We start from the raw sequence: 115343 nt of genomic DNA, 5'->3' as shown, positions 1-115343 counted from the left end.
ATTTTTGTGTGGACGCTTTCATAATGTGAGAAAAGATCTGCTGCTGGACCAATATCTGCAGTTACTTCACCTACTTGTGCTTGATGGGTTTCAAAATCAATGATGCACTCAGGGTTGTTTTTTTCATTAACTGTATTTAGGATCTGTAAACCATGTGCGCTACCTTCACAAAGGATGCAATGGACGATGTTTTCTCGTAAACTACGCTCATGCTTAAGAGCAATAATATCTAACATCTCATCAGGAACGCCAATGAAATCTGATTGTAATTTCCTGTAGTTTTTGTGCCAATTTGATAAAATTAGGTGGGTTTTTTTATTTTTCCGGCGCGGTCCAACAGCAAGTTCAATATTATTAGAAGTTGTTATCAACTCTTGGTATATTTGGAATGAGAGTTCACGTACACAATCTGTATACCATTTCCAATCACCGTCGCCATCGGTGTAAGGCCACTCTTTCATCACTAATCTGTCTTCTATATTTCGCAGGTTATTTAACAGGCGGATAGTGGCATTTGACAATTCGCTATAATTTATTTTCGAGTCTAGAAAACTTGAGTATCCATCATTTTCTTTTTTATCGATGATAATCTTGGCTTGATTATAGGCGTTGGGATCATTATTATTCTTCGTAATGATTTTTTCCGCTATATCAGATGCTTTATCTTGGTTTTTATTGAGAAAGTGATATTTTGCAAGACCTATTTCCAATTGCGAGCGAACTAAATCTTCGTTAAATACCCCGTCATTCTCGTTATGCGTATAAGAATATCCTTTTGAATGTCTTGTTTGTCTAGGCACATAACTAAACTCATGACTACGACTACCATCATGATTTAACACCTGCAGAACAGGAGATGCTACAAATATATGATTGTTAATAAGTTTTTTATCATTCTCTGAAGGGTTAAATGAAGATACCCTGATAGGGAAATAGTTTTCAAGGATACTATCCTGGTTGTTAATGTTTTCGAGGTGTGAATCTAATTCATTGCAGCAACTCAGCTGGTCACTGTGAATAAACAACAGAACCGGCTTTCCTGATCCTTGATGCTCATTATTGTAAAAAGAGTCTGAATTCTTCCAGTTAATCATATAGATACCTCACATTAAGTTATCATTTAGTTTTCAGAGAAAACTGCAGTTCTCGCATGTGAAACAAATAATCAACAATCTGAAACATAATTAACACATAGTGATTGTGTGTCAATACGGAATCGTTAATACATTAAAGTTGTTTTTTATTTTATTGATATATAAGGTTTTTTTTGGAGATTTAGAAGTGATGTATATCTTTTGTTCTTGCACGCCGCAGAAAATGGTACAAGGAACTGATGCGATGCGATGAGGGTTACGATGTGCTAGGAGGGAATAGGTGTATATCCAAAAAAACTTCGAATCATTTGCATTTTGATGTTTCAGCTACTACATAGTTATACGTTTCTTTATTATGAAATCATTGGGGATCATAAGTATATGCAGGATTGGATTATTCAATTTTTTGATGTGCATGTTTCACGTCTCGGTACCCATTCGAGTAAATGGGATCGGCCTAATCAAGATAATGTACTACCATTTTCAGTAGCTGACATGGATTTTTATTCTCCCCCCGCAGTTATAAACTCTCTTTCTAATAACATTCGACACGGAGTATTTGGTTATCATTATGTACCAGAAGATTACTTTAACTCTATCATTGAGTGGTTTTCCCGAAGGCATAATTACAATATTTTACGCGAATGGCTGGTTTGTGCTTCAGGTGTTGATGTATCTATATCTACAATAATAAAGAGTATCTCATCACAAGGTGATGAAATAATTATCCAAGAGCCTGTTTACAATATGTTCGCCTCTTGTATTGAGAGCTCTGGAAGAACCGCCATGATTAACAATCTTATTTATCGTGATAATAAGTATTATATTGACTTTGAAGAACTTGAAATTATGGCGGCGAGGGAATCATGTAAGGCTATGTTATTCTGTAGTCCACATAACCCTATAGGAAGAGTCTGGTCAGAGGATGAAATATCTCAGTTAGGTAATATTTGTGCTAGGCATGGAGTCATTGTTATCTCTGATGAAAGTCATTGTGACATAATTTGGGCGGGTAATAAACATATTCCATTTTCAAAGCCTATAGGAAATATACTATGCAGTTCTGTAGTCTGTTTTTCACCTAGCAAGTCTTTTAATATTTCCGGTGTTAAACAAGGAGTGATGATAATCAGTAATGCTGACCTCAGAGAAAAAATAAATGATTCACTTAAAAATGATTATGCTAACGATATAAGTATCTTCGCCATTTCATCTCTAATCGCAGCTTATAATGACTCGGAATGGTGGTTGGAAGGCGTTAAGGATTATATCTATCGAAACTATAAGTTATTCCGTAAGTATATTTTTCGATACTTACCAAAGTGTAAAGTAGTGGAACTACAAGGAACATATCTAGTTTGGGTTGATATTAGTAAAACGGGATTTAACAGCGATCAAATCCTAGAGCTACTGAGAAATAATGTTGGGATAATCGTAAATAGTGGTTCTATTTACGGTAAGTCTGGCGAGGGTTTTATTAGAGTTAATCTTGCATGTAAATACAGCATGCTCAAAGTAGCGATAAGAAGATTGAAATATATGGATTTTTAGATTTTTATTAACACGATACTAAACGGTGTGTAAGCACATCCATTTTAGTTCCACACATTTTTTGATATTTCCGTTTTCTCAGTTATCAACCGGTATTCTTCCGGCCCCAGGTTATTCAGTATTCCGGGGTTAGTGATATTAGCTCCGGCCCGTTATCCATCCGTATCTTCAGCGGATATCCACGGTTTGCTACTATCCTGTCCAGCCCCGCATAACCCGCTGCGCCGGGATATTCCGGTCAATTTATATGGCCAGGGCCTCGCGGTTAAAATCATCCACGATGTTGAAAATCCGAAAACGTCGGCCACATGTCAGCACTCGTGCATAAAATCAATCGATCAGCTTTGGTTGAGTGCTGCCGACGTTTCTAGCGGAACTGGATTGCGTACCGGGATACGTTGCTTCCCCTTGCGGCGAAAATTGAGCTTCAACACGCAGTAAATCCGGTGAACACGCTTATGATTCCAGACGTTACCCTCCCTGCGAAGTACCTGAAAAGCGTCTTAAATCCGAATACATAGGAAACTGTTAGCGTCACCGGCGACCCTGGCCTAATGGCGTTCTCTTGTAACCCATACTGTCGCCTGTATTGTCATTTTCCAAGCGGACTCCGTAAATAGCTAAAAAAATTCCATGCTAAGGATGCATTTTTCAGTAACATCAAATGACGCGGGAAGAGTATCTTTCTCTCCTCGCCAATTCTGAGCGAACGCGACGAACAGCTGCAGCTCGATCCGGTTCACTGGGGTTACGCGCCAGGGTGGTGGGATAAACCGCCATTGATTAATGCCCGGGTTGAGACAGCAGCCAGCAGCAGGATGTTTAAACCTCTTTGGCAGCACGGTCGGGCGATCTGCTTTGCTGATGGCTGGTTTGAATGGGTGCGACGTGAAGTCGCATAAGTGATTGTTCGGAATATATATTATTACCGAACCTGCCGTCCCATCGGCAGTACCCTACGAGGTAGGGCGGACTGGTAACAGGCCGTCCAAAAGCCCTCGGACAATGTAGCCTTTACCATTTGGTAAGTGCCAGAATCGTGAGAAAACGGCATGCCTGCGAGCATCAACGCGGGTCGGAGCTAGGGTGAGTGGCATGGTTAGCATATGCGAACCTCGTTTACTATCGTCAACCATGAAGGGCCCAAAGATGCTGACAGGGCTCGATTGCGGTCGGAGCGGATGTCCCATTCTCATCCGCCATGGGCAAAGTGACCGCCGGTAGCGTAAGAGGAACCTAAACCATTCTTGTCATTTATGCGGAACATGGTAAGCCCAAATAGCTCCTTATTAAGGAAGCTTCACCGCAAGGTGAAGTGATAGCTATGTGGGTAGAGGATCGGGGAAAAAGCGAATGCCTGTTTGTAATGAACAGGATACGGATTGAAAGATTACCCGGCGCGAAAGCGGGCAGACTTCCCCGTGGTCTTACGTCACGAGATAACCTGATTAACGACGTGCGAGGAAAAGCAGATGATGGCGAAAGCTGGTGCAGCCTCGGGCAAAGGTCAGCAATGGGATGCCATTAACTGGTTGAACATTGAGGCAAATGTCAGTCGGCTACAGGCGCGTATCGTGAAGGCAGTGCAGGAAAATCGCTGGAATAAAGTTCGTGTCCTGAGTTATCTGCTGACGCGTTCGATGAGCGGTAAATTTCTGGCGGCTCGCAGAGTGACCAGCAACAAAGGTAGAAATACCGCTGGCGTTGACGGTATCATCTGGGACTCTCCAGCGAAAAGATTTGCTGGGGCTCAATCCCTCAAATCAAGGGGCTACTCGCCAGCTCCGCTCAAAAGAATATACATTCCTAAAGCTAATGGTAAGCGACGTCCGCTTGGGATCCCTACGATTAAGGATCGGGCTATGCAGGCACTATTTCTGCTGGCGCTTGATCCTGTCGCGGAAACTACAGCAGATGGCGGTTCCTATGGATTCAGGAACATGCGACGGTGCGCTGATGCGACGGTGCGCTGATGCGATCGAGAGATGCTTTACTAATCTCGCTCGAAAAAGCAGCCCGGAATGGGTTCTTGAAGGTGATATTAAAGGCTGTTTCGATAATATCGACCACCAGTGGCTCATTGACCACGTTCCAATGAACAAAACAGTTCTCGGTAAATGGTTAAAGTCAGGCTTTATGGAAAAACAGGTTTATCACTCAACAATTGCAGGCACTCCTCAGGGAGGGATCATTTCACCCGTGCTGGCAAACCTGACGCTGGATGGACTGGAACACCTGCTGAGGACGCAATATCCACGGCAGGGAAAAGGTTCAGGGGCGGGAAAAGCAGCCAAAGTGCATCTGATCCGTTATGCCGACGACTTTATTATTACCGGTGACAGCCGGGACACGATTAATAAAGTCATACCTCTCGTCGAAGCATTCCTTGCAGAACGTGGGCTGGAGCTTTCTAAAGCAAAGACCCGGGTTACCCATGTCTCTGAAGGTTTCGATTTTCTCGGCCAGAACATAAGACGTTATCCTAACGGAAAACTTCTCATTAAACCGTCCAGAAAAAGCATCAACACGTTGATCTCGAAGGTCAAAGCAATTGCTAATCAAATGATAGCTCAACCTGTTGCGTCATTGATCACGAGGCTAAACCCTGTGATCAGGGGATGGGCCAACTACCATCGTCATGTTGTTTCCAAGCGGGTATTCACTTATGTGGATCACCTGATCTTTGAAATTATCCGGAGGTGGGCCAAGGCCAGACATCCCCGTAAAGGGCTCAGATGGATTAAAAAGAAATACTTCGCTCAGGTGAAATCCCGAGACTGGGTTTTCAGCGGTCTATATCGGGATACTGTCACGGGACAAATTATGACTTTGAGATTAATTAACGCTCAAAGCATCAAAATTGTCCGTCACAGACTTGTTGCCTCAGCACTTAATCCCTATGACACGAATTGGGCAGATTATGCCCGAGCCAGATCTTCGCGACTGACTGCACCTGCTGCATCATTTCATAGTGGTGTTTGATAAGGCTTGAGCCGTGTGAGCTGGAAACTCTCACGCACGGTTCTTAGAGGGGGTGTCGGAGGTAACTTCGGCACCCTACTCGACAAACAGCAAAACGGCGTGAAACAGCCGTTTTTCATTTACCGAAAGGACGGAAATCCACTCCTGCTCGCAGCCATCGGGAAACAACCATTTGAAAGCGGAAATGACCTGGAAGGATTCCTGATCGTCACTGCAGCTGCGGATGAGGGACTGCTGGACATTCACGATCGGCGACCGCTCGTGTACTCACCGGCTGCCGCGCGTAAATGGCTCAGCGAAAACACAACCGGTAAAGAGGCGGAAGACATTGCCCGTGAGGGCAGTCTTCCCGCCGAAGATTTCACATGGCACCCCGTCAGCCGGGCAGTTGGCAATCCCGGCAACCAGGGCCGGAAACTTATTGAGCCACTGACCTAGCAGACGCTGAGATACGAGGCATCCACTCACAGGGTTATGCACCGTTTCTGTGGATAACCCACAGCTGTTTTATCCGCCAGAACAATGACCTGGTAATAGCCAGTAAAATTCTCCTTGCAGGACGGAAAATATCTTAAATAATACTGTATATATACAGATAAATTATGCCTATTATGAACGCCAGACAGTTGTACTTTTTTTCACCAGGCCAACCGGTCAAACTCCCGCTCTACGGAACACCATGCCCGGCAGGTTTTCCCAGCCCTGCCGATGACTATATAGAGCAATCCATTGATCTGAATGATTTTATTCGACATCCAGCTGCCACGTATTTCATCCGGGCAACAGGCGAGTCAATGAGTGAAGGCGGCATACTGTCAGGGGATTTGCTGATCGTCGATCGGGCTGAAAAACCCGTGCATGGCAGTATCGTGATCGCCGCGGTCGATGGCGAGTTTACCGTTAAGCGATTGCTGCTGACGCCCAGGGTTTGTCTGGCACCGATGAATCCCGCCTACAGCCCTATTTACCCCGAAACGCTGGAAATTTTCGGGGTGGTGATCCACGCCCTGCACTCATTTGGAAGGTGATCATGTTTATGCTGGCTGACGTTAATTCGATGTACTGTGCCTGCGAACAGGTATTCCGGCCGGACCTGAAAGGCCGTCCGGTGGCCGTGCTTTCGAACAACGATGGCGCCCTGGTGGCGATCAACCGGGAGGGAAAAAAGCTCGGTCTGAAACGTGGCATGCCGTTTTTTCAGGCTAAGGAAATCATTAAAAATAAAAAAGTAACTGTATTTTCAAGCAATTATTCCTTGTACGGCGACATGTCGGCGCGCTGCATGACGATTTTAGAATCCCTCGCGCCGGCGATGACGATCTATAGCATCGACGAGGCATTTCTTCACGTTGCCGGCATCGATGCCATAGAGTCATTCGAAGATTACGGGCACCGAGTGCGTGATACGGTGCTTCAGCAAACCGGGCTCACCTGCGGGATCGGCATTGCCCAGACAATGACCCTGGCCAAGCTTGCCAATCACGCCGCAAAAACTTGGCCGGCTACCGGCGGCGTCGTTGATCTGACAAGCCGGGATCGGCAACGACGACTGATGGCGTTGCTACCGGCCAGTGAAATTTGGGGATGTGGGCGCCAGTTGACCAAAAAGCTGGCTGCCATGGGGATCACCACTGCACTGCAGCTAGCCGACAGCAACCAGGCATTGATACGCAAGACCTTTGGGGTTGTGCTCGAGCGCACCGTGCGTGAACTGAACTGTGTGCCGTGTATCTCGATCGATGCGCTGCCGGCAAAGCAGCAGATCATCGTCAGCCGGTCATTTGGCCAGCGCGTCATGCAACTGCAGGACATGCGCCAGGCGGTGTGCCAATACGCAGAGCGCGCTGCCGAGAAACTGCGCCGAGAGAGGCAATACTGCCGGCACGTTTCGGTGTTTGCGCGAACCAGCCCCTTTGCACCTCACGAGCCGTATTACGCCAACAGTAATAGCGTACAGCTCATGCTGGCTACACAAGACACCCGCGATATCGTAGCGGCGGCAGTGAAAGCCCTCGAAGCCATCTGGCGCGACGGGTTTCGGTATCAGAAAGCGGGGATCATGCTGAACGATTTCTGTGACAAACCCGGCCAGATCGATCTCTTTGACGAACATCCACCGCGAGCCGGTAGTGAACAGCTGATGAAGGTTCTTGATAGCATAAATCAATCCGGACTGGGGAAAGTTTGGTTTGCTGGACAGGGGATAAGTAAAGCCTGGGCAATGCGGCGAGAACTGTTGTCACCCCGCTACACAACACGATTGAGCGATATCCCGAATGCCAGATTGATATAACCATAGTCTGCCAGTTATTAAATACCACAGACTTAAAAGATATATACACCCAAGAGCAGAAAATGTCGGGTACAGTAAAAGTATACGGGTAATACTACTTGTGGCGATAGAGTAATAGTATTTCGGGATTATTGTTCCAAGATGCAGGTAGTTATGGTTTATTCTTGTGAGTATGGAATTCAGTTGCTATGTTGCTGGTAAAGGATGTTGGATTAGGTGGCTGAAGGTTAGTTTAACCGGTATGGAGAGAGTGTTATGTTTAGAGGGATAATCAAGAGGTTTAGTAAGGAGGTGAATTATGAGACTGAATTCACTTCTGCTGTGAAACGCTCTAGGAATTGGAATCTTGAAGTGCCTGATATCACATTGAGTAAAACTCCATTTCTGACTGGGAGTAAAGCTGAGTCTGCACTAAAAGTTATACAGAGTATTGCTTCAAAGCATACTCCAGAAGAAGTTTCACAGCAATGTTTTGGGTATATGTATTTAGTTCAGGATGCATTAGAGGAAGCTTTGCAAACACCGCTTTATTATACTTTAGGTTATGTTGATTATGAAAAGAGACCAGTTTTTTATACAGACGAGAAAGAGTTGAAAAGTAAATTGGGGAATCCGATGTCAGGCGTTGGAGCGATAAATTTACATGCATGGCTGACGACGCCAAATATGGAAATTATCGACCTTACGTTTGCCACTACATATGGAATTGTGAATAACATCCCATCAGTCATTGGCCGCTGTTCATTGCAACACTACTCTGAATTTAATGAAAACATGGTATATCATCCTCAGTTGGTCGGCGAGGATTATTTGAAGCAGATCGGTGCCTTCGTTGATTTTAGGGCATTAAATGTATTTGTAATATAAGGTCAGTGGTTTTCAACATTTTTTTAAAGCGAGGATTTGCCTCGCTTTTTTATTTTATCGGTGGTACGTATTAAAATATAATCAACGTAAAATATGATGATTAGTTTAATAGTTAACTTGTTGTGATTGACGACATTCGGTCAGATCATTTAATCTACCTACGTTGTACTGTCGTCCTCGGACGACCACCAATGCTCAGTGGGTCTGTGATGAGCGCCTTCGGGTGACCCTGCTGTCGATAGGCAGCCACCAATGATCTGGCCATCTGCGAGGATCGCCTTCGGGTGATGGCAAAAGAAAGCTTCCGTAGCCTGAGAGGGAGCACGCCATATATGGTGTGGTACATCTGCCCGCCTTTGGGAGCAGATATCGCCTGCATAACGTAGTATTCGGGGCGGTTAAGGCTGCTGAAAAGTCTCTCAATGCCTTGGTGCTAACTAGCCAGGCACACATCTACATTGGGCAGTCCTTGCCTGGATAAATCAGTCACAACTGACTGATATCGCTTACCTCTTTAAAGCTGTTAAAGGCTTTTATGACGTGTTGCCGACGATGCAACCTTTGAACGAACGTATAAAGCCAATGGGTACATTTGGCTGCTTACGTGAGTCTCATTGGGAGCAGAGGAGCGCGCGTCACTTGTGAAGTGGCGAAGACACTACCAAGTGACGCGCGTAGCGCATAACGTCTCAAACCACGCACGACGTGGCTTTCAACGTTTTACTACCATCTGACCAACATGTAGTCCGTGTCAGTACGGTCTTAAACACTCATTCACTTCAACGTAATTACGACGGGAAATCCGTTTTGAACGTTTCACTATCTAAAAAGGAGGAAATCGACTCGGTATCGATGGCGACACTACGAACAGTAGTGTTGGAGGCAGCTTGACGAAAGTCAGCTCTGCATAAGCAGCAAACAGATCAGAGATCTGGGGTGCCTCGCAAGAACTCAACATTTCGCCGCCCCGATGCACAGATACCAGTCGAGACGCAGGAAGCGCAAAAGCAACCGTGTCGTCGGGGTTGAAATTACTGAGGTACAGATCCGTCTGCTTCTTTAAAAGCAGAAGGACGTGTATCCCATTGGAGGTATTAAGATGTCCAGATTCGGTAAACAGCTGGGAAAACAACTTGTCACGCTAGCTCGTCAGGGACGAGGGAGCTTTAAAACCGTTGCTGACCGTTCCAGAATTGCAGACCGTTTTTCTGAACGTCTGGCAAAGTTGAATATTCAAATCAGGGATGTAAAACACATTAAAACGACCCATATCGAAAAGTACATTCGTAGCCGGCAGGCTGAGAATATATCGCTTCGCACATTGCAAAACGAGATGGCAGCCGTGCGTTCAATCATGTCCGCTGCGGGGCGGAATAAACTGGCCGATCCCAACCATGAGAAATTGAGCAACCAGGCTTTAGGGATTTCAGGTGCTAACCGTGATGGAACAAAAGCTCCTATTTCAGATGAGAAGTTAACTGCTGTCATAAATCACGTCTTAAAAAAAGACGCAGGGGTAGCATTGGGTGTTCAGTTGTCTCGCTATGTAGGTTTGCGAACGGAAGAAACTGTTCAGTCAACAAAGTCATTAAAAACATGGCGGCAGGCTTTAATTAATGGCGACGAGCGTGTTCGGGTTGTTTTTGGTACAAAAGGAGGTCGGCCTCGCGATACAACTATTTTTAATCGTGAGAAGGTTTTATCTATTTTAGATGCTGCAATAAAGCATTGTGATGACCACAATGGAAAATTGATTGATAAACCTTCATTGCATACAGCAATAGAACGCTATCGAAATATTGTTCGTGAAGCAGGAATGACAGGGAAAGATGCTCCCCATAGTTTGCGATACGCTTATTCACGCGATGCAGTGACTCATCATGTTAAAAATGGAATGAGTCGTGTAGAAGCGGAGGCATTGGTATCGATGGATTTGGGACATGGGGATGGCCGAGGTCGTTATATTAAGCAAGTCTATTTCAAAGGTGATGTGGAGTAACGGATTAATTTCTTTAAGTGCGCGTGGTTTTATTAATTTAAAATTTTCTCAACTGTATACGTGAATATGATGGTTCGTACATAACGGTCGCAGCTCTCACAGGGCTGCGACCTCAAAATCATAATGGTACTGAGACGTTAGGTTATTAGGATAATAGGAAATATTATTCCAAAAACAGGTGCGCATGGCCTCTTGACAGAACAGTGATTTGCTCGGAAAATAAACAAGCTTACTCGTTGTCTTCGGACAACCACCAATGCTCAGTGGGTCTGTGATGAGCGCCTTCGGGTGACCTAGCTGTCAGTCGACAGCCACCAATGATCCTGTCACTTGTGAGGATCGCCTTCGGGTAGTGGCAAAAAACGCTTCCGTAGCTTGAAAGGAAGCACGCCGTTTACGGTGTAGTACATCTGCCCGCCTTTGAGAGTAGATGTCATCTTAGTTTTGATGAACAAGGCTTAACTTTCTTACCAATGATGATTGCGCGTGACGCAATCAAATCCCAAGGGAAATACCTTTCCCCTGGGAGCGGTGTTTCCCTTTTTTACAGGAGAAACACCATGTCTGCTTTTACTTCTTCAGTTGTTCCTGATTTCTTCTCAACCCTGCACCGTGTCAAATCGGCTTTCCAGCGAATACCTTTTCGCATGGCGCCGCCGCGTTTTACTGACTGGTACGTCAATGCAGCAGGTAATTTTGCCGTTCGCGCGCATGTTATCTGCAGTGATGATGGTTCGGTCAGCGCGTTACTGACGCTGCGCAAAGGTTGGTACAAAGGCGAATATACCTACGCAAGCACCCACGTTGTGCTGTCTTGCAAGCATACCGAGCGCAGAAAAGCTTACCGACTCGCCAGCCAACATGCTGAGCATTTGGCCAGACTGCGTTACCGCTTTTAGAGCGGTCGGTTTACCCACTTAATACCCTGACGGGGATTTACACCCGTTATGGGGATAAATCCCTCGGCATTTTATGGAGGATTTATCGATGCATACCCCGTTACCCAACGTACTTGACGTGAAAACCGCGCTTGATGCGTTTCATTTCCTTTGCCTGGTGGAAGGCAAGCTCATGAGTATCCGGGCTTGCCAGCGTCTGGGACTGGGTCTTGAACGTGAAGACCCCACTGAGCTGAATGATGTGGAAAATGCCGTTATCAATGCGGGTGAGGCCTTTGGGGGTTTCCTGCTGGTCATGCAGTACGGCTATATATCGACACTTTCCGCTAACGGGCAAGCGCTTATGGCTCGTCTGGATACACTGAGCAAAGATATTCACGCGTCTTATTGGGCGCAGGCCGTGGAGCAAGGCAAGCGCGATGTCGAAGCCGACATTGCGATTGGCGAGTTCGAGGTTTGGTGATCGGCACGGCAGCCTGACAGACACACACCCTGACGGGGATTTATTCCCGTCCGGGGGATAAATCCCCCCAATTTTTTGTTACCGGAGGATTTATCGTGAGTATGAACGTTTATTTTGTCGCATCACCGTCCCAGGACGCATGGATTGATTTCACCCTGGCGGTGACCGAGGTGTTCTGGTTGTTGCCTGAAGAGGCCCGGCCAGAAGGTATCACGGAAGCCGGTCAGCTGTTTGATGGCATGATCTTCGAAACGGCCGGTTTACGTGTATCACCGGTAGCAGAGGTAAATATCCCGATGCAACCGATGCCTTACGTCGAAGAACGTGTGGGGTTCTTTCAGCGCCCTGATTTTTTTCACCGACTGGTTCTGATACTGATTCATAACCTGTGCCCTGGCTCTGTACGGATAGAGCGGAACGACTCCAGACTTTCCAAAAATCCAGGATGGGAGTTGCCACTACTCTGGTTGCGCCACCACCTTAAACGCCTGGAACTTCTTGCTCCGGGTGAAGTGGATGAGGCGGCACTGGCTGATGACTCCATTCTTTACCATTTGGAAGGGTATAGCAGTCATAACGATGATCCCGATGAATTGCTTTGTCGCTGGCGCGTTATTGTCGGCATGGATGAAGTGCTGGCCGTGCGTCTGAATCAGGCGCATTCGGCGGCATAGTCGCGATTTTTTGATTCACCCGGCAGGGCTTCCCTGCAGGGGAGCTCCTGTCCGTATACCGAGAGGAGTGACCCATGGGGCTTGATATCAACTTTTTCCGTCAGCGTAAGGCTGACTATCCGATGTTGCCGGTAAACGGCGACTGGACACCCGTCGGTGACTGGGTGCCGTGTTCACCAGCGTGGCTGGAGGACGGCGGTGATTGTGCGCAGGCGCCGCGAATATACAACCACAAAACGTGTAACCACTACCATCCGCCGCTGCTGGTTCACACCTGTCATTTTCGCGGGTTTACTGCGTTGATGCATTGGGTGGACAACAGTGTCGGGGAGGTCACAAACGGTGAGCTGATGGCGTTCGACCGCAATGACATCCAGATGCTGGATTTGTGTCTGTCGCGGCTGAATGAAGCGAACTGCCATGATGAGTTTCCTTCTGAATCTCGCGACTACGGCGGTATTTACTGGACGCAGGTCGATTTACTGAAGGCGTACGTTAACAACGTGCTTGCCGGTTTTGATTTCAGTCGGGACCACCTTTACTTCCGGGCTTCGTGGTAACACCACCCACTGACCATAACGTTTCATTTCCCTGGAGGGGCTTTCCCTCCCGGGGAAGTCCGTCTCCGCAACTCAGGAGACTTATCATGTTGCATTTTAACCCTGCAGAGCTGCGCGCCGTCGTGGCTGAAGTCCGCGCCAATCAGTGTGCGTTGGTGTTGGCCAAGGATAATGGCGTCTATCTGATGCCGGCCGTGGGCGAACGAAACGCCACCGGCCGTATCAAACACCTGGCGTATGCCGACGGGTGTCATCCTGACAAGGATGAGGCCTGGTATGAAACGTCCCGGCAGCTTGCCGGCGGCGACGACTTTGGCGAGGAGCTGGTGCTGAACGACAGTTGTATCGAGCGAATACTGTCGCAAGGCCATGAGCTCTGGATACATCTGTTACCCGAAACGGTCTATATGCACGTTGCCACGGTTAACTGGGTGTGTGTCGCCGATTATCGCCGGGTGACCGCGCGCATGCTGCAGCTGGCCGAGGTCCATTACTCGGTCTGCGTCAGCCAGGATGAGTTTAAACACTGGCGTGAGCGCGCCATCAACCTGCTGGCCACGGCCTGTCATACCGATTGCAAACGGGCAAAACCCGCCGATCGGGCTGATTACCTGGCTCTGTTCGAACGGCTGAAACAGCGTGTTGACACAGTGAATCCGAAAGGGGCGCTGCGTTACCCCGTTCTCTAACCACTTTTCCTGTCCCCTGGGGCGTATTCTTCGCCGCCAGGGGAGGAATGCGCCTTTTTCATTGAGGAGCATTCCATGAAGAAAACATCACCATCACGCCGGCCGGCAAAAGCCCGTCGCGAACGACCAGACCTGTACCAACAGGTCACGGACAGTATCATCGGCGCCATTGAGCGTGGCACCTTACCCTGGCGCAAGCCCTGGCGGACTGACCGGAACCGGGTTTATACCGGGTCTGTCATGCCGCAGAACGGCACGACGGGTTACCACTACAGCGGTGTGAATGTGCTGCTGTTGTGGATAGCCGCGGAAGAGCGCGGTTTTCACTCCAATCGCTGGCTGACTTATAAACAGGCGGAAGCCGTCGGTGGCCATGTACGTGCCGGCGAGACGGCAACCCTGGCTGTGGTATTCAAACCCTGGGATAAACAGGTGGAGGATGCTGATGGCCGGCAGCTGTTTGACGAAGAGGGAAAACCGCTGAAAACGCGAATACCCATGCTGAAGCCGCTGTACCTGTTTAACGTTGCCCAATGCGACAACCTCCCCGAGATCGTTGTCGGCGTTATGCCGGCAACCGAGACGGATGAGGGTGATGCGTCGGTTGATGCGAAAACGCAGGCTCAGGTTAACACCCTCGTTGAGGCCTGCGGTGTTCGGGTTGAACAGGCCTACCAGGACAGGGCGTTTTACTCCCCGCTCCGGGACCAGATTGTCCTGCCACAGGCTCAGCAATTTCGGACTGAGGCGGATTACTGGTCAACGTTGTTGCATGAACTGGTGCACAGCACCGGCCATGCTAAACGGCTTAACCGGGAAGGGATCACGTCTTCTTCCCGGAGGTTCGGCGACCCGGTGTACGCGTTTGAGGAACTGGTGGCGGAGCTGGGCAGTGCTTTTATGTGCGCGCGGCTCGGCGTCTTTGGCGACGTCCAGCACGACAGCTACCTCGAGCATTGGCTCAGGGTATTGCGAGAGGACAAGCGCGCGCTGTTTCGTGCGGCCAAACAGGCCCGTGAGGCGTCAGAATTTTTGCTGAAGCCCCTGGCGGACCCGGTGACAACCGATCCAGCCGTTGCGGCATGAGGAGTCTGGTGATGACGATTGAACAACGTTACTGGCAGACCATTGCCGGCAGGTTACTGGCCAAATATTTTGGCCTGGCGTTAAACGATACCGATCTGTGTGAAGCGGAGTGCGTGAAGGCTTTACAGGAAGCGGGGGTGCGGCCGTTTGAGGCGATCAACAACCTGGTGGATAAATACCACCTGGTTCGCCTTGGCGCCAATCCCTTTACCTCATCATCACCGTATCTGCGCCAGGTGGAAGAGCTGGGCGTGATCGGTGAAACAGAACAGGAGATAACCGGTGACTAAAGCCACCAACAAGGGGCTGCAGATAACCGTTGACCCTGAGGTACAGCTGGGATTGGTCGCTAATGGCGACGAACATCAGGTATACCGGGCTCACTATGGCGAGCAAGCCCACTAAGGACAGGATCAGCGTCCTGGCCATCATGAGGTAACACCTAACCCAACGGGGGAGACTTTCCCCCGTTGGGGAAAGCTCCCTCTTTTTCTTGTAAGAAGAGGAGAACGACCATGTCGAACTGGTGCAATAACCGTTTAGTGATCACTGGCCAATCCGTTTTTGTTGATGAACTGCAGCAATGGGTCAATGGCCATGTTGTCCCTGACTACCGTCATGCTGTTCAACAAAGCTGCCGGCTGTTCCTGGCCGGGTGTGCCGGCATATTGAAGCCGGCGACAACAAAACCCGGTGTTTACGTGCCTTACCCGGCACTGTTAACGCAGCCGGGGATTGCATCGCCTCAGAATCTGGCCTTTGAACACTGGTTCGGGTTGCTGAAGGCGGATGTGCCGTTAACGGGCGAGAACATTCGCCTGATAGAGCGACTCTACCGCCAGTCGGGTATCGATGCGGTTAAATGGGAAAGCATCCCCAACGTGGCGAAGGCGCGTATGGAGGATGTGCTTTCTCGCCAGTATGCGGACTGGTTCGGTCTGGTGGGGGTTAGCCCTGATATCGATGCCGGCATCTGCTGGGAACGTTTGGGGATGATGCCTGAATATACTGCACCGTGCGATATGCTGATGCTGATCCCGACGCGTCTGGCGACCGAACTGAATGGCTCTGGTGGACTGCTGCGTGATGTGCCGACCACTGTCGAGCTCTATGGTCGACAGTACGGCGTCGAATGGCCGGCAGGCCATAATGTCGGCTGTGTACGGGATGGCATTAACACGTTGACAGTGCACTTTGATTCCCCATGGTACCCGCCAGCCGGCGAGGTTATCGGGACAGTGTCGGAGCAGTTCAGCTGCCAGGTGGAACATACCTGGTATATGCCTGATGCGGAACGCAGTGGCTACGATCGTTACGACCGTGGTGAGCATGTCGACGGTGGACGAATAGCGGCTGAGGTTGAGGCTGGTGAGGTGATCCACCTGACCTACGCCGATAAGGATTCTGTGCCGTTGTCACCGAATGCAGCCGCCGGCTAATCACCGTCTTTTGTTGAAGCACTAACGTATGGCCACCGGTATCCCGGTGGCCTTTTTTTCCCGTGGGGGAGTTCTCCCACTGCGGGTGAACTCCCATTTATTAATGGAGTTCACCATGCTGACGTTTACTGAAGTACAAAACCAATTCATCGGCCTCTTTGGCCAAACGGCACGCTACCATCACCGGTACAAGGTCTTTTCTGACTTTGTTCAGTGCAGCGCGATAGCAATACACAACCGCTTTTGTCCGGACGACGCGCTGGAGAAGCAGTACATGTCGCTCATCAAAGGGTATGAACGTGAGGATGTCGAACGCCTGGCGCACCTACTTGCTCTGGTCCGAATAGCACTGGCCGCTGAACCTTGTGATTTTTTGGGAATGTCCTTCATGAAGTTAGAGCTCGGTGATAAACACCGTGGGCAGTTTTTTACCCCTTGGTGCGTAGCGTCCATGATGGCCAGGCTGCAGTTCACTGAGTTGGAACAACTGTTGCTGACTCAGCCGTTCGTGACGATCAGCGAACCGGCATGTGGGGCCGGCGGTATGATGATCGCGGCCGCAGTCGAGATGCAGGCTTTGGGGTATCCGCCACCAAAGCATATGTGGGTCTCGTGCGTTGATATCGATGTAGTAGCGATGTCGATGGCGTATATCCAGCTGTCTTCGCTTGGCATTCCTGGAGAAGTTGTGTTGGGTAACGCGCTAGCAGATGAACGGCGATTGGTGATGTATACCCCGATGCATTGGTTGGAAAAATGGCCACTTCGCTTACAAAATTCGTAAGCAATTAATTGACTATAATCGCCCCTGAGTGGGGCGATTTATTCTTTATCCCGTATAAATTACGGGTTGTATTTTATGAGTCTAAATCCTTTGCCAGCACTGACTTTATGGCTTTTTTAATGTCATTCAATCTCACTGGCTTGGTTAGAAATTCAACATCTTTAATGGGGCTTTCGTTGGTGTATGCACTGATGAATATGAATGGTGTGTTTATATTTGGACCTTTATTTTCTTTGACCATTCTATATAGCTCATCACCTGTAATAATAGGCATTTGTAGATCACTCAAAACAAGATCGAAAGATTTTCGAGATAATTTCTCCAAAGCTCTTTCAGGGGATGTTGTATACTCTACTGTAAACTCATTTTGAAGTATAGAGACCAGCGATTCGCATGCCATTTCATTGTCATCGATAATTAAAATGCTGATGTCTTGAACTGAGAAAAACGCATTCGCGATCTCAGTTGTAATGCCAATCTCTTCAGGAGTTGAAAATTCAATGGGTAATGATACTGTAAAAGTACTTCCTTTACCGATGTCACTTTTTACATCAATTGTTCCGTTCATGGCTTTAACAACACCATGAACAATAGCCAAACCCATTCCAAAACCGGGAACTTTATTATCATTCCCAACTCGGATGAACGGATAGAATATTGTATCAACCTTGTCCTTCGGAATGCCTTGACCTGTGTCTTTGATTTTGAGAACCAAAGTTGATTTATCTTGGATGTTTGCGCTTACCTGCACGAGACCATTGTCTGTATATTTTATTGCATTGGTGACAATATTCTCTATGATTTGCATGACCCTTGATGGATCGCTTTTGATATATGTATCTGGAATGTTATCTATGCTTACACTAACATTTTGCTTGTTCAATATAGAAATGCTTTGCTCGACAGTGTCATGAACAATCTTTCGTAAGTTGAATGATGATTTTTTTATTTCAACATTACCATTATCGACTTTGGCGAACTCAGCGAGGTCTTTCATCTGACGTTCCATTTTCATGGCTGCATTCTCTAATCGCTCAAAGTGGTTGAATGCTATAGAATCTTTTTTCTGAATAATCACCTCAACCGACGAAATTATTGCCTGAAGTGAAGTCCTTAATTCATGACCCAACACCCCGAGGAATGCGTTTTTGTTGTTAAAAGATTTCTTTTCGGACTCTAATTGATTATTAATAGACTTTACTTGTCGATATGAAATAAAAAGCATCAACAAAAATAGGAAGTACAGTGTAGCAATTGGGAACTTCATTGAGTTAGCTTTGTCGATATAGTCCTGCTGAATTATGTTTCTTTGCCTGACCTCTGCATGGTCAGATATTACCACTAGATCTTTATTTTCTTGACCTATTAATTCAATGCTTTTAAGTATGATCGAATAGTCAGGTGTCGGTTTGTTTAGTTCAGTGTCGATATTTTCAAGGTTGGCATTTATTTGCTCTACCGTATTGGCATAGCCAGCCTCTTCATATAAATATCTGGTTGAAACACTTTTATGCAACAGCACATTTGAGCTTGAGAATAGGAGGTCAAGTTCTGTTTGTAATTCCTCTTTATCATTGTTACCTAACCGAAGCTGGCGCTCAACTTTTGCATTAAATCCTGCTAGTCTGATCGTGAATTTTGCGATTGCCCATGCGTAGTTCTCTTGAGGTCCCGCTGAGTTCATATTATGGCTTGTGGAGAAGTATTGTTCATACATCCACACAAATCCACCTGTCAGCACCAGGAACACTAATAAGTATTGAATGATAAGCCTTTTCAGTTTCATTTTTCTAATACCGTTATGCCGCTGACCTGCCAAATATGACGGGCTTGAAAAGTAGGACTATTAAGCTTATCGTAAAATTTGTCCATCGGGTAAATGACGAAGTATGGCCCAAAGTCTCTAACTTTCAGAGGGCTACCATCCATTTTGTTTGCCAGCAGAATATCGAATTGTTCTATGTCTGAGACTGGGATATCGACCCAGTAATCATTTAATGCCCTCATTCTTAACGTTTTCCCACGAGCACCAACAAGTTTCAGCAAGTCTTTGAATTTTACGCCTTCAAAATCCACAACGTGTCCCGGAACAGTCCAGGAAGTTGTCGTCTTTATATGGCTTTTTTCCAGCGTGTTGAACTCTTTTGCTGATAAGATGTATCCATCTTCGTAATTTTTGTTAGTTATTGCGCCATCAATGTAGATATCTCCTTTATTTGCGAAAGAGGGGGCCGAAATAAATAGAATAACTAAAAAAGACAATGCTAGAGATATTAATTTACGCATAATAGCCCTCAAACTCCTTACTGATTAAATCGAGTAAAAATATATTTTCACTGTTGTGTATGCCCTCTGTTTTATTATTTCCAATATAAATAGAGGTGCAGTTATCGTAGTATAAGCTGCGAAGTTCAGGTTTCACGGTTGTGAATATACAAGTTGTGGGGGTTTTAAACCCCGCGCCAATATGCAAGGCTGCTGAATCACACGTGTAAAGGTGCTTTGCATTTTTAATGATGGATGTAAAATAAGTTGTGTTTGTAGATAGTGAGGTAATGTTCGTGTAATTGTCATGGCTAATATCACTGAACCCTAAGACCTTAACCTTAAATTTATCACTCAGGTAAGATATTATTTTTTTATGATATTTCTTGGGTATGCTTCTTATTTTTGTACTAGCGTATGGGCAGAAAAGAACATACTCACCCAAATTTAAATCTTCGATAGGTGCTTCATTGAGCCATGAGTTAATTTTTAAACTGGCTGATACATGTTTGTGTTCTATGCCTAAACTTCTTAAGAAGAAGTCATGCATTTCCAGTGTGTTAAAATCTTTCCAGTATAGTTGGTTCCCGATATCTATTACTAGATCTGCATCGGTAGCGCTGGTAATGTCAAACGGCATATAGGAAATGTCATCTATTATATGCTTTGCCAACGTATATACTTCATTAACATAGTCAGGGCAGTTTTCAGGACGAATGATTTTGATGCCGATACTTGGATTGAATATTTTTATTGCGTGCAGTGCTGATATCCCAACAACTGAATCACCCAGCGTCACCCCTAACCCATTGATGATTGTAAGGCTTTTTACGGTGGAATAGTCAACTGATATTTTACTGATTGCATTATTATGAATAATAGAGTCATTCAAGGGAGAGATTTCTCCACATGGAATATCTTTACCCACTCCATATGGAGACACTATGTATCTTCCATCAAGCAATAGACTTCCTGTATAAGTCAGTAAATTATCGTTCATAATGATTCACTTGGGAAAGTGTTTATCCACTAATGATTTTATTACACTGGCTTTGATAGGTTTCTCGTGAGGGCCTGTTATATCATAATCATTTATAGCACTTGCGATTTCGCTATCTACGATCCCTGACAGTTGCCCGGTAAGAACCAGTATCATGGCATTATTATTTTCAGTTTTTCTTATCTCTTTAATCGTGCTGAACACGGTTTTTGTTCCTATAACCCAATCCAAAATATACGCATCATATGGCTTATTTTTCAGGCTCTCCTCTAATGAGTTAATATCATAAAAGGCATCAACAAGATATTCATTGTTTACAATGATTTCTTTGAGGCTATCGACGATGTTTTTGTCATCATCAAGAATAGCGATTCGGTGTTTTTCTTCATTTTGTTTTTGAGGATATAACTGAATCATTTCAATGTTGCGTTTTGATTCAAAAAAAACATCATCTTTTATATCGTTAGTATGAAAAACAACCCACTCATCATTAATTTTTAAGGCAGAATATTCAGTTGTATCAATAGCGTTTACATTAGATAGGTATATTTTGCATTTAACGTTGTTCTTGCCATCATTCCATATAGCATCATGCACTTCATTTATTGCATAATTATAAATGTCAAAGAAGTCACTCATCCTCATATCGATTGAATCAATGACTTTAACCAGCTGGGATACCTCCCAGTTTGAGGCACCGCTCATCTTTTTCTGGGCTGCAGCTGTTGTGATGTCCAGTACGTGGCTCGTATGGCTGATGTGTTTTTGCTTTGGAATTCCTTTCATCGTCATCGCTTTGGCAATGACTTCCCCAAGTGCAGTTTTATTGTTGGTTACCATCTCCCACCTTCACCCTTTTTCGGTTTAAAAAACAGACATCATTCTACACTCCAAGTTGTTTAATTCAAGAAAACCGCATCGTTGTATGTCGTAAAATGATTTATATAATCATAAAAGTATCATTTATGTTGACATGTGTCGGTGTGGTTGTTAGAAAGGAATCTGAGTGTGGAGGCTCGCGATGCTTAACTGAGGCTTCTAAGCGTTATGTTCACCTCCTTTCGGGAGAGCATAACGCTCAGGTGATGCTATAGCGCACAACACCAGAGAAAGCGCCCACTCAGCGTTTGGGGGAATAACCAAACGATGCGGAGGGATGCGCAAAAATCATGAGGGTGGACTTTTCATTTGTAGATGCATTTTGTGAATCGTCGGAACGCCCCGTAATAAAATCACCTGATATTTGTTGTTCTTGGCACCAGGGAAACCTGATAAAAACACAATAAAACAATAGATTGTTAGCTTTGGGGTTGCCTTCGGAGGTATAGGCTTCCCCACTGTTTTGCTCTAAGAGACTCCAGCAATGAGGGGTTGATAGCTGTCTATCAACCTGAACACGGCTGACTGCGGGAATCTATTTCTTTCGGGAAAAGGTTTTTCTGTGGTACTGGCCGTACTGACCTGCGCAGGATAAGCGCCGGTCAAGTTTTACGGAGTGCTGCTTATGTCTTATTGTGATACACCTGAACAGGCCGCCATCATTGGTTGGTCCGGCCATCGCCTGGTGGTCAGGGCGTTTGCCGGCACCGGTAAAACGTCTACATTGGTCCGTTTTGCCCAGGCAAACCCGGATTGCAGGATGCTTTATCTTGCCTATAACCGTGCAGTCAGGGATGAGGCTGAGCAAAAATTCCCGTTTAACGTTGAATGTAAGACGTCGCATCAGCTGGCCTGGCCTAACTTCGGGCGCCATTATCAGCGGCGGTTGACAGCTAACCTGCGGATCACTGACGTTGCTCGCCAACTCAATACCCGCTATTGGCCGCTGGCACGCACATCTATCACGACCTTTAACGCTTTCCTCTGCAGTGGGGATGGCGAATTGGGTTTGCAACACTTGCCTGATGAAGACTCACGCAGTGGTTTGTCGCCCGATAAAATCCTGGCAGCGGCGCAATTGCTCTGGCGTGAGTCTGCACGCCAGGATGGTACTTTCCCTGTCACCCATGACGTTTACCTCAAGCTGTATCAGCTCTCTCAGCCCGACCTTTCCAAACGCTGGCAGACGCTCCTGTTTGACGAGGGGCAAGACGCGAATCCGGTGACGCAGTCACTGGTACTGGCGCAGGGTTGTAATGTGGTGTTGGTTGGCGACCGGCATCAACAAATCTACCGATTCCGTGGCGCGGAAAATGCCCTCGATGCTCCTGAGTTGGCCGATGCGGACCAACTTTACCTGACACACAGTTTCCGTTTTGGTCCTGCCGTGGCCCAGCTGGCCAATATGCTGCTTGCGCGGCAAGGCGAAACGATGTCGGTGGTCGGGGAGGGGGGAAACGACAGGGTTGTTGGGTGCATACCTGATGACGTGAAGGGTCAGCCTGTTGCCATATTGAGCCGAACGGTGGCTGGGGTCATCGGCGCTGCGCTGGATGCCAGCCTGGCAGGGAAGAAGGTCTACTGGGTTGGGGGTATCAGCGGCTACAAAACGGAAGAACTGGAAGATCTGTACTGGTTTTCGGCGGACATGCCTGAGCGAATGCAATCTCCGCGGCTGGCGCGAGAATACCGCAACTTTGAGGAATTTGAGTCGGTTGCCAGAGCAACCCGGGATGTTGAAATGAATCAAGGCCTCCGATTACTCGAACAGTACTTCCCGCTGCCACAAAAGCTGCAGGTGATGCGTGAGCATGCAGTGACTGATGAATGCCAGGCTCAGATAACCGTTTCGACGGCGCATCGAAGCAAAGGGCTGGAGTGGTCTGTGGTGGTGTTGAATCATGATTTTGCCGATATCACAGATCCCCTGATGGCCGACTGCGAACGTACCGATGAAACCAACCTGCTGTATGTCGCTGTGACCCGGGCCCGGCAAACGCTGGTACTGAATGAATTGCTCCAGATGTTGATGGACAGCGAGGGTAATGATATCGCCGGAGGCCTGGCATGCTGAAGGCTATCAAAGAACTGCTGGTTGGAACCCGGGTTATGCCGGCAAATCCAACGGCAAGCATTTCAGCCTCTCAATGTCCTGTAGGTTATTTTATGCCGGCATCCGCAGAGCAGCTTTTGAGCACGGCCTCTCGTCAGCAGTGTTTGCAGCAGCTGTGGGAGAACAGCGCACTGCCCAAAGATCTCTATGAACATTTCTATCTGCAACCCTTGAAGCAGCTTGTTACGCTGATGCAGGTACTTCCGGCCTCGTCCCAGGGGGAGTATGCCAGGGAAGGAGGGCTGGTCGATGTTACCCTGCAGACGACGACGTATGCGGTTCGACTGGCCAAGGGGTACATGTTGCCCCCAGGGGCTGCGCCTGAAGAACAATCCGCCCAGAATGTGCAGTGGAATGTCGTGGTGTTTTATGCAGCTCTATGGCACTACCTGCCGCTGTTGAGCCAGCTGCAGGGTGAGTTCCAAAGTGGCCGTGCCTGGTTACCTGGTTTGACGGTACCGGGTGAACCTTACCGTTTTCGCTTCAGAGCCACTCCGTTAGCCCCGACTCTGGCCAGCAGTCAGAGCGCAATGATTGCGGCACGACTGCTGCCTGAAGAGCTTATTGAATGGTTGTCAACACTACCAGCGTCGATACATTCGTTGATGACGATAGCGTCCAGGCAACCGAGCACATTACCTGCAATTGACGATATTACTCTGGAGGCGGCTAAACTGGCTCGTGGCGATGGTTTGGCCGTATCGCTTTTGCCGATATCCAACCCCGACACATTGGCAATAACCTTACCGTCAGTGGCGCCGGCGACAGAACATATCACCTCTTCAGTACCCGAGACTGATTTGCAAAGCGCAGTCAGCAGTATCCGTCCCACTCTCGCTCAGGAGCAACTGCCGGCAGAGACATTAGATCAGCCCAACGAAAATGCACCGTTAGTCACGGAAGTGTTTCTTAGTTCGGCCCTGGATGCGCCGGTCAACGATAAGCCTTTGGCTGAGATGGTCCTGGCGCCAGAAACAGAGGTTGGTGTGGAAGAAGATATGCAGGCTTTGTTGTCATTAATGGCGGTAGAGGTGTCAGTACCGACTTGCCTGGATAACCAAGAAGAGGGAAACGCCCCTCAGAAAGAGAGCCTCCTTCCTGAAGAAAAGCAGGGGTCGGTACATGACATAACTACTGTAATTGAAGATGACTGTGTTTTACCAGGCGTAATAGAACCGGAACTATTAAATAGCACGGAAACAACGACTATTTTAGACGTTCAACATTTATCAAAGGCTCCAGGGTTGGAAGAAAATAGCGTGGAAGGTATTTTGAATGCAGAGAATAATGTTGGGAACGCCTTTCTACAGTGGTTGAGTCTTGGGATAAAAAAAGGTGATATATCTGTTAATACTATAGGTTCCAGGGCACATATTGTTAGTGGTTTCGTGTTTCTCTGCGTTCCAGATATTTTTCATCTGTATATCAAAGAAAATAATTTGGAGCGTAGTGACCGAAATGCTATCCAAAAAGCATTTGAAAAACTGGGAAGACATCGGATCCGTAAGGGGCAGCGATTCTTTATTGGCCATCTTTATGAAAAGCCTGAGGGGGTGGGCACATATCGCCGTATCAATGGTTACCTGATTAAGGCAAATAGTTTGTATGGTGGGACACGCGTGCCAGAGGACAGTCAGTTACTCGTGATCCCGTAGTTTTTTGATGCAGGGAGAATCTCATAAGTGTTGGGTAAAACTGACGGATTGTGAGTGGATAAATATACTCATTCGAGGTTATGAAATGAAAAGTGAAGAAAAAATGCACGATGAGTGGGAGTTCTTGCTCGAGGAATATTTTTTCACCAAACAACTACGTGCAGCAACGGAATGGAGTTATAGGAAAGTAGCACTAACATTTACGCGTTTTATTGGTGGAGCTATAACACCTGCTATGGTGACGCAAAGGGATGTGTTGCTTTGGCGTCGGCATCTGTTAAAGGAGAAAAACCTTTCGGTACATACCTGGAACAATAAGGTTGCCCATCTGCGGGCAATATTTAATTTGGGTATTAAAAAAGCGTTGGTTCAGCACGGTGAGAACCCTTTTAATGGAACGGTAGTTCGATCTGACACTAAGAAAAAACGAATATTGACGAAGTCTCAATTGACCCGTCTTTACCTCGTGATGCAACAGTATGAACAGCGGGAGAAGGAGAGAAAACCAGTGAAGGGGGGAAAGTGCGCACTCTATCCTACCTGGTTCTGGATGACGGTATTAGACACATTTCGATATACCGGTATGCGTAACAATCAGATGATCCACATCCGCCTGAGAGATGTGAACATTGAGCAAGGTTGGATCGAACTTCGACTTGAAGGTAGCAAAACACATCGAGAGTGGAAAGTACCGGTGGTTCGTCAATTAAGGAAGCGAATAGAGCTGCTCATGATACGTGCAATCGAGCGAGGTGCGGGTCAGCATGACCTGCTTTTTGATGTCAAACGGTTCACCAATCCACGGAATACTCATTACATCTATGACGAGAAAAACGTTCTGCAGTCATTTCGTAGCTTCTATCGTCGGTTGTCCAGGGAGAGTGGCTTCGATATTTCCTCACACCGTTTCCGTCACACACTTGCCACGGAGTTGATGAAATCCCCGGACAGAAATCTAAAACTGGTGAAGGATTTGCTGGGGCACCGTAACGTCAGTACCACAATGGAGTATATCGAATTGGATATGGAAGTAGCAGGAAGAGCACTAGAACAGGAGCTTGTTTTACATACGGATATCACCGCTACGAGAAGCTTACAAAGCTTGACACAGGCATGATTTGCTGTGAATATCACCAGTGATCGAGAAAAGGACGCCTGTGCTGTCACACAGGCATCCTTCTTGAGGAATTCAACTTACAACGTCGCGGTAGTAAACAGTTACTCTGTTATCACTTTGACAAGTCGATTCCGTATTAACCACCCGTTAAAGTTCTCATCCTTTAACCAGTGTGCATTGATGCAGAATTAGTGGTGCCCGGACTCGGAATCGAACCAAGGACACGGGGATTTTCAATCCCCTGCTCTACCGACTGAGCTATCCGGGCAACGGGGCGCATTAAACCGTATTTGGCCGTATGTCGTCAATCGCTTTCTACCACAAACCCGATCGGTTGCTCTAATTTCATTCAGAAAGTGGGGGCCAGCAACTGCATTTTTTCTGCGTGAGATAAATAGATATGCAATAAATTCGTGTATTTATACTATTTTATTGTTCTTTGCCTTTTCTATTATCGTTATATATTACAAAGGGTTATCATTGTAAGTGCCCTGGGGTTTACTTCGATAATTGTTACTTGAACCCCATAAAAAAACATGCAATCATTGCGCGAATTTTGTTATCCATCCATCACACAATGGCGATCACGCTCATCAAAATCAGGGGGTTACAGGCATGACTGGTTTCATTACTCAAGCATTGCTGTGCGCCAGACATCTGATGATGCCGTTATCCCGCCGTGGTTATTCCCATCTGTCGTCTTCGCGCTTATCGCTGCACACCATGCGGTAACGCTACCTGATGCTCGCTGTTAGGCATTATTAAAAATAGAGCTGCGGCTCTGATTTTACTGATGTCTATCGGTCGCTGCCGATCCCAGCCCGCGATAGCTGCCTGATGTTAACCCGCATCAGCCGACCCTTTTTGCATCTCATGCTGCAATGCAGGACATCACTTTGCCGGGATAATCTTGGTTATCTCATTATGTGCCTTGTGGCACACCCTCATCCTTAACCGTTTGAGAGTCAGCACTATGAAAGAACTGAAAATAGCAACAAGCACCAGCCTGATCGCCAGTATCGAAACTCTGCGCCAGATCGTTCGCGTGGAACAGACTGACTATACCGATGTGGCGGCGGTGGTGGTGTCCGTCGAGGACGTGAATGCTGGCATTCTCGAAATACTTAAGGCGACCGGTTTTGGCATCCCGACGTTTGTTGCTGTTGAGGGGGATGAACATCTCTCCCCGGATTACCTGCCGTTAATCAGCGGGGTGTTTGCTTTGTCGGCTGCGACTAAAGCGTTTTATATGGCACAGTTGGAAGCCGCTGCCGATGCTTACGAGCAGGCGTTGCTGCCACCTTTTTTCAAAACGCTGAAAACCTATGTGGAAATGAAGAATTCGACCTTTGCCTGCCCAGGGCATCAAGGCGGTGAGTTTTTCCGCAAGCATCCGGCGGGGCGCAAGTTTTTTGAATTTTATGGTGAAACGATTTTCCGTTCGGACATGTGCAACGCCGATGTAAAACTCGGCGATCTGCTGATCCACGAAGGTTCAGCGAAAGACGCACAAAAGCACGCAGCCAAAGTGTTCAATGCCGATAAAACCTACTTTGTACTGAACGGCACCTCGGCGGCGAATAAAGTGGTGACCAATGCGTTGCTGACGCGTGGCGATCTGGTGCTGTTCGATCGTAACAACCATAAATCCAACCATCATGGTGCGCTGATCCAGGCCGGAGCAACGCCGGTCTATCTGGAAACCGCGCGCAACCCGTTTGGTTTTATCGGTGGGATCGACTCTCGTTGTTTTGATGAGCGCTATCTGCGCGAGCAAATCCGTGACATCGCGCCAGAGAAGGCCAATACGGCGCGGCCTTTCCGTTTGGCGATCATCCAGCTTGGCACCTACGACGGCACGATCTATAACGCCCGTCAGGTGATTGACACCATCGGCCACCTGTGTGATTACATCCTGTTTGATTCTGCCTGGGTGGGTTACGAAGGCTTTATCCCGATGCTGAAAGAGTGCTCGCCGCTGTTGCTGGAGTTGGATGAACTCGATCCCGGCATTTTCGTTACGCAGTCGGTGCATAAACAGCAGGCTGGGTTCTCGCAGACGTCGCAGATCCACAAAAAAGACGATCATATCAAAGGCCAGAAACGCCACTGCAATCACAAACATCTCAACAATGCGTTTATGCTGCATGCCTCGACTAGCCCGTTCTACCCGCTGTTTGCCGCGCTGGACGTCAACGCCAAAATGCACGCCGGGGCAGCAGGCCGCCGCATGTGGATGGAGTGCGTCAAGTTGGGGATTGAGACGCGCAAACAGTTGCTGGCACGCTGTACGCAGTTAAAACCCTTTATTCCGCAGCAGGTGGCTGGCAAAGACTGGCAAGATTACGATACCGAGCTTATCGCCAACGATGCGCGTTTCTTTAACTTTGTGCCGGGCGAGGAATGGCACGGGTTTGAGGGTTATGCGCAGGATCAGTATCTGGTGGATCCTTGCAAACTGCTGCTGACCACGCCGGGTATTGATGCCGCAACCGGGCAATACACTGAATTTGGTATACCGGCCACCATTCTGGCCAACTTCCTGCGCGAAAACGGCATTGTGCCGGAAAAATGCGATCTTAACTCGATCCTGTTCCTGCTGACCCCGGCGGAAAGCCCGGCGAAGATGGACAATCTGGTGGATATGCTGGTGCAGTTCGAGCGCTATATTGAGCAGGATGCGCCGTTGAGCGAAGTCCTGCCAACGGTATATCGCAAGAACGAGCAACGCTACCGCGGTTACACCATCCGCCAACTGTGCCAAGAGATGCACGATCTGTACGTCAGCTTCGACGTGAAGCAACTGCAGAAAGAGATGTTCCGCCAGGAGCATTTCCCGCCGGTGGTGATGAACCCGCAAGATGCCAACGTGGAGTTTATCCGCGACAACGTCGAACTGGTGCCTATCGGCCAAGCGGAAGGGCGCATTGCGGCGGAAGGTGCGCTGCCTTACCCGCCTGGTGTGCTGTGTGTGGTGCCGGGGGAGGTGTGGGGCGGGGCGGTGCAGCGCTATTTTCTGGCGCTGGAAGAGGGCATCAACCGCTTGCCGGGCTTTTCTCCTGAGTTGCAAGGCGTGTATATCGAGAAGAAAGATCACGGCTGGAAGCGGATTTTCGGCTATATGATCAAGCAGTAAAACAACAGGGCCGATGAATGACGCATCTGCCCTGCACAACGTTACTTGCGGCGATAACTCTTTTGCGCGTTATTTACCTTCACCAGGTAGCGGCGTGATTCACTCGCCGGGTGCTTGGTGATCAGCGTTTGATAAATATCACCCGGTTGCATGCCGTTGATAATCGTCACCGCCTTGGCTTTATCGCTGTGGAACACCCGCAGCACGCTGCCCGCTCCGCCGTTGTAGGCGGTAATGACCGCATAGCGGCGTGAGGTCGGGTTCTGAATGCCCCCCAGATAGTTGTTCTGCAGAATGGCTAAGTATGCCGTACCGGTATCGATATTGTTTTCCGGATCGAACAGATAGCTGCGGCTTGGCGTTCCCCATTTGCCCTTCATCTGGAACACGTCTTTACCGGCGGTGTGCTGCACCACCTGCATCAGGCCCAGCGCATCGGAACCGCTCACCGCATACGGGTTGAAGCTCGATTCGGTTTGCATGATGGCCAGGATCAGCGACTCTTCAATGCCGTATTTCTGAGAGGCTTTACGTACCATCGGCAGGTATTTGTGTGCACGTTTATCCAGGTGGTTAGGCACCAGTTGGATGGTAACCGAGGTGATCACGTGCAGGCCAGAGGTGCGTTTTTGCAAGCGGGTTTGCAGCAGGTAATCGGCGAAATGTGCCGCACGCCATTCCCAGCGGATCGGCTGGCCGTTGTTATCCAGCACCTGGCCATACAGGAACGGCTCTTTACTGATCTGGATATCGTTAACATCGGAATAAAGGTCGATGGAGCCCGGATCGTCGCCCATCAGCAGGGTGCTGATAATCGCCTGGCGCAGGTGTGTGGCAGGATCGGTGGTGGCAATGGTTTCGACCGTGATGGTGCCTGCGTCAAAGTTGATGTGGCTGCGGGTCTGATATTGGTCGGTGTATTTCACATAATCTTTTGGCCCAGCGATCAACACTTCGCTCAAGCCCCAGATGTTCTCAATATTGTGGGCAAACTGGCCCATTAAAATGTCGAAGGCGTTGGTATCTTTCACCAAGGCTTCGTTGACCTCTTCATTTTTTTGGCCTGAGCAGGAGATCAGCAAAGGTGCTATGACGAGCAAAGCTAAAATTTTCTTCATCTTAAAGCCGTATACGCGAAGAATGATAGGAGAGGTGGAAAGGGCCAGCGCCTGGCCCGGAAAATATTATTCGTTTGGCGGTGTGTAACCTTCGATATGGACGTCATGCCCCTCAAACAGAAAACGAATCATCTCTGCTTCCAGCAGCTTACGATCATCAACGTTCATCATGTTGAGTTTTTTCTCGTTGATCAGCATGGTTTGTTTTTTCATCCATTCGCCCCAGGCATCTTTGGAGATCTCATTGAAGATGCGCTTGCCGACGTCGCCTGGATAGAGCTGAAAGTCCTGCCCTTCGGCGTCGCGCTGCAGGAAGGTACAAAAAATGGTTCTGCTCATGCTAATTCCTCGTCAATGGCGCTGTTGCCAAATAAACCTTGTTGGATCGGTGACTGTTTCGCCAGTTGTTGCAACAGGCGTTCAACCGGTGCGGCCAGCCCGACCGATGGCGGCTGCGCTAAGTTATACCAGAGACCGGCACCCTCATCCATGGCGCTGGTGGCTTTGTCGAGATTCAGCCACATTGGCACAATATCCAGATGGAAATGGCTGAAGGTGTGGCGGAAAGCGGTCAGTTGCTCCAGACGATCTCCCTTCAGGCCGCGCTGCTGCAACCACAACTCCAGGTCGATGCGGGTTGTGAACTGCGGAAAGCAGAACAGGCCGCCCCATAACCCGCTGCCTGGGCGCTGCTCGAGCCAAACGCCGTCGCCGTGCTGCAGCAGTAAAAAGTAGGCGGTTTTTTCCGGCAGCGTCTGCTTGGGTTTTTTGCCGGGATACTTGGCCCAACTACTGTTGCCGTTAGCGATGCAGCCGGTATTGAGCGGGCATAACTCGCATTTCGGCTTGGAACGGGTGCAAACCATCGCCCCCAGATCCATCATCGCCTGGTTGAACTGCCCCACGCCTTGCGCGGGAGTCACTTCTTCACTGATTTGCCACAGGCGGTTTTCCACTTCTTTCTTGCCCGGCCAGCCTTCCACGGCGTAACAGCGAGCCAGCACGCGTTTTACGTTGCCGTCGAGGATCGGGTAATGCTGCCCCAGCGCCAAAGAGAGAATTGCCCCGGCGGTTGAGCGGCCTACGCCGGGCAGATCGACAATTTCTGCAAAGGTTGTCGGGAACTCACCGCCGTGCTGTGCGACAATGGTCTGAGCCGCTTTATGCAGGTTTCTGGCGCGGGCGTAGTAACCCAGCCCGGTCCACAGATGCAGCACTTCATCCAGCGGCGCTTCGGCGAGCGCGCGCACGTGCGGAAAACGTGTCATAAATCGCTGAAAATAAGGAATCACGGTGGCAACCTGAGTTTGTTGCAACATCACCTCAGAGAGCCATACTTGATAAGGCGTTTTATCGAGTTGCCACGGCAGCGTTTTGCGGCCGTAGCGCTGGTACCAGTCAAGTACCACGTGCGAGAACTGTTGCGCTTGCATCATAAGCGGGTTTCGCTGTCCGTCTGATATTTGATGCGCGATTCCAGCATAGTGTGAGAGTGCTGTAAACTGGAACTTTCCGCCGTAGCATACGATGAACGCTTGCTAAACCAGGGTATCTTTGCATAATGCGCCTTTCCCAATTGGCAGCCAAACAGACAGAAAGCACTATGATTAATGACGTCATCTCTCCGGAATTTGATGAGAACGGCCGCGCGATGCGCCGTATCCGCAGTTTTGTTCGCCGCCAGGGGCGGTTGACCAAAGGCCAGCAATATGCGCTGGACCACTATTGGCAGCAGATGGGCGTGGAATATCAGGCTGAACCTGTCGATATCTCTACCCTGTTCGGGCGCGAGGCGCCAACCGTGCTGGAGATCGGTTTTGGCATGGGGGCTTCATTGGTCACCATGGCGGGTAATAACCCGCAGCAGAACTTCTTGGGGATTGAGGTGCATTCACCAGGCGTAGGTGCCTGCCTGGCAGACGCCCATGAAGCCGAATTGACCAACCTGCGGATCATGTGCCACGACGCGGTAGAAGTGCTGCAGAATATGATCCCGAATGGCTCGCTGGAAATGGTGCAACTGTTCTTCCCGGATCCATGGCATAAAGCGCGCCACAACAAACGCCGCATCGTGCAGACGCCGTTTGTGGAACTGGTGCTGAGCAAATTAAAGGTGGGTGGCGTATTCCATATGGCCACCGACTGGCAACCCTATGCGGAACACATGCTGGAAGTGATGAACGGCAGCGCAGGATATCGTAATCTTTCCGAGAGCAATGATTACGTGCCGCGCCCAGACTCACGCCCGGTGACGAAATTTGAATTACGTGGCCAGCGTCTGGGACATGGCGTTTGGGATCTGATGTTTGAGAGGGTGGAATAATGGCTAAGAATCGCAGTCGTCGTTTACGTAAAAAGATGCACATTGAAGAGTTTCAGGAGCTGGGTTTCTCCGTTGCCTGGCGTTTTGCCGAAGGCACCGATGTTGACGATATCGATAGCGCGGTAGATGCTTTTATCGACGAAGTGATCGAGCCGAATGGTTTGGCGTTTGACGGCAGCGGCTACCTGCAGTGGGAAGGGTTGATTTGCCTGCAGAAGATCGGCAATTGCACCGACGAACAGCGTGAATTAGTCAAAAACTGGCTGGAAGCGCGTAAGCTGAGTGACGTGAAGGTCAGCGATCTGTTCGATATCTGGTGGGATTGATTTCTGCCCGATAAGTGTTGATTCAAGGTGCCTCAGTGGCACCTTTGCTTTATCTGGAGTGCAAGCACCGTGGTAACAACCTTGGATAACGCATTGCTGGATGAGATCCTGCAACAGGTGCGCCCGCTGATTGGCCAGGGTAAAGTCGCGGACTATATCCCGGCGTTGGCGGCAGTGGCAGCCGATCGCCTGGCGATTGCCGTCTGCACCGTCAATGGCGAACTGTTCCAGGCGGGGGATGCCACGGAACGATTTTCCATTCAATCAATCTCCAAAGTTTTCAGCCTGACGCTGGCGCTGACGCGTTATCAGGAAAGCGAAATTTGGCAGCGGGTAGGCAAAGAACCTTCCGGCTTGCCGTTTAATTCGTTGCTGCAACTGGAAATGGAACAGGGGAAACCGCGTAATCCGTTTATCAACCCAGGTGCTCTGGTGGTGTGCGATATGCTGCAGACGCGGCTCAGCGCCCCCAAGCAGCGCATGCTGGAAGTGGTACGCCAGTTGGCGGGGGAGAATGACTTGGCGTATGACGCTCGCGTAGCGCGTTCGGAATTCGAACACTCCGATCGCAATGCCGCCATTGCCTATCTGATGAAGTCGTTTGGCAACTTCGACAATGATGTGCTGACCGTGCTGCAAACCTATTTCCACTATTGTGCGCTGCGTATGAGCTGCGTGGAGCTGGCACGCAGTTTTGTCTATCTGGCCAATCAGGGGCGTGCGCTTAACGGCGATGAGGTCATCAGCCCATTACAGGCAAGGCAGATTAACGCCCTGATGATGACCAGCGGTATGTATGACGGTGCCGGTGAATTTGCTTACCGGGTAGGGATGCCGGGCAAGTCTGGTGTCGGGGGCGGCATTATTGCGATTGTGCCGGACGAATTGTCGATTGCCGTTTGGTCGCCGGAGTTGGATACCTCTGGTAACTCGTTGGCGGGAACTGCGGCACTGGAGCTGTTGTCTCAGCGCATTAGCCGTTCGATTTTTTAACTCCAGCGCAGATGCGGGTGGAAAGGAGTCAGGAGAAATGATGTTAAAGAAAACCGGGTTGGCCTTGCTGTTGCTGGTGGCTTCACAGGCGCATGCCGAATATCAATGCAACGTTAACCCTCAGGATGACGTGATCATCAGCCCGCAAAGCGTACAGGTGGCCGGTGCCAGCGGTAACCTGCTGATTTCCCGCGATGGTGATGTCACGCGCAACGGGCAGGTACTTAGCCTGAATGATAGCCAACGCCAGAAAGCCTTCAGCTACCAGAGTGCGTTACGCAAAGATTTGCCCTGGATCGATCAGGGGGCGCAACAGCATTTGGAAAAGGCACGCGTCGCGTTGGATAACGTGATTGTGCAGCAACTGGGCAGCAGCAGTAACGTGCGTAACCGCCTGACCACGCTCAATACGCAGCTTAAACAGCAGATGGGGCGTATTATCGAGCATCGTAGCGACGGCCTGGCGTTCCACCATAAGGTGATCGCACAGGTGGAACAGGACGGGCGCAACCTGGTGCAGCAGAGCATGGGCGGTGTGCTGCAAGATAGCCTGAACGAAATGGGCATTAAACAGGCGGCCAATGCTAACGGTAATCCGCTACAGGCGCTGATGGGTAACCTGGGTGGCCTTCAGCAGGCGATTCAGGGCGAGTGGAGCAAGCAGGAGCAGAGCTTCCAGAACTTTGGCCGCGATGTGTGCAACCGTGTGACGGCGCTGGAAACTCAGCGTAAGAGTTTGATTAACGCGTTGAAGTAAAAGGTATTTGATGGAACTCAACTTTTGACGCTTTAGAGGAGAACTGGCAATCTGGTTAAACTATAATCAATCAGTGAAAGGATTTGCGTTGATGCCAGTAATATTGCGCTTCAGAGGCTATAAGTTTTTTTTCTATTCAAATGAAGGGATTCCACGTGAACCTGCCCATATTCATGTCAGGGATGTTCAATTTGAGGCAAAGTTTTGGTTAATGCCTGAAGTTCATTTGGCCCGTAATGATGGTTTTAATGCGAAGGTGTTGAAAGAGCTGCTCGAAGTAGCGGAACTGCATCGCGCTCAGTTTCTGGAGGCTTGGAATGACTATTTCAGCTAAGAGTGTTCGTTTTGATGAGCTCAATATGTGGGTTGAGCTTAATGATGCCAGAACTATTGGCGTGCCTTTGGCTTGGTTTCCGCGTCTTTTACAGGCGAGTGCTGAACAACTAGCCAATTATGAGCTCAGTGCTCGGGGCATTCATTGGGAGGAGCTTGATGAGGACATCTCTGTCGAGGGGCTTCTCAAAGGGCGGGGTGATATAACTCGTCGTCCACATCATGCTGCCTGAATGAATTGACAGATAAAAAGCGCTGAACTCTCAGCGCTTTCTCGTTACTCTTCCGGTAGAAAAAGCTCCAGCAGTGAGTTGAGGAACAGCTTGCCTTTCTCGGTGATCTGCCAGTGTTCTGCCGTCTCTGCCAGGTAACCTTGCGCCAGCGCTGCGTCCAACTGCGTGCGGATCACGCTTTCATCCAACCCGGTGTAGCGGGCGAATTCCGCGCGCGGAGCGGCTTCCAGCAAGCGGAAACGGTTCATAAAGAACTCGAAGGGCCGGTCATGCTCAGCCACTTCATGCAGCTTGTCACGGTATTCGCCGCGCATAAAGCCGCGTGGATGCTTGGTTTTGCTGGTGCGCAGAATGCGGCCATCGGTGAAGGTCAGCTTGCCGTGCGCGCCGCAGCCAATCCCCAGATAGTCGCCGAAACGCCAGTAGTTGAGGTTGTGCTGGCACTGATAGCCCGGCTTGGCATAGGCCGATGTTTCATACTGCTGATAGCCAGCGGCGCTCAGCAGTTCGTGCCCTTGCTGATAGATATCCCACAGCGCGTCATCATCCGGCAGCAGCGGCGGGCGCGAGCTGAACAGCGTATTTGGCTCAATGGTGAGCTGGTACCACGACAGATGCGGCGGATTCAGGGCAATCGCCTGGCGCAGATCGTCCAAGGCTTCTTCCAACGATTGATCCGGCAGGCCGTGCATCAGATCGAGGTTGAAGCTGCGCAGGCCCAAACCGGTGGCCAGATGTGCGGCGCGTTTGGCCTCATCCGGCCCGTGGATCCGCCCCAGGCGGGTTAGCTTCTCGGCGCTGAAGCTCTGCACGCCAATCGAAATGCGGTTCACCCCGGCGCGCTGATAGCCGCTGAAGCGATCGGCCTCCACGGTGCCGGGGTTGGCCTCCATGGTGATCTCCGCATCGGCGGCTACGTGAATGCGGGCGCGCACCCCGTCCAGCAAGGCCTGCATGGCTTCGGCGCTCAGCAGGCTTGGCGTGCCGCCGCCAATAAAGATAGTGCTGATTTCACGGCCGCTGGTGAGCGGCAGATCGGCATCCAGATCGGCCAGCAGATGATCGACATATTCCTGATGCGGCACTTCGCCCTTTAAAGCGTGCGAGTTGAAGTCGCAGTACGGGCATTTCTGCACGCACCAGGGAATATGGATATACAGGCTGAGCGGCGGCAATTGCACGGGGTTAGCTGGCATTACGCAGGGCTTCCAGCATCAGTTTCAATGCCTGACCACGATGTGATATTGCACTTTTTTTCTCGCGCGACAGCTCAGCCGCCGTGCAGCCCAATTCCGGCACGTAGAAGATAGGATCGTAGCCAAAGCCGCCTTCACCGGCGGATTCAAAGGTCACCTCACCGGCCCAGTTACCGTGGAACACCAGCGGGGTTGGATCTTCTGCATGGCGCATATAGACCAGCACACAGTGGAACTGCGCCGCGCGTTGGCCTGCTGGCACGTCTTTCAGCGTCACCAGCAGCTTATCCAGATTCTGTTGATCGCTGGCGTCGACACCGGCGTAACGAGCGGAATAAATGCCCGGTGCGCCGCCGAGTGCATCCACCGCCAGGCCGGAATCGTCGGCAATGGCCGGCAGGCCGGTAACCTGCGCGGCGTGGCGGGCTTTCAGAATGGCGTTTTCAATAAACGTCAGGCCAGTTTCCTCAGCAGAATCTACGCCCAGCTCGGTTTGTGCCACCACGTCCAGGCCGAAATCGGCGAGCAGGCTGGCGAGTTCACGCACTTTTCCGGGGTTGCCGGTGGCAAGAACGACTTTTTGCATGATGATTACCTTGAAAATTATTCAATAAGCGCGGCGATCGCGGCAGGGATCTGTTGCGGATTAATGATGCGTAACTGCTTATGCCGCCCCAATTCACCTTTCTCGATGATAACGCTGCTCTTCGCCACCTTAAATTGCTTGGCGATAAACTTGATCAAGTGGGCGTTGGCCTGGCCGTCGACCGGCGGGGCGGTAATGGCGACTTTGATCTCGTCGCCATGCAGGCCAATGATCTGATCGCGGCTGGCTTTCGGCTGAATATAAAGCCTGATAACCAGCCCGTCGAGCACGGGGGTGACTGCACTCACAGCAGGAACCAGAGCTCGCCGAACAGATCCATCCCCAGGTAGTTGATGAGATACAGGATCAGAATCACCACCATGGCGGAGAAATCAATGCCGCCCATTGCCGGGATCACGCGGCGGATCGGTGCCATCAGCGGCTCGGTAAGCTGGTACATCACATAATCGATCGGGCTGCGGCCCTGGCTGATCCAACTCATCAGGGCGCGGATAATCATCACCCAGAAGATCAGATAACCGGCGGATTTGATCAGTGAGATCAGGCCAAATAACAGATTGTATGGGCTGAGTGACATCGCCCCACCCTGAATCAACAGCAGCAGTGGGTATTTGACGGTCATCAGTAAAAACGCCACCAGCAGCGAAGCGCTGTCTACCGGCCCCAGCGAAGGAATGATGCGGCGCAACGGGCCGACGATCGGCTGGGTAATTTTCACCACGAACTGCGAGAACGGGTTATAAAAGTCGGTGCGCGTCAATTGCATCCAAATGCGCAGCAACAGCACCATCACGTAAAGATCAACAACGGTCTTGACCAGGAAAGTCAGCGTTAGCATGTGAGTTACCCTTCTCCTTAATTCTTTGTTATCCCCTTGATCTTACAGGCACTGGCTGCCTGAAGCGCATTGGGGAACGTTAAAATAACTTTTCCATTTCCTGCGCGCGGGAAACGGCGGCCTGCATCGCTTTGGCAACGGTGTCAGGCAGTTGCTGTTCGTTGAACACCCGCAGCGCTTCGGCGGTGGTTCCCCCTTTGGATGTCACCTGTTCGCGCAGCGTCGACAAAGGGACTGCCGGGTTGGCTGCGGCCAGTGCCGCGGCACCGATGGCGGCCTGCTGCACCAGTTCGCGTGCTGCCGTGCTGCTGAAGCCCATGCGTTCGGCTTCCTGCTGCATCGCATCCATAAACAGAAAGAAATAGGCCGGTGCGCTGCCTGCGGCGGCAATCACCCCGTTGATACCGTTTTCGTCATCAACCCAGCATACTTTGCCGACCGAACTCATCAGATCGCGGGTGTAATCGCGATCCTGCTGGCTGACTTGCGGCGCAGCATACAACCCGCTCATACCTTTGCCCACCAAAGAAGGGGTATTAGGCATGATGCGTACAATATTCAGCGGTTCACCCAACATCTGATAGAAACGGCTGACCCGAATACCAGCGGCGATGGACAGCACCAGCTTGCCGGAAAAATTAACCTGCTCCTGCAAGGGTTTGCACACCTCTGCCATCATCTGCGGTTTGACCGCCAACACCACCACATCGGCGGCCTGTGCGCAACGGATGTTATCCGCGCAACTGATTACGCCATACTCAGCGGCCAGCGCATCGCGATTTTTCGGCGAAGGAGCGCAAACGCTGATGGATGTCGCCGGATAGCCCCCCGCAACCAGGCCTGCAATGATAGCGCGTGCCATATTACCGGCACCAATAAAGGTAATCTTGCGATGTTGCATCAAATCCCTCGTTAATTCAGTTGTGCCTGTCAGGCCTGAGAATAATCACGGGCCCCAAAAATGGCGGTGCCGATACGCACCATGGTGCTGCCAGCCGCGATCGCCGCGGCCATATCGTCGGTCATGCCCATCGATAGCGTATCCACCTGCGGATAGCGCTGTTTCAGGGCCAGGAACGCTTTATGCATCTGGCCAAAAACGGCCAGTTGACGCTGATAATCCGCTTCTGGGGCCGGGATGGCCATCAGGCCGCGCAACCTGAGGTTAGGCAAGGCGGCGACGGCCTCAGCGAGCGCCGGTAGTTCACCTAATACAATGCCAGATTTGCTCTGTTCATCGCTGATATTTATTTGGATCAGCACATTCAGCGGCGGCATGCCTGCTGGGCGTTGATCGTTCAGGCGTTGGGCAATGCGCAGGCGCTCAAGGGTATGACACCAGGCAAAGTTTTCTGCCACCAGTTTGCTTTTGTTGGATTGCAGTGGGCCGATAAAGTGCCACTCCAGCCCGGCCCCCTCAGGCAATTGGGCAAAATGCTGGATCTTATCCACGCCTTCCTGCACGTAATTTTCGCCGAAGGCGTGCTGGCCAGCGGCGATGGCTTCTGCGATCGCCGCCACAGGCTTGGTTTTACTGACTGCAAGCAATACCACTTCTTCTGGAGCACGTGCGCAGCGTTGAGCTGCTGCAGCAATACGGCTCCTGACATCCTGCAGGTTCTGTTGGATAGTGCTCATTATTGACCCAGGAGATTGATATGGATATCGATGAATTTGTGGCTCTTAGTGTAAAGCATAATGCCTCCGATCTGCACCTTTGTACCGGTCATCGGCCCATGTTACGCATAGATGGTGAACTCCGGGCCGTGGCAGAGGCAGAAAGCGTTGCGCCAGCGCAGATGGCAATCTGGTGCGACGCCTTGTTGACTCAGGCACAGCGGCAGCAGCTACAGCAGAGTGGCCAGCTCGATCTGGCGCTGGCGTTGGCAGGGGGGATTCGCCTGCGTGCCAATTTCTTTCTGCAAAACGGTGGGGTGTCCGTGGCGTTACGGCGGATTGCCAGCGAGTGCCCGACCTTGGCCGAACTGGGCACTCCCGAGATCGTCCCGGCGCTGGTGCAGCGGGAAGATGGCCTGATCCTGGTTACCGGCGCTACCGGCAGCGGCAAATCCACCACGCTGGCGGCGATGATCGATTTTATCAATCAGCGTCAGCGCCGCCATATCCTGACGCTGGAAGATCCGATCGAATTCATCCATCACAGCCAGCGATCGCTGATCCAACAGCGCGAACTGGGGCGTGATACTCACAGTTTTGACGACGCGTTGCGGGCGGCACTGCGTGAAGATCCTGACGTGATCCTGCTGGGGGAACTGCGCGATACCACCACCATCCGCCTGGCGCTGACCGCAGCGGAAACCGGCCATCTGGTTCTGGCCACGCTGCATACCCGCAGCGCACCGCAGGCGGTAGAACGGCTGGTGGATGTGTTCCCGGCAGAAGAAAAGCCCTATGTCCGCGCACAGTTGGCCAGCAGCCTGCAGGCGGTGATTGCGCAAAAGTTGCTGAGTAAACCAGGGGGAGGGCGGGTGGCGATCTATGAGATCCTCACGGCCACCGCCGCAGTAAGCAGCATGATCCGTGAAGGCAAAACGCACCAGCTTGCCAGCGTGTTGCAAACTGGTGCGCAGTCAGGCATGCAGACCTTTGAACAGGGGTTGCAGCAACGTATTCAGGCAGGTTTGCTCAGCGGGGCAGCTTAGGTGAGATGGTTAACCCAGTTGTTGTTCGAACCAGCTTTCCAGAATCACTACTGCGGAGGCCGAGTCAACGCTGCCCTTGTCCAACGCGCGGAAACCACCGCGATCGAACAGATGAGCACGGGCTTCAACGGTGCTCAGGCGTTCATCGTGCAGAGCGATTTGCACGCCAAAACGGCCGTGCAGGCGGTTGGCAAATTTACGTGCGCGTTCGGTCAGCGGTTGTTCGGTGCCGTCCATATTCAGCGGCAGGCCGACCACCACCAGATCCGGCTGCCACTCTTTCAGCAACCGTTCAATCTTTTGCCAGTCTGGTGTGCCGTCTTGGGCTTTAAAGGCGGCTAGCGCCCGTGCCGTGCCGGTAATCTCCTGGCCGATGGCGGCGCCGATGCTCTTGGTGCCGAAGTCGAAGGCAAGAATGGTGCGGTTGCTCATCAGGCGTGTCCTGCTTGGTTGGCAATGTTGCGGATGTCGATGCCCAAGCGGTTTGCCGCCTCGCGCCAGCGGTTGGCGATCGGCGTATGGAACAGAATATCGATGTCGGCCTCGGTCGTCAGCCAGGCGTTCTCCAAGACCTCTTGTTCCAGTTGGCCTTGTTCCCAGCCAGCATAGCCAAGAGCCACCAGGACATCTTTAGGCTGATCAGCGGTTCCTAGGGTTTCCAATACGTCTTTGGAAGTGGTGATCATGGTCTGCGGCGATATCTGAATGCTGGAGGCGAATCCTTCACGCGGCGAATGCAGAATAAAACCGCGATCGTCGGCCAGTGGCCCACCGGCCAACACCGGTTTATCCAGGCTGATAGCGGGATCGCGTGGCGAAGGTTTGATTTGGAGTTTGCTCAACACCGACTCGACCGTGAACTGTTCCACGGGTTTGTTGATGACTAACCCCATGGCGCCGCTTTCATTATGCTCACAAACGTATATCACCGAACGTTTGAAGCGCGGATCTTGCATTCCAGGCATGGCAATAAGGAAGTGGTGCTGTAAATTCATGTCGTTATACAAGGTGTTATCGATTGGAAAGTAAACAGCCGCCAGTATGCGGCTATACCCGTCATACTTCAAGCGGTGATATTGGGAGCTGCACGTGAGCCTAAAAAGGCTCACGTGCAGCTAGAAACTATGAGGTAGCGTCTGCTTATCTTGCGGCAAGACGTTTTTCAATGGCATCCATCAACATACCGGTGACGGAAACGGGGAAGGCGGCTTCAATTTCACGGGCGCAGGTTGGGCTGGTGACGTTGATTTCGGTGAGACGATCGCCGATCACATCTAACCCAACGAAAATCAGGCCCTTTTCTTTCAGCGTTGGTGCAACCGCACGGGCAATCTTCCAGTCACTTTCGCTCAGCGGGCGAGGTTCACCACGGCCACCGGCAGCCAGGTTGCCACGGGTTTCACCTTGGGCGGGAATACGTGCCAGGCAGTATGGCACCGGTTCGCCGTCCACCACCAGAATACGTTTATCCCCCTCCTTGATGGCTGGCAGGAAGTTTTGCGCCATGCAGAAACGGCTGCCGTGCTCGGTCAGGGTTTCGATAATTACCGACAGGTTAGGATCGTCCTGTTTCACGCGGAAGATCGAGGCACCGCCCATCCCGTCCAGCGGCTTGAGGATGATGTCGCCATGCTGCTGGTGGAATTTACGGATATGCGCTGCGCTGCGGCTGACCAGCGTATCTGGCGTCAGCTCCGGGAACCAGGCGGTGAACAGTTTTTCGTTGCAGTCACGCAGGCTCTGCGGTTTGTTGACCACCAGCGTGCCTTTCACTTCGGCGCGTTCCAGAATGTAGGTGGCGTAGATGTATTCGGTATCGAAAGGCGGATCTTTGCGCATCAGGATCACATCCAGATCCTGCAACGCCAGGTCCTGTTCGGCGCTAAAGCTGAACCAACTCTCTTTATCCTCTTTTACGCTTAACAGGCGCGTGCGGGCGCGGCCATCACCGGCGTGCAGGTAGAGATCGTTCATCTCCATATAGTGCAGCTCCCAGCCACGGCGCTGCGCTTCGAGCAGCATGGCGAAGCTGGTGTCTTTCTTGATATTGATGGATGCGATAGGGTCCATCACGATGCCGAGCTTGATCATCTCTTCTCCTTACGAGCCGGTATTAACAGGCTCTTAGCCCAGGTCGCCGAAACGGACCTGCAAAGCGGTAATTGCGGTAAGCGCTGTGGTTTCCGTACGCAAAACGCGTGGCCCCAGCAGAATATCAGTAAATCCGTAATCTGTAGTCATGGCGATTTCTTCGGCGGATAGCCCGCCTTCCGGCCCAATCAACAGGCGAACATGGTCTACCGGCAGCGGCAGCGTGTTGATGCTCTGGCTGGCCCGCGGGTGCAGGTTCAGCTTCAGGCTGCCGTCCTGCTCGGCGCACCAGGCTCTCAACGGCATCGCTGTGCGGATTTCCGGGATGCGGTTACGGCCGCATTGTTCACAGGCGGCAATGGCAATCTTCTGCCATTGTTGCAGCTTTTTCTCTAAGCGTTCGCCATCCAATTTAACGCCACAACGCTCGGAAAACAGCGGGGTAATCACGTTCACACCCAGCTCAATGGATTTCTGAATGGTGAATTCCATCTTTTCACCGCGTGAGATCACCTGGCCAAGATGCAGATCGAGCGGCGATTCGCGATCCTCAATCTGCCCGGCACTGACGCGGACCACAACGTTCTTTTTATTTACCTGGGTGATTTCGGCGTCGAACACCTGATTGCTGCCATCAAACAGTTGCAGCGCCTGCCCGGGGCTCATACGCAACACGCGGCCAACATGGTTAGCGGCATCTTCGCTCAACGCGATTTCAGCATTGGCGCTCAAGGGTTGCGGATGATAGATGCGGGGTATACGCATAATGATTATCGGATCCTGGCTCATTGATACGGCGCTGCCAGCAGGCAGCGCGAAACTACTATAGTAGGTCAGCCGTTTCTCTGCTGACAAGCTTGTTGAATATAAGAGTTATGGTTGCCTTGGATCAGTGCGATACGTGCTTCCCGCGTACATTCCCAGGCGGTCACTGGATATTGGCGATCCCAGGCTTCAAGCAATTGGGTTTGCTGGCGCGAAAGCTGCAACTGATAGCGATCGCGCATATAGAAATAGGTACGCGCAATGGCACCGCGCGCACGTGCCGGTGGCTCGGCCTGTTTGTTCTTGAAGTCGACCTTCATCGGGCACTGACCATACTGCCCCTCACCGCCGCGCCATTGGCTGAACATGAAATTGTTGCGATCGCCATTCACTTCACCAATAGCAGGCTGCAGGTTGTGCAGGTCGGTTTCGATTTGGCGGTAAAGCGGGTTTTTGTTGCAGTTTTTGCGTCCGCCCTCTTGCCAGCACTGTAACTGATGGCCGAATTGCCAGGCGGGGACGACGTGTTCCCATTCAATGCGTTCGGCGCGCTGGGTATTTTTACGCACCTGATAGCCACAACTGCTGAGATCGGGAATGCCTTGCTTACCTTGCCAGTTGATCTTGCAGCCGCAGTAAAAACTGCCGGGGGCATCCTGGTTAATCTTGGCCGCGGCAGCCTTGGCTTGAGTGAAGTTATTGATTTGCGCCAGTACGTTACTCGAGGTGATCAAGAGCATCATAAATAAAATTTTGCGAAGCATATTCCAAAATAACCCAAAAGCGGAAAAGCGGGCAGGGTAACGGAAGTGACCTACAGGTGCAAATCAGGGAAAGGTTTGCTGATCTTCGCGGCTAACTCTGTTTACTAACGGTTTTCGTTAACCAAAAAAACGCAGTTTTTCGCCGCATTGGCGGCAGCGATACTCACTTTCGCCACGCAACACGCGATTATGGCGGCGTACGGTTAACTGGTGCTGCTGGCAGGCGCACTGATAGGGGAAGGTTTTGCTCTGTACCGAACTGATTGCAAACTGATGAGTGCGGCTGGCGGGTACCTGCAGCACGCTTTCCATCATCCAGCGCCATTCGTGACCATGCGGTGGCACGCGGCCAAACTGGCGAAATACCAGCAGATGGGCCAGTTCATGGGGGACAACCTCGTCGATAAACGGCTGTTGGTTTTCTATCAGCAGCACGGGGTTGAGGCGGATTTCCCAGGCTTGCAGCCAAGCCGTACCCGCGCTGGTGCCGCGTTGCTGGTAGACGATCTTCGGTTCCGGGAATTCGCGGGCAAAATGCTGAGATGCCAGCTGCAGTTTTGCCCGCAGGCAGCGCATCACCGCCTGTTGCAGCGCAATGGGGATTCTTACTCTGTTCATTGTGGCTAGCTTAAGCAATGGCGCAACGGCTGGCAACAGCTAACAGCAGAAGCTATTGCAGGCGGTTATTTCCCGACAATGATAACCCGATCGACCCACAGGATTGTAATCAATGTGTTAACTGCGGGATAATAAAGCGTGCATGATGAGTCTGTACCCGCAGTGCTCACCGGATGAGGTCAGAAAGCCTCCATCAGTCTTAATTCCCTACGTTAATAAGGGTATAGCGGTTGTTTTGCGATTTGGCGCAATAACTGGCTACCTAAAAATACGTAAGGTGTGGGGAGTTTTTTTGACGCAGCGCACCCCGAGTACGCTGAGTGAGTGTGAATTTAACGCAGCCGATGTTGCAAGTGAGAGATTAATGTCGAATAAACCGTTCCACTATCAAGATCCGTTCCCGCTGAAAAAAGACGATACCGAATATTATCTGTTAAGCCGTGAGCACGTTTCTGTCGGCGAGTTTGAAGGCCAGGAAATCCTCAAAGTTGCCCCGCAGGCTCTGACCCTCCTCGCCCAGCACGCTTTCCACGACGCGTCATTTATGTTGCGCCCGGCGCATCAGCAGCAGGTGGCGGATATCCTCAGCGATCCTGAAGCCAGTGAAAACGATAAGTACGTTGCGCTGCAATTTTTACGTAATTCAGAAATCGCCGCCAAGGGTATTTTGCCAACCTGCCAGGATACCGGCACCGCGATCATCGTCGGCAAAAAAGGCCAACGTGTCTGGACCGGCGGTGGGGATGAAGAAGCCCTGTCGCGCGGGGTGTACAACACCTTTATCGAAGACAACCTGCGTTATTCGCAAAACGCTGCGCTGGATATGTATAAAGAGGTCAATACCGGCAGCAACCTGCCGGCGCAAATCGATCTCTACAGCGTGGATGGCGAAGAGTATAAATTCCTGTGCATCGCCAAAGGCGGTGGTTCAGCCAACAAGACCTATCTGTATCAGGAAACCAAGGCGCTGCTGTCGCCGGGCAAGCTGAAAGATTATCTGGTGGATAAAATGCGCACGCTTGGCACTGCTGCGTGCCCACCGTACCACGTTGCCTTTGTCATTGGCGGCACTTCAGCGGAAGCTACGCTGAAAACCGTGAAACTGGCTTCGACCAAATACTACGATGGCCTGCCAACCGAAGGTAACGAACATGGTCAGGCATTCCGCGATGTGGCGCTGGAACAGGAACTGCTGAAAGAAGCGCAAAACCTGGGGCTGGGTGCTCAGTTTGGTGGTAAGTATTTCGCGCACGATGTCCGTGTGGTGCGCCTGCCGCGTCACGGTGCATCCTGCCCGGTTGGCATGGGGGTGTCCTGCTCTGCTGACCGTAATATCAAAGGCAAGATCAACCGTGAAGGGATCTGGCTGGAAAAATTGGAACATAACCCAGGCAAATTCATTCCGCAGGAGCTGCGTCAGGCCGGTGAAGGTGAAGCGATCAAGGTCGATCTTAACCGCCCGATGGCAGAAATCCTGAAGCAACTGTCGCAGTATCCGGTTTCGACCCGCCTTTCCCTGAGCGGAACCATCATCGTCGGGCGTGACATTGCGCACGCTAAACTGAAAGAGCGCCTGGATCGCGGTGAAGGTTTGCCACAATACGTGAAAGATCACCCAATCTACTACGCGGGCCCGGCCAAAACCCCAGAGGGCTATGCTTCCGGTTCGTTGGGGCCAACCACCGCCGGCCGTATGGATTCATACGTCGATCTGCTGCAGTCGCACGGCGGCAGCATGATCATGCTGGCCAAAGGCAACCGTAGCCAGCAGGTGACCGATGCCTGCCATAAACACGGTGGGTTCTACCTTGGCAGCATCGGTGGCCCGGCCGCCGTGTTGGCACAGCAGAGCATCAAGAGCCTGGAGTGCGTGGAATATCCGGAACTGGGGATGGAAGCGATCTGGAAAATTGAAGTGGAAGACTTCCCGGCATTCATCCTGGTGGATGATAAGGGCAATGACTTCTTCCAGAAGATCCAGGAATCACAGTGCGCGCGTTGCGTGAAGTAACTCTTTTCTGATAAGGCCCCCTGAAAAGGGGGCTATAAACCGTTATAACGCGTATTCGCCCCTACCATCTATCTAAATTAATAATCACCTTTCACATTTATTAAGTGGAATAAAATATCTTTTTATCTGATTCTTTTTGTTTATATAACTGTGAAAATAAAATACATAAATACATCTGCTTGTGTTTATCACTGAAATAAAAATAATATGCTGGCATGTATATCTCATGATTCTTTGAGCGTATATATGAAAAAGAACTGAAGTAAACGGTATATTCATAGCCATTCCCAAAATGGTTAGGGTTTCTGCTTAAGACCCGCTTGGCGGCTCAAAATTTTACTTTCTGTTTTTTTCTAGGTTTTTCATGAAGATATCGGCCAAATTGAGCGTATTATCGGTCATTATAGGGATGACAATGTTAGTGCATTCCCCTTTGTATGCTAATGAAGCAGTAAAAATTTATAAGTATTCGCTGTCAGATGGGGCAGATATTTGTTTTAAAAAGATTAAAGAAAAACTTGGCGAAGAGACAAAAGTTTCAACGATAAGCTCGTTTTTTGCTTCTGGCAGTGAAATCGATCCTCGTAGTGCTAATAGGCCACAAGGTGTGATGACAACTTGTACCGTCTCTTATCAGAACCCGGAAAACTCGAAGAGATTGTTGAGTATGAGCATGGATACCAGAACTGGCGAGTTTAAAAAACCTCTTCAGGTGGAGATCCGCGTGAGCGGCGACTCATCAAAATTCGATTTAAATAATTATTTGATTGCTCTTGATAAGGTCAATCTCTCGCCCCTTCCTGCGTTCATGGAGAGTCAGGAGAAAAATTTGAGTGCACATTACTCAAAATTTGCCTGGACCGGTGTACGTTTAAGCTCACCAGGAACCTTTAGTAATAAACACCAGTTGCGTGTTGATGTCGCGGGGCGTCTTGCCGTTAATGACATAAAGGAGAGTGGTTATGCTGAGTTTTCGGTTGATGGCAAGAAAGTGATCAAAAATCGTTTAATCAAATAGAGCCATATTCTATTAATAAAGGAAAAGGCGGTAACGCCAAGAGAAGGAAACAGGCTCACGGATGCGAGCCTGTTAAATGATGCCAAGATCAGCGCGCTGCTGCGCTTGACGCCCGTTGGCTACGCTGTTTGACAACGTAACCGATACCAAGAATGGCAACCCAGACCGGGATCAGCAAGACGGAAATCTGGATGCCCGGCGTAAAGTACATGATCACCAGAATCCCAGCCAAAAACGCCAGACACAGATAGTTGCTGAACGGATACCAGAAGGCTTTGAACTTCGGCTGTACCCCTTCACGGTTTTTGGCTGCGCGGAATTTCAGGTGTGCCAGGCTGATCATCGCCCAGTTGATCACCAGAGCAGAAACCACCAGCGCCATCAGCAGTTCGAAGGCACGGCCTGGGCTCAGGTAGTTAATCAGCACACACAGCGCGGTGGCCAGCGAAGAAAGGCCGATCGCAATCACGGGAACACCGCGGCCATCCACTTTCAGCAAGGCTTTCGGGCCATTGCCCTGTTTTGCCAGGCCGTACAGCATGCGGCTGTTGCAGTAAACGCAGCTGTTGTACACCGACAGCGCTGCCGTCAGTACCACGACGTTCAGCACGGTGGCTACCAGGTTGCTGTTCAACGCGTGGAAGATCAGCACAAACGGGCTGCCGCCTTCAACCACTTTGCCCCACGGGTAGAGTGACAGCAGAATGGTCAGGGAACCGATATAGAACAGCAAGATACGGTAAATCACCTGGTTGGTGGCTTTCGGAATACTGGTTTCCGGGTGATCGGCTTCGGCGGCGGTGATACCCACCAGTTCCAGCCCACCGAAGGAGAACATGATCACCGCCATCGCCATCAGCAGCCCCATGGTGCCATTCGGGAAGAACCCGCCTTGTGCCCATAGGTTGGTGACGCTAGCCTCTGGCCCGCCCAGGCCGCTGAACAGCAGGTAGGCACCAAACACGATCATGCCGATGATGGCGATCACTTTGATGATGGCGAACCAGAATTCCATCTCGCCATACACTTTTACGTTGGACAGGTTAATGGCGTTAATGGCGAGGAAGAAGACCGCGGCAGAAACCCAGGTTGGGATTTCTGGCCACCAGTACTGCACATAAATGCCGACGGCGGTCAGCTCCGCCATCGCGACCAGCACATACAGCACCCAATAGTTCCAGCCTGATGCGAAACCGGCAAAGCTCCCCCAGTATTTATAGGCAAAGTGGCTGAAGGAACCGGCAACCGGCTCTTCCACGACCATTTCACCCAACTGACGCATGATCAAGAAGGCAATAAAACCACCAATCGCGTAGCCAAGAATGACCGACGGGCCGGCCATTTTTATTGTTTGAGCGATACCGAGGAATAACCCGGTACCGATAGCGCCACCTAAGGCAATCAGCTGAATATGGCGGTTTTTCAGGCCGCGCTTCAGTTGATCGCCATGTTGTTGACCATCCATCAATAAACCCTCTGTTGTTGCATAACTTTCACCGCTGTAAAGCAGTGATTGCGATGTGTGTTCTTTTTTGTTTACGGTCTTGTAGCTATTAATTGCGCGGTGCCGCTACCGTTCGGCCAAGAATAATGTTATGCGGGAAAGTTTGCACCTGCTTTATTGTATGAATGATTAAGATTGCAGCAGTTTAGGCAACAAAATGCGGGTTGTGTGACAAGAGAAGGAGCTTTGTGCATGAAGTAAGCAATAAATCACAGAATGCGCAAAAATACACATTTCCTCTGCCGAAATAATGAGCGAACGGCCGCCATTGAAAGCGGCTAGGCTTCATTGCCCGGCTATCGTCGGATAACCGCCTGGCGAGGGGGCATAACATACCTAACCAAACGTTTCATAAACGTTAAATCCGCTATCTACCTCGTAAATGGTATTACCAAGACGGCGTTATCAGCTTGCGACGGCCTATGGTCTGAGTTGTTAAAATGTGCGGGAAACCATGATTTCAATCAAGGCCGATATGGACAGCAGGTGAATACTTTGTTACTTTACCGTCACGTTTTTGAAATTGGTATTACCAATTGACTACGCGCCATTCGCAGAGAAGAAATCACTCATGGCCTACAGCAAAATCCGCCAACCCAAGTTGTCAGACGTCATCGAGCAGCAGCTTGAATATCTGATCCTTGAGGGCACGTTGCATCCAGGTGAAAAATTGCCTCCGGAGCGCGAACTGGCGAAACAATTTGATGTTTCCCGCCCTTCTCTGAGAGAGGCGATTCAGCGCCTTGAAGCTAAAGGGCTGCTCTTGCGCCGTCAGGGCGGCGGCACCTTTGTACAAACTAATCTGTGGCAGAGCTTCAGCGATCCGCTGGCTGAACTGCTGGCTGACCATCCTGAATCACAATTCGATCTGCTCGAAACCCGTCATGCCCTTGAAGGTATCGCCGCCTATTACGCAGCATTGCGCGGCACCGACGAAGATCTGGCACGCATTCGCGATTGTCACCATATGATTCAGCAGGCTCAGGACAGCGGCGATCTCGACGCTGAAGCCGATGCGGTCATGCAGTATCAAATCGCCGTGACCGAAGCTGCCCATAACGTTGTGTTACTGCATCTGCTGCGCTGTATGGGGCCGATGCTGGAACAGAACGTGCGTCAGAACTTTGAATTGCTCTACTCGCGCCGTGAGATGTTGGCAACGGTGAGCAGCCATCGCGCCGGGATTTTTGAGGCGATTGTGGCACGCGAGCCAGAAAAGGCCCGTGAAGCCTCGCACCGCCATTTGGCGTTTATCGAGGAAGTTTTGCTGGATCTCAGCAGAGAGCATACCCGGCGCGAGAGATCGCTTCGGCGGCTCCAGCAACGTAAAGATTAAGAGCGGTTCTCGGCAGAGTAACACCAGTCTGCCGAGATAACGCTCGTGGTACTTAGTTAAGTACTTAAGCGGCAACTAAACTGATGAGCCTGTCTTCGTGTGTTTTGCTGCAGAACGCAGGAAGACAGGCTCCAAACAAACCATTAGACAGATAAGGAATACCACCATGTCAGAACGTTTAAACAATGACGTGGATCCGATCGAAACCCGCGACTGGCTGCAGGCGATCGAATCGGTCATCCGTGAAGAGGGTGTTGAGCGAGCTCAGTTTCTGATTGATCAGGTGCTGGGAGAAGCGCGCAAAGGCGGCGTGAAGGTTGCGGCAGGCTCGGCAGCCAATCACTACGTCAACACCATCGCGGTAGAAGACGAACCTGAATACCCAGGTAACCTGGATCTGGAACGCCGCATTCGTTCAGCGATCCGCTGGAACGCCGTAATGACCGTTCTGCGTGCCTCCAAAAAAGATCTGGATCTGGGCGGCCACATGGCTTCCTTCCAGTCTTCCGCGACCTTCTATGAAGTCTGCTTTAACCACTTCTTCCGTGCGCGCAACGAGAAAGACGGCGGCGATCTGGTGTACTTCCAGGGCCACATCTCTCCGGGCGTTTATGCACGTGCCTTCCTTGAAGGCCGCCTGACCGAAGAGCAAATGAATAACTTCCGCCAGGAAGTGCATGGCAATGGCCTGTCTTCTTACCCGCATCCAAAGCTGATGCCGGAATTCTGGCAGTTCCCGACCGTTTCCATGGGCCTGGGCCCAATCAGCGCCATCTATCAGGCTAAATTCCTCAAGTATCTGGAGCACCGTGGCCTGAAAGACACCTCTGGCCAGACCGTTTATGCCTTCCTGGGCGACGGTGAGATGGACGAGCCGGAATCCAAAGGGGCGATCACTATCGCTACCCGCGAGAAGCTGGACAACCTGGTATTCGTTATCAACTGTAACCTGCAGCGCCTGGACGGCCCGGTTACCGGTAATGGCAAGATCATCAACGAGCTGGAAGGCATCTTCGCCGGTGCTGGCTGGCAAGTGCTGAAAGTGATCTGGGGTGGCCGTTGGGATGAACTGCTGCGTAAAGACACCAGCGGTAAGCTGGTGCAACTGATGGGCGAAACGCTGGACGGCGATTATCAGACCTTCAAATCCAAAGACGGCGCTTATGTGCGTGAGCACTTCTTCGGCCGCTACCCGGAAACCGCTGCGTTGGTGAAAGACATGACCGACGACGAGATCTGGGCACTGAACCGTGGTGGCCACGATCCGAAGAAGGTCTATGCCGCACTGAAAAAAGCGCAGGAAACCAAAGGTAAAGCCACCGTGATCCTGGCTCATACCATTAAAGGTTACGGCATGGGTGAAACGGCGGAAGGTAAAAACATTGCTCACCAGGTGAAGAAAATGAACATGGAAGGGGTTCACCACTTCCGCGATCGTTTCAATGTGCCGGTTGCCGATGCTGATATCGAAAAACTGCCATTTATCACCTTCGATAAAGATTCAGAAGAATACAAATATCTGCACGAACGCCGTCAGGCGCTGCAAGGCTATGTGCCAACCCGCCTGCCTGCGTTCACCCAGAAGCTGGAAATGCCAGCGCTGTCTGACTTCAACTCCCTGTTGGAAGAGCAGAACAAAGAAATCTCTACCACCATCGCCTTCGTGCGTGCCCTGAACGTGATGCTGAAGAACCCGTCGATCAAAGATCGTCTGGTGCCTATCATTGCCGACGAAGCACGTACCTTCGGGATGGAAGGCCTGTTCCGCCAGATCGGCATCTACAGCCCGAACGGCCAGCAGTACACCCCGCAGGACCGTGAGCAAGTGGCGTACTACAAAGAAGACGAAAAAGGTCAGATCCTGCAGGAAGGCATCAACGAACTGGGCGCGGCCTCTTCCTGGCTTGCGGCAGCGACTTCCTACAGCACTAACGATCTGCCAATGATCCCGTTCTACATCTACTACTCGATGTTCGGGTTCCAGCGTATCGGCGATCTGTGCTGGTTAGCCGGTGACCAACAGGCGCGCGGCTTCCTGATCGGCGGGACTTCAGGCCGTACTACCCTGAACGGCGAAGGTCTGCAGCACGAAGATGGTCACAGCCACATTCAGTCGCTGACCATTCCTAACTGTATCTCCTACGATCCGGCTTACGCGTATGAAGTGGCGGTGATCATGCATGACGGCCTGGTACGTATGTACGGCGACGCGCAGGAAAACGTCTACTACTACCTGACCACGCTGAACGAAAACTACCATATGCCAGCGATGCCGCAGGGCGCAGAAGAGGGTATCCGTAAGGGTATCTACAAGCTGGAAACCTTGGCGGGTAGTAAAGGTAAAGTGCAGTTGCTGGGTTCCGGTGCGATTTTGCGTCATGTGCGTGAAGCAGCGCAGATCCTGGCGAAAGACTACGGAGTGGGTTCTGACACCTACAGCGTGACTTCCTTCACCGAACTGGCGCGTGATGGCCAGGACTGTGAGCGTTGGAACATGCTGCACCCAACCGAAACTCCGCGCGTGCCTTACATCGCTCAGGTGATGAACGATGCGCCAGCGGTGGCGTCTACCGACTACATGAAGCTGTTCGCAGAACAGGTTCGCACTTACGTTCCTGCCAGCGATTATCGCGTCCTGGGCACTGACGGTTTCGGCCGTTCTGACAGCCGCGAAAATCTGCGTCACCACTTTGAAGTTGATGCTTCTTACGTGGTGGTTGCTGCACTGGGCGAACTGGCTAAACGCGGTGAGATTGACGCTTCTGTGGTCGCTGATGCAATTAAGAAATTCGACATCAACCCAGAAAAAGTCAACCCACGTCTGGCATAAGAGGTAAATAGAATGTCTATCGAAATCAAAGTGCCGGACATCGGTGCAGACGAAGTTGAAATCACCGAGATCTTGGTGAAGGTCGGCGATAAAGTGGCCGTTGAGCAATCGCTGATCACCGTGGAAGGCGACAAAGCCTCCATGGAAGTGCCATCCCCGCAGGCGGGCGTGGTGAAAGAGATCAAGGTTGCCGTGGGTGATAAAACCGAAACCGGCAAGCTGCTGATGATTTTTGAAGCAGAAGGTGCAGCAGCACCGGCGGCCAAGGCAGAAGAAAAACCTGCAGCGGCTCCGGTAGCCGCGGCCGCCAGCGCCGCCAAAGACGTTGCCGTACCGGATATCGGTGCTGACGAAGTTGAAGTCACCGAGATCCTGGTGAAAGTCGGCGATACCGTTGCTGCCGAGCAGTCGCTGATCACCGTCGAGGGCGATAAAGCCTCTATGGAAGTGCCAGCGCCGTTCGCCGGTACCGTGAAAGAGATCAAAATCAACACCGGCGATAAAGTGAAAACCGGCTCGCTGATCATGGTGTTCGACGTGGCTGGCTCAGCTCCGGTGGCTGTGGCAGCATCAGCAGCGCCTGTCGCTGCACCGGCTGCCAGCGCAGTTAAAAACGTTGAAGTGCCAGATATCGGTGGCGACGAAGTTGAAGTGACCGAAGTGATGGTGAAAGTGGGCGACAAAGTTGCCGCTGAGCAGTCGCTGATCACCGTTGAAGGTGACAAGGCTTCGATGGAAGTGCCGGCACCTTTCGCGGGTACCGTGAAAGAGATCAAAATCAGCACTGGCGCTAAGGTGAAAACCGGCTCACTGATTATGGTGTTTGAAGTAGAAGGGGCAGCACCTGCCGCCGCTCCAGCGCCAAAAGCAGAGGCTGCACCGGCTCCGGCCAAGCAGGAAGCGCCGGCCGTTGCTCCTGCCACCGCTGCCGCAGGCAAGGGCGAGTTCACTGAGAACGATGCTTACGTTCACGCTACACCGGTCATTCGCCGCCTGGCACGTGAATTCGGCGTAAACCTGGCGAAAGTGAAAGGTACCGGTCGTAAAGGCCGTATCCTGCGCGAAGACGTTCAGGCTTATGTGAAAGACGCGGTTAAACGTGCCGAAGCTGCTCCTGCGGCAACCGGCGGTGGTCTGCCGGGCATGCTGCCATGGCCGAAGGTGGACTTCAGCAAGTTTGGTGAGATCGAAGAAGTCGAAATGGGCCGCATCCAGAAAATCTCTGGTGCCAACCTGAGCCGCAACTGGGTGATGATCCCGCACGTGACTCACTTCGATAAAACCGATATCACCGATCTGGAAGCGTTCCGTAAGCAGCAGAACGAAGAAGCGGCCAAGCGTAAGCTGGACGTGAAGTTCACCCCGGTGGTGTTTATCATGAAAGCCGTTGCTGCCGCTCTGGAACAGATGCCGCGCTTCAACAGCTCGCTGTCCGAAGATGGCCAGAAGTTGACGCTGAAAAAATACATCAACATCGGTGTGGCGGTAGATACGCCAAATGGTCTGGTGGTGCCGGTATTCAAAGATGTGAACAAGAAAAGCATCACCGAGCTGTCGCGCGAACTGATGACGATCTCCAAGAAAGCGCGTGATGGCAAATTGACCGCAGGCGAAATGCAGGGCGGTTGCTTTACCATCTCCAGCCTGGGTGGGATCGGGACAACCCATTTCGCACCGATCGTTAACGCACCGGAAGTGGCGATCTTGGGTGTTTCCAAGTCTGCTATTGAGCCGGTCTGGAACGGTAAAGAGTTCACGCCACGCTTGATAATGCCGATGTCGCTCTCCTTCGACCACCGTGTGATTGACGGTGCTGATGGTGCGCGCTTTATCACCATTATCAACAATATGCTGGCTGATATCCGCCGTCTGGTGATGTAACTGTTTAGGGGCGCTCTGGTAGCGCCCCTGTCAATCCTACTACCGGTTTTGTCGAGTTGTTGCATGACTCGACAGAATTGTTGAGACACGGGTCACCTGAACGCGCTTTGCAGACTATTAACAATTCTGTAAACTGCTCGCGGTGTAAGCGTCCCGGTGGATGAAGGGCGTTATGAGATTGATTAATAATATACCCAATGGATTTCACGTTGCAGCTAGGCGGCAAGTTCGTGAATCCCGAGGAGCTTACACAAGTAAGTGACTGGGGTGAGCGAGTGAAGCCAACAACGCTGCAAGGTGAAAGACGAAGGGTATAAAAATGACGTCTGACCCGCCGGACAAACAATTAAGAGGTCATGATGAGTACTGAAATTAAAACTCAGGTCGTGGTACTTGGGGCGGGCCCAGCAGGTTACTCTGCTGCCTTTCGTTGCGCTGACTTAGGTCTTGAAACCGTTCTGGTAGAGCGTTATTCCACTTTGGGTGGGGTGTGCCTGAACGTGGGCTGTATCCCTTCCAAAGCACTGCTGCACGTTGCTAAAGTGATCGAAGAAGCCAAAGCGCTGGCTGAGCACGGCATCGTTTTCGGTGAGCCGAAAACCGATATCGACAAAGTTCGCATCTGGAAAGAAAAAGTCATCAATCAGCTGACCGGTGGCCTGGCTGGTATGGCGAAAGGCCGTAAAGTGAAAGTGGTTAACGGCCAAGGTAAGTTCACCGGCGCTAACACCCTGGTTGTTGAAGGCGAAAATGGTGCGACTACCATCAACTTCGACAATGCCATCATTGCTGCAGGTTCCCGTCCGATTCAACTGCCCTTTATTCCTCATGAAGATCCACGCGTGTGGGACTCCACCGATGCGCTGGCGCTGAAAACCGTTCCAGAGCGTTTGCTGGTGATGGGTGGCGGTATCATCGGCCTGGAAATGGGTACCGTATACCATGCGCTGGGTTCTAAGATCGACGTGGTTGAAATGGCCGATCAGGTGATTCCAGCCGCTGATAAAGACGTGGTGAAAGTCTTCACCAAGCGCATCAGCAAGCAGTTCAACCTGATGCTGGAAACCAAAGTGACGGCGGTAGAAGCCAAAGAAGACGGCATCTACGTTACGATGGAAGGCAAAAAGGCTCCGGCAGAACCACAGCGTTACGACGCCGTGCTGGTGGCGATTGGCCGTGTGCCAAACGGTAAACTGCTGGATGCAGGCAAAGCCGGTGTAGAGGTTGACGAACGTGGCTTTATCCACGTCGACAAACAGCTGCGCACCAACATGCCGCACATCTTTGCTATCGGTGACATCGTGGGGCAGCCAATGCTGGCGCACAAAGGCGTGCATGAAGGCCACGTTGCGGCAGAAGTTATCGCTGGTATGAAGCATTACTTCGATCCAAAAGTCATCCCATCCATCGCTTACACCGAGCCGGAAGTGGCGTGGGTTGGTTTGACCGAGAAAGAAGCGAAAGAGAAAGGCATCAGCTACGAAACCTCCACCTTCCCGTGGGCGGCTTCTGGCCGTGCGATCGCTTCTGACTGTGCAGACGGCATGACCAAACTGATCTTCGACAAAGAAACTCACCGTATTATCGGTGGCGCAATTGTCGGCACCAACGGCGGTGAACTGCTGGGTGAGATCGGCCTGGCAATTGAGATGGGTTGCGACGCAGAAGATATCGCGTTGACCATCCACGCTCACCCGACCTTGCACGAATCCGTCGGCTTGGCCGCGGAGATCTACGAAGGCAGCATCACCGATCTGCCAAACCCGAAAGCCAAAAAGAAGTAATTCTTCTGTACCCAAAATAATTCGAGTTGCTTGTCGGCGGCAACTGAATGAATCCCCGGGAGCTTACTTAAGTAAGTGACTGGGGTGAGTGACAAATCTGCGAAAGCATATTTGAACGCTGCTTGCAGCGGCCCCGAAGGGGCGAGGCCCAGCATGGGCCGAGTAACGCAGCCAACACCCAAGCAACTTGAAGTATGAAGGGTATGGTTTGAACGGTTAATAAGCGGCTCCTGTTGAGGGGCCGTTTTTATTGGATTCGTTCCAGTAAAAGGCCGCTTCGAAAAGCGGCCAGTAGCTTACTTGTTCTGGATTATAACGTTGAAGTTGAGATGGTTGCCGGAAACTGGCCAGCCGCCATTACTGACCCCAAACGCTAAACCCAGTACAATGAGCAGGATAAAGAAAGAACTCCTTTTCATTGCGCGTTCCTTGTGGGACCACGACCACCGCGACTTCACCGGGAAAGCCCCGGTGGAACAAGCACTTGGTAGTGCTAGTATCGCAGTAGTTGCAGCACTGCTCTCAAGCCCGATGATCGGCTGCTAAACCGACAGAACAGACCCGAAATCAGGGTACATAAAAGACAGATTCTTTACATCCGGTTGGTTGATTTTTTAACCAATTTTACGCACAATGTTGTTGCTTGGTAGTGCTTGTATCGTTTCTGACGATGTAAAAAATCCGTTCGGTGCCTGCTAACACCGTATGGATACAAAAGAACCGTCGTAATTGGCGGTTTTTTTGTGTTTGCTGTTCGCAAATTTCCCCTCGACACAATTAATAACCATTGTAAAAGTATGGATGTTGTGTTGTGCTCATCTGGCTGAGCTTTTGGACCGTAACGAACGTCCCGCCTGCGTTGCAGCCGATTACGCTGCGCTCAACGATTCAGCAAAGATTTAATGTTGCTTTTATGTGAACGAATTAACAAGCGTTTCAGATCCTGATATGCTGGCCGAGCGGAACCGGGCACTGTACCTTACAGTCCAGGATATCGACAGCAGTGCCCCGTCAGATTTATGCCTTTCATATTTTGCAGCCAAAACAGCGCAACTCGAACGATGAAGGGTATAAAACGCCAGGCACCATAAATGACAATGAGAGCGAGGAGAAAGTCGTGCTAGAAGAATACCGTAAGCACGTGGCCGAGCGTGCTGCAGAGGGCATCGTCCCTAAGCCATTAGATGCGACACAAATGGCAGCGCTGGTTGAATCATTAAAAAATCCGCCAAAAGGCGAAGAAGAATTTCTGTTAGACCTGCTGATTAACCGCGTACCACCGGGCGTCGATGAAGCCGCCTATGTCAAAGCAGGTTTTCTGGCTGCTATCGCCAAAGGTGATGCCACTTCTCCCCTGGTTACCCCCGAAAAAGCCGTTGAACTGTTAGGCACCATGCAGGGTGGTTATAACATTCATCCACTGATCGACGCGCTGGATAACGCCAAACTGGCACCGATCGCTGCCAAAGCCTTGTCCCACACGCTGCTGATGTTTGATAACTTCTACGACGTGGAAGAGAAAGCCAAAGCGGGCAACCCGCATGCCAAGCAGGTCATGCAGTCTTGGGCGGATGCCGAATGGTATCTGTCACGCCCGCCGCTGGCAGAAAAGCTCACCGTTACCGTGTTCAAAGTGACCGGTGAAACCAACACTGACGATCTGTCACCAGCCCAGGACGCCTGGTCGCGCCCGGATATCCCACTGCACGCGCTGGCGATGCTGAAAAACGAGCGTGACGGTATTCACCCCGATCAACCGGGCAGCGTGGGCCCGATCAAGCAGATCGAACAGTTGAACAAGAAGGGTTTCCCGCTGGCCTACGTTGGTGATGTGGTCGGTACCGGTTCTTCTCGTAAATCCGCCACCAACTCGGTGTTGTGGTTTATGGGGGACGACATCCCTTACGTACCGAACAAGCGCGCTGGCGGCGTAGTGCTGGGCGGTAAAATTGCGCCAATCTTCTTCAACACCATGGAAGATGCCGGTGCATTGCCGATCGAAGTGGACGTATCCAATCTGAACATGGGCGATGTCATTGACATCTTCCCGTACAAAGGCGAAGTGCGTAACCACCACACCGGCGAACTGCTGGCCAGCTTTGAACTGAAAACCGACGTGCTGCTGGATGAAGTGCGCGCCGGTGGCCGTATTCCACTGATTATCGGCCGTGGGCTGACCACCAAAGCGCGTGAAGCGCTGGGCCTGCCGCACAGCAAAGTCTTCCGTATTGCCAAGCCGGTTGCGGCAAGCAACAAAGGTTTCTCACTGGCGCAGAAAATGGTTGGCCGCGCCTGTGGCGTGGCGGGCGTGCGCCCTGGTGAATACTGTGAGCCGAAGATGACCTCCGTGGGTTCACAAGATACCACCGGCCCGATGACCCGCGATGAGCTGAAAGATCTGGCGTGCCTGGGCTTCTCTGCCGATCTGGTGATGCAGTCCTTCTGCCATACCGCCGCTTATCCTAAGCCGGTTGACGTGACCACGCACCACACTTTGCCGGACTTTATCATGAACCGTGGCGGCGTTTCGCTGCGCCCGGGCGACGGCATTATCCACTCTTGGCTGAATCGCATGCTGTTGCCGGATACCGTGGGCACCGGTGGTGATTCTCATACCCGTTTCCCCATTGGGATTTCCTTCCCGGCAGGTTCCGGCCTGGTGGCATTTGCTGCCGCGACCGGCGTGATGCCGCTGGATATGCCAGAGTCAGTGCTGGTGCGCTTCAAAGGTAAAATGCAGCCGGGCATCACTCTGCGCGATCTGGTGCATGCTATTCCTTACTATGCGATCCAGCAGGGGCTGCTGACCGTTGAGAAGAAAGGTAAGAAAAACATCTTCTCTGGCCGCATTCTGGAGATCGAAGGCTTACCAGAGCTGAAAGTCGAACAGGCATTCGAACTGGCGGACGCCTCTGCCGAGCGTTCTGCCGCTGGTTGCACCATCAAACTGGATAAAGCACCGATCCAGGAGTATCTGAGCTCCAATATCGTGATGCTGAAGTGGATGATCGCTGAAGGCTATGGCGATCGCCGTACGCTGGAGCGCCGTATTCAGGGCATGGAAAAATGGTTGGCGGATCCGCAACTGCTGGAAGGCGATGCGGATGCTGAATATGCGGCAGTGATCGAAATCGATCTGGCCGATATCAAGCAACCGATCCTGTGTGCGCCTAACGATCCGGACGACGCTCGCCTGCTGTCCGATGTGGCCAACAGCAAGATCGATGAAGTGTTCATCGGTTCCTGCATGACCAATATCGGCCACTTCCGCGCGGCGGGTAAACTGCTGGATCAGCACAAAGGCCAACTGCCAACCCGCTTGTGGGTTGCGCCACCGACCAAGATGGATGCGGCTCAACTGACCGAAGAGGGCTATTACAGCGTCTTTGGCAAGAGCGGGGCGCGTATCGAGATCCCAGGCTGTTCACTGTGCATGGGTAACCAGGCACGCGTAGCCGATGGTGCAACGGTGGTTTCTACCTCCACGCGTAACTTCCCGAACCGTTTGGGGAATGGTGCTAACGTTTATCTGGCATCCGCAGAGCTGGCGGCAGTGGCATCGCTGCTGGGCCGCTTGCCAACACCTGATGAGTACCAAACTTACATGGCGCAGGTCGACAAAACGGCAGCGGATACCTATCGCTACCTGAACTTCGATCAACTGAGCCAGTATACTGAAAAAGCCGACGGTGTGATTTTCCAGACTGCGGTGTAATTCAGTATACCCAAAATAATTCGAGTTGCTTGTAGGCGGCAACCGAATGAATCCCTAGGAGCTTACATCAGTAAGTGACTGGGGTGAACGAGGGCAGCCAACACCCAAGCAACTTGAAGTATGACGGGTATAAACGGTTTTAATATTCGCGGGGGCCTTTGGGGCCCCGTTTTTTATTGGCTTGCTATCTGGAAAATTTATCGCTACTATCGCGGCGTTTTTTTCCATTCACATTATGCAAAGGAGGTACATCATGAATTATCAAGCACTGTTTACCCTTTGCAGGTCGTATCCTCAGGCTTAATTTCCTGTTTTCCGCGTAGTCGTACAGGTATTGCTCTGGCTCCGGCCTGCCACATCCAAATTATATTAATTAATCATCAGGATTGGTTATGGGCAATATTATACGCTCCGTTGTGCCGCGCGTTTCATTGATCGCGTCGCAACACACCTGGATTGAAGGAAATGCAATCCAGCAATTAGAAATTACGGCCAAGCTGCCAGATATGGTACGCGTTGTCGGGATGCCTGATTTGCATCCGGGCCGCGGTTATCCCGTTGGTGCCGCTTTCTTTTCACAACATCGTTTTTATCCAGCGTTAATCGGTAATGATATCGGTTGCGGTATGTCGTTATGGCAAACAGATTTAACCGCGATGAAACAGTCGTTGGATAAATTAGAAAAAAATCTGGGTAATATTGATGGCCCATTAGATGAAGACAGCCTAGGCGCTATTCCACCGGCGCTGGTACCTTATGCACCCAGCTTGGGAACCATCGGTGGCGGTAACCATTTTGCCGAGCTTTTACAGGTTGATGAAATCTATCAACCGGATGCTATCTTCGACAAAAAACGCCTGATGCTGCTGGTACACAGCGGCTCGCGGGGGTTGGGCCAGATGATATTGGAACAGCATGTTCGTGCTCATGGGCACCATGGCCTGTTGGAAAGTAGCGAAGAGGCCGGGGATTATTTGCAACAGCATCAGCAGGCGCTGGATTTCGCCGCTTTCAATCGGCAATTGATTGCCGGGCGGATACTGAAGCGTTTGCGCACTGCGGGCAATTGTCTGCTGGATATTCATCACAATCTGTTGGCATCCGCCAATATTGAAGGTGTACAGGGCTGGCTGCATCGTAAAGGTGCCACGCCTTCAGATGAAGGGCTGGTGGTGATCCCGGGTTCGCGCGGTGATTACAGCTATGTGGTTCAGCCACTGCCGGCAGCCAGCAGTCTGTTCTCACTGGCGCATGGCGCCGGGCGCAAATGGATGCGAGCAGAGTGTAAAGAGCGTCTTTCTGCACGTTTTAGCGTAGAACAACTGGCCAGAACGCGTTTCGGCAGCAGGGTGATTTGCCGCGATCGGCAACTGATCTATCAGGAAGCGCCAGAAGCTTACAAACCTATTGATAGCGTAGTCGGGGCGTTGCAGCAGGCTGGATTAGTCACCCTGCTGGCGCGTCTGAAGCCTGTGCTGACGTACAAAACCAGCGGAGGGCGGGAATGATTCTATTACAGATTTCTGCTGCCCATGGGCCCGATGAATGTTGTCTGGCGGTCAGCCTGGCGCTGCGGCAGTTTTACCATGAGGCCCAGGCTCTGCAGGTAGAACTGCACGAAATTGAGCGGGAAAGTGGCCGCCTGGCGGGCACATTGCGCTCGGTGCTGCTGGCGCTTAACGGTGAATCGGCTGAGCAATTGGCCGAGCGCTGGTGCGGAACATTGCAATGGATCTGCGAAAGCCCGTGGCGTAAAGGGCGTGCCAGAAAGAACTGGTTTATCGGTGCCGCACGTTTTTCTCCGGCAGTCATGCCAAAAGAAAGCGAAATTCGGTTTGAAACCTTGAAGTCATCCGGCCCTGGCGGGCAACACGTGAATAAAACGGAATCGGCGATTCGTGCCACCCATCTGGCCAGTGGAATTAGCGTTAAGGTGCAGACGGAACGTAGCCAGCATGCGAACAAACGCTTGGCGTGTTTACTGATTGCGCATCGGCTGGAACAACTCAAGCAACAGCGGTTGGATGAACAACGTGCACAACGGCGCCTGTTTCATCATCAAATTGTTCGAGGGGCGCCAGTGCGCATTTTTAAAGGGAATGACTTTACGCCATCGCAATAATCAGCGCGTTAACGGCGAGTCGTAATAAATAGCCTATCGACCTGATGGAATATCCCGATAGGCTAATAACAAGAAGAAAACTAATGGATATGCAAAGAAAATATGGTCGAACGTACCATTATCCTTTCTCACCGGGAACCACCAGTGACGATCGGATCAACAAAGAATACTGGCAAGACATTCAGTTAATTAAGCGATTAATACACACTGAAAAACTCGATGGTGAAAATAACTGCCTGAATCAATACGGTGTGTTCGCGCGATCTCATGCGGCGCCGACGGTTTCTGCCTGGACGCGTCAGATCCGCCAGCGTTGGCAACAGATCAAAAACGATCTCGGTGATATTGAGCTGTTTGGCGAGAACTTATATGCCACTCACTCTATTGAATATCGCGCTTTGGAACAGGACTTCTACTTATTTGCGGTGCGCTGCAAAGATGTGTGGCTAAGTTGGGAAGAAGTGAAGTTCTATGCTGCGTTATTTGATTTTGCCTGTGTGCCTGAGCTGCCGCTGAATACTCAAAACCAGACAGAGGCAGAATACCGATTGGCTATCATTGAACAGGCAAAAGAGATGGGCTGTTTTGCACCGCATGATGTTCATACTGGGTTGCCCTGTAGCATGGAAGGGATCGTCACACGTAATGCGGCAGAATTCCCGGTGGTTCAATTTCCCCATCAGGTCTTTAAATACGTGCGTAAAAATCATGTGAAGACGGATCGTCACTGGAGAGTGAACTGGCAACGAGCCCGTATGGCGCATGAGTACCGTCAGGAGGAAGGCCATGTGGTGCTTAAATGAAGATAAACAGTGGGCCAGGCTGGCGGAAAAGTTTCGCTGGGTGGCCGATATGCACCAGGTGCCGCAGGATCCCCGGCACCATGCAGAAGGGGACGTAGCAATTCATACCCAACGCGTGCTGGCTGCACTGACCGGGGCGAAGGAGTTCGCCGCGTTGCCTTCGCAGCAACAGGAACTGCTCTGGGCCGCCGCATTGCTGCACGATGTAGAAAAGCGTAGCACCACGCGCGTCGAGGCCGACGGTTCGGTCACCTCTCCGAATCATGCCAAGCGCGGTGAACTGACTACGCGCTCGATTCTGTATCGCGACATCGTCACGCCGTTTCAACTGCGTGAACAGATTGCGGCTTTGGTGCGATTTCATGGTTTGCCGCTGTGGATTATGGCGCGCCCTGCGCCGGAGCGGGCGTTATTATCTGCCGCCTTACGGCTGGATACGCGGCTGTTGGCAATGCTGGCACGGGCGGATGTCATGGGGCGTGATTGTGCGGATCAAGCCAGCTTGCTGGATAGTATCGAATTGTTCGAGCTGTTTTGCCAAGAGCAGCAATGCTGGGGGCAGGCTCGCCCCTTTGCCAGTGACTACCAGCGTTATCACTATCTGACGCACCCGCAGGCCTGCGTCGATTTTGCGCCTTACGAACAATTTCACAGTGAGGTGATCCTGCTTTGCGCGTTACCGGGCATGGGGAAGGATCGTTATATCGAGCAGCATGCGCCTGGGATGGCTGTTATCAGCCTGGATGATATTCGCCGCCAACACCGGTTGTCCCCAGCGGATAAAAACGCTACGGGGTGGGTGGTGCAACAGGCCAAACAACAGGCGAAAGCACTGTTACGCCGAGGCGAACCTTTCGTGTGGAATGCGACCAACATCACCCGGCAATTGCGTAGTCAATTGGTTGCACTGTTTACGGCTTATCGGGCAAAAGTGAAGATTGTGTATCTCGAGGTGCCCTACAAGCAGTGGCTGCAGCAAAATGCCGGGCGTGAGCACAGCGTGCCGATTAGTACCATGGAACGTATGCTGAGCAAGTTGGAAATTCCACAACTGGATGAAGCGCATGAAGTGGAATGGCAAATTCAGAATATTAAATGAAGCAGCCTGTGGCAGAAGCCAGCGACATGGATTTTTCCGCAGCACTCGCGGCATGTTATAATGCAGCAAAATCAGGTTGTTATGGCGTTTCCTTATTACTCGATGGCGGTTGCTGATTTACGGCTATCTGCACCCAGTTATCCACTTTGCGAGCTTTCACTGAGACAGTCGCGAATTAACGTTTAAACTAATAAAAACGGCTCAGGAGGGCATGCTATGGATTACGAATTTCTGCGTGACGTTACCGGTCAGGTGGTGGTCAGATTTTCGATGGGGCATGAGGCCATCGGGCATTGGATCAACGAAGAGCTGAAAGGGGATTTTAACCTGCTGGATCGGATTGAGGCCGGCGCGGCAGAAGTCAAAGGCAGCGAGCGTCAGTGGCAGTTGGAAGGCCATGAGTATACCCTGCTGATGGATGGCGAAGAAGTGATGATCCGTGCCAACCAGCTGGAGTTTGAAGGCGACGAGATGGAAGAAGGAATGAATTACTATGACGAAGAAAGCCTCTCTTTCTGCGGTGTAGAGGATTTTCTAGCGGTGCTGAAGGCTTACCGTTCCTTCATGCTGAATTACTGATTTCCCTCTCATTTAAAGAGGTGTCTCCTGCCGGGGCACCTCTTCCACCTCACCCTGCTCACTTCCTTATACTGATTAAATTAAATCAAAAAATCACAATGCTGATTTTTTGATCTGCGACTTGGCGCTCATTTTGTTTTTTATGATTCAATATAATCATTTTGATTTAAATAAATCAAAAATGAGAGGGAAGGATGAAAATTAAGGCGGCAATAGAGAGAATCCCTGGCGGGATGATGGTCGTCCCACTGGTGCTTGGCGCGATGATCAACACCTTTGCACCACAGGCGCTGCAGATCGGCGGCTTTACCACCGCGCTGTTTAAGAACGGCGCTGCTCCATTGATTGGCGCTTTCCTGCTGTGCATGGGGGCAGGGATCAGCTTCAAAGCGGCACCGCAGGCGCTGCTGCAAGGCGGTACGATCACCTTGACCAAATTGCTGGTCGCGATGGCGCTGGGATTAGGCGTTGAACATCTGTTTGGCACGGAAGGGATTTTTGGTCTCACGGGGTTGGCGATCATTGCCGCTATGAGTAACTCCAACGGTGGCCTGTATGCAGCGCTGGTGGGGGAGTTCGGCAATGAGCGAGATGTGGGGGCGATTTCGGTCCTTTCGCTGAATGACGGGCCATTCTTTACCATGATCGCTCTCGGTGCCGCAGGCATGGCGAATATCCCGATGATGGCGCTGGTGGCGGTGTTGGTCCCGCTGTTGGTGGGAATGCTGCTGGGGAATCTGGATCATCAGATGCGTGATTTCCTGACCAAAGGCGGCCCGATCCTGATCCCCTTCTTTGCGTTTGCTCTCGGGGCAGGGATCAACCTGGAAATGCTATTACAAGGCGGCGTTGCCGGGGTGTTGCTCGGTGTATTAACCACCTTTGTCGGCGGCTTCTTTAACATTAAGGCCGATCGGCTGGTGGGCGGTTCAGGGATTGCCGGGGCGGCTGCATCAAGCACCGCGGGTAATGCGGTGGCTACGCCGTTGGCGATTGCTCAGGCGGATCCTTCATTGGCCAGCGTAGCCGCAGCCGCTGCACCGCTGATCGCCGCATCGGTGATCACTACTGCCATACTGACTCCGATTCTCACCTCCTGGGTAGCAAAGCGTAATGCAGCGAAGGGCACTGCGGTGGAGAAAGCGGCATGAAGATGATTGTGATCGCGGATGATTTTACCGGTGCTAATGATACCGGCGTGCAATTGGCGAAAAAAGGCGCACGTACCGACGTGGTGCTCAACGAGTCACCTCGTTCTATACAGCGTACCGATGTATTGGTGATCAACACAGAAAGCCGGGCACTCACTGCCGCTATGGCCAAAGCCAAAGTAACCGCAGCTTTGCGGCCCTATTGCCAAAGCGATGCTCCACCATTGGTGTATAAAAAGATCGACTCTACCTTTCGCGGTAACGTCGGGGCAGAAGTCGAAGCCGCGATGAACGCCTGCGGGGCGCAATTGGCGATCGTCGCCGCGGCGATCCCTGCCGCAGGCCGCGTGACCCGTAACGGGCAATGTTGGGTTAACGGTGTGCCGCTGGCAGAAACCGAGTTTGCCAGCGATCCGAAAACGCCGATTGTTTCTTCACACATTAAAACCTTGATCGGGCTGCAGAGTGATTATCCAGTTTATGAACTGGATTTGCTGACGGTGCGCGGGGGCAAGCTAGGTGCTGAATTACAACAGATCGGCCGCGCAGGGCCCGCGATGGTGGTGGTGGATGCGGAAAATGATGGCGATCTGGCACTGTTGGCTCAGGCCACCTCGCAGCTCAGCGTGCGCTATTTACTGGTGGGGGCTGCCGGGTTAGCCAATGCGCTCCCTGCCAGTTGCTATCTTGCCACGCGCCAGCGGTTGCCGGTGTTGGTGGTAGCGGGGTCGATGAGTGAGGCTACCCAGCAACAGATCCTGTTTGCAGCAGAAGAAAAATTGCTGGGTGTGGTCGAGGTTGATGTCGAAGGGTTATTGCAACCCAGCCATCAGCACGCGCTTGACGCGATCATCCACCAGGCAGCAGCGGTGCTACGAGACAGGCAACATTGCGTATTACGCACCTGCCGCGATGCCAATGCGCGCCAGATGATCGATCTGCTGTGCGAGCGGCACCATCTCACGCGCCAGCAGCTGGGCGACCGCATCAGCGAAGCGTTAGGTGCGATCACGCTGGCGATTATCAATCAGTCACAAATTGGTGGGCTGTTCCTTACCGGTGGGGATATCGCGATTGCGGTTGCCAGAGCGTTAGGGGCGGAAGGATATCGTATCACCCATGAGGTGGCACCTTGTGTGCCCTGTGGCACCTTCGTCAACAGCGAAATAGATGATTTGCCGGTAATTACTAAAGCGGGCGGGTTTGGTGGTGCGTCAACGCTGCGTGATGCCCTTTATTTTATTGAGGAGATGTACAGTGGTAAATAACACGATTGCAGTCACCATGGGGGATCCGGCAGGTATTGGGCCAGAAATTATCATCAAGGCGCTGTCTGAAGGGGAACTGGCGGGAGCGCCTGCGGTCGTGGTGGGCTGTCTGCAAACGTTACAACGTATTCAGGCTTTGCGGATCGTGCCGATGGTGGAGTTAAAGCCGATCCAGCGCGTTTCGGAGGCACGCTTTGCACCCGGTGTGATCAACATTATTGATGAACCGCTGGAGGATCCCGCTGCGCTAATACCAGGGAAAGTGCAATCACAGGCGGGCGATCTGGCTTACCGCTGTGTAAAGCGTGCCACCGAACTGGCGATGGCTGGCGAGGTCAAGGCGATAGCGACGGCGCCATTGAATAAAGAGGCTCTGCATCTGGCTGGGCATCTCTATCCTGGTCATACCGAGCTGTTGGCGCACCTGACCAACAGCCGGGATTACGCCATGGTGTTGTATACCGATAAACTGAAGGTTATCCATGTTTCTACGCACATTGCCTTGCGTAAGTTCCTCGATACCTTGAATGCGGAACGCATTGAGACGGTGGTGGCGATGGCCGATACCTTCCTCAGGCGTGTCGGCTATCAACAGCCACGCATTGCCGTGGCCGGGGTTAATCCGCACGCAGGGGAAAATGGCCTGTTTGGTGATGAAGAGATCACGATTGTCGGCCCGGCCATTGCCGCGGTAAAACAGAGAGGGATCGACGTTTATGGCCCATGCCCGCCGGATACCGTTTTCCTGCAAGCCTATGAAGGGCAGTACGACATGGTGGTGGCGATGTACCACGATCAGGGCCATATTCCGCTTAAGCTGCTCGGGTTTTATGATGGGGTGAATATTACCGCCGGTTTGCCGTTTATTCGCACCTCTGCTGATCACGGCACTGCGTTTGATATTGCCTGGACAGGTAAAGCCAAGTCTGAGAGCATGGCGATCTCAATTCAACTGGCCACACAGTTGGCATGATCAAACGGATGTTATGAAGCCACAAAGCCGTCAGAACCAGATTCTGGAATACCTCAAAGCCCATAATCTGGTTACCGTTGAGCAACTGGTCAGCGCGATTGATGCCTCGCCTGCCACCATCCGGCGCGATCTGATCAAACTGGATGAGCAGGGGATCATCAACCGCAGCCATGGCGGAGTGGCGCTCAACCGTTTTATTCCCGCACAGCCCACCACCAACGAGAAGCAACTGCGTTTTCCGCAGGAAAAACGCGCGATTGCCCGCTATGCGATGACGATGGTTAAGGCTGGTGACTCGCTGGTGTTGGATGCCGGAACGACCATGCTCGAACTGGCACGGCATTTAGCCCATCTGCCGTTACGGGTGATTACTGCCGATCTGCATATTGCCCTGTTTCTTTCAGGGTTTAAGCAGATAGAGGTGACGATTATTGGTGGCCGGATTGACGATAGCAGCCAGTCCTGCATCGGCGATCACGGGCGCAGGTTGCTGCGGGGGATTTACCCGGATATGGCTTTTGTCAGCTGCAACTCGTGGAGTATGGAAAAAGGCATTACCACCCCCACCGAAGAGAAGGCGGGCCTGAAACAGGATCTGATGGCCAATGCCCGGCAGCGCGTGTTGTTGGCCGACAGCAGCAAATACGACGCTTATTCGTTATTCTGTGTGGCTCCGCTCAGCCACCTGACCGATATTGTGACTGATAAATCCTTGCCTGCGGCGGCGCAACAGCAGTTGGCTGATTTACCCTGCGGCTTGCATCTGGTGTGACATACAGGGCTGGCAGGATATATGTACCCTCTGTCCTGCCCTCTTGATAAAAGTCGGATTATTCATACCTGCGCTGTTTAACGCCAAAGACAAGGAGCAAGACGCAGGCGGTATCATTTCCTTAAAAATTACGTATCACCTTGCCGTGTGCAGTGGTGTGGCCGGCGGTTTTTATTAGAGGCTTAACGCCAGGAGTGTCATATAGTGAGTTGCCCCACATTACCGCGCCATCAAAGCGAACACGCCCCATCCAAGATATTCACGCGTATAAGTCACATAGCGTTTGGGTTCTGAGGTCAAATGCGCTCGAATTTCTTTCGCAAAATCGTCATCAGGATGGGCGTTGAGCCATTTACGCATGGTGAGCCACATGGCCGCCGAGTATCTATCCCAACCTTCATGGTCAGCGAGAACCATTTCTACTAGCTCGTAACCGAGGTTTTCGAATGATCCAATAAGCTCTGGGAGTATCAGGAAGTCGGAAATGGCATTGGCTTCGCATCCCTTGGCGATGTCTTCCGTGGCTGGCAATTTCAGCCAGTAAGGCTCGCCGATAAGAATGATACCTTCAGGACAAAGGCTTTTCGCCAAAAGTTCGAGGGTTCCGGCAACGCCACCACCAATCCAGGTGGCACCAATACAGGCGGCCACGCTGACCTTTTCGTTGGTGACATAACCGGTAGCATCCGCGTGGATGAACTGGACCCGGTCGGCAACGCCAAGTTCTTCAGCTCGGTATTTCGCTTGAGCGGAGAACAGTTGGCTCATATCAACGCCCAGACCAGTGATTTTATGATCACGAGCCCAAGTACACAGCATCTCGCCCGAGCCGCTACCAAGGTCAAGTATTCTTGTCTCTGGCTCCAGGCGCAAGACTTTCCCAAGCGTGGCGTACTTTTCCGGCGTGAACGGGTTATGGATGCGGTGAGCGCTTTCGGTAATGGTAAAAATACGTGGGATATCCAAGGTAAAAACTCCGGTTTGATACTTGCGATATGCCAATAACGTATGATGCATGGTTTGGGAATGCATCCTATTCATCGTTTCAGAAACAAAAAAGCGCCCAAACCAGGTTAGGGCGCGTGTATTTTTAGTCGTTTTTACTGGCGTTAATGATTTTGTATATGGTTTTTTCTGACAAGAAATATTGTTCCGCCAAGTCACTAACAGAACAACCGGCCAGACGTTTTGCTAGAATTTCTCCGTTTCTTACTTGGAGATTTTTCCGCGTCTCTGTATTTGCCCCCCACGCTAGCTTGTTGTCTGCCTTACGCGGAATATAAATATATTGGCCATCTATATACTGTTGAATTGCATGCAATAAATTATGCGGTAATACGTCATTGGCTTTTTTATAGCTCATTATGCTCCTCCTAATTTTGTGTCAGGATTGAGCAAGAGCTATTGCTTAAAAATCATGTCGGTATGCAATAGCTCCTGCTATGCATAACGAACCCGCTCTAATGGATTAAACATTTTGTCTCCCATTGATTTAACATTTTTTTTACTATTAATAAGGCTTATGCCTTGATAAAAGTATGCCAGCCAAGCGATCCAGTCAATATGCGACAGGCAGAATGTTATTAACGCATCCCGATGTTTCCAGGTTGCGGTGCCTACAAGAAACACCAATTATTTAGGGTATGCATCCAGCAAAACTTATCAGCTTTGTTGGTATATAAGCGGGTAAAGTAGGTGTGAAAACAGGTCTTATTTAGTAGAGTCGGGTGGTGAAAAAATAATAACAGCTCGAACAGGGCAACGCCCGTTGCCCTGTTCAACTGAATTACAGATGCGGAATATTCCGCCCGTAATAAATTTCTTGCATCTCTTTCCACAGCAGATCGGTGATCCTGTTACGTTCGGCGGTGCTGAGCTCTTCCGGCTTGGCGTTGAACAGGTAGTGCTTCAGATCGAAATCCTTCAGCAGCATCTTGGTGTGGAAAATATTTTCCTGATACACGTTCACATCCATCATGTGGTACAGCGACTTCATGTCTTCCGACATAAAGTTCTGGATCGAATTGATCTCATGATCGATGTAATGTTTCACACCGTTTACGTCGCGGGTAAAACCACGCACGCGGTAATCCATGGTGACGATATCGGACTCCAACTGGTGGATCAGGTAGTTCAGAGCCTTGAGCGGCGAAATTACGCCACAGGTAGAGACTTCGATATCGGCACGGAAGGTGCACAGGCCACCTTCCGGATGGCTTTCCGGGTAGGTATGAACGCAGATATGGCTTTTATCGAGGTGCGCGACCACCGTCTTGGGCAGCGGGCCGGGGTGTTCTGAGGTATCAACATCTTTGGGATCGACCGGCTCTTCGCTTACCAGAATAGTGACGCTGGCACCCTGGGGATCGTAGTCCTGACGTGCGATATTCAGAATATTGGCGCCAATGATCGAGCAGGTTTCACTGAGGATCTCGGTCAGGCGGTTGGCGTTGTATTGTTCGTCAATGTAGGCGATATAGCCGTCGCGGTCATCCGCGGTTTTGGCGTAACAAATATCGTAAATACAAAAACTCAGGCTCTTGGTCAGGTTGTTAAAGCCGTGCAGTTTTAGCTTATGCAATTGGGTTCACCTTCCTTATCTTCTCGCTTAACGTGAAACGTTCAGTGCGTTGAGCAAATACTGTGGCAGAGCAAAGCTACCCACGTGAATTGCCGGGTTGTAGTAGCGGCAGCTTAAGCCATGTTGATTAACGCGCTGTTGCAGCGTAGCGACATCAAGCTGGCGCAGTGCCGGGTTCTGGCTCGCCCAGGCAAAGGTCATGATACCACCGTAATAGGTGGGGATTGCTGCCTGGTAGAAGCTTACATCCTTGAAGTACTGGCTCAGTTTGGTGTGGCTGTTGACCGCTTCGTCCTGTTGCAGGAAGCAGACGCCGTTCTGTGCCACAAAGATACCCCCTTCGTTCAGGCAGCGTGCGCAGCCTTCGTAGAATGCAGAGGTAAACAGGCTTTCACCGGGGCCGATCGGGTCGGTGCAATCAGAGATGATCACATCGAACTTTTCCGCGGTCTGCGTCACAAAATTAACACCGTCGTCGATCACCAGCTTAAAGCGGGGATCGTCATAGGCTCCAGCATGATGATTAGGCAGATACTGGCGGCAGAACTCCACCACGCCAGCGTCGATCTCAACCATGGTGATCTGCTGAACGCCCGGGTGGCGGCTGACTTCGCGCAGCATACCGCCATCGCCACCGCCGATGATCAGCACCTTCTTCGCCTGGCCGTGCGCCAGTAACGGTACGTGAGTCATCATTTCATGGTAAATGAACTCGTCGCGTTCCGTGGTTTGCACCACACCATCAAGCGCCATGACGCGGCCCAGCACCGGGTTTTCGAAAATCACCAGGTCCTGATGCCCGGTTTTTTCACGGTACAGCACTTTCTCAACCGAGAAGTACTGGCCGAAGCTGTCGTGCAGCGTTTCATACCAAATGTCTTTCTGGGTCATGTTCGGGGGAACTCCGTAAAGCAGCCATGAAAATGGGCGCAACATCATAGCTAACTCTGCCGGAGGATGCACGGCAGAATTCAAGCTATGATGGCTGAAAACGGGCGGGGATGACTTAATTGGCGTAAGCCAGCAGGCTCAGTGAGTCGCGAGCCAATGACTTGCATTTATTGGCGGTTGGGATGGCAATGCCGCTGAGATCGCGATAGCTCTCTTCACCCAGCATCTTCATATTGAAGCTATTATAGTTGCTCAAATCCCAGCGATTTTGCTGAGCGAAATAAACGATGGCGCGTTTGATTTGCGCATTGGGCAATTCATTATACCCGCACTCATTTTTAAGATAGACAAACACCGCCGTCAGATCGGCCAAGTCTTCTGCCTCAGATTCATTCAGTGCCAGACTGGCGTTGGAAAAACCCAGCGTGGTCAGCAACAGCAGCAATAACGTTGTTTTTTTCATCATAAAATAGACCTGTATATTATTTACTGACGTTACCACACTTGCCTGCAAAGGCACCAAATTTATTACACGGGCTTAACCTTAATCAGGGGATATCTGAAGTACATAGAGTGCGGGCGCTTTCCCACCGGCTTTCATCTATCACTTGACCTTCCTCCAAGGGGAGGGTTTAGGCTGTGACATTGAGCTGTCAATCACTGAAAAAAGGGAGTCAGCGATGTTACGCCGTGATTTTATTAAATTGACCGCCGCACTGGGTGCGGCAAGTGCTTTGCCTTTGTGGAGCCGCGCAGCCTGGGCGGCTGAACAGCCTGTTTTACCGATCCCACCGTTATTGCTGCCCGATGCGCAGGGCAAGATTGCCCTGACGCTGCAAACCGGCGAAATGAACTGGTTACCCGCTGCTGCCACCCGAACCTGGGGGATCAACGGCGCGTTACTGGGCCCGGCAGTGCGTTTACAACGTGGTAAACCGGTTAAAGTCGATATTCATAATAAGCTGCCGCAAGCCAGTACCGTGCACTGGCATGGGTTGGAAATTCCCGGCGAGGTCGATGGCGGCCCGCATGCGTTGATCCATCCTGGGAGCACGCGCACGGTGAGCTTCACGGTTGATCAACCTGCCGCCACCTGCTGGTTCCATCCTCATACCCACGGTAAAACCGGCCACCAGGTGATGATGGGGTTGGGCGGGTTGGTGTTGCTGGAAGATGAGGAAAGCAGCCCATTGCCGTTGCCGAAAACCTGGGGTAAAGACGATATTCCGGTGATTTTGCAAGATAAACGCCTGGGGAAAGACGGCCAGATCGAATATCAGTTGGACGTGATGAGTGCCGCAGTTGGCTGGTTTGGCGATCGTATGTTTACCAACGGCGCAGCTTATCCGCAGCACGTTGCACCGCGTGGTTGGCTGCGTTTGCGTTTCCTCAACGGCTGTAATGCGCGTTCACTTAATCTGGCGGCCAGCGATAACCGGCCTTTATATGTGATTGCCAGCGACGGCGGCTTCCTTGCAGAGCCAGTAAAACTGACCGAGTTGCCGATCCTGATGGGCGAACGTTTTGAAGTGCTGGTGGATGCCTCCGACGGCAAGCCGTTTGATATTGTCACTCTGCCAGTGGTGCAGATGGGGATGACGTTAGCGCCGTTCGATCGGCCGTTGCCGGTATTGCGTATTCAGCCTTCGTTGGCGCAGGGCGTGAAAACGATGCCAGATAGCCTGGTGAAATTGCCTGCATTGCCGCCATCAGCGGGCTTGCAGGAGCGCTTGCTGCAATTGTCGATGGATCCCAAGCTCGATACCTTGGGTATGCAGGCCCTGATGGATCGCTATGGCCATCAGGCGATGGCGGGCATGAGTATGGATCACGGCAACGCCAGTCAGGCCAGCAATGACAGCATGGCCGGGATGGATCATGGTGATATGAAAGCTATGGATCACGGCAGCATGCCGGGAATGGATCACGGTAATATGGCCGGTATGGATCACAGCGCCAAGCCCTTTGATTTCAGCAATGGCAATATGATCAACGGAAAAGCCTTTGATATGGCCAAGCCGATGTTTACCACCAAGCGTGGTCAATATGAGAAATGGACCATCTCGGGTGAGGGCGACATGATGCTGCATCCGTTCCATATTCATGGCACCCAGTTCCGCATTCTGTCGGAAAACGGCCAGGCGCCAGCGGCACACCGCGCGGGTTGGAAAGACACCGTGCTGGTGGAAGGCAAGCGCAGTGAAGTGCTGGTCCGTTTCAATCATCTGGCCAAGGCGGAACATGCCTACATGGCGCATTGCCATCTGTTAGAGCATGAAGATACCGGTATGATGCTGGGCTTTAACGTGATTGACTGATATTTGAGCACATCGGGGCGATGCGCTCGCGTCGCCACCGTCTGTCAGCTATGTTAAACTCTGCGCCTTTCTTCCGGTAACTGACCTGAAAACTATGAAACACACCGTAGAAGTAATGATTTCCGAGCAGGAAGTTAAGACCCGTATTGCTGAACTTGGCCGTCAGATCACCGAACATTACCGCGACAGCGGCAGTGAGATGGTGTTGGTCGGGTTATTGCGCGGTTCTTTTATGTTCATGGCCGATCTGTGCCGCACCATTGAGGTACCGCACGAAGTCGATTTTATGACGGCCTCCAGCTACGGCAGCGGGATGTCCACCACGCGTGATGTGAAGATCCTGAAAGATCTCGACGAAGACATTCGTGGCAAAGACGTGTTGATCGTTGAAGATATCATCGATTCCGGCAATACGCTGAACAAGGTGCGTGAGATCCTGGCGCTGCGTGGGCCAAAATCCCTGGCGATCTGCACGTTGCTGGATAAACCCGAACGCCGCGAAGTGGATGTGCCGGTGGAATACGTCGGTTTCGCCATTCCGGACGAGTTTGTGGTGGGCTACGGTATCGATTATGCCCAGCGCTATCGCCATCTGCCGTATATCGGCAAAGTGGTGTTGCTGGATGAATAACCGGAGCTAGCCCGGTTATTGATGCAAGGCGCGGCAAGCGCGCCTTGATGATGGCAGGTTATAAGCCTTTATCCTGCAGCAGCGTGGCTATCGCTTTGCGGTAGCCCATCTCCAGGCTTTCGCGGCTGGTTGCGGTCACTTCCAAGTCGCGCAAGCGACCATCCTGAATCCCGTATACCCAGCCGTGTACCATCACTTTTTGGCCGCGTTTCCAGGCAGACTGCATGATGGTGGAGTGGCCCAGGTTATAAACCTGCTCGATCACGTTGATCTCACACAGAACATCAAGGCGCTGTTCCGGTTCCAGTTCGCCCAGCAGTGAGCTGTGTTTGTACCAGAGATCGCGGATGTGCAGCAGCCAGTTATTGATCAAGCCCAGTTCCGGGTTTTCTACCGCGGCCTCTACGCCGCCGCAGCCCAGGTGGCCGCAGATGATGATATGCTCAACTTCCAGTACGTCGACGGCATATTGCACGACGGACAGGCAGTTCAAGTCGGTATGGATCACCAGGTTCGCCACGTTACGGTGCACGAACAGCTCCCCTGGCTCCAGGCCGGTCAGGCGTTCAGCAGGAACCCGGCTGTCGGAACAGCCAATCCACAAGAACCGTGGTTTTTGCGCTTGGGATAGACGTTCAAAAAAGCCGGGATCTTCCTGGTTAATGGTGGCGGACCACGCTTGGTTATTGGCGATAAGCCTTTCGATTTCTTTCATGGCGGTTATAGGCCTGTAATGAACGAATTGCGTTGATGTAATATAGGACAAGCGTCACAATTTGGAAATCGGAACAGTGAGGCTAATTTTCCGCACGGATTCGACTCAGTCAGAATGCGGCTGATGGTAAACTCGTTCTCATTGTCAGACACAGCAGCATACACATCTCCACAAGGTACTTTCTAACCTATGAATTATGCACTGGAAATAGCGCGGTTAACCAAAACCTACGCCGGTGGCGTAAAGGCATTGCGCGGTATCGATCTGAACGTTGAAGCGGGGGATTTTTATGCCCTGCTGGGGCCAAATGGTGCCGGCAAATCGACCACCATCGGTATTATCAGTTCGCTGGTCAATAAAACTTCTGGCTCGGTGCGGGTGTTTGGTTACGATATCGACAAAGATATCGTCAACGCCAAACGTCAGCTTGGGCTGGTTCCGCAAGAGTTCAACTTTAACCCGTTTGAAACCGTGCTGCAGATTGTGGTCAATCAGGCGGGTTACTATGGCGTCACGCGGCGCGAGGCGCTGGTACGGGCAGAGAAATACCTTAATCAGCTCGATCTGTGGGGCAAACGCAATGAGCGTGCCCGCATGCTCTCCGGTGGTATGAAACGCCGCCTGATGATTGCCCGCGCCCTGATGCACCAGCCGAAACTGCTGATCCTCGATGAACCGACCGCAGGGGTGGATATTGAGCTGCGCCGATCGATGTGGGGGTTCCTGAAAGAGCTGAACGCGCAAGGCACCACCATTATCCTGACCACCCACTATCTGGAAGAGGCAGAAATGCTGTGCCGCAATATCGGCATTATCCAGAATGGTGAACTGGTGGAAAACACCTCAATGAAGGGGCTGCTGGCGAAGCTGCAGTCAGAAACCTTCATTCTCGATCTGGCAGCGAAAAGCCCATTGCCGAAGCTCGACGGTTATCACAGCCGCCTGACGGATACCTCTACGCTGGAGGTGGAAGTGATGCGTGAGCAAGGGCTGAATGGCTTGTTCACCCAACTGAGTGCGCAAGGGATTCAGGTATTGAGTATGCGTAACAAGGCCAACCGGCTGGAAGAGCTGTTTGTCACCCTGGTTAACGGCAATGGGGAAAAATCATGATGCATTTGTATTGGGTGGCGTTGAAGAGCATCTGGGCCAAGGAGATTAACCGGTTTACGCGCATCTGGGTGCAGACGCTGGTGCCGCCAGTGATCACCATGACGCTCTATTTCATTATCTTTGGCAACCTGATCGGTTCGCGAATTGGTGAAATGCATGGTTTCGACTATATGCAATTTATCGTTCCCGGCCTGATCATGATGGCGGTGATCACCAATGCCTATGCCAACGTGGCGGCATCGTTTTTCAGCGCCAAATTCCAGCGCAATATTGAAGAGTTGCTGGTGGCCCCGGTGCCGACTCACGTGGTGATCGCCGGTTACGTGGGCGGTGGGGTGGCGCGGGGGATCTGCGTGGGTATGCTGGTGACCGCGATCTCGCTGTTCTTTGTGCCGCTGCAGGTGCACGCCTGGTGGGTAATTGCGCTCACGCTGCTGCTGACGGCGATCCTGTTCTCTCTGGGGGGCCTGCTTAACGCGGTGTTTGCTACCACCTTTGATGACATCAGCCTGATCCCAACCTTTGTGCTGACGCCATTGACCTATCTGGGCGGGGTGTTTTACTCGCTGACATTGCTGCCACCGTTCTGGCAGGCGGTCTCTAAACTTAACCCGATCGTCTACATGATCAGCGGTTTCCGCTTTGGTTTCCTCGGTATTTCCGATGTGCCGTTGGCGCTGACCATGATCGTGCTGGTGGCCTTTATCGTGGTGTTCTATGGGCTGGCTTGGTATCTGATCGAGCGTGGCCGCGGTTTGCGTACCTAAACGGCACCGCTTACCTCTCTTTCCCGGTGCGGGAAAGAGAGGTTTATTGATTTGACACAGGTACTAACGAAATCTATTAAATTGCATTACTAACCCCTTTCTCCCCGCTTTAAAAATCGTGTTATGCTGACGCTCCATTTTTTCTCCATTTTTCACTATCTACTCGTAAGCAGAGCAAATCATGCGGTCTCAACATAAGATAGCGGCAATGCTACTCGGCATTTTTATGTCGTTGATGGCACCGGCAGCCTTGGCGAATTTGTTGTCGGAAGACGGCGCTGTTAAATCTGAATACATGGAAGTGCAACGCGATAGCGAAGTTTATTCGCTGATTGGGGAGCATGTTATTCCGGTGGGGGAAGTGAAGCGGGGGCAACTGCTCAAGGTGTTTCCTGCTGATGCGGAATACTATGAATTCAAGTTCGGTCAGGGTATTGGTTTTATTGATAAAGGCGATGTGAAAAGCAGCAGTAAATCGCGAAAACTGAAAGACGAGCTGGGGGAACTGAAAAAACCGCTGACCAACCAGAACCTGATCACATCTCGTCCGATCAACGTTTATATTGCCGCCGATAATAAAAGTGAAATCTTTGGCGTGCTGGAAGAGAACCTGCGTTACCCGATCATCGGCAAGTTGAAAGATCGGTTAAACAATACCTGGTATGAAGTCAATATTGGTGAACGCCTGGGGTATGTCAGTGAACTGGACGGTGAGATTGATACCGGGATCCCGGTGCTGACTTATCACCATATGCTGAAGAACGAAGAGAACAAGCGTTTTCGCAATACGTCAACCACCACTTCAGACGTGGCATTCAGTAACCAGATGACCTACCTGAAACGCGCTGGTTATGACACTATTTCTCTGTATCAGTTGGAAGCTTATCTGAAAAATCAGATTAACCTGCCGGGCAAGGTGGTAGTGCTGACTTTTGATGACGGATTGAAGTCGGTATATCGTTACGCCTATCCGGTGCTGAAGAACTACGGATTTCGTGCCACGGCGTTTGTCATTTCTTCACGTATCAAACGCCACCCGCAGAAATGGAACCCGGATGCGCTGCAGTTTATGAGTATTTCTGAGCTGAGTGAAATTCAGGATGTGTTTGATATCCAGACACATACCCATTTCTTGCATCGCTTTGACAACAAGCGTCGGCCAGTCTTGTTGAGCCGTTCGCTGCATAATATTGAGTTCGATCTTGAGCGCTCCCGGCGCGCGCTGTCGCAGTTCAATCCACATATTCTGTATCTGGCCTATCCGTTTGGTGGTTATAACCAGAATGGCATTCAAGCGGCCAAAGATGCCGGGTTGCATATGGCCCTGACCACGGTGCAAGGGAAAGTGAAGCCTGGGGATAATCTGTTCACGTTGAAGCGATTGTATATTCTGCGCACCGACTCTATTCCAACGATGGCGGAGCGGATAGCCAACAAGCCCAGTGCGCCGGTAACGCAGCCACCTATTGAGTAGTCTGCCTCAAATACGGCTGCTCCCCTTGGGGAGAGCAGCCGATGAGTTTTGGCTGAACAGCCTTAGCGATAGTTTCAGGCAACCTGAACCGGCACCGCTTTCGCTTTGCGTTGCAGGCGGTTGTCACCTTCAAAGTAGGCGACTTTAGGATGGTGTTGGCGGGCATCGGCGTCGCTCATCTGCACATAAGAACAGATGATCAGTTTGTCGCCCACACAGGCGCAGCGGGCTGCGGCTCCGTTAACCGAGATAATGCGTGAGCCACGTTCAGCGGCAATAGCATAGGTGGAGAAACGCTGACCGTTATCAACGTTATAAATGTCGATGGCTTCATATTCCAGAATCCCTGCGGCTTCCAGAAAATCCTGATCGATGGCGCAGGACCCTTCATAATGCAAGTCAGCCTGAGTCACTTTCACTCGATGCAGCTTGCCTTGCAACATAGTACGTATCATGGCTTTACCTAACTGAATATCGGCCTTTTCAGGCGGGGGTGAATATTCCTTGCAAGGTCTATCGTCACCAATAAACTCGCTCAGTCTACCGCTAACCAGTTGAAAACGGCAATGAGCGTATAAAAAATAGCTTAGAGCGTGAGATCAACCTGCTGATTGTCAATCAGGCGCGCTTTGCCGAGCCAGGCTGCCATCAGCACCACCGCACGGCGGCTGTCCACATTCAGCGGCAGCAGGCTGTCGGCGTCACGGATAAACAATTCATCCGGCGTAAAACCGGCGGCGCGCAGCTGCTCAGCGGCTTGCTCCAGCAGGCTATCAATCTGGCGCTCTCCGTTACTGAGCTGCTCTGCCAGCGCATGCATGATCTTGCTGAGCTGAGGGGCGATCTTACGTTCTTCTGCGCTGAGATAGCCGTTGCGTGAACTGAGCGCCAACCCGTCTTTGGCGCGCACGATCGGCACACCGACGATCTCAATGTCATAACCCATATCCGCCACCATTTTGCGGATCAGCGCCAGTTGCTGGTAATCCTTCTCGCCGAAGCAGGCCAGATCCGGCTGCACCAGGTTGAACAGCTTGCTGACGATGGTGGAAACACCGCGGAAATGCCCTGGGCGGCTGGCACCTTCCAGCATGGTGGAAATGCCAGGAACGTCGACGTAGGTCTGATCGTTCAGCCCTTGCGGATAAACTTCTGCCGGTGCAGGGGCAAAGACCAGATCGACATGACGACGGTTCAGTTTTTCGCAGTCTTCCTGCAGGGTGCGTGGGTAGCGCGCCAGATCGTCCGGGCGATCGAACTGCATCGGGTTAACGAAAATACTGACGACGACGACATCGGCGCGCGCGCGCGCTTCTTCGACCAGCGTCATATGGCCTTCGTGCAGATTGCCCATGGTGGGCACCAGCGCGATACGCTTGCCTTCCTGCCGCCAGCGCCGGATCTGTTGGCGCAGTAACAGCAGGGTTTCGATAATGACCATCCTATAACTCCTCGATCTTTTTTGTTTCCGCACCAAATCAGCGGTGAATTAGCTCAGATTATTAATTAAAGGAGTGCTCTTCACCGGGATAGGTACCTTGCTCAACTTCCTGCATGTATTGCTGCACGGCGCTGCGGATATCGCCGCTCTGCGCCAGGAAGTTTTTGGCGAATTTCGGAATGTGGCCGCCGGTGATGCCCAGGGCGTCATGCATCACCAGAATCTGCCCATCGGTGCCATTACCGGCACCGATGCCGATCACCGGGATCGACAGCGCTTCGGTGACCTTGCGTGCCAGAGCGGCGGGAACGCATTCCAGCACCAGCAGTTGCATACCCGCCAGTTCCAGATTTTGCGCATCTTCCAACAGCTGTTTAGCCGCCAGCTCATCGCGGCCCTGAACTTTATAACCGCCGAATACGTTGACCGACTGAGGCGTCAGGCCGAGGTGGCCACAGACCGGCACCGCGCGTTCGGTGAGCATTTTCACCGTCTCGTACAGCCAACTGCCGCCTTCCAGTTTGACCATGTTCGCCCCAGCCCGCATCAGCTCTGCGGAGCTGGCAAACGCCTGTTCCGGGGTGGCATAACTCATGAAGGGGAGATCGGCCAGCAGCAGGCAGGCTGGAGCGCCGCGGCGTACGGCGCGAGTGTGGTAGGCTACGTCAGCGACGGTCACGGGCAGCGTGGAGTCGTGGCCTTGCAACGTCATGCCCAGCGAGTCGCCAACCAGCATCACTTTGATGCCTTGCTCTGCAAACAGTTGGGCAAAGCTGGCATCGTAGGCGGTAATGGTAGCAAACTTGCGTTGCTCCTGTTTCCACTGGCGTAAATGGCTCACGGTGGTGGGTTTCATCACAACGTCTCCTGAAATAACCGCGCAGCGCAGGGCTGCGGTACGGGCAAAGTGGTGACATTCTACTGTAAGCCTTACGGGGTGGGTAGCACCGATCATGGTGCTTAAGGGGTTCTTAAGAACCTTGTGATGTAATATACCCGCCATATTTCAAGTTGCATGTGCGTTGGCTTTCCTCACTCACCCCAGTCACTTACTGGTGTAAGCTCCTGGGGATTCGCTGCGTCGCCGCCTTCCTGCAACTCGAATTATGAGGGTATAGGCAGTAAAGCTAAAAGGGGAGCGCATGAGAATTCTGCTGATTGAAGACGATAAACTGATTGGTGACGGCCTCAAAGCTGGATTGACCAAGCTGGGCTTTAACCTCGACTGGTTCACCGATGGGGCAATCGGTAAAAATGCGCTGGGAAGTGCGCCCTACGATGCGGTGATCCTCGATCTCAGCCTGCCAGGCCTTGACGGGCTTGATCTGCTGCGCCAGTGGCGCCAGGCCGGGCAGGACGTGCCGGTATTGATCCTCACGGCGCGTGATGCGCTGGAGCAGCGGGTTACCGGCTTGCAGAGCGGGGCCGATGATTACCTGTGCAAGCCGTTCGCACTGGCAGAAGTGGCGGCACGTTTACAGGCGCTGATCCGCCGCCGCCACGGTCAACTGACCCCGCAACTGGTTCACGGCAGTGTGGTATTCGACGTGGCGGCCCGTACGGTGAGCCACAACGGCGAGGTTGTGACGCTGACTCCACGCGAACTGGCGGTGCTGGAACTGTTTCTTAACAACAAAGGGCGCGTGCTGGCGCGGCCGCTGATTCAGGAAAAACTGTATAACTGGGACGATGAGGTGAGCAGTAACGCGGTTGAGGTGCATATACACCATTTACGGCGCAAATTGGGTAACGGCTTTATCCGCACCGTACATGGTGTGGGCTATACGCTGGGGGATGCGGAGTGAAGCGCTTGAGCCTGCGGTTGCGCCTGATCCTGATTTTTAGCCTGTTGGCGTTATTTACCTGGTGTTCCGCCAGCGTGGTGGCGTGGATGATGACGCGTAACAAGATTAACGAAGTGTTTGATACTCAGCAGATGCTGTTTGCTAAACGGCTGGCCACGGCTAACCTGGGCGATCTGCTGGCGAATCAGGATGTGCGTAGTTTGCCGAAGACCAAGAAAATCCTCCGTCATGGCAAACGTGGTGAACAGGAAGACGACGCTCTGGCGTTCGCCATCTTCTCCCGTGAGGGCAGAATGCTGCTCAACGATGGTGAAAACGGTGAAGATTTTCTGTTTGATAGTGAACATGAAGGCTTTATCGATGGTCAACGCCGGGGCGACGATGACAGTTGGCGCCTGTTATGGTTGACCACTCCTGATGGGCGCTATCGTATCGTCGTCGGCCAGGAGTGGGATTATCGGCATGAGATGGCGCTGGGGATGGTGACAGGGCAATTAATCCCCTGGCTAGTCACGTTGCCCATCCTGATGTTGTTGATTGCCCTGATGGTCGGGCGCGAGCTACGGCCGCTGAAGAGCGTTGCCGCAGGCCTGCGGCAACGAGCCCCCGATGATGCCACTTTGCTGGACAATCAGCAGGTGCCTACCGAAGTCCGCCCGCTGGTGGATGCGCTTAACGCGCTGTTTGCGCGCATCAGCGCCATGCTGGTACGTGAGCGGCGTTTTACCTCGGATGCCGCCCATGAACTGCGCAGCCCGCTGGCGGCACTGCGGGTGCAGACGGAAGTGGTGCAACTGGCGGGCGACGACGAGCAGATGCGGGAACATGCGGTGCAAAACCTGACGATTGGCATCGATCGCGCCACAAGGTTGGTCGATCAGTTGCTTACGCTGTCGCGGCTGGATTCGCTTTCCGATCTGGGCGAGTTGGAGCAGGTTGACTGGCAGCAACTGGTGCCTAGGGTGTTGGCAGAGCAGGATCGCTATGCCCATGCGGCTGGCGTTACGCTGCATTATGAGCAGCAGGGGGTGCCAGCGCCGTTGCCAGGCCAGCCACTGTTGCTGTCACTGCTGGTGCGCAATCTGGTGGATAACGCCGTACGTTACACGCCAGCGGGCAGTATGGTCAGGGGCACGCTCAGTCCGCAGCAACTGCAGGTGGAAGATAATGGCCCTGGGGTCACGCTGGAACATTTGGCGCGGTTGGGGGAGCGTTTCTATCGCCCGCCGGGGCAGGAACAGACCGGCAGCGGGCTCGGGCTTTCAATCGTGCAGCGTATTGCCAGCCTGCATGGCCTGCGGGTGAATTTTGCTAATCGGCCTGAAGGGGGATTTTCCGCTACGGTAATATTTTAAACATAGCGAACTTATTGATGCCACAACACCATGCCGTTGTTTGGCACCCGCTTCAGGCAAGCGGCCAAGGTTTCCCCATCGGGGAAAACCAGGTCAGGCGCTATTTCAGCCAACGGGTAGAGCATAAATTCACGCTCTTTCAGCCCGTAATGGGGCACCGTCAGACGATCGGTCGCAATCACCCGATCGCCATACAGCATGATATCCAGATCCAGCGTACGTGGGCCCCAGCGCTGATCTTTGCGCACACGGCCCTGATTGCGTTCGATCGCCTGGGTCTCATCAAGCAACTGTTCTGCGGGCAATAACGTATCCAATGCTACTACCGCGTTGAGAAAGTCTGGCTGGTTTTGTGGCCCCAGTGGCTTGGTGCGGTAAAACGACGAACAAAGGATCAGTTGGCTGCGAGGAATATGCTCCAACGCCTCCAATGCGGTCTTCACCTGTTGCAGTGGCTGTGCCAGGTTGCTGCCCAGCGCGATATAAACGCGGATCATTATGCCCCTTCTTTACGCGGAGCCCGGCGGCGTGGGCGGCGTGGGCGCGTACGGCGCGGTGCAGGATCGTCACCCAGGGTGCTCAGCATGGTTTTCTGCACTGCCGGGGTAGCATCCTGGAATTCATCCCACCATTCGGCCAGCCGCAGCATTTCCGGGTTGTTCTCCACTTCAGCGCGCAGCGCTAGCAGATCGTAAGCCGCGCGGAATTTCGGGTGCTCCATCAGCTTGTGCGCGCGTTTGCCCTGGCGGCGAGAAAGGCGCAACTGCAATTGCCAGATATCGCGCACCAGCGTGGTGATGCGCTTAGGAATGGCCAGCGAGCGGCACTCTTCATCCAGCACATCGTTCATGGCCAGCGCAAAGGCGTCGTAGTAGGCCAAGCCGCTTTCCTGTGCCAGCTTCTGCGCGTGCTCCAGCAGCGGATACCACAACATGGCGGCAAACAGGAACGCCGGGTTGACGCGCATGTCGTTCTGCAGACGGTAATCGGTATTTTTCAGTACCTGCACCAGAATGCGTTCCATTGGCGTGTCGTGATTCGGCGTAAAGTGACGGGCGATCAATGGGAACAGCGGCTGGAACAGTTGGTATTCACACAGCTTGAGGTAAGTGGGGTAACCAAAACCGGACTGCAACAGCTTGAGCGACTCTTCGAACAGGCGCGCAGGCGGGATCTCATGCAGCAACGACGCCAGGCGCGGGATCGGTTCGGCCGTTTCCTCGCTGAGTGTCATATCCAGCTTGGCGGCGAAACGTATCGCACGCAGCATGCGCACCGGATCTTCGCGGTAGCGCGTTTCCGGATCGCCAATCAGGCGGATCACGCCCTGTTGCAGATCGCGCAGGCCACCCACGTAGTCGCGCAGGGTGAAGTCGGCTACGCCGTAATACAGGCTATTGATGGTGAAATCGCGGCGCTGGGCATCTTCTTCGATCGAACCGAAGATGTTGTCGCGCAGCAGCATGCCGTTCTGGGCCTGCTGTGAAGAATTTTTGTCTGATTCCGGGTTTTGCTCGTGATGACCACGGAAGGTGGCGACTTCAATAATTTCCGGGCCGAACATCACGTGCGCCAGGCGGAAACGGCGGCCAACCAGGCGGCAGTTACGAAACAGCTTACGCACCTGCTCCGGTGTGGCGCTGGTGGTGATATCGAAATCTTTCGGTTTTTTACCGAGCAACAGATCGCGTACGCCGCCGCCGACCAGATAGGCTTCATAACCCGATTTATTCAGGCGATACAGTACCTTCAGCGCGTTTTCGCTGATGTCTTTACGTGAGATCGAATGCTGTTCGCGTGGGATCACGGTCATTGGGCGCGTTCCCTCTGCGGCTGGCAATGGTGGGCGTTTACGCGCCGCCGGGCGACGAGCAGAAGTCTCTCTGCCGTTATCGGCAGGGCGCTGTGGCGTGGTTTTCTGCTGCTCTGCGGGGGCACTTTCTTCGCGGACGGGGTTTTTATCGCTGACCGGCGCATCATCGCGGGTCAACTTGTCATCGCGGGTTAGTACCTTACGGCAGAAATTGGCTACTCGGGTAAAAATGGTACACCTCGATAGTGACGGATCAAAATAGTGCTAACAAAAAAATAGCGGCTAATCATAGCTCACCATGGCTCCTTTGAGAATGCTGTTGTGTTTTCGCACAGGGGAATGGCCAAACGACGCGGCACCTTCTCCAGTTGCCAATGCCTGATTGCCCAGCCCAATAATAACGGTAGATCAAGATCTTGCCAGCTTTCTGGCAGGGGTTGTTGCAGAAACCTCAGCGCCTCAATCAACACCGGGCGCGGATCGCCCGTGGGCAGCGCCGGGGCATGATTCTGCTTCGACAGCTTAATCCCATTCGCGCCCAGCGCCAGCGGTAAATGGAGATAGGCCGGCACGGGGGCCTGTAGCTGGTGATATAGCGCGATCTGGCGCACGGTAGGTTCGATCAGATCGGCACCGCGCACGATCTCGGTGACGCCCTGGAAATGATCGTCAATCACCACCGCTAAATTATAGGCAAACAGGCCGTCGCGGCGGCGGATGATAAAATCTTCCTGTGCTAGGGCAGGATCGGCGCGCAGTTCCCCCTGCAGCCGATCGTGAAATCCATATACCGGTGCCGACTGGCGCAAGCGGATCGCCGCACCCTGTGGGCCTAAGCGCAAGCTGCGGCAGTGGCCATCATACAATCCCCCGAGCTGCTGGATACGGCTGCGGGTACAGGTGCAGTAATAGCTGAGATCCTGCTGTCGCAGCCAGTCAAGCGTTGCGCGGTAGGCTTCTTGGCGTTGGGATTGATAGATGACTGGGCCGTCCCAGTGGAGACCATAATGTTCTAAGGCAGACAGGATACGGGTGGCAGCCCCGGCGACTTCACGCGGAGGATCGATATCTTCAATACGTACCAGCCACTGCCCGTGTTGGGCACGAGCCTGAAGGTAGCTTCCCAGAGCGGCAATCAGCGAACCGAAGTGCAGATCCCCGGAAGGCGATGGAGCAAAACGCCCCACATAATGACTTTCTAGCATATCGGAAGGGAGGGATTCCCTTGGTTCTGTATGCGGCGCGCATAGTGAGTACGCGCCGCGAACGATAACAACGGCTTAGCCGGCCATCTGCTTTTCGCGGATTTCGGCCAACGTCTTGCAGTCGATGCACAAATCGGCGGTCGGACGCGCTTCAAGGCGGCGAATACCGATCTCCACGCCGCAGGATTCGCAGTAGCCGAAATCTTCGTCTTCTACTTTCTTCAGCGTTTTCTCGATCTTTTTGATCAGCTTGCGTTCACGGTCACGGTTACGCAGTTCGAGGCTGAACTCTTCTTCCTGCGCGGCACGGTCGACCGGATCAGGGAAGTTGGCAGCTTCGTCTTGCATGTGCGATACAGTACGGTCTACTTCGTCCCTGAGCTGATTGCGCCATGCCTCAAGAATGCGCCTGAAATGCGTCAGTTGAGCGGCGTTCATATACTCTTCGCCTGCCTTCTCTTGGTACGGCTCCACCCCAGCGATGGCGAGAATGCTCAAGGACGAGGTTTTACGGGTTTGCCCTTCTTGCATATTGCTTCTCCTACATACACACGCACTATACCCATCATCTATCAAGGTGCAGGAGTGTGGCTGCCTTCTTTCTCCCTGGTGACTTGGTGAATCAAGCGACCAAGGATTCGTTCAGTTGCCGCCTACCTGCATCTCAAATGCTATAGGGTATGTCGAATCCCCAATACGGGGGAAAAACAGGCCGCTATAAATAACAGAAGGGAAGGGGGATGGCAATTATTCCTGTCACCTGCTTGACAAGGGTGTGAAGGCAGGCGTATTTGCGACGCAATATCCAGCGATCAATTTATTGGTGCCTGGACCTGCTAATCGATAAAAAACGGTAATTTCTCGCAGAGAGAGAGACCGTCAGGCGATAATGTTGCCCCATAACAAATCACTTCCACTCCCGCTTGCCGAACCTGCGCTAGTAGTGCCGCATAACGTGCATCTATATGATGTGCCGGAGCGACCTGCTCGATACCCGTGTGTAACACAGCAAAGAACAATACCGCCCGCTGGCCGTTTTCAACCACGCTTTGCAACTCCCGTAGATGCTTTTGCCCTCTCAGCGTTACGGCATCAGGGAAGTAACCACGTTCATGTTGCAATAGTGTGACTGATTTCACTTCAATATAGCAGTTAACCCGGTTTTCTGCCTGTAATAACAAATCGATACGGCTATTTTCGTCGCCGTATTTGACCTCGCTGCTGATTTTACTGTAACCGGATAATTCATCGATTAGGTTCTGCTCGATCGCCTCGCGTACCAGAGTATTGGCCCGCAGCGTATTCACACAGATCCAGTCTCCCTGTTGCGTCTGCGTCAGCTCCCAACTGTGGGCATACTTGCGCTTGGCGTTGTCCGAAGTGGAATACCAGAGGGTGTCACCGGGCGTGGCGCAACCGGTCATAGCACCGGTATTGGCGCAGTGCAGGGTAAAGGTTTCGCCCTCGGGGGTGATAGCATCGGCGAGAAAACGCTTGTAGCGCTTAATCAGCGTGGCGGGCTTCAGGGGCGGTGTGAAGATCATGAATTATCCTGGTTATTGAGCGGCCACTGCGCCAACTGATGATAGCGGGTACGGCCATGCTCAACGGCTGATTGATACAAAGAAAAGTGATCGGCGCTGAAGATCCAGCCCGGCGTGGCTGGCGGAACGGCGACGGGCTGGGTGGCAGCCCGCAATAAGGTGATATGCGGGTGAAACGGCAACGGGCTTTGATAACAACCGCTGCGTGCCGCCTGCGAACGTAATAGCTCCGCCAATTGCAGCAGCGCGCGTGGCGCACGTTTGCTGCCGAGCCACACCACGCCGGGGCGCGGCCAGTGGCCGAGATCGTCAAGGCAGACGCTAAAGCCCGTCTGCCTGATGCGCCCGGCCAACGTTTGCAGCGCCCGTTCTTTCTGCGCGCTGACATCGCCGAGAAATGCCAGCGTCAGATGCAGATTGGCGGCGGCAACCGGGCGGCCAGCTTCGGGTGGAAAAGCCTCGGCGCGCCAGCGGATCACCTGCTGCTGCAAGGCGTCGGGCAACGACAGGGCAAAAAACAGGCGGCGCGAACTGGACATGGATCCCCGGTAAATAAATGAAATGCTTTGCGTAATGCTACAATGTGCGCTGCCTATTAACTACCCCATGGAGAGTTTTGTGTCTTCACTGCCCGTCAGCGCGGTTCTTGATGAGTTGCTCGCTGCATTACAATCCGCCCCACAGGTATTACTGCATGCCCCGACCGGCGCAGGTAAATCGACCTGGTTGCCGTTACAGATCCTGGCCAAAGCCGGGCTGCCGGGGCGCATCATTATGCTGGAACCACGGCGGCTGGCGGCCAAGAACGTTGCTTACCGCCTGGCGCAGCAGCTTGGCGAAGAACCCGGCCAGACCGTGGGCTACCGCATGCGTGCCGAAAGCAAAAGCGGGCCGCATACTCGGCTGGAAGTGGTGACCGAGGGCATTCTCACCCGTATGTTGCAGCAGGACGCCGAACTGCAGGGCGTTTCGCTGATCATTCTCGATGAATTCCATGAGCGCAGCCTGCAAGCCGATCTGGCTCTGGCGTTGCTGCTCGATGTGCAGCAGGGGCTGCGTGACGATCTGAAATTGCTGATCATGTCGGCAACGCTGGATAACGTGCGCCTGTCACAGCTGCTGCCAGAGGCTCCGGTCGTGGTATCAGAAGGGCGCAGCTACCCGGTTGAGCGACAATATCAGCCGCTGGCCAGCCATCAGCGGCTGGAAGAGGGGGTTGCCACCGCGGTGAAACGCCTGTTGGCCGAACAGCCCGGCTCGTTGCTGCTGTTCCTGCCCGGCGTGGTGGAGATCAACCGCGTGCTGGAGCGCCTGACCGGCGAAGTGGCGGCTGATACCGATCTCTGCCCGCTGTACGGTGCGCTGCCGCTGGCACAGCAGCAAAAAGCGATCCAACCCGCAGCCAGCGGGCGGCGTAAAGTGGTGTTGGCCACCAACATTGCTGAAACCAGCCTGACGATCGAAGGTATCCGGCTGGTGGTGGACAGCGGTTTGGAACGGGTAGCGCGCTACGACGTGCGTAACGGCCTGACCCGGCTGGTAACGCAGCGCATCAGCCAGGCCTCGATGATCCAGCGCGCCGGGCGTGCCGGGCGCCTGGAGCCCGGTATCTGCTGGCATTTGTTTGCCAAAGAGCAGGCGGAACGTGCGGCGGAACACGCCGAGCCGGAGATACTGCAAAGCGATCTCGCCAGTTTTTGGCTTGAACTGTTGCAGTGGGGCTGCGTGGATGCCGGGCAACTCACCTGGCTCGATCGGCCACCTGCCGTAGCGCTGGCCGCCGCCCGCCGTTTGCTGCAATCTTTGGGCGCTATTGACGACGCTGAAAAACTCACCACCCAAGGCCGCCAGATGGCCGGGCTTGGCTGTGAGCCACGTTTGGCGGCGATGCTGTGCGCCGGTGCGGCATTGGGGGGCGACGGTTTGGCCACGGCGGCACTGCTGGCAGCGCTGCTGGAGGAACCACCGCGGAGTGGGCAGATGGACATCGGTTACTGGCTGAGCCGTCCGCAGCCGCACTGGCAGCGCCGTGCTACCCAACTTAGTAAGCGCTTACCACAAAAAGCGGGGCAGGTTGATGCCGATCTGGCGGCCCCGCTGTTAGCACAGGGATTTGCCGATCGCATTGCCCAGCGGCGCGGGCAGGATGGCCGCTATCTGCTGGCCAACGGGATGGGGGCGGCAATGAATCAGGACGAAGCGCTGTCGCGGGCCCCTTGGCTGATTATCCCCAGTTTGTTACAAGGCCATAACAGCCCGGATGCCCGGATCCTGCTGGCGTTACCGGTGGAGGTTGACGCGCTGGTGGCCCAATTGCCCGCCTTGGTCAGCAGCCAGACGGCGGTAGAGTGGGATGAAGAAAAAGGCTCCTTGCGTGCCTGGAAGCGCCAGCAGATTGGCCGTTTGACGCTGCGTGCTCAGCCTTTGGCCAAACCGGCCGATGAGGAGCTGCAACAGGCGCTGATCGGCTGGGTGCGAGGGCAGGGCATAGCGGTGCTTAACTGGGATACTGCCGCGGAACAATTACGCCTGCGTCTGCAATGTGCACAGCGTTGGTTGCCGGAAGCCGCATGGCCGCCGGTGGATGATGCAGCGTTGCTGGAAAGCCTGGAAACCTGGCTGCTGCCCTCGCTGAACGGCGTGCGCGATCTGCGTGGGCTAAAGCAGGTCAACATCGCCGAAGCACTAGGCCGCTTACTGAACTGGCAGCAGAAACAGCGGCTGGATAATGCCTTACCCACTCATTACACTGTGCCGACCGGTAGCCGCCTGCCGATCCGTTATGATGCCGACAGGCCCCCGGTTCTGGCCGTGCGTTTACAGGAGATGTTTGGTGAACAGCGCAGCCCGATGCTGGCCGAAGGTCGCATCGCGGTGGTGCTTGAGTTACTCTCACCCGCGCACCGGCCGTTGCAGATCACCGGCGATCTGGCGGCTTTTTGGCAAGGGGCTTATCGGGAAGTGCAAAAAGAGATGAAGGGGCGCTACCCGAAACACGTCTGGCCGGACGATCCGGCCAATACTGCGCCCACCAGGCGCACCAAAAAATATCAGTAAAATAATTCAGATGTTTCTTCTGTTCAGCCTCGAAGTGCAAGAACAGATTAAGCGACAAAATATCGGCTACCAGTGCCGTAAGCGTGGAGAACGACAGCAATGGCTGGGGATGACCGCGAGCCTATCGGGCGCAAAGGGAAACAACCAAAACGTAACGTGCCGCGTAAACCGGCGCGCCGTCGTCGTGATGACGATTATGATGATTACGAAGACGACGAGTATCAGGATGAGTATGACGATGATGAATACGATGACGAGGAAGAACGCATGCCGCGTAAGGTAAAAGCGAGTCCTCCACGCAAGAAACGCCGCTGGCTTGGCCTGCTGATCAAACTGTTCCTGGTGGTCGCCGTGCTGCTGGCGATCTACGGCATCTATCTGGATTCCCAGATCCGCAGCCGTATCGACGGTAAAGTCTGGCAGTTACCGGCGGCGGTGTATGGCCGCATGGTCAACCTGGAACCCGGCATGCCTTACAGTAAAAAGGAAATGATCAATCTGCTGGAAGGGATGCAATATCGCCAAGTCAGCCGGATGACGCGCCCAGGCGAATTCACCGTGCAGGGCAACAGCATTGAGATGCTGCGTCGTCCGTTTGATTTCCCAGACGGCAAAGAGGGCCAGATCCACGCGCGGCTGGATTTCCAGAATAACGGTCTGGCAAAAATCGTGAATATGGAAAACCAGCGCAGCTTTGGTTTCTTCCGTCTCGATCCCCGCTTGATCACCATGTTGCAGTCGCCAAACGGTGAACAGCGCCTGTTCGTGCCGCGCTCTGGCTTCCCGGATCTGCTGGTGGATACGCTGCTGGCGACCGAAGACCGCCGTTTCTATGAGCATGATGGTGTCAGCCCTTACTCTATTGGCCGTGCGGTGCTGGCCAACCTGACCGCCGGGCGCGCGGTGCAAGGGGGCAGTACCCTGACCCAGCAGTTGGTGAAGAACCTGTTCCTGACCAACGAGCGTTCGCTGGCGCGTAAGCTCAACGAAGCCTATATGGCGCTGTTGATGGATTATCGCTATAGCAAAGACCGCATTCTGGAACTGTACCTGAACGAGGTGTATCTCGGCCAGAGCGGCAGCGATCAGATCCGTGGTTTCCCGCTGGCTAGCCTGTATTACTTTGGCCGTCCGGTGGATGAACTGAGTCTCGATCAGCAGGCGCTGCTGGTGGGCATGGTGAAAGGCGCATCGCTGTATAACCCTTGGCGTAACCCGCAGTTGGCTTTGGAACGCCGCAATGTGGTGCTGAAGCTGTTGCAGAACCAGGGGGTGATCGATGCTGAGCTGTATAACATGCTGAGTGCCCGCCCGCTGGGCGTGCAGCCAAAGGGTGGGGTGATTTCACCGCAGCCTGCGTTTATGCAACTGGTGCGTCAGGAACTGCAGAACAAACTGGGCGATAAGGTTAACGATCTTTCCGGCGTGAAGATTTTCACCACGCAGGATCCGGTTTCGCAGGATGCCGCTGAGAAAGCGGTCGAGGAGGGGATCCCAGCTTTGCGCGCTGCGCGTCATCTCGACGATCTTGAAGCTGCGATGGTGATCGTCGATCGCTTCACCGGGGAAGTGCGTGCCATGGTGGGCGGGGCTAATCCACAGTTTGCTGGTTTTAACCGCGCACTGCAGGCACGCCGTCTGGTTGGCTCGCTGGCCAAGCCGCCAACGTATTTGGCGGCGCTGTCAGAACCGGATAAATACCGTCTTAATACCTGGTTGGCGGATCAGCCGCTGTCGCTCAAGTTACCGAACGGCAGCCTGTGGCAGCCGAACAATTACGATCGCCAGTTCCGTGGCCGGGTGATGCTGGTGGATGCGTTGGCGAACTCTCTCAACATACCTACGGTAAATCTGGGGATGTCGGTGGGGCTGGATCAGATCAGCGCCACCTTGCAGCGTTTGGGCATCCCGAAAACGGCGATTACCCCGGTGCCTTCTATGCTGCTGGGGGCGATTGGCCTGACGCCAATGGAAGTCGCGCAGGAATATCAGACCATCGCCAGCGGCGGTAACCGTGCGCCGCTGTCTGCGGTGCGCTCGGTGATTGCAGAAGACGGTTCGGTGCTGTATCAGAGCTTCCCGCAGGCGGAGCGTATGGTGCCAGCCCAGGCGGCCTACCTTACGTTATATGCCATGCAGCAAGGCGTGGTGCGCGGTACCTCCCGTTCGCTGTCGGTGAAATTCCCGAACTACAATCTGGCGGCGAAAACCGGTACCACCAACGATCTGCGTGATAGCTGGTTTGCCGGGATCGACGGTAAAGAAGTGGCGATTGCCTGGGTTGGGCGCGACAACAACGGCCCGGCCAAGCTGACCGGTGCTAACGGTGCTTTGACCCTGTATCGCCGCTATCTGGAAAACCAGACGCCATTGCCGCTGATGCTGCAACAGCCGGAAGGGATCAGCCAGATGGGGATTGATACTGCCGGTAACTTTGTCTGTGGCGGCGGTAGCTCACGCACTATCCCGGTCTGGACTGAAAACCCGCAGGGGTTATGCCAGGCAGGCCAGGCGGCTGAACAACAGCAACAGCAACCGTCAGGCGAACAGAAAGATGCCAACGGCGTTGCAGGCTGGATTAAGGACATGTTTGGTCAGTAATTAAGCTTCTGGTGCTATCAGGCCCGTGACTTTTTGTTGCGGGCTTTTTTGTGTTTTTCACGTAGGTGCTCAGCATTGCTGCGCTTTTTTCAGGCTGTTGCAATGCGTGCGCGCGCCCTGCGCAACCTAATTATAAGAAGATGAGGGAAACCACCGCACCAAAGGGGATATTTTACCCCCTGGGCTACCCACTTAATCAGTGCTCGCCAGAGCAACATTGTTACCCAAGCTTTCGACATCAAGCTGGATACTGATACGCTGGTAAGGCGTCAAATGAGGCACGACGGCATACTCTAAGGAAAAAATGTTATAAATAAATGTATTATGCCTATTTTATGAACTGAAGATCAGTTATGTAAAAATGGGTGATAAAGCTCTCTGCCATTATTTAGGCATGTTATTTATTATAATATCTCCGTAATCCTACGGGGGAGAATAATATTAATGTTTATCTTTGCTACGGGCATGTGGCTATTTTTGTAACATGAAGAAGACCCCTATATGCCAAATAATTCGATTCGCTTGCAGGCGGGAATCACTGGAACCCTTTGGAACATAGCCAACAACTAAGTAACTTGAAGCATGAAAGCTTTAAAAGCTGCATCCTGAAGTCACTCAGGTATACCGCCCACAATCGCGCGCAAGTTATCACAAATTAGTGAACTCTCCGTGAGGATTTGGTCTAGGTTTTCCGCGTAAGTTGTCATCATCGGTTATTCACAGAGGTAACGATGATGATCAACAGACGGCATTTTATTTTGGGTGGTGGCGCGCTATCTGCCGCTTTCGCGGTGGGGGTGCTACCCACGTTTTTCTCACGGGCTGCCAGTAAGGAGCAGTTTGAAATCAGCTATAGCGATGAGCAGTGGCATCAGCGGCTGAGCCCGGCGCAGTATGAGGTTTTGCGTGAGGAGGGCACTGAGCCGCCTTACAGCAGCCCACTCAACGACGAACACCGCAACGGGGTATTCTCTTGCGCAGGCTGTAATCTGCCGCTTTTCTCCTCCCAGACCAAATTTGACAGCCGCACCGGCTGGCCGAGTTTTTATCAACCGCTGGCACAGGCCGTGGCGACGCGTAAAGACGCCTCATTTGGCATGATTCGCGACGAAGTCCATTGTCGGCGCTGCGGTGGCCACCTGGGGCATGTGTTTGACGATGGGCCGCCACCGACCGGGTTACGTTACTGCATGAACGGTTTGGCGATGAACTTTACGCCGCAATCGGCATAGCCACTCACATAAGCGAGAAATCAGATGAAAAGTAGAAGCAGATTCGTTGTATTGCTGCGTTCTTACGGGGGATGGGGAGCGTTGCTGCTGGCGATGATGCTGGGTTTTCAGAGCCTGGCGGGCGCGTTTGGTAATGTTGAAACGGCAGTGGTGATTCCCGCACCGCTCAAGGATGAAGCACCATCCACGTCACACAGTGAAACCGCGATCTTTGCCGGTGGTTGCTTCTGGGGCGTGCAGGGCGTTTTCCAGCACGTTAAAGGCGTGACCAACGCCGTGTCGGGTTATGCCGGTGGTACGGCGCAAACTGCCAATTACGATGCCGTCAGCGGCGGCAATACCGGGCATGCGGAATCGGTGCAGGTCACCTTTGATCCTACACAGGTATCTTATGGTCAACTGCTGCAGATCTATTTCTCAGTGGCTCATAATCCGACTGAGCTCAATCGCCAGGGGCCGGACAGCGGCACACAGTATCGTTCCGCTATTTTCCCACTGACAGAGTCGCAGCAGCAGGTGGCAGAGGCCTATATTGCGCAGTTGGATGCCAGCAAACGCTTTGCCAAACCTTTGGTGACCCGTATTGAAAGCAATGGGCACTTTTATCCGGCCGAGGCTTACCATCAGAATTTTTTAAACGATAATCCTGATTATCCCTATATTGTGATCAACGATTTACCGAAGGTAAAACAGCTGCAACAACTCTTCCCACAACAATATCGTGCGGATCCGGTGCTGGTTAACTGAATCCAGGGGCGTTTCCTCTATACTTGGTGACGACGAGTATCTTGAAGCGCAAGCGAAATGCGGCGATAATCCGCCCGCTGAAACAGACATCGAATCAATCCCTTTCTCGTCGGGCTAACGACGCGGGAGGGATTTTTTTTTGTTACCGCCTGAACGATTGATGACGGGCGAACCGTTGAAATATGAGGATTTACTATGAACACCTTAGGCCATCAGTACGATAACTCTTTAGTGTCCAACGCCTTTGGTTTCCTACGCTTGCCGCTGAACTTTATGCCTTACAGCAGCGACGCAGAGTGGGTCATCACCGGTATTCCATTCGATATGGCCACCTCAGGCCGTGCCGGTGGGCGTCATGGCCCGGCGGCAATCCGCCAGGTATCCACCAATCTGGCCTGGGAAGGCGCACGTTGGCCGTGGGGTTTTGAGCTGCGCGATCGCCTGAACGTCGTCGATTGTGGTGATATTGTGTTCAATTTTGGCGATGCACAGGACATGAGCGACAAATTGCAGGCGCACGCAGAAAAACTGCTGCAAGCCGGTAAGCGTATGCTCTCGTTCGGCGGTGACCACTTCGTCACGTTGCCGCTGCTGCGCGCGCATGCCAAGCATTTCGGCAAGATGGCGCTGGTGCATTTTGATGCGCATACCGACACCTATGCTAACGGCAGCAAGTTTGACCACGGCACCATGTTCTTCCACGCACCGAATGAAGGCCTGATCGATCCGCATCATTCGGTGCAGATCGGGATCCGTACCGAGTTTGACCGTGACAACGGTTTCACCGTGCTGGATGCGGCGCAGGTCAACGATCGCGGCGTGGACGACCTGCTCACTCAGATCAAGCAGATCGTCGGCGATATGCCGGTATACCTGACCTTCGATATCGACTGTCTGGATCCGGCCTTTGCGCCAGGCACTGGCACCCCAGTGATCGGCGGCCTGACCTCCGATCGTGCGTTGAAGCTGGTACGCGGCATGCAGTCGCTGAATATCGTCGGTATGGACGTGGTAGAAGTGGCACCTGCCTACGATCAGTCAGAGATCACTGCGCTGGCTGCTGCGACCTTGGGCCTGGAAATGCTGTATCTGCAGGCGGCTAAAAAGCAGGGATAACACCCGGTGCTATGGCATCGGCAGTGGTTTGCCGTGAAGATAAAATGGAGAAATTGTGCTGACTAAACCCTCTACACGCCTTAATAAATATATCAGCGAGAGCGGTATCTGCTCGCGCCGTGAGGCTGATCGTTATATCGAACAAGGCCAGGTTTTTATCAATGGTAAACGCGTTGGGCTGGGCGATCGGGTGTTTGCTGGCGACGTCGTCAAGGTTAACGGTCAGGTCATCGAACCGCGTAACGAAGACGACCTGATCTTTATTGCGCTCAACAAACCGGTCGGCATTGTCAGCACCACGGAAGATGGCGAAAAAAACAATATTGTCGATTTCGTCAACCACAGCACGCGCATTTTCCCCATCGGGCGGCTGGATAAAGATTCTCAAGGGCTGATTTTCCTCACCAACCACGGCGATCTGGTGAACAAGATCCTGCGGGCGGGCAATGACCATGAGAAAGAGTATCTTGTCACGGTGAACAAACCGGTGACCGACGACTTTATTCGTGGTTTGGGTGCCGGTGTACCGATGCTGGGTACGATGACCAAAAAGTGCAAGGTGAAGAAAGAAGCGCCGTTTGTGTTTCGTATCGTACTGGTGCAGGGGCTTAACCGCCAGATCCGCCGCATGTGTGAGCATTTTGGCTATGAGGTGACCAAGCTGGAACGCACGCGCATCATGAACGTGAGCCTGGCAGGGCTCCCGTTGGGGGAATGGCGTGATTTAACCGACGATGAGTTAATCGATTTGTTTAAATTGATCGAAGACTCTTCTTCAGAGGCTAAACCGGCGAAGAAAGCCAAGCCTGCGGTGAAAAAACCGCTGGGCAATGGGGCGAAAAACAGCGATAAGCCCAGCAACAATTCGGCGGCTCGCAAACGCTTTACCCAGCCAGGGCGTAAAAAGAAAGGGCGCTGATCTGAATTATGGCGCGGATTGCAATGGGCGAAGGGGCTGCCCGTTGCAATCCGCGCCGTATTAATTTAACCGCTCTTTACTGGTTTCTTTGATAAAGATAAAGGCCAGCAGCGATAGGCTGCAACCGGCAATCACATAGAACGCTGGCGCTGCCGCATTACCGGTGACTTTGATCAGATAAGTGGCAATCGAGAGCGAAAAACCGCCGAAAACACCCACCGCGATACTGTAAACCAAAGAGAGCCCGGTAGTTCTGACATGGCGCGGATATATTTCCGGCAAAATAGTGATCGAAGGGGAGGCACCAATAATATTGATCGTACTCAACACGATCATGATGGCAAACATCAGATGCACGCTGGGGTAGCTGCTCAGCAGATAAAAGGCCGGGTAAATTAACAGGGTAATAGCGATCCTGGAACCGGCAATCAGCGGGCGTCTGCCGATCTTATCGGACCACATTCCCGCCAGCGGGCCGCCTATCAGAGTGATTAATCCGCCGATGGCACCGATCAGCATGCTATAACCGGTATCCAGCTTTAAAATACTGATCGCATAGTTGGGCAGATAAAACATAATAATCATATGAGGGATGGTTCCCCCTATGGTTAATAAAATGCCGGACAAGGTCTCTTTATAATAGGTGGTGATCACTTCAATTAACGGGATTTTAGCGGCTTTCTCTGGCGTAGCCTGCAAGGTGTGAGTCGCGGTTTCCTCCAATTTGGAACGGATATATAAACCGATAGGGGCAATAACAACCCCAAGCAGAAAGGGAATACGCCAACCCCAATCCTGTACGCTTTCAGCGGGCATCACGTTAACCAGGATCACCAGCGTCATGGCGGCAAACAGGTTACCGGCACCCTGGCTGGACACCTGCCAGCCGCCATAGAATCCCCGATTATGGGGTTTGGCATACTCCACCAGTAACGTGGTTGATGCGCCTAATTCACCGCCAGCAGAAAAGCCCTGCACCAACCTGGCCAGCGTAATGATGATCGGGGCGGCAACGCCAATACTCTGATAAGAGGGCGTGATACCAATCACCATGGTACTGAGGCCCATCAGTAAGAAGGTGAGCGCCATGGCCGGTTTACGCCCTTTTTTATCCGCATAGTGGCCTATTACCAGCGCCCCGATCGGCCTGGCAAGGTAGCCCATACCAAAGATCATAAACGAGGTCATCATACTGACTAACGGATCTGTCGCCGGGAAATAGGCTTTGGCGATGTAAGTGGCAAAAAAGGCATACAGCACCAGATCAAAAAACTCCAGTCCGTTGCCTAATGTGGTGGCCAGAATTGCTTTTGCCGGGGAAATCTTTTTCTTGGCGCTGTCCATCGTGTGTCCTTTCATTTATGTCCTTTAATCAAGACGGCTTTATTTGAGAAATGCCTGTGTCAAAGCGCTCCAATAAGCGATACCCCGCGTAATAATCCCATCGTTAAAATCGTATCCAGGGTTGTGCACCATGCAGCTATTTTCGCCTGCACCGTTGCCCAATAATAAATAACTGCCTGGCCGCTGTTGCAGCATAAAGGCAAAATCTTCGCTGCCCATTAATGGCTCGGGGATGTCAATAACCTGATCGCTATGCTGTTCGCCCAGCATATTCAGTGCCACCTGTTTGGCAAACTGCGTCATTTCAGGGTTATTGACTAATACCGGATAGGAACGAACGTAATCAATGCTGACGGTGGCGCCAAAAGCCGCCGCCTGAGCCTTGACCAGCGTTGTTATCCGCTCTTCCAGCACATCCCTTATTGTGGGATCCAAGGCACGCACGCTGAGTTTTAATACCGCCGAATCGGCGATCACATTATTGGCAATGCCGCTTTGAAATGAACCGACCGTAATAACCCCCGGTTCTTGTGCGCCCAAATTACGTGAAACGATGGTCTGTAATGCCATAACGATGCTGGAACCCACTACCACGGCATCAACGGTTCCCTTTGGCATTGCGCCATGGCCCCCTTTGCCATGGATCCTGATGGTGACATTATCGCTGGAGGCCATAAATGCCCCTTCGCCGAAGACAAACTGCCCTTCAGGGAACCCTGGCATGTTATGCATGGCAAAAATGGCATCGCAGGGGAATTGTTCAAATAGCCCATCGTCCATCATCTTTTGCGCACCTGCCAGACCTTCCTCGGCGGGCTGGAAAATGAGGTTTAACGTGCCATTGAAGGAGGGATGATCGGCCAGATAATGTGCGGCACCGAGTAACATGGCGGTGTGACCATCATGTCCGCAGGCGTGCATAATGCCGTGGTGCACGCTGCTATAAGGTAACCCGGTATTTTCGACAATCGGCAGTGCGTCCATGTCGGCGCGGATCCCGATCGCACGCTGGCTGTCGCCCTTTTTCAACGTGCCGACGACGCCGGTGACACCCAGCCCGCGCGTGACCTGATACCCCCAGGCCGCCAGTTTTTCTGCCACCAGATCGGCGGTTTGCTGCTCCTTATAACCCAATTCGGGGTGCTGATGAATGTGCTGGCGAAGAGCCTGGCTTTCTGCGGCATACTTTTTGAAGATATCCAGGTTTTTTGCATTAAACGTCATACTGATAGCCTCTTGATGCGGGATCAACGCGGAGCTTCCAAGTCTCTTGCGCAGCAGTGCCCTCGGCTGCCTATAAAGTCCATGGAGCTTATAAATTTGCTCTGAATTGAATATACATTTCTCACTGCTCATTTTTCATGCCAGTACATGCTTTCGTGATCTGCTCCGCATTTGCAACTTTTAAACAACCATTTATTAACATTTGTCCTCCTGCTGACTTGACGAGAAATTCACCAGACCTATATTGAGCGTATTAAATAAGAAACTGAGTTTCATATATGAAACAATCAGATAGGAGACAAGAAGCAATGAGCTGGAAGAACGTGTGTGAAGTGTCTCAGGTGAAAGAGGATTTTCCTTTCTCCGCCAATGTGGAAGGGAAAGAGGTCGGCGTTTATTTGGTAGATGGTCAATATTACGCGCTGGAAGACGTCTGCCCACACGCCTATGCCTTGCTCAGCCAGGGATTTGTTGATGACGGCAAGGTGGAGTGCCCGTTGCACGAAGCCGTGTTCGATGTGCGCACTGGTCAGTGCCTGCGCGAACCGGGTGGCCGCGATCTGCAAATCTATCCCACCCGGGTGGTGGATAACCAAATCCAAATCACCTTTATTGCGGAGGAATAAGCATGCAGCACATTACCGACATCAATCCTTGGTTGCCGGACACTCAACAGGTGATCCCGGCGCGCGAGGGCGGCAATGGCCAGATCCATCAACCAGGTCAATACCGGAACGTTATCTGGCAAACCCGTGCGCGGGTGCCGGACGGGTTTGAAACTGCGCTGGTAGCGGCATTGGAAGAAATCTTTGAACAGGGTGCAGAAGAACTGGATCAGGTCATCAGTGCCTTGAATCAGCGCCGCCTGTTTGATCGCAGCGGCCAGGCTTGGAATGAAGCCACATTCCGCGAATTCCTTCACGTTAACGGTTTCTGAGCCGCACAGGGAGAAGAGCATGACAGCAAATACAGCCTCCTCTGCACAAACATTGCAGAACTATCTTGACCAGGGATTGCGCGGCATGTGGTACCCGGTGTTGGCCAGTTGGGAAGTGGGTAACAACCCGGTAGGGATCACCCGCCTTGAACAACAGATCGTGCTATGGCGCGATAAAGACGGGGCGATCCATGCGCTGGAAGACCGCTGCCCGCATCGCGGTGCGCGCCTTTCTATGGGCTGGAACCTGGGCGATCGCATTGCCTGCTGGTATCACGGCGTGGAAGTGGGCGGTGATGGTGAGGTAAAGGACGTTCCGGCGGTGGATCGCTGCCCGCTGGTAGGGCAAAAATGCCTGCGTTCGTACCCGGCTAAAGAAGCCTACGGTGCCGTATTCCTCTATTTCGGCATTACTGCCGATGAAGAACCTGCTGAACTGACCTTCCCGAAAGAACTGGCGGACGAAGCCAGCTACAGCAACTTCCTGTGTACCGCCAGTTGGGACTGTAACTATCAGTATGCGCTGGAAAACGTGATGGATCCGATGCATGGCACCTATCTGCACTCTTCATCGCACTCGATGGCGGAAGGGGATCGCAAGGCCGATATGGCGCTGGAAGCTACCGACAGCGGTTTCATCTTCAAAAAGAACGGCCAGATCGGTGTGAACTTCGACTGGGTTGAATTTGGCAGCAGCGGTGCTTATTGGATGCGTCTGTCGATCCCGTATAAAAAACGCTTTGGGCCGGGCGGTCACTTCTGGATCATCGGCATGGTGGTGCCGGAAGATAAAGATCATTGCCGCGTGTTCTTCTGGCGTATTCGCCAGGTGAAAGACTGGCAGCGCGACATGTGGCGCTTTATGTATCGCAACCGTTTGGAACAGCTGCACTGGGACGTACTGGAGCAGGATCGCATCGTGCTGGAAAACATGGCACCGAACGCGCGCGGGCAGGAATACCTCTATCAGCATGACGTGGGCCTTTCTCGTCTGCGCCGCATGATGCAGAAAGAAGCGCAGAAACAGCTGGCAATGCTCAGTGAGTTGGAGGCAGCACAGTGAATGGCTTGCTGGTGGGGAAACGCATTGTGGTGACCGGTGCGGCACGCGGCCTGGGGCGCAGCTTTGCGGCGGCGATCGCCCAGGCGGGGGCCAGCGTGGTGATGTGCGATATTCTGGCGCAAGAGCTGCAGGATAGCGCAGCCAGCCTGCGTGAGCAGGGGGCGCAAGTAGAAACACAGGTGATCGATCTGGCGTCGCCGCAGTCGATCACCGAGGCGTTCCGCAACGTTGCTCGCGGCGGGGCGATCGACGGCCTGGTGAACAACGCGGCGTTGGCGACCGGGGTCGGTGGCAAAACCATGATGGAATACGACATCGACCTGTGGGACAAAGTGATGCAGGTCAACGTGCGCGGAACCTGGTTGGTGAGCCAGGCGGCGGTGCCGCTGCTGGCACAAACCCCACACGCCAAGATCGTCAATATTGCTTCGGATACCGCCCTGTGGGGCGCACCACGGCTGATGGCCTATGTGGCGAGCAAAGGGGCGATCATCTCGATGACCCGTTCCATGGCGCGCGAACTGGGGCCGCAGGGCATCTGCGTCAACGCCATTGCGCCGGGCCTGACGCGCGTCGAAGCCACCGAATATGTGCCAGCCGAGCGCCACCAGTTGTATGAACAAGGGCGGGCGTTGGCGGGGGCGCAGCATCCCGACGACGTCACCGGCAGCGTGCTGTACCTGCTGTCGCCGCTGGCGAACTTCGTGACGGGGCAGCTACTGCCGGTCAACGGTGGTTTCGTGTTTAACTGATTGCTCGATCGATACCAAGGAGCACCACATGGCAGAAGACCAAGAGTGTAAATATCTGATCCCAGGTCTGGATCGCGGCCTGCAGCTGTTGCTGGCATTCAGTGAGCAGCACAAGGAAATGACCTTTGCAGAATTACATCGCCTGGTTGACATGCCGAAGGCGACTGCCTACCGCGTGGTGCAAACCTTGGAGCATCTGGGTTTTCTGGAGCGTAACCCGCGTACGAACACCTTCGGGTTGGGGATCAAGGTGCTGCGGCTAGGCTTTGAATATATCGCCTCGCTGGATGTGGCGCAGGTGGGCCAGCCGGTGATCGAACAACTGCGCGATCGCAGCCAGTGCAGCAGCCATCTGGCGATCCGTGACGGGCATGATGTGATCTACATCGCCCGCGTCAGCGCCGCCGGTTCGCAGATCAATCAGGTCAGCGTCGGCACCCGTTTGCCGGTGCACCGCACTTCTCTTGGCCGCATGTTGCTGACCAGCACCAGCCGCGAAGAGTTTGAGCGGTTGTTCCCGCATGAAACATTGCCGGATGCGGCACCTGGAGCACCGGCTAACCGTGAGGCGTTATGGCAGATGGTGCAGCAGGATAAGGCGCGCGGCTATGTGATCGGCGAATCCTTCTTCCGCCTGGGTATCTCTTCGATCGTCTATCCGATCTTCAACCACGAACAGCGAGTGGAGGCGGTGGTGAGCATCATGGTGCCGTCCGAAGAGATCCCAAAAGCGGATCGCGAGCGCTTGCGTATGGAAGTACGAGACGCGGCAGAGAAGATCTCCGGGTTTTTAGGCGCCACGCCGCAGGCGAAAGTGGGCTAGGCATTTCCGCCAGCCAGACAGAATTTTTGACTCAGGCAGGGATAAGACTCATAGCAATGATGGGTCGGGGTTCGATCATGCCTGAAAAACGCATTCAGCGAGAACGTGAGGCACAATAATGAGCATAACCGGAATCGAAAAGCTGGAATTTGGCGTTGAAGATCTGCCAACGTGTGAAAAATTCATGCAGGACTTTGGCTTGCAACCGATGCTCCAACACTGGGGAGAACCACGCCGTGAATTCACCACCTTGAGCGGTGCCAGCGTGGTGTTGCATCCAAAAAATAGTGAGGTTTTACCGGCAGCATTTGAGGCCGGTTCCACCCTGCGCCGCATGACCTGGGGGGTCGACAGCCCGGCGGCGTTGGCGGCGTTACAACCCCGCTTGGAAAAAATGCCGGGTTTCCGCCAGGTGGGGGAAGAGCTGGAGTGCTGCGATCCAAACGGCATGACGCTGCGTTTTGGCGTCACCGCCCTGCGTGAGGTTGAACTGCCAGTGACCCCGATCAACCAATGGGGCGACGTGCGCCGCATCGATCAACCCAGCCCGGTGTACGCCAAGGCTGAGCCGGTCAATATCGGCCATGTGGTGTTCTTTGTTGAGGATCTGGCCGCCACCGAAAAATTTTACTGCGAGCAGCTCGGTTTTCAGGTGTCGGATCGCTATATCGATCGCGCGGTGTTCCTGCGTACTCAGGTGCGCGGCGGGCATCACAACCTGTTCCTGCTCAAGCTGCCTAACCGCCCGCGTGGCCTGAACCATGTGGCCTTTACCGTGCGTGATATTCACGAAGTGATCGGCGGCGGGATCGCGATGAACAAAGAAAACTGGAGCACCTTTATCGGCCCCGGTCGCCATCCGATCTCCTCAGCCTATTTCTGGTACGTCAACAGCCCCACTGGCGGGGCGTTCGAGTACTACACCAATGACGATTACCTGACGGAAAACTGGCAGCCGCGTGAGCTGGAGCATTCGCTGGTGTCGTTTACCGAATGGGCGGTGGAAGGGGGGATCGATCACGACACGCGCCGCCAGCACAAGAAAACGGGGGCAGCATGAGCCAACCGATCCATGCGGGCATCGTCATCATCGGCGGTGGCCAGGCCGGAGGTTGGGCAGCCAAGACGCTGCGCGATCGCGGCTACGGCGGCAAGCTGACGGTGGTGAGCGATGAGCCCTATGACTTTTACGAACGCCCGCCGCTGTCGAAAGCGGCATTGTTGGATGGCGATGCGCCGCTCAGCCGCCTGTTTAGCGCAGAAGTGGTTGCCGGGCTGAATATTGACTGGCACCGCCCGCTGCGCGCCGAGGCGATCGACGGCCAGCAGCAGATCGTCACGCTTAGCAACGGCGAGCAACTGAAGTTTGATCAACTGCTGATCGCCACCGGCGGGCGGCCACGCTTGCCAGATGCCCGTTGGGCTACTCACCCGCAGGTGATGACGCTGCGTTCCTGGGACGATGCCGCGCGGCTGCGCCAAGGGCTGCAGCAGTGCAAGAAGCTGGCGATTGTCGGCGGCGGTTGGATTGGCCTGGAGATCGCCGCATCGGCGCGCAAACTGGGTGCCGACGTCACGGTGTTTGAGCGCCAGCCTGCGCTGTGCATGCGCAGCGTCGGGGCCGATGTTTCGCAGGCGTTGCTGGAACTGCATCAGCAGCACGGCGTCAGCGTGCTTTGCGGCTGCGGCGATATCCGGCTTGAAGATCGTCAGGGTACGCCCTGGATCGGCAGCGACATCAGTGAAACGCAGCCGTTTGATCTGGTGGTGGTGGGTATTGGTGTTGAGCTGAATCTGGAACTGGCGCACAGCGCCGGGCTGCAGGTTGAGGCGGGCATTGTCGTGGATGGGCAGGGGCGCACCAGCCATCCGGCGATTTTCGCCGCCGGTGACGTCGCGCGCCACCCCAAGCTTGGGCTGTGCCTGCAATCCTGGGCTTACGCGCAGAATCAGGCCATCAGCACCGCCTGCGCCATGTTGGATGCCTTTGCTGCGCCTTACGATGACGTCGCCTGGCTGTGGTCGGATCAATACGACGCCAATATCCAGATCCTCGGCGTCCCGGCCGGTGGCGTGCAGCAGGTGGTGCGCCGCACGCCGCAGGTGCAGGTATTTTTCACTCTGAATGCCGATCGGCAACTGGTGCAGATGGTGGCGTTTAACGATGCGCGCACCATCAAACTGGGCAAACGCTGGCTGGCCAGTGGCCGCGTATTGGATCCGCAGCAGTTGGCGGATGTGGAGTTTTCTCTGATGGCGTTGAAATAACGCCCGACCCAAGGGAGCGTTTTATGACTACGCAAGATTTGGACGCCCAAAGCACTCGGGCGGGGAACGCTGTTGCCGAAAATCAGCCCACCAGCGTGCGTTGGTCGGTGCCGATAGCCCTGTTTGCCTGCGTTTTGTTGGCGTTTTTCGACAAGATCAGCATCGCAGCGCTGTTTTCCGACAGTGCATTCCAGGAGGCGATGGGCATCGGTTTTGATCCCACCCGGCTGGGGCTCTTGATGAGTGCTTTTCTGTTTTCGTACGGCTTCTCTTCCATGCTGTTGAGTGGCATTGGCGATCGGCTGAATCCGGTCAACGTGCTGATTGGCATGATGGTGGTGTGGGGCGTACTGATGGTGCTGATGGGGTTGGCACGCTCTTATCATACCATGATGACCCTGCGTATTTTGCTCGGCATCGCCGAAGGCCCGCTGATCGCAATAGCTTATGCCATTGTCCGCCATGCTTTCCCACAGCGGCTGCAGGCGCGTGCCACCATGATGTGGCTGCTGGGTACGCCGATCGGCGCGGCGCTGGGGTTCCCGGTGACGCTGTTTATCCTCAGCCGTTTTGACTGGCAAACCACCTTCTTCTTTATGGCTTTTCTGACGCTGCCGGTGATGCTGCTGGTGATGTTTGGTTTACGTCACCTGAACGTCGCCCGCTCGACAAAGAGCACCGTTGCGCAACCGGCGGCGGCCGAACGCAAACAGCTGCGCCGTGAGCTGTTTCGTGCTCCGCATTTCTGGATGATCTGCCTGTTTAATATCGCCTTTCTGACCTACCTGTGGGGCATGAACGGCTGGCTGCCCAGCTACCTGATCAAAGGCAAGGGGATCCATCTGGAGCATGCCGGTTATCTGTCATCACTGCCGTTTATCGCCATGCTGCTGGGTGAAGTGGTGGGGGCCTGGCTTTCAGACAAACTGGATCGCCGCGCCTTGGCCTGCTTTATCTCGCTGTGCGGGGCCGGGCTTGGGCTGGGAGTGGTGCTACATCTGCAAGGGACTTACAGCGTGATCGCCGCGATGTCTTTCAGCACCTTTATGTGGGGGGCCGGTGCGCCGAACATTTTCGCCCTGTTGGCGAAGGCCACCAGCAGCCGAGTGAGCGCCACCGCGGGCGGTATTTTTAACGGATTGGGTAATTTTGCCGGTGCCTTGGCGCCGGTGCTGATGGGGGCGCTGATCGCCGCCACCGGCAACATGGATAACGGCCTGCTGTTCCTGGTGGTGGTGGCCTTGGTCGGCAGCACCATTCTGCTGCCGTTGCTGAAGAAATATTGACAACGAAGGAGAAACAACATGTCCCAGGTTGAGAATAAAACTGGCATCAAGCCGCAGGATCTGTCGATGGCGCAGTGGGTGGAATCACGCATTGCCCGCTTTGAAGGCCGTAAATATGACTGGAATGCGCTGAAATTCCAGGCTGATTACGATCCGAAATACCGCCGTGCGCAGATGCGCTATATCGGCACTGGCGCCACCGGCGTGGTCAGCGACACCAATACCGTACCGGCGGAGCATTTTACCTTCTCCACCATGGTGTTGCCGTCCAAATGCGAAGGGCCACTGCACCTGCATGACGACGTAGAAGAAGTGTTTTTTATGCTCAAAGGCAGCATCACGCTGATGATTCAGGACGGTGAAGAGTATTACGAAACCAAACTGAAAGAGCGCGACCTGATTTCGGTGCCTGCAGGAATTTATCGTGGCCTGTTTAACCATGGTGAAGAAGAGGCGCTGATGTGCGTGATGCTAGGCACCTCCAAGCCGGAAACCCCGACCTACCCGGCGGATCATCCACTGTCAAAGGTGAAACGTTACTGATGAGCAGACTACCGGAACGCCAGCAGGAGGATTGTAGTGGTTTCTGGCTGGGTTGGCGCGAAGCCGGGCAGGGCCGTGCTGTGGTACTGCTGCATGGCATCAGTTCCGGTTCTGCGTCCTGGGTGAAGCAGTTCAGCGATAGCGCCTTGACCAACGGCCATCGCCTGATTGCCTGGGATGCGCCGGGCTATGGCGGCAGCGCGGCGTTGCCTCAGGCTGAGCTCAAGGCTGCCGCCTATGCCAACGCGCTGGCGGCGCTGATTGCTGAGCTGGAGTTAGAGCAGCCGCTGATTGTCGGGCATTCGCTTGGTGCCCTGATCGGCAGTGCCTATGCGGCGGCTTATCCCAGCGGATTGAGCGGATTGGTATTGGCCGATCCGGCGCAGGGGTATGCCAGCGCACCAGCAGAAAAACGCCAACAGGTGTATGGCCAGCGCAAGCAGATGATCGAAACGCTGGGGCCGCAGGGTTACGGCGAACAGCGTGCCGCGGCGCTGCTGCGTGACAGCGCCGATCCGCAGGATATCGCCTGGGTGCGCAGCGGTATGCAGCAGCTTAATCCGGCGGGTTTTCTCAGTGCTGCCTGGATGCTGGCGAATGACGATATCAGCCAATATCTGCGCCACTACCGCGGCCCGCTGCAGGTGTGGTGTGGGCGAGAGGATCGCATCACGCCAGCGCAGGGGGCTCAGGCGCTGGCGCAACAGCAGGATGCCCAGTTTCGCCTGATTAGCGATGCAGGGCATGCCAGCTATCTCGATGCACCGGCGCAATTCAACCGCTATGTGCAGGACTTTACGGGGGTAATCCAACCATGAATTTTCAGATTGAACAGCGGGTAGCGGTGGTGACCGGCGGTTCTTCAGGCATCGGTTTTGAAACCCTGCGCCTGCTGCTGGCGGAAGGGGCAAAGGTAGCCTTCTGTGGCCGCAACCCGGACAAACTGGCCAGCGCCGAAGCCAGCCTGCGCGAGGAGTTCCCGCAGGCGGAGATCCTGGCGCTGTGTTGCGATGTGCTTGATGCAGAGCAGGTGGCGCAGTTTGCTCAGCAGGTCAACAGCCGCTTTGGCGGGGTGGATATGCTGATCAACAACGCCGGGCAGGGGTTTGTTGCCCATTTCGACCAAACCCCGCGCGAGGCCTGGCTGCATGAAGCGGAACTGAAGCTGTTTGGCGTGATCAACCCGGTGCAGGCGTTTTTACCGGCGCTGGAACGTTCGGATATCGCCTCCATCACCTGCGTTAACTCGCTGCTGGCGCTGCAGCCGGAGGAGCACATGATCGCCACCTCGGCTGCCCGCGCCGCCTTGCTTAACATGACGCTGACGCTGTCGAAAGAGCTGGTGGGCAAGGGGATCCGCGTTAATTCCATCCTGCTTGGCATGGTGGAGTCCGGCCAATGGCGGAGGCGTTTTGCCGAGCGTGAGGATAAAGCACAAAGCTGGGAGCAATGGACGGCGGCGATCGCCGCCCGGCGCGGCATCCCATTGGGGCGCTTGGGTAAGCCGCAGGAACCGGCGCGGGCCTTGCTGTTCTTGGCTTCGCCGATGGCATCCTTCACCACTGGCGCAGCGCTGGACGTTTCCGGCGGCTTCAGCCGCCATCTGTAATCAGGGCCGAAAAGATGAAAAAGATCATGATGATTGGCTACGGCGCGATGGCAAAAGAGGTGCTGGCGCGCCTGCCGGAAGGTGTCGAAGCCGCTTGGATTGTCGCCCGTGAAAAATATCACGTCGAGATCCAACAGGCTTTTGCCGGGCGGGTACAGGCGCTGACTCACCCTGAGCAGTGCCGCGAACGGCCGGATTTGGTGCTGGAGTGCGCCAGCCAGCAGGCGGTGGCCGAGTTCGGCGAAGCGATCGTCAAGCGCGGCTGGCGGCTGGCGGTGATCTCTACCGGTGCGCTGGCGGATGCGGCGCTGCAACTGCGGCTGCAACAGGCCTGCGTGCGCTTTGACGGGCGGCTGATCGTGCTTTCTGGCGCGATAGCAGGTATGGACGGGCTGGCTTCGGCGCGCGAGGGCGGGTTAGAGAGCGTCACCTATCAGTCCAGCAAAAGCCCCGCCAGTTGGCGTGGCAGCATGGCGGAAAAACTGATTGATCTGAATGCCGTCAGCGAAGCGCGGGTGTTCTTTGAGGGGTCGGCGCGCGAGGCGGCGCAACTGTTCCCGGCTAATGCCAACGTGGCGGCTACGATTGCCTTGCACGGCCTGGGGATGGATGCCACGCGAGTGCGCTTGCAGGTAGATCCTCATACCCAGCGTAACACCCATCGTTTACAGGTGCGCGGCCAGTTTGGCGAGTTCCAGATTGAGCTGTGTGGTAATCCGCTGGCGAGTAACCCGAAAACCTCCACGCTGGCAGCGCTGAGCGCGGTACAAGCTTGCCGCAGTCTGGTGGATGGCGGTTTTATTGCCTGAATGGCAGGAGCAACGACGCATGGAAATGTTAAAGATTTTTCTTGCTGGCCGCTGGTGTGAAGGGCGCGGCGAAGCGATGAGTTCAGTTTTTCCGGCTGACGGCAGCATCAATGCCCGCTTGCACGCGGCCAACGTTGAAGACGTTAACGAAGCGGTAGAGGCTGCTGAACGTGCCTGGCGCGATCCGGCCTGGCGCGGGTTGGTGCCACACCAGCGCGCGGCGATTTTACACCGCGTCAGCGATTTGATCACCGCTCAGGTAGAGGAATTGGCGCAATTGCAAACTCGTGACAACGGTAAACCGCTGGCGGAAACCCGTGGTTTAGTGATGAGCGCCGCCGCTACCGCCCGCTATTTTGCTGCGGCCTGTGAAGTGCTGGAAGGGGAACTGCCGACCCAGCGCAACCGCGACGTGATGACGCTGAGCCAATATCAGCCACTGGGGGTGATTGCGGCGATCACGCCGTGGAACTCGCCGATCGCCAGTGAAATGCAGAAAGTGGCCCCCGCATTGGCGGCGGGTAACGCGGTGATCCTCAAACCGGCGGAAGCCACGCCGCTGATGGCGCTGAAGCTGGCTGAGCTGTTTGAACAGGCCGGTCTACCCGCTGGCTTGCTCAGCGTGCTGCCGGGCAAAGGTTCGGTGATTGGTGAAGCGCTGGCACGCCATCCGCTGGTGAAAAAGATCTCCTTTACCGGTGGCACCAGTACTGGCCGCCACTTGGCGCATATTGCCGCAGAAAAACTGATCCCGACCTCGCTGGAACTGGGTGGCAAGTCTCCTACCATCGTGCTGGACGATGCCGATCTGGAACAGGCGGCGCGCGGCATCTGCTATGGCATTTTCAGCTCTGCCGGGCAGGCCTGCATTGCCGGTTCGCGGCTGTTTGTTCACCGTTCATTGTACCAACCTCTGCTGGCGCGGTTATGTGAGCTGACCGCCGGGCTGCGTATCGGCAACCCGTTTACACCAGGGGTGCACCTGGGCCCGCTGATCAACGAAAAACACCGGCAGAGCGTGGCGGACTACGTCGCGCTAGCCCAGCAGGAAGGGGGACGGGTGGTGATCGGCGGCGAAGCGCCAGCCGATCCGCAACTGGCGCAGGGCAGTTATTACCTGCCGACCATTATTGAAGGGTTGAGCAACAGCGCGCGTACCTGCCAGAAAGAGATCTTCGGCCCGGTGCTGGTGGCACTGCCGTTTGACGATGAGCAACAACTGATCGAGCAGGCCAACGACTCGGTCTATGGCTTGGCGGCCGGGATCTGGACGCGCGACTTTACCCGCGCCATGGCGCTGGCCGAGCAGTTGGAAACCGGCACCGTGTGGATCAACACCTATAAGACATTCTCGATTTCTACGCCGTTTGGCGGGTTTAAACAAAGTGGCTTGGGGCGCGAAAAGGGCCTGCATGGCATTCAGGCCTATATGCAGCAGAAGAGCCTGTATCTGGCTCTCAGCAATCAGGCTAACCGCTGGAGCGATTGAGCTGCGGTCCCTACGACATCAGATAATTAAGAAGGCAGATAATGAGCGAAAAAATAACGGTTGGTGAGGCGATAGCCCGAACTCTGGAGCAGTACGAGGTGGCCGCGATGTACGGCATTATCTCGATTCATAATCTGCCGATTGCCGATGCCGTTGGGCAGCGCGGGGCGATCCGCTTTGTGCCCGCGCGCGGCGAGGCTGGCGCAGTGACGATGGCAGACGCCCACGGGCGTTTCTCTGGCCTGGGCGTGGCGCTGACCAGCACCGGTGCCGGAGCGGGTAACGCAGTGGGGGCGATGATCGAAGCGCTGAATGCTAATACGCCACTGCTGCACATTACTGGCCAGGTGGAAAAGGCTTACCTGGATGCCGACGCCGGGTTTATCCACGAAACCAAAGATCAACTGGGTTTCCTGCGCGCCTGTTCGAAGCAGGCTTACCGGGTGAACTCCCCCGAACAGGCGGTGGCGGTGATCCAGCGGGCAATTAAAGAGGCGCAAACCGTGCCCTGTGGCCCGGTGGCGGTGGAGATCCCGATTGATATTCAGAACAGCCTGGTGCCTGCTAACCTGGTTGGTCAAGCGATACAGCCGCCAGCGTTGCCAGCGGCTTACCCTGCGGCGGTTGAACGCCTTTACCAGCAGGTGAAACAGGCCAAGCGCCCGTTGCTGTGGGTTGGCGGTGGCGCGCTGGCCTGCCGCGAGGCGGTGAAACAGTTGGCGGACGCGGGGGTAGTGGTGATGTCCAGCACCCACGGGCGTGGTATTCTGCCGGACAGCCACCCGCGCAGCCTGCGCGCCTTCCACAATTCGCCGAGCGTTGAGGCGATCCTCAAACAGTGCGATTTGACGCTGGTGGCCGGTTCCCGCCTGCGCAGCAACGAAACCCGGACCTGGACGCTGCCGTTGCCGCGCCCGCTGGTGCAGATTGATATCGATCCGGCGGCGGCCAACCGCAACTACGTAGCGGATGAGCAGGTCAATGGTGACTGTGGCGCACTGCTCAGCGCCCTGGCGGCGCGCTTGGCACCGGGTGAGAAGGTGAATGCCGAATGGGACGCTGAGATCGCTCAGGCGGTGCAGCAGGCCGAAGCGGCGTTACGCCAGCAATCGGGTGAGTATGCCAAATTGAACGATGCGATCGCCGCCGCACTGCCCGCAGATGGTCTGCTGGTGCGCGATATCACCGTCTCTGGCAGCGTATGGGGCAGCCGCCTGTTCCGGGCGATCGCTCCGCTGTGCAATATCCACTCCTTGGCCGGGGCGATCGGCATGGGGTTGCCGATGGCGATTGGCACCGCGATTGCCAATCCGCAGCGCAAAGTGGTCGGGCTGGTGGGGGACGGTGGCTTGGCGCTGGGGCTGGGCGAACTGGCGACCATGGCGCAGGAGCAGGCCAATATCACGTTGCTGATCATGAACGACGGCGGCTATGGCGTGATGCGCGGCATTCAGGACAAGTATTTCGCCGGGCGTCAGTACTATAACGACCTGCATACCCCGGCATTCTGCCAGGTGGCCGAAGCGATGGGGCTGAAAGCCTGGAAAGTCAGCGATGCTGCGCAATTCAGCGGTGTGCTGGCAGAGGCGATCAACTATCCGGGGCCGTCGGTAGTGGAAGTAGATATGAAGAGCGTCGGGCCGCTGACGTTTGCCGGGCCACCGCAGAAGCTGTATTGATGATTTGATGGGGTAGTAACACCGTTTTGTCGGTTACCTGATAAGCGGTTTCCCCCTCACCCCGCCCCTTGTATGTTTGTAGTTGATGTAAAAAGATAGGTTGTACCGTGTTCTTACCCGGCGTGGCAGCACGTACGCCCTCTGGGACACCAAGCCCGTGGGAGAGCTTATTGCGC

The 115343-nt window shown here is 53.1% G+C and carries 109 protein-coding genes, 1 tRNA gene and 4 pseudogenes (1 of these 114 running past the window's edge); 73 read left to right on the top strand and 41 right to left on the bottom strand.

Annotated features, from left to right (window positions below; all coding sequences use genetic code 11):
- Positions 1-1094 carry the 5' portion of a hypothetical protein gene (locus WG891_RS07160; protein WP_337262219.1) on the bottom strand. Its footprint begins 325 nt before the window's first position, so 1094 of the gene's 1419 nt are visible here — the first part of the coding sequence; the start codon lies at positions 1092-1094; its stop codon lies beyond the left edge, outside the window.
- 381 nt (positions 1095-1475) lie between these two features.
- Between WG891_RS07160 and WG891_RS07155 the strand changes: the two genes are divergently transcribed.
- The gene (locus tag WG891_RS07155; RefSeq protein WP_337262218.1) at positions 1476-2645 is read left to right on the top strand and encodes a MalY/PatB family protein; all 1170 of its coding nucleotides are present in this window, start codon (positions 1476-1478) and stop codon (positions 2643-2645) included.
- Positions 2646-2689: 44 nt separating this feature from the next.
- Here the strand turns inward: WG891_RS07155 and WG891_RS27005 are convergent.
- Positions 2690-2769, bottom strand: a pseudogene (locus tag WG891_RS27005) (integrase); the annotation flags it as partial.
- Between the two features lie 6 nt (positions 2770-2775).
- Positions 2776-3142, bottom strand: a pseudogene (locus WG891_RS07150) (DDE-type integrase/transposase/recombinase); the annotation flags it as partial.
- Positions 3143-3343: 201 nt separating this feature from the next.
- Between WG891_RS07150 and WG891_RS07145 the strand changes: the two are divergent.
- The 18 genes and pseudogenes from WG891_RS07145 to WG891_RS07060 all read left to right on the top strand — a co-directional run.
- Positions 3344-3532 (top strand): annotated as a pseudogene (locus tag WG891_RS07145) (SOS response-associated peptidase family protein); the annotation flags it as partial.
- 585 nt (positions 3533-4117) lie between these two features.
- A complete protein-coding gene (locus WG891_RS07140) occupies positions 4118-4618 on the top strand; it encodes a reverse transcriptase N-terminal domain-containing protein (RefSeq protein WP_337262217.1) in 501 nt (166 codons plus the stop codon).
- The gene (locus WG891_RS07135; RefSeq protein WP_337262216.1) at positions 4572-5627 is read left to right on the top strand and encodes a reverse transcriptase domain-containing protein; all 1056 of its coding nucleotides are present in this window, start codon (positions 4572-4574) and stop codon (positions 5625-5627) included. Before WG891_RS07140 ends, WG891_RS07135 begins: the two co-directional genes overlap by 47 nt.
- An 84-nt stretch (positions 5628-5711) precedes the next feature.
- Positions 5712-6065 (top strand): annotated as a pseudogene (locus WG891_RS07130) (SOS response-associated peptidase family protein); the annotation flags it as partial.
- A gap of 173 nt (positions 6066-6238) precedes the next feature.
- Positions 6239-6655, top strand: coding sequence for a translesion error-prone DNA polymerase V autoproteolytic subunit (gene umuD / locus WG891_RS07125; RefSeq protein ID WP_100396078.1), 417 nt, complete (start codon positions 6239-6241; stop codon positions 6653-6655).
- 2 nt (positions 6656-6657) lie between these two features.
- Complete coding sequence (umuC, locus tag WG891_RS07120; RefSeq protein WP_100395938.1) at positions 6658-7920, top strand: translesion error-prone DNA polymerase V subunit UmuC; 1263 nt, start codon at positions 6658-6660, stop codon at positions 7918-7920.
- Between the two features lie 255 nt (positions 7921-8175).
- Positions 8176-8787 carry a hypothetical protein gene (locus WG891_RS07115; RefSeq protein WP_198509081.1) on the top strand — a complete coding sequence of 204 codons (612 nt, stop codon included), beginning with the start codon at positions 8176-8178 and terminating at the stop codon, positions 8785-8787.
- 1099 nt (positions 8788-9886) lie between these two features.
- Entirely contained in the window at positions 9887-10786 is a 900-nt protein-coding gene (locus tag WG891_RS07110; protein WP_337262215.1) for an integrase domain-containing protein, read from the top strand.
- Positions 10787-11346: 560 nt separating this feature from the next.
- Positions 11347-11685, top strand: a complete 339-nt coding sequence (locus tag WG891_RS07105) for a hypothetical protein (protein ID WP_171887577.1) — start codon at positions 11347-11349, stop codon at positions 11683-11685.
- A gap of 88 nt (positions 11686-11773) precedes the next feature.
- Positions 11774-12148, top strand: coding sequence for a hypothetical protein (locus WG891_RS07100; protein WP_171887576.1), 375 nt, complete (start codon positions 11774-11776; stop codon positions 12146-12148).
- 95 nt (positions 12149-12243) lie between these two features.
- Positions 12244-12822 carry a hypothetical protein gene (locus WG891_RS07095; RefSeq protein WP_337262214.1) on the top strand — a complete coding sequence of 193 codons (579 nt, stop codon included), beginning with the start codon at positions 12244-12246 and terminating at the stop codon, positions 12820-12822.
- Positions 12823-12896: 74 nt separating this feature from the next.
- Positions 12897-13382, top strand: coding sequence for a hypothetical protein (locus tag WG891_RS07090; RefSeq protein WP_337262213.1), 486 nt, complete (start codon positions 12897-12899; stop codon positions 13380-13382).
- An 86-nt stretch (positions 13383-13468) separates the two neighbouring features.
- Positions 13469-14071 (top strand): DUF3085 domain-containing protein, encoded by a 603-nt coding sequence (locus tag WG891_RS07085; RefSeq protein ID WP_337262212.1) that lies wholly within the window; start codon positions 13469-13471, stop codon positions 14069-14071.
- Between the two features lie 75 nt (positions 14072-14146).
- Positions 14147-15157: an ArdC family protein gene (locus WG891_RS07080; protein WP_337262211.1), complete on the top strand. Its 1011-nt coding sequence runs from the start codon at positions 14147-14149 to the stop codon at positions 15155-15157.
- Between the two features lie 11 nt (positions 15158-15168).
- Entirely contained in the window at positions 15169-15447 is a 279-nt protein-coding gene (locus WG891_RS07075) for a TA system toxin CbtA family protein (protein ID WP_089181295.1), read from the top strand.
- Entirely contained in the window at positions 15440-15562 is a 123-nt protein-coding gene (locus WG891_RS07070; RefSeq protein WP_255399923.1) for a hypothetical protein, read from the top strand. The genes WG891_RS07075 and WG891_RS07070 overlap by 8 nt, the downstream gene beginning before the upstream one ends.
- 110 nt (positions 15563-15672) lie before the next feature.
- Positions 15673-16596, top strand: a complete 924-nt coding sequence (locus tag WG891_RS07065) for a DUF1281 domain-containing protein (protein WP_100395946.1) — start codon at positions 15673-15675, stop codon at positions 16594-16596.
- Positions 16597-16711: 115 nt separating this feature from the next.
- The gene (locus tag WG891_RS07060; RefSeq protein WP_100395947.1) at positions 16712-17380 is read left to right on the top strand and encodes an N-6 DNA methylase; all 669 of its coding nucleotides are present in this window, start codon (positions 16712-16714) and stop codon (positions 17378-17380) included.
- A 73-nt stretch (positions 17381-17453) separates the two neighbouring features.
- Here the strand turns inward: WG891_RS07060 and WG891_RS07055 are convergent, their stop codons facing one another.
- From WG891_RS07055 to WG891_RS07040, 4 genes are read right to left on the bottom strand one after another with little or no spacing between them, the layout of a single operon-like run.
- Entirely contained in the window at positions 17454-19166 is a 1713-nt protein-coding gene (locus WG891_RS07055) for a hybrid sensor histidine kinase/response regulator (RefSeq protein WP_337262210.1), read from the bottom strand.
- Positions 19163-19666 (bottom strand): molybdopterin-dependent oxidoreductase, encoded by a 504-nt coding sequence (locus WG891_RS07050; RefSeq protein WP_171887571.1) that lies wholly within the window; start codon positions 19664-19666, stop codon positions 19163-19165. Before WG891_RS07050 ends, WG891_RS07055 begins: the two co-directional genes overlap by 4 nt.
- Positions 19659-20645, bottom strand: a complete 987-nt coding sequence (locus tag WG891_RS07045) for a glycosyltransferase family 9 protein (RefSeq protein ID WP_171887570.1) — start codon at positions 20643-20645, stop codon at positions 19659-19661. Before WG891_RS07045 ends, WG891_RS07050 begins: the two co-directional genes overlap by 8 nt.
- Positions 20646-20651: 6 nt before the next feature.
- Positions 20652-21485: a helix-turn-helix domain-containing protein gene (locus WG891_RS07040; RefSeq protein WP_089181290.1), complete on the bottom strand. Its 834-nt coding sequence runs from the start codon at positions 21483-21485 to the stop codon at positions 20652-20654.
- Between the two features lie 664 nt (positions 21486-22149).
- On the opposite strand from WG891_RS07040, the gene WG891_RS07035 reads away from it, so the two are divergent.
- From WG891_RS07035 to WG891_RS07025, 3 genes are all read left to right on the top strand, one after another.
- The gene (locus WG891_RS07035; protein ID WP_337262209.1) at positions 22150-23598 is read left to right on the top strand and encodes a UvrD-helicase domain-containing protein; all 1449 of its coding nucleotides are present in this window, start codon (positions 22150-22152) and stop codon (positions 23596-23598) included.
- Positions 23592-25292 carry a TraI domain-containing protein gene (locus WG891_RS07030; RefSeq protein ID WP_171887569.1) on the top strand — a complete coding sequence of 567 codons (1701 nt, stop codon included), beginning with the start codon at positions 23592-23594 and terminating at the stop codon, positions 25290-25292. Before WG891_RS07035 ends, WG891_RS07030 begins: the two co-directional genes overlap by 7 nt.
- An 85-nt stretch (positions 25293-25377) precedes the next feature.
- Positions 25378-26409, top strand: a complete 1032-nt coding sequence (locus WG891_RS07025; RefSeq protein WP_089181287.1) for a tyrosine-type recombinase/integrase — start codon at positions 25378-25380, stop codon at positions 26407-26409.
- A gap of 192 nt (positions 26410-26601) precedes the next feature.
- Here WG891_RS07025 and WG891_RS07020 read toward each other — a convergent pair.
- A tRNA-Phe gene (locus tag WG891_RS07020) sits at positions 26602-26677 on the bottom strand.
- A 705-nt stretch (positions 26678-27382) separates the two neighbouring features.
- Between WG891_RS07020 and speF the strand changes: the two genes are divergently transcribed.
- On the top strand, positions 27383-29545 hold the full coding sequence (speF, locus tag WG891_RS07015; protein WP_076943433.1) for an ornithine decarboxylase SpeF: 2163 nt from the start codon (positions 27383-27385) through the stop codon (positions 29543-29545).
- 41 nt (positions 29546-29586) lie between these two features.
- On the opposite strand, the gene mltC is transcribed toward speF, so the two are convergent.
- The 3 genes from mltC to mutY all read right to left on the bottom strand — a co-directional run bounded on the left by mltC (position 29587) and on the right by mutY (position 32099).
- Entirely contained in the window at positions 29587-30663 is a 1077-nt protein-coding gene (gene mltC, locus WG891_RS07010; RefSeq protein WP_337262208.1) for a membrane-bound lytic murein transglycosylase MltC, read from the bottom strand.
- A 66-nt stretch (positions 30664-30729) separates the two neighbouring features.
- Positions 30730-31002, bottom strand: a complete 273-nt coding sequence (locus WG891_RS07005) for an oxidative damage protection protein (protein ID WP_337262207.1) — start codon at positions 31000-31002, stop codon at positions 30730-30732.
- Positions 30999-32099 carry an A/G-specific adenine glycosylase gene (mutY, locus tag WG891_RS07000; RefSeq protein WP_076943430.1) on the bottom strand — a complete coding sequence of 367 codons (1101 nt, stop codon included), beginning with the start codon at positions 32097-32099 and terminating at the stop codon, positions 30999-31001. The genes WG891_RS07005 and mutY overlap by 4 nt, the downstream gene beginning before the upstream one ends.
- 167 nt (positions 32100-32266) lie before the next feature.
- On the opposite strand from mutY, the gene trmB reads away from it, so the two are divergent.
- From trmB to WG891_RS06970, 6 genes are all read left to right on the top strand, one after another.
- Complete coding sequence (gene trmB / locus WG891_RS06995) at positions 32267-32986, top strand: tRNA (guanosine(46)-N7)-methyltransferase TrmB (protein WP_337262206.1); 720 nt, start codon at positions 32267-32269, stop codon at positions 32984-32986.
- Entirely contained in the window at positions 32986-33312 is a 327-nt protein-coding gene (locus WG891_RS06990; protein ID WP_076943429.1) for a YggL family protein, read from the top strand. The genes trmB and WG891_RS06990 overlap by 1 nt, the downstream gene beginning before the upstream one ends.
- A 69-nt stretch (positions 33313-33381) precedes the next feature.
- Positions 33382-34305 (top strand): glutaminase B, encoded by a 924-nt coding sequence (gene glsB, locus WG891_RS06985; protein WP_337262205.1) that lies wholly within the window; start codon positions 33382-33384, stop codon positions 34303-34305.
- 40 nt (positions 34306-34345) lie between these two features.
- The gene (locus WG891_RS06980) at positions 34346-35062 is read left to right on the top strand and encodes a DUF2884 domain-containing protein (RefSeq protein ID WP_337262283.1); all 717 of its coding nucleotides are present in this window, start codon (positions 34346-34348) and stop codon (positions 35060-35062) included.
- Positions 35063-35153: 91 nt separating this feature from the next.
- Positions 35154-35396, top strand: coding sequence for a DUF4160 domain-containing protein (locus tag WG891_RS06975; RefSeq protein ID WP_156293051.1), 243 nt, complete (start codon positions 35154-35156; stop codon positions 35394-35396).
- Positions 35380-35628 carry a DUF2442 domain-containing protein gene (locus WG891_RS06970; protein ID WP_156293052.1) on the top strand — a complete coding sequence of 83 codons (249 nt, stop codon included), beginning with the start codon at positions 35380-35382 and terminating at the stop codon, positions 35626-35628. Before WG891_RS06975 ends, WG891_RS06970 begins: the two co-directional genes overlap by 17 nt.
- Positions 35629-35672: 44 nt before the next feature.
- Here WG891_RS06970 and hemW read toward each other — a convergent pair whose 3' ends face one another.
- From hemW to WG891_RS06940, 6 genes are all read right to left on the bottom strand, one after another.
- On the bottom strand, positions 35673-36824 hold the full coding sequence (hemW, locus tag WG891_RS06965) for a radical SAM family heme chaperone HemW (protein ID WP_337262204.1): 1152 nt from the start codon (positions 36822-36824) through the stop codon (positions 35673-35675).
- On the bottom strand, positions 36814-37410 hold the full coding sequence (locus tag WG891_RS06960; RefSeq protein WP_337262203.1) for an XTP/dITP diphosphatase: 597 nt from the start codon (positions 37408-37410) through the stop codon (positions 36814-36816). Before WG891_RS06960 ends, hemW begins: the two co-directional genes overlap by 11 nt.
- Before the next feature lie 17 nt (positions 37411-37427).
- On the bottom strand, positions 37428-37718 hold the full coding sequence (gene yggU / locus WG891_RS06955; RefSeq protein ID WP_337262202.1) for a DUF167 family protein YggU: 291 nt from the start codon (positions 37716-37718) through the stop codon (positions 37428-37430).
- Positions 37715-38269, bottom strand: coding sequence for a YggT family protein (locus WG891_RS06950; RefSeq protein WP_076943423.1), 555 nt, complete (start codon positions 38267-38269; stop codon positions 37715-37717). The genes yggU and WG891_RS06950 overlap by 4 nt, the downstream gene beginning before the upstream one ends.
- 79 nt (positions 38270-38348) lie before the next feature.
- Positions 38349-39170, bottom strand: coding sequence for a pyrroline-5-carboxylate reductase (gene proC / locus WG891_RS06945; RefSeq protein WP_337262201.1), 822 nt, complete (start codon positions 39168-39170; stop codon positions 38349-38351).
- A 29-nt stretch (positions 39171-39199) separates the two neighbouring features.
- Entirely contained in the window at positions 39200-39907 is a 708-nt protein-coding gene (locus WG891_RS06940; protein ID WP_337262200.1) for a YggS family pyridoxal phosphate-dependent enzyme, read from the bottom strand.
- 20 nt (positions 39908-39927) lie between these two features.
- Between WG891_RS06940 and WG891_RS06935 the strand changes: the two genes are divergently transcribed.
- Positions 39928-40932: a type IV pilus twitching motility protein PilT gene (locus tag WG891_RS06935; protein ID WP_337262199.1), complete on the top strand. Its 1005-nt coding sequence runs from the start codon at positions 39928-39930 to the stop codon at positions 40930-40932.
- Positions 40933-40941: 9 nt separating this feature from the next.
- Here WG891_RS06935 and ruvX read toward each other — a convergent pair whose 3' ends face one another.
- From ruvX to WG891_RS06905, 6 genes are all read right to left on the bottom strand, one after another.
- On the bottom strand, positions 40942-41364 hold the full coding sequence (ruvX, locus tag WG891_RS06930; RefSeq protein WP_156293056.1) for a Holliday junction resolvase RuvX: 423 nt from the start codon (positions 41362-41364) through the stop codon (positions 40942-40944).
- A complete protein-coding gene (locus WG891_RS06925; protein ID WP_337262198.1) occupies positions 41364-41927 on the bottom strand; it encodes a YqgE/AlgH family protein in 564 nt (187 codons plus the stop codon). Before WG891_RS06925 ends, ruvX begins: the two co-directional genes overlap by 1 nt.
- 145 nt (positions 41928-42072) lie before the next feature.
- The gene (gshB, locus tag WG891_RS06920) at positions 42073-43023 is read right to left on the bottom strand and encodes a glutathione synthase (RefSeq protein WP_076943417.1); all 951 of its coding nucleotides are present in this window, start codon (positions 43021-43023) and stop codon (positions 42073-42075) included.
- A 33-nt stretch (positions 43024-43056) separates the two neighbouring features.
- Entirely contained in the window at positions 43057-43788 is a 732-nt protein-coding gene (gene rsmE / locus WG891_RS06915; protein WP_076943479.1) for a 16S rRNA (uracil(1498)-N(3))-methyltransferase, read from the bottom strand.
- 68 nt (positions 43789-43856) lie between these two features.
- Positions 43857-44552: a deoxyribonuclease I gene (endA, locus tag WG891_RS06910; protein WP_337262197.1), complete on the bottom strand. Its 696-nt coding sequence runs from the start codon at positions 44550-44552 to the stop codon at positions 43857-43859.
- 117 nt (positions 44553-44669) lie between these two features.
- Entirely contained in the window at positions 44670-45170 is a 501-nt protein-coding gene (locus WG891_RS06905) for a SprT family zinc-dependent metalloprotease (RefSeq protein ID WP_076943415.1), read from the bottom strand.
- 364 nt (positions 45171-45534) lie between these two features.
- Here WG891_RS06905 and fumA point away from each other — a divergent pair, with 364 nt between their 5' ends.
- Complete coding sequence (gene fumA, locus WG891_RS06900) at positions 45535-47181, top strand: class I fumarate hydratase FumA (protein ID WP_076943414.1); 1647 nt, start codon at positions 45535-45537, stop codon at positions 47179-47181.
- Between the two features lie 415 nt (positions 47182-47596).
- A complete protein-coding gene (locus tag WG891_RS06895) occupies positions 47597-48199 on the top strand; it encodes a hypothetical protein (protein ID WP_337262196.1) in 603 nt (200 codons plus the stop codon).
- An 88-nt stretch (positions 48200-48287) separates the two neighbouring features.
- On the opposite strand, the gene WG891_RS06890 is transcribed toward WG891_RS06895, so the two are convergent.
- On the bottom strand, positions 48288-49664 hold the full coding sequence (locus WG891_RS06890) for an amino acid permease (RefSeq protein ID WP_337262195.1): 1377 nt from the start codon (positions 49662-49664) through the stop codon (positions 48288-48290).
- Positions 49665-50274: 610 nt separating this feature from the next.
- Here WG891_RS06890 and pdhR point away from each other — a divergent pair.
- The 14 genes from pdhR to WG891_RS06820 all read left to right on the top strand — a co-directional run bounded on the left by pdhR (position 50275) and on the right by WG891_RS06820 (position 70016).
- Complete coding sequence (gene pdhR, locus WG891_RS06885) at positions 50275-51039, top strand: pyruvate dehydrogenase complex transcriptional repressor PdhR (protein WP_337262194.1); 765 nt, start codon at positions 50275-50277, stop codon at positions 51037-51039.
- Positions 51040-51205: 166 nt separating this feature from the next.
- Positions 51206-53869, top strand: coding sequence for a pyruvate dehydrogenase (acetyl-transferring), homodimeric type (gene aceE / locus WG891_RS06880; RefSeq protein ID WP_337262193.1), 2664 nt, complete (start codon positions 51206-51208; stop codon positions 53867-53869).
- Between the two features lie 12 nt (positions 53870-53881).
- Positions 53882-55750, top strand: a complete 1869-nt coding sequence (gene aceF, locus WG891_RS06875; RefSeq protein ID WP_337262192.1) for a pyruvate dehydrogenase complex dihydrolipoyllysine-residue acetyltransferase — start codon at positions 53882-53884, stop codon at positions 55748-55750.
- 359 nt (positions 55751-56109) lie between these two features.
- Positions 56110-57534, top strand: coding sequence for a dihydrolipoyl dehydrogenase (lpdA, locus tag WG891_RS06870; protein WP_167370524.1), 1425 nt, complete (start codon positions 56110-56112; stop codon positions 57532-57534).
- Positions 57535-58651: 1117 nt separating this feature from the next.
- Positions 58652-61249 carry a bifunctional aconitate hydratase 2/2-methylisocitrate dehydratase gene (acnB, locus tag WG891_RS06865; protein WP_337262191.1) on the top strand — a complete coding sequence of 866 codons (2598 nt, stop codon included), beginning with the start codon at positions 58652-58654 and terminating at the stop codon, positions 61247-61249.
- A gap of 392 nt (positions 61250-61641) precedes the next feature.
- Positions 61642-62757 (top strand): RNA ligase RtcB family protein, encoded by a 1116-nt coding sequence (locus WG891_RS06860; protein WP_337262190.1) that lies wholly within the window; start codon positions 61642-61644, stop codon positions 62755-62757.
- Complete coding sequence (prfH, locus tag WG891_RS06855) at positions 62754-63371, top strand: peptide chain release factor H (protein ID WP_337262189.1); 618 nt, start codon at positions 62754-62756, stop codon at positions 63369-63371. Before WG891_RS06860 ends, prfH begins: the two co-directional genes overlap by 4 nt.
- 83 nt (positions 63372-63454) lie before the next feature.
- Positions 63455-64174, top strand: coding sequence for an RNA ligase family protein (locus tag WG891_RS06850; RefSeq protein WP_337262188.1), 720 nt, complete (start codon positions 63455-63457; stop codon positions 64172-64174).
- Positions 64158-65273, top strand: a complete 1116-nt coding sequence (locus tag WG891_RS06845) for an AAA family ATPase (RefSeq protein WP_337262187.1) — start codon at positions 64158-64160, stop codon at positions 65271-65273. Before WG891_RS06850 ends, WG891_RS06845 begins: the two co-directional genes overlap by 17 nt.
- A 216-nt stretch (positions 65274-65489) precedes the next feature.
- The gene (yacL, locus tag WG891_RS06840; RefSeq protein WP_076943401.1) at positions 65490-65852 is read left to right on the top strand and encodes a protein YacL; all 363 of its coding nucleotides are present in this window, start codon (positions 65490-65492) and stop codon (positions 65850-65852) included.
- A gap of 194 nt (positions 65853-66046) precedes the next feature.
- Entirely contained in the window at positions 66047-67003 is a 957-nt protein-coding gene (locus tag WG891_RS06835; RefSeq protein ID WP_337262186.1) for a 2-keto-3-deoxygluconate permease 1, read from the top strand.
- The gene (gene dtnK / locus WG891_RS06830) at positions 67000-68271 is read left to right on the top strand and encodes a D-threonate kinase (RefSeq protein ID WP_337262185.1); all 1272 of its coding nucleotides are present in this window, start codon (positions 67000-67002) and stop codon (positions 68269-68271) included. Before WG891_RS06835 ends, dtnK begins: the two co-directional genes overlap by 4 nt.
- Positions 68231-69244, top strand: a complete 1014-nt coding sequence (locus WG891_RS06825; RefSeq protein ID WP_337262282.1) for a D-threonate 4-phosphate dehydrogenase — start codon at positions 68231-68233, stop codon at positions 69242-69244. Before dtnK ends, WG891_RS06825 begins: the two co-directional genes overlap by 41 nt.
- Before the next feature lie 13 nt (positions 69245-69257).
- Positions 69258-70016: a DeoR/GlpR family DNA-binding transcription regulator gene (locus WG891_RS06820; RefSeq protein WP_337262184.1), complete on the top strand. Its 759-nt coding sequence runs from the start codon at positions 69258-69260 to the stop codon at positions 70014-70016.
- A gap of 219 nt (positions 70017-70235) precedes the next feature.
- Here the strand turns inward: WG891_RS06820 and WG891_RS06815 are convergent, their stop codons facing one another.
- From WG891_RS06815 to WG891_RS06795, 5 genes are all read right to left on the bottom strand, one after another.
- Complete coding sequence (locus WG891_RS06815; RefSeq protein WP_337262281.1) at positions 70236-70982, bottom strand: SAM-dependent methyltransferase; 747 nt, start codon at positions 70980-70982, stop codon at positions 70236-70238.
- Positions 70983-71106: 124 nt separating this feature from the next.
- Positions 71107-71379: a CD3324 family protein gene (locus tag WG891_RS06810; protein WP_337262183.1), complete on the bottom strand. Its 273-nt coding sequence runs from the start codon at positions 71377-71379 to the stop codon at positions 71107-71109.
- Positions 71380-71802: 423 nt separating this feature from the next.
- Complete coding sequence (gene speD, locus WG891_RS06805; RefSeq protein WP_337262182.1) at positions 71803-72597, bottom strand: adenosylmethionine decarboxylase; 795 nt, start codon at positions 72595-72597, stop codon at positions 71803-71805.
- Between the two features lie 27 nt (positions 72598-72624).
- The gene (gene speE / locus WG891_RS06800) at positions 72625-73488 is read right to left on the bottom strand and encodes a polyamine aminopropyltransferase (protein ID WP_337262181.1); all 864 of its coding nucleotides are present in this window, start codon (positions 73486-73488) and stop codon (positions 72625-72627) included.
- A 115-nt stretch (positions 73489-73603) separates the two neighbouring features.
- On the bottom strand, positions 73604-73951 hold the full coding sequence (locus tag WG891_RS06795) for a YacC family pilotin-like protein (RefSeq protein WP_076943477.1): 348 nt from the start codon (positions 73949-73951) through the stop codon (positions 73604-73606).
- A gap of 217 nt (positions 73952-74168) precedes the next feature.
- On the opposite strand from WG891_RS06795, the gene cueO reads away from it, so the two are divergent.
- Together cueO and hpt are read left to right on the top strand one after the other, a co-directional pair.
- Positions 74169-75806, top strand: a complete 1638-nt coding sequence (gene cueO / locus WG891_RS06790) for a multicopper oxidase CueO (RefSeq protein ID WP_337262180.1) — start codon at positions 74169-74171, stop codon at positions 75804-75806.
- 94 nt (positions 75807-75900) lie between these two features.
- A complete protein-coding gene (hpt, locus tag WG891_RS06785; RefSeq protein WP_156293076.1) occupies positions 75901-76437 on the top strand; it encodes a hypoxanthine phosphoribosyltransferase in 537 nt (178 codons plus the stop codon).
- Between the two features lie 58 nt (positions 76438-76495).
- Here hpt and can read toward each other — a convergent pair whose 3' ends face one another.
- A complete protein-coding gene (can, locus tag WG891_RS06780; RefSeq protein WP_337262179.1) occupies positions 76496-77152 on the bottom strand; it encodes a carbonate dehydratase in 657 nt (218 codons plus the stop codon).
- Between the two features lie 189 nt (positions 77153-77341).
- Between can and WG891_RS06775 the strand changes: the two genes are divergently transcribed.
- The 3 genes from WG891_RS06775 to WG891_RS06765 all read left to right on the top strand — a co-directional run bounded on the left by WG891_RS06775 (position 77342) and on the right by WG891_RS06765 (position 80506).
- Positions 77342-78265 carry an ABC transporter ATP-binding protein gene (locus WG891_RS06775; RefSeq protein ID WP_337262178.1) on the top strand — a complete coding sequence of 308 codons (924 nt, stop codon included), beginning with the start codon at positions 77342-77344 and terminating at the stop codon, positions 78263-78265.
- A complete protein-coding gene (locus WG891_RS06770) occupies positions 78262-79032 on the top strand; it encodes an ABC transporter permease (protein WP_337262177.1) in 771 nt (256 codons plus the stop codon). The genes WG891_RS06775 and WG891_RS06770 overlap by 4 nt, the downstream gene beginning before the upstream one ends.
- A gap of 181 nt (positions 79033-79213) precedes the next feature.
- Complete coding sequence (locus WG891_RS06765; protein WP_337262176.1) at positions 79214-80506, top strand: polysaccharide deacetylase family protein; 1293 nt, start codon at positions 79214-79216, stop codon at positions 80504-80506.
- 74 nt (positions 80507-80580) lie between these two features.
- Here WG891_RS06765 and panD read toward each other — a convergent pair whose 3' ends face one another.
- From panD to panB, 3 genes are all read right to left on the bottom strand, one after another.
- Positions 80581-80961 (bottom strand): aspartate 1-decarboxylase, encoded by a 381-nt coding sequence (gene panD, locus WG891_RS06760; RefSeq protein ID WP_076943386.1) that lies wholly within the window; start codon positions 80959-80961, stop codon positions 80581-80583.
- Between the two features lie 131 nt (positions 80962-81092).
- Positions 81093-81947, bottom strand: a complete 855-nt coding sequence (panC, locus tag WG891_RS06755; protein WP_337262175.1) for a pantoate--beta-alanine ligase — start codon at positions 81945-81947, stop codon at positions 81093-81095.
- Positions 81948-82008: 61 nt separating this feature from the next.
- Positions 82009-82803: a 3-methyl-2-oxobutanoate hydroxymethyltransferase gene (gene panB, locus WG891_RS06750; protein WP_337262174.1), complete on the bottom strand. Its 795-nt coding sequence runs from the start codon at positions 82801-82803 to the stop codon at positions 82009-82011.
- 286 nt (positions 82804-83089) lie between these two features.
- Here panB and qseB point away from each other — a divergent pair, with 286 nt between their 5' ends.
- The gene (gene qseB / locus WG891_RS06745; protein WP_156293079.1) at positions 83090-83752 is read left to right on the top strand and encodes a quorum sensing response regulator transcription factor QseB; all 663 of its coding nucleotides are present in this window, start codon (positions 83090-83092) and stop codon (positions 83750-83752) included.
- Positions 83749-85107 carry a quorum sensing histidine kinase QseC gene (gene qseC, locus WG891_RS06740; RefSeq protein ID WP_337262173.1) on the top strand — a complete coding sequence of 453 codons (1359 nt, stop codon included), beginning with the start codon at positions 83749-83751 and terminating at the stop codon, positions 85105-85107. Before qseB ends, qseC begins: the two co-directional genes overlap by 4 nt.
- 11 nt (positions 85108-85118) lie before the next feature.
- Here the strand turns inward: qseC and folK are convergent, their stop codons facing one another.
- The 6 genes from folK to thpR all read right to left on the bottom strand — a co-directional run bounded on the left by folK (position 85119) and on the right by thpR (position 90208).
- On the bottom strand, positions 85119-85604 hold the full coding sequence (folK, locus tag WG891_RS06735) for a 2-amino-4-hydroxy-6-hydroxymethyldihydropteridine diphosphokinase (protein ID WP_337262172.1): 486 nt from the start codon (positions 85602-85604) through the stop codon (positions 85119-85121).
- Entirely contained in the window at positions 85604-87151 is a 1548-nt protein-coding gene (gene pcnB, locus WG891_RS06730) for a polynucleotide adenylyltransferase PcnB (protein ID WP_337262280.1), read from the bottom strand. The genes folK and pcnB overlap by 1 nt, the downstream gene beginning before the upstream one ends.
- 62 nt (positions 87152-87213) lie before the next feature.
- On the bottom strand, positions 87214-88125 hold the full coding sequence (gene gluQRS, locus WG891_RS06725) for a tRNA glutamyl-Q(34) synthetase GluQRS (protein ID WP_337262171.1): 912 nt from the start codon (positions 88123-88125) through the stop codon (positions 87214-87216).
- 75 nt (positions 88126-88200) lie between these two features.
- Entirely contained in the window at positions 88201-88656 is a 456-nt protein-coding gene (gene dksA / locus WG891_RS06720; protein WP_076943378.1) for an RNA polymerase-binding protein DksA, read from the bottom strand.
- 305 nt (positions 88657-88961) lie between these two features.
- Positions 88962-89669, bottom strand: coding sequence for a DNA/RNA nuclease SfsA (sfsA, locus tag WG891_RS06715; protein ID WP_337262170.1), 708 nt, complete (start codon positions 89667-89669; stop codon positions 88962-88964).
- Complete coding sequence (gene thpR / locus WG891_RS06710; RefSeq protein ID WP_337262169.1) at positions 89666-90208, bottom strand: RNA 2',3'-cyclic phosphodiesterase; 543 nt, start codon at positions 90206-90208, stop codon at positions 89666-89668. Before thpR ends, sfsA begins: the two co-directional genes overlap by 4 nt.
- A 67-nt stretch (positions 90209-90275) precedes the next feature.
- Between thpR and hrpB the strand changes: the two genes are divergently transcribed.
- The 6 genes from hrpB (at position 90276) to rluF (ending at position 99341) form a co-directional block, all read left to right on the top strand.
- Positions 90276-92726 (top strand): ATP-dependent helicase HrpB, encoded by a 2451-nt coding sequence (gene hrpB, locus WG891_RS06705; RefSeq protein WP_337262168.1) that lies wholly within the window; start codon positions 90276-90278, stop codon positions 92724-92726.
- A 99-nt stretch (positions 92727-92825) separates the two neighbouring features.
- A complete protein-coding gene (gene mrcB, locus WG891_RS06700) occupies positions 92826-95327 on the top strand; it encodes a bifunctional glycosyl transferase/transpeptidase (RefSeq protein WP_337262167.1) in 2502 nt (833 codons plus the stop codon).
- Positions 95328-96058: 731 nt separating this feature from the next.
- Positions 96059-96559: a peptide-methionine (R)-S-oxide reductase MsrB gene (msrB, locus tag WG891_RS06695; RefSeq protein WP_241680004.1), complete on the top strand. Its 501-nt coding sequence runs from the start codon at positions 96059-96061 to the stop codon at positions 96557-96559.
- A gap of 24 nt (positions 96560-96583) precedes the next feature.
- Positions 96584-97306 carry a peptide-methionine (S)-S-oxide reductase MsrA gene (gene msrA / locus WG891_RS06690; protein WP_337262166.1) on the top strand — a complete coding sequence of 241 codons (723 nt, stop codon included), beginning with the start codon at positions 96584-96586 and terminating at the stop codon, positions 97304-97306.
- 195 nt (positions 97307-97501) lie between these two features.
- A complete protein-coding gene (speB, locus tag WG891_RS06685; protein WP_076943359.1) occupies positions 97502-98422 on the top strand; it encodes an agmatinase in 921 nt (306 codons plus the stop codon).
- A 55-nt stretch (positions 98423-98477) separates the two neighbouring features.
- The gene (gene rluF / locus WG891_RS06680) at positions 98478-99341 is read left to right on the top strand and encodes a 23S rRNA pseudouridine(2604) synthase RluF (RefSeq protein WP_337262165.1); all 864 of its coding nucleotides are present in this window, start codon (positions 98478-98480) and stop codon (positions 99339-99341) included.
- 60 nt (positions 99342-99401) lie between these two features.
- Here rluF and WG891_RS06675 read toward each other — a convergent pair whose 3' ends face one another.
- On the bottom strand, positions 99402-100700 hold the full coding sequence (locus tag WG891_RS06675; RefSeq protein ID WP_337262164.1) for an MFS transporter: 1299 nt from the start codon (positions 100698-100700) through the stop codon (positions 99402-99404).
- Positions 100701-100724: 24 nt separating this feature from the next.
- Positions 100725-101909: a M20 aminoacylase family protein gene (locus WG891_RS06670; protein ID WP_337262163.1), complete on the bottom strand. Its 1185-nt coding sequence runs from the start codon at positions 101907-101909 to the stop codon at positions 100725-100727.
- 308 nt (positions 101910-102217) lie between these two features.
- Here WG891_RS06670 and WG891_RS06665 point away from each other — a divergent pair, with 308 nt between their 5' ends.
- From WG891_RS06665 to WG891_RS06600, 14 genes are all read left to right on the top strand, one after another.
- Positions 102218-102535 carry a non-heme iron oxygenase ferredoxin subunit gene (locus tag WG891_RS06665; RefSeq protein WP_076943356.1) on the top strand — a complete coding sequence of 106 codons (318 nt, stop codon included), beginning with the start codon at positions 102218-102220 and terminating at the stop codon, positions 102533-102535.
- A gap of 2 nt (positions 102536-102537) precedes the next feature.
- The gene (locus tag WG891_RS06660) at positions 102538-102846 is read left to right on the top strand and encodes a recombinase-like helix-turn-helix domain-containing protein (RefSeq protein WP_076943355.1); all 309 of its coding nucleotides are present in this window, start codon (positions 102538-102540) and stop codon (positions 102844-102846) included.
- A 19-nt stretch (positions 102847-102865) separates the two neighbouring features.
- Complete coding sequence (locus WG891_RS06655) at positions 102866-103909, top strand: aromatic ring-hydroxylating dioxygenase subunit alpha (RefSeq protein ID WP_337262162.1); 1044 nt, start codon at positions 102866-102868, stop codon at positions 103907-103909.
- Entirely contained in the window at positions 103906-104661 is a 756-nt protein-coding gene (locus WG891_RS06650) for an SDR family oxidoreductase (protein ID WP_076943353.1), read from the top strand. The genes WG891_RS06655 and WG891_RS06650 overlap by 4 nt, the downstream gene beginning before the upstream one ends.
- 28 nt (positions 104662-104689) lie before the next feature.
- Entirely contained in the window at positions 104690-105484 is a 795-nt protein-coding gene (locus WG891_RS06645; protein ID WP_076943352.1) for an IclR family transcriptional regulator, read from the top strand.
- A 118-nt stretch (positions 105485-105602) separates the two neighbouring features.
- Positions 105603-106544, top strand: a complete 942-nt coding sequence (locus WG891_RS06640; protein WP_337262161.1) for a VOC family protein — start codon at positions 105603-105605, stop codon at positions 106542-106544.
- Positions 106541-107752: an NAD(P)/FAD-dependent oxidoreductase gene (locus WG891_RS06635; protein WP_337262160.1), complete on the top strand. Its 1212-nt coding sequence runs from the start codon at positions 106541-106543 to the stop codon at positions 107750-107752. The genes WG891_RS06640 and WG891_RS06635 overlap by 4 nt, the downstream gene beginning before the upstream one ends.
- Positions 107753-107775: 23 nt before the next feature.
- On the top strand, positions 107776-109038 hold the full coding sequence (locus WG891_RS06630; protein ID WP_337262159.1) for an MFS transporter: 1263 nt from the start codon (positions 107776-107778) through the stop codon (positions 109036-109038).
- 18 nt (positions 109039-109056) lie between these two features.
- Entirely contained in the window at positions 109057-109581 is a 525-nt protein-coding gene (locus WG891_RS06625; protein WP_156293104.1) for a cupin domain-containing protein, read from the top strand.
- Entirely contained in the window at positions 109581-110399 is an 819-nt protein-coding gene (locus WG891_RS06620; RefSeq protein ID WP_337262158.1) for an alpha/beta fold hydrolase, read from the top strand. Before WG891_RS06625 ends, WG891_RS06620 begins: the two co-directional genes overlap by 1 nt.
- A complete protein-coding gene (locus WG891_RS06615; protein WP_337262157.1) occupies positions 110396-111190 on the top strand; it encodes an SDR family oxidoreductase in 795 nt (264 codons plus the stop codon). Before WG891_RS06620 ends, WG891_RS06615 begins: the two co-directional genes overlap by 4 nt.
- Positions 111191-111204: 14 nt before the next feature.
- A complete protein-coding gene (locus WG891_RS06610) occupies positions 111205-111999 on the top strand; it encodes an aspartate dehydrogenase (RefSeq protein ID WP_337262156.1) in 795 nt (264 codons plus the stop codon).
- A gap of 19 nt (positions 112000-112018) precedes the next feature.
- Positions 112019-113488, top strand: coding sequence for an aldehyde dehydrogenase (locus WG891_RS06605; RefSeq protein ID WP_337262155.1), 1470 nt, complete (start codon positions 112019-112021; stop codon positions 113486-113488).
- A 41-nt stretch (positions 113489-113529) separates the two neighbouring features.
- Entirely contained in the window at positions 113530-115167 is a 1638-nt protein-coding gene (locus tag WG891_RS06600) for a thiamine pyrophosphate-binding protein (protein ID WP_337262154.1), read from the top strand.
- The last annotated feature ends 176 nt before the right edge of the window (positions 115168-115343 follow it).

It is taken from the genome of Serratia sp. MMO-28, assembly GCF_037199905.1.
Classification (GTDB): domain Bacteria; phylum Pseudomonadota; class Gammaproteobacteria; order Enterobacterales; family Enterobacteriaceae; genus Chania; species Chania oryzae.
This window is presented reverse-complemented; position numbering and strand designations above follow the sequence as displayed.

Excerpts from the sequence above, each read along its gene's own strand:
- WG891_RS07155 (WP_337262218.1), top strand. The coding sequence starts at position 1,476 with ATGCAGGATTGGATTATTCAATTTTTTGATGTGCATGTTTCACGTCTC.
- WG891_RS07140 (WP_337262217.1), top strand. The coding sequence starts at position 4,118 with ATGATGGCGAAAGCTGGTGCAGCCTCGGGCAAAGGTCAGCAATGGGAT.
- WG891_RS07135 (WP_337262216.1), top strand. The coding sequence starts at position 4,572 with ATGGATTCAGGAACATGCGACGGTGCGCTGATGCGACGGTGCGCTGAT.
- umuD (WP_100396078.1), top strand. The coding sequence starts at position 6,239 with ATGAACGCCAGACAGTTGTACTTTTTTTCACCAGGCCAACCGGTCAAA.
- umuC (WP_100395938.1), top strand. The coding sequence starts at position 6,658 with ATGTTTATGCTGGCTGACGTTAATTCGATGTACTGTGCCTGCGAACAG.
- WG891_RS07115 (WP_198509081.1), top strand. The coding sequence starts at position 8,176 with ATGTTTAGAGGGATAATCAAGAGGTTTAGTAAGGAGGTGAATTATGAG.
- WG891_RS07110 (WP_337262215.1), top strand. The coding sequence starts at position 9,887 with ATGTCCAGATTCGGTAAACAGCTGGGAAAACAACTTGTCACGCTAGCT.
- WG891_RS07105 (WP_171887577.1), top strand. The coding sequence starts at position 11,347 with ATGTCTGCTTTTACTTCTTCAGTTGTTCCTGATTTCTTCTCAACCCTG.
- WG891_RS07100 (WP_171887576.1), top strand. The coding sequence starts at position 11,774 with ATGCATACCCCGTTACCCAACGTACTTGACGTGAAAACCGCGCTTGAT.
- WG891_RS07090 (WP_337262213.1), top strand. The coding sequence starts at position 12,897 with ATGGGGCTTGATATCAACTTTTTCCGTCAGCGTAAGGCTGACTATCCG.
- WG891_RS07085 (WP_337262212.1), top strand. The coding sequence starts at position 13,469 with ATGTTGCATTTTAACCCTGCAGAGCTGCGCGCCGTCGTGGCTGAAGTC.
- WG891_RS07080 (WP_337262211.1), top strand. The coding sequence starts at position 14,147 with ATGAAGAAAACATCACCATCACGCCGGCCGGCAAAAGCCCGTCGCGAA.
- WG891_RS07075 (WP_089181295.1), top strand. The coding sequence starts at position 15,169 with ATGACGATTGAACAACGTTACTGGCAGACCATTGCCGGCAGGTTACTG.
- WG891_RS07065 (WP_100395946.1), top strand. The coding sequence starts at position 15,673 with ATGTCGAACTGGTGCAATAACCGTTTAGTGATCACTGGCCAATCCGTT.
- WG891_RS07060 (WP_100395947.1), top strand. The coding sequence starts at position 16,712 with ATGCTGACGTTTACTGAAGTACAAAACCAATTCATCGGCCTCTTTGGC.
- WG891_RS07055 (WP_337262210.1), bottom strand. The coding sequence starts at position 19,166 with ATGAAACTGAAAAGGCTTATCATTCAATACTTATTAGTGTTCCTGGTG.
- WG891_RS07050 (WP_171887571.1), bottom strand. The coding sequence starts at position 19,666 with ATGCGTAAATTAATATCTCTAGCATTGTCTTTTTTAGTTATTCTATTT.
- WG891_RS07045 (WP_171887570.1), bottom strand. The coding sequence starts at position 20,645 with ATGAACGATAATTTACTGACTTATACAGGAAGTCTATTGCTTGATGGA.
- WG891_RS07040 (WP_089181290.1), bottom strand. The coding sequence starts at position 21,485 with ATGGTAACCAACAATAAAACTGCACTTGGGGAAGTCATTGCCAAAGCG.
- WG891_RS07035 (WP_337262209.1), top strand. The coding sequence starts at position 22,150 with ATGTCTTATTGTGATACACCTGAACAGGCCGCCATCATTGGTTGGTCC.
- WG891_RS07030 (WP_171887569.1), top strand. The coding sequence starts at position 23,592 with ATGCTGAAGGCTATCAAAGAACTGCTGGTTGGAACCCGGGTTATGCCG.
- WG891_RS07025 (WP_089181287.1), top strand. The coding sequence starts at position 25,378 with ATGAAAAGTGAAGAAAAAATGCACGATGAGTGGGAGTTCTTGCTCGAG.
- speF (WP_076943433.1), top strand. The coding sequence starts at position 27,383 with ATGAAAGAACTGAAAATAGCAACAAGCACCAGCCTGATCGCCAGTATC.
- mltC (WP_337262208.1), bottom strand. The coding sequence starts at position 30,663 with ATGAAGAAAATTTTAGCTTTGCTCGTCATAGCACCTTTGCTGATCTCC.
- WG891_RS07005 (WP_337262207.1), bottom strand. The coding sequence starts at position 31,002 with ATGAGCAGAACCATTTTTTGTACCTTCCTGCAGCGCGACGCCGAAGGG.
- mutY (WP_076943430.1), bottom strand. The coding sequence starts at position 32,099 with ATGATGCAAGCGCAACAGTTCTCGCACGTGGTACTTGACTGGTACCAG.
- trmB (WP_337262206.1), top strand. The coding sequence starts at position 32,267 with ATGATTAATGACGTCATCTCTCCGGAATTTGATGAGAACGGCCGCGCG.
- WG891_RS06990 (WP_076943429.1), top strand. The coding sequence starts at position 32,986 with ATGGCTAAGAATCGCAGTCGTCGTTTACGTAAAAAGATGCACATTGAA.
- WG891_RS06980 (WP_337262283.1), top strand. The coding sequence starts at position 34,346 with ATGTTAAAGAAAACCGGGTTGGCCTTGCTGTTGCTGGTGGCTTCACAG.
- WG891_RS06975 (WP_156293051.1), top strand. The coding sequence starts at position 35,154 with ATGCCAGTAATATTGCGCTTCAGAGGCTATAAGTTTTTTTTCTATTCA.
- WG891_RS06970 (WP_156293052.1), top strand. The coding sequence starts at position 35,380 with ATGACTATTTCAGCTAAGAGTGTTCGTTTTGATGAGCTCAATATGTGG.
- hemW (WP_337262204.1), bottom strand. The coding sequence starts at position 36,824 with ATGCCAGCTAACCCCGTGCAATTGCCGCCGCTCAGCCTGTATATCCAT.
- WG891_RS06960 (WP_337262203.1), bottom strand. The coding sequence starts at position 37,410 with ATGCAAAAAGTCGTTCTTGCCACCGGCAACCCCGGAAAAGTGCGTGAA.
- WG891_RS06950 (WP_076943423.1), bottom strand. The coding sequence starts at position 38,269 with ATGCTAACGCTGACTTTCCTGGTCAAGACCGTTGTTGATCTTTACGTG.
- proC (WP_337262201.1), bottom strand. The coding sequence starts at position 39,170 with ATGCAACATCGCAAGATTACCTTTATTGGTGCCGGTAATATGGCACGC.
- WG891_RS06940 (WP_337262200.1), bottom strand. The coding sequence starts at position 39,907 with ATGAGCACTATCCAACAGAACCTGCAGGATGTCAGGAGCCGTATTGCT.
- WG891_RS06935 (WP_337262199.1), top strand. The coding sequence starts at position 39,928 with ATGGATATCGATGAATTTGTGGCTCTTAGTGTAAAGCATAATGCCTCC.
- ruvX (WP_156293056.1), bottom strand. The coding sequence starts at position 41,364 with ATGAGCAACCGCACCATTCTTGCCTTCGACTTCGGCACCAAGAGCATC.
- WG891_RS06925 (WP_337262198.1), bottom strand. The coding sequence starts at position 41,927 with ATGAATTTACAGCACCACTTCCTTATTGCCATGCCTGGAATGCAAGAT.
- gshB (WP_076943417.1), bottom strand. The coding sequence starts at position 43,023 with ATGATCAAGCTCGGCATCGTGATGGACCCTATCGCATCCATCAATATC.
- rsmE (WP_076943479.1), bottom strand. The coding sequence starts at position 43,788 with ATGCGTATACCCCGCATCTATCATCCGCAACCCTTGAGCGCCAATGCT.
- endA (WP_337262197.1), bottom strand. The coding sequence starts at position 44,552 with ATGCTTCGCAAAATTTTATTTATGATGCTCTTGATCACCTCGAGTAAC.
- WG891_RS06905 (WP_076943415.1), bottom strand. The coding sequence starts at position 45,170 with ATGAACAGAGTAAGAATCCCCATTGCGCTGCAACAGGCGGTGATGCGC.
- fumA (WP_076943414.1), top strand. The coding sequence starts at position 45,535 with ATGTCGAATAAACCGTTCCACTATCAAGATCCGTTCCCGCTGAAAAAA.
- WG891_RS06895 (WP_337262196.1), top strand. The coding sequence starts at position 47,597 with ATGTTAGTGCATTCCCCTTTGTATGCTAATGAAGCAGTAAAAATTTAT.
- WG891_RS06890 (WP_337262195.1), bottom strand. The coding sequence starts at position 49,664 with ATGGATGGTCAACAACATGGCGATCAACTGAAGCGCGGCCTGAAAAAC.
- pdhR (WP_337262194.1), top strand. The coding sequence starts at position 50,275 with ATGGCCTACAGCAAAATCCGCCAACCCAAGTTGTCAGACGTCATCGAG.
- aceE (WP_337262193.1), top strand. The coding sequence starts at position 51,206 with ATGTCAGAACGTTTAAACAATGACGTGGATCCGATCGAAACCCGCGAC.
- aceF (WP_337262192.1), top strand. The coding sequence starts at position 53,882 with ATGTCTATCGAAATCAAAGTGCCGGACATCGGTGCAGACGAAGTTGAA.
- lpdA (WP_167370524.1), top strand. The coding sequence starts at position 56,110 with ATGAGTACTGAAATTAAAACTCAGGTCGTGGTACTTGGGGCGGGCCCA.
- WG891_RS06860 (WP_337262190.1), top strand. The coding sequence starts at position 61,642 with ATGGGCAATATTATACGCTCCGTTGTGCCGCGCGTTTCATTGATCGCG.
- prfH (WP_337262189.1), top strand. The coding sequence starts at position 62,754 with ATGATTCTATTACAGATTTCTGCTGCCCATGGGCCCGATGAATGTTGT.
- WG891_RS06850 (WP_337262188.1), top strand. The coding sequence starts at position 63,455 with ATGGATATGCAAAGAAAATATGGTCGAACGTACCATTATCCTTTCTCA.
- WG891_RS06845 (WP_337262187.1), top strand. The coding sequence starts at position 64,158 with ATGTGGTGCTTAAATGAAGATAAACAGTGGGCCAGGCTGGCGGAAAAG.
- yacL (WP_076943401.1), top strand. The coding sequence starts at position 65,490 with ATGGATTACGAATTTCTGCGTGACGTTACCGGTCAGGTGGTGGTCAGA.
- WG891_RS06835 (WP_337262186.1), top strand. The coding sequence starts at position 66,047 with ATGAAAATTAAGGCGGCAATAGAGAGAATCCCTGGCGGGATGATGGTC.
- dtnK (WP_337262185.1), top strand. The coding sequence starts at position 67,000 with ATGAAGATGATTGTGATCGCGGATGATTTTACCGGTGCTAATGATACC.
- WG891_RS06825 (WP_337262282.1), top strand. The coding sequence starts at position 68,231 with ATGCCCTTTATTTTATTGAGGAGATGTACAGTGGTAAATAACACGATT.
- WG891_RS06820 (WP_337262184.1), top strand. The coding sequence starts at position 69,258 with ATGAAGCCACAAAGCCGTCAGAACCAGATTCTGGAATACCTCAAAGCC.
- WG891_RS06810 (WP_337262183.1), bottom strand. The coding sequence starts at position 71,379 with ATGAGCTATAAAAAAGCCAATGACGTATTACCGCATAATTTATTGCAT.
- speE (WP_337262181.1), bottom strand. The coding sequence starts at position 73,488 with ATGACCCAGAAAGACATTTGGTATGAAACGCTGCACGACAGCTTCGGC.
- WG891_RS06795 (WP_076943477.1), bottom strand. The coding sequence starts at position 73,951 with ATGAAAAAAACAACGTTATTGCTGCTGTTGCTGACCACGCTGGGTTTT.
- cueO (WP_337262180.1), top strand. The coding sequence starts at position 74,169 with ATGTTACGCCGTGATTTTATTAAATTGACCGCCGCACTGGGTGCGGCA.
- hpt (WP_156293076.1), top strand. The coding sequence starts at position 75,901 with ATGAAACACACCGTAGAAGTAATGATTTCCGAGCAGGAAGTTAAGACC.
- can (WP_337262179.1), bottom strand. The coding sequence starts at position 77,152 with ATGAAAGAAATCGAAAGGCTTATCGCCAATAACCAAGCGTGGTCCGCC.
- WG891_RS06775 (WP_337262178.1), top strand. The coding sequence starts at position 77,342 with ATGAATTATGCACTGGAAATAGCGCGGTTAACCAAAACCTACGCCGGT.
- WG891_RS06770 (WP_337262177.1), top strand. The coding sequence starts at position 78,262 with ATGATGCATTTGTATTGGGTGGCGTTGAAGAGCATCTGGGCCAAGGAG.
- WG891_RS06765 (WP_337262176.1), top strand. The coding sequence starts at position 79,214 with ATGCGGTCTCAACATAAGATAGCGGCAATGCTACTCGGCATTTTTATG.
- panD (WP_076943386.1), bottom strand. The coding sequence starts at position 80,961 with ATGATACGTACTATGTTGCAAGGCAAGCTGCATCGAGTGAAAGTGACT.
- panC (WP_337262175.1), bottom strand. The coding sequence starts at position 81,947 with ATGGTCATTATCGAAACCCTGCTGTTACTGCGCCAACAGATCCGGCGC.
- panB (WP_337262174.1), bottom strand. The coding sequence starts at position 82,803 with ATGAAACCCACCACCGTGAGCCATTTACGCCAGTGGAAACAGGAGCAA.
- qseB (WP_156293079.1), top strand. The coding sequence starts at position 83,090 with ATGAGAATTCTGCTGATTGAAGACGATAAACTGATTGGTGACGGCCTC.
- folK (WP_337262172.1), bottom strand. The coding sequence starts at position 85,604 with ATGATCCGCGTTTATATCGCGCTGGGCAGCAACCTGGCACAGCCACTG.
- gluQRS (WP_337262171.1), bottom strand. The coding sequence starts at position 88,125 with ATGCTAGAAAGTCATTATGTGGGGCGTTTTGCTCCATCGCCTTCCGGG.
- dksA (WP_076943378.1), bottom strand. The coding sequence starts at position 88,656 with ATGCAAGAAGGGCAAACCCGTAAAACCTCGTCCTTGAGCATTCTCGCC.
- sfsA (WP_337262170.1), bottom strand. The coding sequence starts at position 89,669 with ATGATCTTCACACCGCCCCTGAAGCCCGCCACGCTGATTAAGCGCTAC.
- thpR (WP_337262169.1), bottom strand. The coding sequence starts at position 90,208 with ATGTCCAGTTCGCGCCGCCTGTTTTTTGCCCTGTCGTTGCCCGACGCC.
- hrpB (WP_337262168.1), top strand. The coding sequence starts at position 90,276 with ATGGAGAGTTTTGTGTCTTCACTGCCCGTCAGCGCGGTTCTTGATGAG.
- mrcB (WP_337262167.1), top strand. The coding sequence starts at position 92,826 with ATGGCTGGGGATGACCGCGAGCCTATCGGGCGCAAAGGGAAACAACCA.
- msrB (WP_241680004.1), top strand. The coding sequence starts at position 96,059 with ATGATGATCAACAGACGGCATTTTATTTTGGGTGGTGGCGCGCTATCT.
- msrA (WP_337262166.1), top strand. The coding sequence starts at position 96,584 with ATGAAAAGTAGAAGCAGATTCGTTGTATTGCTGCGTTCTTACGGGGGA.
- speB (WP_076943359.1), top strand. The coding sequence starts at position 97,502 with ATGAACACCTTAGGCCATCAGTACGATAACTCTTTAGTGTCCAACGCC.
- WG891_RS06675 (WP_337262164.1), bottom strand. The coding sequence starts at position 100,700 with ATGAAAGGACACACGATGGACAGCGCCAAGAAAAAGATTTCCCCGGCA.
- WG891_RS06670 (WP_337262163.1), bottom strand. The coding sequence starts at position 101,909 with ATGACGTTTAATGCAAAAAACCTGGATATCTTCAAAAAGTATGCCGCA.
- WG891_RS06665 (WP_076943356.1), top strand. The coding sequence starts at position 102,218 with ATGAGCTGGAAGAACGTGTGTGAAGTGTCTCAGGTGAAAGAGGATTTT.
- WG891_RS06660 (WP_076943355.1), top strand. The coding sequence starts at position 102,538 with ATGCAGCACATTACCGACATCAATCCTTGGTTGCCGGACACTCAACAG.
- WG891_RS06655 (WP_337262162.1), top strand. The coding sequence starts at position 102,866 with ATGACAGCAAATACAGCCTCCTCTGCACAAACATTGCAGAACTATCTT.
- WG891_RS06645 (WP_076943352.1), top strand. The coding sequence starts at position 104,690 with ATGGCAGAAGACCAAGAGTGTAAATATCTGATCCCAGGTCTGGATCGC.
- WG891_RS06640 (WP_337262161.1), top strand. The coding sequence starts at position 105,603 with ATGAGCATAACCGGAATCGAAAAGCTGGAATTTGGCGTTGAAGATCTG.
- WG891_RS06635 (WP_337262160.1), top strand. The coding sequence starts at position 106,541 with ATGAGCCAACCGATCCATGCGGGCATCGTCATCATCGGCGGTGGCCAG.
- WG891_RS06630 (WP_337262159.1), top strand. The coding sequence starts at position 107,776 with ATGACTACGCAAGATTTGGACGCCCAAAGCACTCGGGCGGGGAACGCT.
- WG891_RS06625 (WP_156293104.1), top strand. The coding sequence starts at position 109,057 with ATGTCCCAGGTTGAGAATAAAACTGGCATCAAGCCGCAGGATCTGTCG.
- WG891_RS06620 (WP_337262158.1), top strand. The coding sequence starts at position 109,581 with ATGAGCAGACTACCGGAACGCCAGCAGGAGGATTGTAGTGGTTTCTGG.
- WG891_RS06615 (WP_337262157.1), top strand. The coding sequence starts at position 110,396 with ATGAATTTTCAGATTGAACAGCGGGTAGCGGTGGTGACCGGCGGTTCT.
- WG891_RS06610 (WP_337262156.1), top strand. The coding sequence starts at position 111,205 with ATGAAAAAGATCATGATGATTGGCTACGGCGCGATGGCAAAAGAGGTG.
- WG891_RS06605 (WP_337262155.1), top strand. The coding sequence starts at position 112,019 with ATGGAAATGTTAAAGATTTTTCTTGCTGGCCGCTGGTGTGAAGGGCGC.
- WG891_RS06600 (WP_337262154.1), top strand. The coding sequence starts at position 113,530 with ATGAGCGAAAAAATAACGGTTGGTGAGGCGATAGCCCGAACTCTGGAG.